The sequence below is a fragment of the Kutzneria buriramensis genome, from assembly GCF_003387475.1.
Taxonomy (GTDB): domain Bacteria; phylum Actinomycetota; class Actinomycetes; order Mycobacteriales; family Pseudonocardiaceae; genus Kutzneria; species Kutzneria buriramensis.
In genome coordinates this window covers 222,908-338,250 of record NZ_QUNO01000010.1, presented here as the reverse complement: position 1 = coordinate 338,250, position 115,343 = coordinate 222,908, and the positions used below count along the sequence as shown (strand labels likewise).

The following is a 115,343-nucleotide window of genomic DNA, read 5'->3' as shown; positions in this document are numbered from 1 at the left end:
CAGTGTATTAGCCCGTCGTCACGGCTTCGTCGCCACCACTCCGTAGACGAGTGAACTCTCCGGGTGACGTCCGACGTCGGCGGCCGAGTCGGGCCGCCACAGCGGCAGGTGCACCAGGCCGGGCGGCACCGGGTCGAAGCCGGCGATGATCCGCAGCAGCTCGTGGGCGGTCCGCGGGTACAGCGGCTCCATGGTGTCCTCGACGATCGCGCCGATGGCCTGCGCGTCGGCGAGCAACTCGCCCTCGGCGCCGGTGAAGCTCGGATGGGACAGCGCCACGTAGCTGCCGGGGGCCAGCGCATCCCGGTAGCGACCCATCAGCCGCGCCGGGTCGGCGGCGTCCGGCACGAAGTGCATCATCATCAGCGTCAGCACGGCGACCGGCCGGTCGAAGTCGATCAGCGCGCGGACCTCGGGCGCGTGCAGCACCTGCGCGGGCGAGCGGAAGTCGGCCAGCACCGCCGTCGCGAGCTTGTTGTCCCGCAGCAACGGTTCCGCGTACGCCACGGCGATCGGGTCGTTGTCGACGTACACCACGCGGCACTCCGGATCGAGGCCCTGCGCCAGCTGGTGCACGTTGCCCACGGACGGGATGCCGGAGCCGATGTCCAGGAACTGGGTGATGCCCTGGCCGACCAGGAAGGCCACCACCCGGCGCAGGAACTTGCGGTTGAGCCACACGGTGTCGCGCACCTGCGGCATCGCGTCGACCAGGCGTTTGGCCAGTTCCCGGTCGACGGCGGTGTTGCAGCCGCCGCCGAGCAGGTAGTCGTACACCCGCGCGGCGCTGGGCCGGGAGAGGTCGATCTGCTTGGGCGCCCAGCCCGGTCTGTCCAGCATCGGCACGTCAGAGCTTCCTCGCCACCACGCCGTAGATGGCGGCTTCCTCGGTGTGGTCGGCGTCCTCCGGGAATTCCGGACGCCATCGTGGCACGTGCACGATGCCCGGTTCCAGCGGTTCGAACCCCTCGATCATGCGCTCGATGTCGGCCCGGCCCCGCAGCGTGATCGGGGTGCGATTGGCCGCGTACAGGTCGTACACGGTGAGGATGTGGTCGGATTCGGCCTCGTGCGTGGAGTGCGACAGCGCCAGGTAGCTGCCCTCGGGCAGCGCTTCCCGGTAGACGGACAGCAGTCCGGCCGGGTCGTCCTCGTCGCCGACGTGGTGCAGCAGCGCGAACAGCAGCAGGCCGACCGGCTGGTCGAAGTCGATCAGGTGCTGCACCTCGGGGGAGGAGAGCACGGCGCCCGGGCGGCGGAAGTCCTCCTGGATGACGGCGGCGAACTCGTTGTCCTGCAACAAGAGTTCACTGTGGACGACCGCCGTCGGCTCACGGTCCACGTACACCACGCGGCAGGTGGGGTCCGCCGCCTGCGCCACCTCGTGCACGTTGCCGGCGGTCGGGATGCCCGAGCCGATGTCGATGAACTGGCGCACGCCGGATGCGACCAGATGCCGCACGGCGCGGCGCAGGAACGCCCGGTTGGCCCACGTCAGGTACTCCACCTCGGGCATCACGCGGATGACCTCGCGGGCCATCTCCCGGTCGGCGGCGGAGTTGGTGGCGCCGCCGAGCAGGTAGTCGTAGATCCGCGCGGCGTTGGGCGTGTCGAGGTCGATGTAGGTGTGGGCCCAGCTCGGGTGGTCAAGCACGGCGCACCTCGGGGTCCTGGTGCGGCGACGGCGCGCACCTGGTGTTTCGGTGGTAGCCCTGGGGAGTGTAGTGATCGGGGACGGGGCGTCTACCTGCCTTGAGGTAAAACCTCGTCGGCGTGGGCGGACCCATTTCGCTGCGTCGCCGTTACAGCGTCCGATCGGGTGATGTTCGGGGTGCGGAGCACCGTGACCAGGATGCCCAGCGCGACACCGGCTGTGATCGACACCAGCGCGCGGTCCAGACCTGCCGGCAACGCCACGACGCTGGAGGAGCTCCACCACACCGGCAGATCCTGGAGAAGGGCGAGGGCGCCCAGGCCGACCGCGGCCAGCGCGGCGAACCATCGTCCGGTGGCGCGCCGCCCGGCCAGCAGTCCGACCGCGGCGGCGCCGACCAGCCAGGCCAGCACGATCGGCAGGTACTCGTGCGCGAGAATAGTCCACCGATTCTCGGCCTGACGACCAAGAACTGTCGCAATTCCGTGGGTGGCGCTCGCGGCGACGAGAACGGCCGTCGCCGCGGCCAGCGGGAGTTGGCTGCGGCGGACCAGGCCCAGCAGCGACACGGCGATCGCCAGTGACACCGTGACCAGGATCCATGGCAGTGGCGACGGACCCGGCACCCAGCGCAGCTCGCCGCGCACCTGATAGGTCTTGCCGTCCGAGACGAGGTCGACCTGCCAGGCCCGGATCAGGTGCTCGTGGTCGGGGTCGGCCAGGACCTGCGACGGAAGTGTTGCGTCACCCCAGTGTGCGTAGTGATCGTGCCACTGCACCTCGGGCTCGGTGGAGACGCGTTGCCACGCCGGCGCCTTCGCCGCGTCGCCGGACGGCTTCTCGGGGTCCTGGCTGATGTCGCCCGACGGCGTCGGCTCGGTCGGGAGGGCGGTGTTGACGGCCGCCCCGTCCGGACCGACCTGGTAGCGCTGCGCCCCGTCAGGATCGAGGACGACGACATCCGTTCGAGTGGAATTCCGCAGCCACAGCGCTTCGCCGTTCTGGAGCACCTGGAACTGGACGCCCGGCGGGAGGGGTGACTCGATGAGCGCGCTGCGCAGGTCGCCGACGCGATCCGGCGGGGTGTGCGCGTCTTCGTCGTGCGCCGAGGCGGGTGCGGCCAGCGCCAGCAGCAGCACGGCGACCAGGGCGGCAAGGCGGGCCACTTCGTCAGCCTCCCAAGGGATTGAAGCCGGCGGGCAGCTCCAGCCGGTGCGCGCTCATGAAGCCGGCGTCGGCCAGGATCTCCCGGATCGGGCCGTCCGCCACGACCTGGCCGTGGTCGAGCACCACGGCCCGCTGGCACAATTCCAGCGCGTACGGCAAGTCGTGGGTGACCAGCAGGGTGGTCATGCCGAGGCGCTTGACGAGATCCGCGAACTCGCGGCGGGCCGCCGGGTCCAAATTGGACGATGGCTCGTCCAGCACCAGCACCTCGGGGTGCATGGCGAGCACGGTGGCGACCGCGGCGCGGCGGCGCTGGCCCAGCGAGAGCCGGTGCGGCGGCCGGTCGGCCAGGTCCGCGAGGCCCACATAGGACAGTGCCTCGGCGACACGGGCCTTGAGCTCATCGCCCTTCAGGCCGAGATGCGCGGGCCCGAACGCGACGTCACGGCCGACGGTCGGGGTGAACAGCTGGTCGTCGGGATCCTGGAAGACGACGCCGACCTTGCGGCGCACCTCCTTGAGCGTCTTCGGTCCGACGGCGGTGCCGCTGATCAGGACCTCGCCCGCGGACGGCGTGAGCACGCCGTTGAGTTGCAGCACCAGGCTCGTCTTGCCGGCCCCGTTCGGGCCGAGCAGGGCCACCCGCTCGCCGCGGCCGATCGTCAGATCCACAGTGGACAATGCGGACGTGCCGTCGGGGTAGTCGAAGCTGACGCCGCGCATCTCGATCGCCGGCAGTTCGTCGGACGCCTTGGTGGACGGCATGAACCGGCCTCGCCTGATCTCGACCGTCGGCGCCGGGGCGGGCGTGCGGATCGCCCGCCGGGCCTTCCGTTTGCCGCGGGCGGGCTCGTCACCGTGTGGCGTAAGGGAGATCGGCAGGCCGACCTTGTCCTCGTAACCGGGCAGCTGGACGCGGTAGGTGCAGAGGTCGCAGTTCATCCGGACATCGCCGTGCAGCGCCTCGCGGTAACGCTCCAGGACGATTCGGGCCAGTCGCGGATCGGGGCCGAGATGGGCGCCGCCGAGCACGGTGATCTCGGGATGCTGCGCCGCCCAATCGCCCGCCTGTTGGTGGATTCTCGGCACCAACATGCCCGTGAACAGGAAGAACGGGCTCACGACTATCGTGGTCGCGCCGAGCAGGCGGCAGCGTTCCATCGCCTCCGCGACGTTCGGGCGGGCGACGGACACGAAGCCCGGCTCGATCGTGCCGAGGCCGCGCTTGTCCGCCAGCAGGCGGCCGACCTTCCACAGGTCGGAACACGCGTCCGGGTCCGAGGAGCCGCGGCCGATCAGCGCCACGCCGAGCTTCTCCGGGTCGGCGTCGCCGGCCGCGTCCCGGATCCGCTCCTCGGCGATCGACAGCAGGGTCGGCTCGATGCCGAGATCCCGTGCGAGTCTGAAGTGGACGGACGGATGCCGTTGCCGGGCACGGGCCATCGCCGCCGGGCCGTCGTTCTTGAGGTGGCCGGCGGCGAGCAGGACCAGCGGCACCACGACGACTTCGTGCGCACCCTCGGCGACCAGCCGGTCGATCGCCTCGTCGACGCCCGGTTCGGCGAGTTCGACGAAGCCGCAGCCGATCTTGAGGTCCGGGGCCGCGTTTCGCACGGCCTCGGCCAGCGCCCAGTACTCGTCGACGCCGTCGGAGTCGCGGCTGCCGTGGCCGAGCAGCACCATCGCCGGCGCGGTCATGCCGTCGCCCATGCGGTCGCGGTCAGCGCGGCGAAGATCGCCGGGATGGTCATCGTCGTCGCCCAAGCGGTTCTGGTCGCCGGCTCGCCCGTCAGTGTCGTCGGCAGTGATCCCTCGTAGCCGCGCGACGCCATGGCGAGGTAGACGCGTTCGCCGCGTTCGAAGGCCCGGACGAACAGTGCGCCGACGCACAGGGCCGTGTCCTTCGCCTGCCACAGCCAGCGGGTGTCCGCGCCCCGGCAGGCGCGGGCCGTGCGCAGGCGGTTGAGTTCGGAGTTGAGGACCTCGACGTAGCGGATCATGAAGGAGGCGACCGCTGTGAAGATCTTCGGGACGTGCAGCCGCTCCAGGCCGGTGATCACCTCGGGCAGCGGAGTGGTGGCCGCGAGCACACCCGTTGCCAGCAGGCCGAAGCTGGCCTTCAGCACGATCGACGCCCCCGACTCCAGGCCGGCCGTCGCGAGCGGGATGCCCAGCACGTGGATTTTCGGGCCGGTGGCGAGAAAAGGTAGCAGTACCACGAAGAAGACGAACGGGATCTCCACCACGAGGCGCCGAAGCAGCGTCGTCGCCGGCACCTGGGCGATGGCGGCCGCCGCGGCCAGGCCGATGCCGTAGCCGAGATAGGGCCAGAACTGGTCTCGCGGCGTGCAGGCCACCAGCAGGATGCACAGCGCCGTGGCCGCCACCTTGCACTGCGGGGCCGCGCGGTGCAGCGGCGTGTCCGCCGGGATCAGCAGGTCCGCGCCCGGATTGTGGGCGGCTCCGCTCACTGCGGCACCTCGCTAGCGCTCGGTGTCCGCGTTCGCGGACGCGCTGCGCTGGATGATTCGCTCGCAAGCTCGCTCATGCGTTCGCCCGCGTCAGGTGCCGGCCGACCCGTACCAGATCTGGCCGGAGGCGCAGCAGCGCCGCCACGATCAGTCCCGTCACCAGGCCCTCGAACAGAGCGATCACCGAGTAGGTGCCGATCGTCGTCACCGCGACGGTGGTCGCCGGGACAGCGGTTGCGCCACCGACCGCGTATTCCAGGCTGTACAGGATGGATCCGGCGACCACCGACACGAAGCCGGCGATGCCCGTTGTGACGGCGACCCAGATTTTCGTGCGGGGAAGGACCTTGCGCAGGCCCAGGATCAGCGGGTAGCCGACGACTGCCGGTATCAGCGCCATGTTGACGGCGTTGACCCCCAGCGCGGTCACGCCGCCGTCGCCGGCGAACAGGGCCTGGACCACGAGGACCACCGAGATCACCACCGGCCCCAGCCAAGGCCCCAGCAGTGCGACCGCCAGCGTGCCGCCGAGCAGGTGGCCGCCGGTGCCGACGCCGATGGGAAAGATCGGCGCCTCCAGCACGAGGAAGAACGCCGCCGCCAGGCCGGCCAGCGGGATGTCCCGGTCCCGCAGCGACGGTCCGAGGTTCCGGCTGCACAGCGCCAGGCCGGCCACCGCGACCACGCCGCCCGCGATGGAGACCGGTGCGTTCACGAACCCGTCAGGAATGTGCATGCGATCCCTCCACAGGTTCGTCGTCGGCTGCCAGTAGTTGGTCGGCGACCCGCTCGGTCGATGGATTGCCGATAGGTCGTCCGACCGACGGCTGTCCGCTCGCCAGCAGGTCGAGCGCGGCCACCTCGCCGATGACGAACGTCACCGGCGGCCGCATCCTCGTGTTCGGCAGCGATCCCAACGTGCCGAGCTCGGTGCGTTGGTGGTCCCGGCTCGCCGCGCTGATCGCCGCGACGGGGGTGTCCGCCGCCAGACCGCCGGCCATCAGCTTGTCGGCGATGTCCCGGAACGCGGACCGACCGGTGAGCACGACGACGGTGCCGCCGACCCGGGCGACGGCGTCCCAGTCGATGGTCTGGTGGTACTCGGGGTCGTCGTTGCCGGCGATGACCGTGAGCGTGGTGGCGACCTGGCGGACCATCACCGGGATGCCGGCGAGCGCTGGCGCGGCGATCGCGGCGGAGATGCCCGGCACGATGTCGAACGGCACGCCGGCGGCGGCGAGCGCGACGGCTTCCTCGCCGCCACGGGAGACGACGAACGCGTCGCCGGCCTTGAGTCGGACCACGTCGCGGCCGGTCCGCCCGAGGTCGACGAGAAGCTGGTTCACGTCGGCCTGCGGCCACGCCGGACGACTTCCTGCTTTTCCGACGCAATGCACAACTTCGGCGGAATCCGCGATCGCGACGATGTCGGCCATCGACGGCCGGTCGTAGACGACGACTTCGGCGGACTTGAGGAGTTCGACGGCGCGGCAGGTGAGCAGACCGGGATCACCGGGGCCGGCGCCCACGAGGTGCACGGTCACCCGGCACTCCGGTCGTCCGCGGATCGGGGGCCGGCGGCGGACCGGGGCGTCACCAGCCAGTCGCCGAACCGCAGAGTGGTCGACGAACCGATCAGCACGGTGGTGGTCATGCCGACTTCGTCGCAGTCGAGGTCGGCGAGCGTGGTGAGCCCGACGCGCTGCCCGTCACGGGCGATGTCGGTGACCAGGGCCACCGGCGTCCCGGGTGCCCGTCGTTCGAGCAGCACTTCGCGGGCCCGGCCGAGCTGCCAGGGGCGGCCCTTGGAACGGGGGTTGTAGAGCGCGATGGCCAGGTCGGCCTCGGCGACGGCCCGGAGTCGGCGTTCCACTTCCTCCCAGGGAGTCAGCAGGTCCGACAACGTCAGGCAGGCGAAATCATGCGCGAGCGGGGCACCGACCAGCGCCGAGGCCGCGAGCGCCGCGGTGACGCCCGGCAGCACATGGACGGCAGGTCGTACGGATTCCTCGATTTCGTACGCATTGCTCAACGCCAACGTCGCCATGCCGTACACACCGGCGTCGCCCGACGACACGAGCACCACCCGCCGGCCGCCGGCCGCAGCGTCGACGGCCTGCTCCGCGCGCAGCTTCTCCTCGGTCATCCGGCCGCGGACGACGATCTGGTCGGGCCGGAGGATGTCCTCGCACGCTTCTATATAGGCGGCGTAGCCGTAGACGGCCTCGGCGTCGGCGATCGCCGTGGTCGCGGCCGGTGTGCGGTGTCGTGCGTCGCCGGGGCCGAGGCCGACGACGGTGAGCACGCCGGTCATGGCAGCCTCCGCTTTTCGACGGGAATGGGACGACCGTGCGTGCTGCCCTCGGTCGACCGTCGACGGCAACCGTGCGAGTAGGCCGGGTCGTACAACCTGGTCCGTTGGACTTCGCGACCATCGTCGAGCGCTTCACCGACGAGCACCAAGGCGGCCGTCCGAATACCGGACGCTCGAAGTTCGGCCGCGAGCTCGCCGACCGTCGTGCGGACGATCCGCTCGTCCGGCCACGTCGCCTTCGCGACGACAACCGCCGGAGTGTCGGGGGAGTAGCCCTCGCCGTCGGCGAGCAGTTCGGCCTGTAGCTGCTCGGGGCGCTGGGCGGAGAGGTAGACGGCCATCGTCGTGCGGTGCGACGCGAACGAGGCGACCGTCTCGCCGTCCGGCATCGACGCGGCCGTCCGACCGCCGGCGAGGCGTGTTAACACGATCGACTGCGAAACCGTCGGTGAAGTCAGTTCACAACCAATCGCCGCCGCGGCGGCGCCGAGCGAGCCGACGCCCGGCACGATCTCGTACGGCCGGCCGTTCAGCCGACACCAGGCGATCTGCTCGCCGATCGCGCCGTACACGGTCGGGTCGCCGGAGTGCAGGCGGACGATGTTCGCGTCCGGGTGGCCGGCGTAGACCTCGAGCACGTCCTCCAGCGTCATGCCCGCGGAGTCGTGTCGCTCGGCCGCCGGGTTCGCGTGCGTCAGCACCTCGGCCGGCACCAGCGACGACGCCCACACGACGACGTCCGCCCGGGCCAGCCGGTCGGCGCCGCGGAAGGTCATCAGATCCGCCGCGCCGGGGCCGGCGCCGACGAAGGAGATCATCCCGGGCGAGCTCACCTCGGGGACCACCCGAGGCGCGGCGCAGTGCCAGCCATCACATCCTCCGTGCGACGCATGTCGGTCGCGTGGCCGGTCTCCTGGCTCCCGGATCGCCGCCGTCGCCGCGCCTTCCCAGGCGCACGCGCCCAGTGGCTGTAGCTCTGCGGGACAACTCCCCGGTCACAGTGGCGGGACCGCGCCGGATTCGCACCGGCTTCCCGTAACCACGCTCGCGGAGCAGGTTAACTGACGTCCCGGCGCGCCGACACCGCCGACTACGGTGTGAAACAGTCCAGCCGAGGGGAAGTTCCGACGTGCCGCGAGTGCCTCATCCGATCGAGTCGGAGTCGTACGAAATCCTCCGCCGCCGCGTCGACACCACCGGATTGGGGCCGTTGTCGCGGGCGGTCGTGGAGCGGCTCGTGCACACCACCGCCGACCCGACCTGGGCCGGCGACCTGCTGGTCGACGAGCCGGCGCTGGTCGCCGGGCGGCAGGCCCTCGCCGACGGCGCGCCGCTGATCGCCGACGTGCGGATGGTCGCGGTCGGCATCACCAGCCGGCCGGCCGCCGTCATCGCGGAGACGGCCGACGGAATCGAGGAGTTCGTACGAAAAGCACCGGTCGGTGCGGTGTGGGCCCTCGGTCAGGACGTGTCGATCGTCACCGAACTGGTCGAGCACTGCCGGTCCGGTCGGATTCGGCCGGCGCTGGTCATCGCGCTGCCGGCCGGGTTCGTCGGCGCGGTCGAGGCGAAGCGGGCGGTCCGCGAGCTCGGGGTGCCTGCCCTTACAAACCGCGGCGAGCGCGGCGGCGCGGCGCTGGCGACGGCGGCCGTCAACGCGCTGCTGTATCTCTGATCCACCCACACCCCGGTTTGCCACTAACGTGACACCGGCTGTCACGGAAAGTTGCTGACGAAGAGGGGTGGCGCATGTCCATCGGCCAGGGCGAGTTCGTGTCGGCGGCCCGGGAAGTGATCGACCGACTGGTCACCACCCAGCGCGAGCCGATCGCCGCCGCGGCGGCGCTGGTGGCCGACTGTGTGCTGGCCGACGGCGTGGTCCAGGCCTTCGGCACCGGCCACTCGCAGGCGCTGGTGATGGAGATCGCCGGACGGGCGGGCGGCCTGATCCCGACCAACCGACTCTCGCTCCGTGACATCGTCACCTACGGCGACGCCCCGCCCGACGCGCTCGACCGGCACAGCGAGCGCGACCCGGCGATCGCGCACCGGGTGTATGAACTCGCCGAGCCACGCGAGAGCGACCTCTTCGTCGTCGCCTCCAACTCCGGCGGAAACGGCTCGATCGTCGAAATGGCCTCGCTCGTCAAGGAGCGTGGTCACCGGCTGATCGCCTTCACGTCGATGGAGCACGCCACCGCCGTCGACTCGCGGCATCCGTCGGGCAAGCACCTCCACGACTACGCCGACGTGGTCATCGACAACTGCGGACCGTTCGGCGACACGCTCCTGCCGATGCCCGACGGCGGCAAGGTCTGCGCGATCTCCTCCATCACCTCGGCGTTCGCCGCCCAGATGATGGTCGCCGACGCCTGCGCCCGGCTGCTCGCGGCCGGCCACCGGCCGCCGGTGTACCTGTCGGCGAACATCCCCGGCGGCGACGAGCACAACAATGCGCTCGAGGACCACTACTCCGGCCGAGTTCGGCGCGACCCGTAGAACCCGGTCAGCCTACCGACGGTCGAGGCGACCATCTCGCGCAGTTCGGCGGGTTCGAGCACCTCCACCTCGGCGCCGAGCCGGAGGAATTCGGCGTGCGCGTGGCGGAGCGTCTCGACCGGGACCACCGCCTCCATCCAGCCGTCGGCGTCCGGTTCGGACAGTGTCGGCATCACCTGGTCCGCGACTGACCGTCCCATGAAATACGGCAGCGCCCTCACACCTTCGGGTGACAGCCGTACGCGGGTGCGTTCCCCGCGTATCCGGACCTCGAACTGGTCGGCCCACTCCTGCCAGTAGGCGGCCAGGTCGAAATCCGCGGGACGGTCGAAACGCTCGTCGAGGGCCTGCACACCGAGCACGTTCGACACCCGGAACGTCCGCGGCTCGTCGCCGGCCAGCCCGACGAGGTACCAGGTCCCGGCCTTGAGGACCACGCCGAGGGGCGCGAGCCGGCGGGTCACCTCGCGCGGCGTCTTCCACCGGCGGTACCGGATCTCGACCATCCGCTCGTTCCAGACGGAATCCGCGATTTCGGCGAGAAACGGAACTTCGTCGGCCTCCCGGAGCCAGCCCGGCGCGTCGAGGTGGAAGCGTTCACGGATGCGGCTGGCCCGCGCCCGCAGGTCGGGCGGCAGCGCGGCGAGCATCTTCAGCTCGGCCGTCGCCACGACCGTGCCCAAGCCGAGTTCGGCGGCCGGTCCGGGCATGCCGGCCAGGAACAGTGAGTCGGCCTCGTCGGTGGTCAACCCGGTCAGACGCGTTCGATAACCGTCGAGCAGTTGGTAGCCGCCGGTCGGGCCGCGGTCGGCGTAGACGGGCACGCCGGCTACCGACAGGGACTCGATGTCGCGATAGACGGTGCGGACGGAAACCTCGAGTTCGTCGGCGAGCTCCTGCGCGGTCATCCGGCCCCTCGTCTGTAGCAACAGCAGAGTGGACAACAACCGGCTCGCGCGCATACCCGGCATTGTCGGTCAGGCGTACCGGACGACCGCCGTCGGCACTCCGCGGACCTCGGCGATCCGTTCCGCCTCGGCCTGCACACCGTCGCGGGTCGACGGGTCGATGACGTCGTCGAACGAAGTGACCGTCACCTCCAACTTCTTCCTGCCGACCACCCGCGACCGCCACATGCCGCCGATCTGACCGTCGACCAGCAGCGCGCCGGGATTGCCGAGGATCGTCCACAGCGCCTTCTGCTCCGCCTTGTCCGGCACGAGCACGTCGCGGTCGCGCGCCTGGAGGAACGGGTCCATCGCCGGCAGCAGACGAACGAGGTCCACGCGGTCGCAATCGAGAAGTTCGTCGACATTCCCCTTCGGCAACCATGCGCGTCGACCGTCGACGGTGACCTCGGCGAGGTCGTCGGGCCAGACGGCGCGCACGTTCGCCGTCGACGTGTCGAGCCACTTCGCCACCTCGGCGGGCGTCGCCGGTCCAAGGAAGCGGAGGTAGCGGTGGACCAGTCCGTGCGGATCGGTGGATTTCGTCGGAATCGGTCCGCGCTTGGGCAGCGGCTCCAGCAGCAGGCCGGTGTCGCCGGCGCGCAGCCGCAGGCCACCGGCGAGCGAGCCGAGCCGGAACGGCTGCTCATATATATGTGTCGACTTGCACGCAGGGCAGGCTCGGGTCTGACCGGCCGGCACCAGCTTGGTGACCTCGGTGCTCGCTGCACCCTTGGTCATCGGCTTCGTGACGACCTTGCGCATCGACTCCGCGACCAGCCGGTACGTCTCCATCGCGGTCAGCCCGTCGGTCACCGTCCGGGCCTTCGGCCACATCAGCCGGGCCTGCGCGTCGGCGTCGCTCCATGGCCAGAGTTCACCGGCAAGTCGACGAAGTTCGCCGGGACGGTGGTGGTGCGGGGCACCGCGCAACGTCCACGCCATCTCGTATTCGTCGAGATTGACGGGGCCGGTGGTGCGGGCGGCCAGCGCCAATTGGGCGGAGCCCGCCTGGGTGTCCTGGAGACCGATGTCCAGCACGGCCGGCTCCTCGCTGTCGCGGAGCAGGCCGTGCTGGCGAACCCGGTACCAGAGCACCTGGTCGCGGCTGACGTTCGTGGTCACGCCGCCATCATCACCCGAAAGACTGCCATCTGCTGTCAGGAACCGCAGTCGAACAGCGCGTCCCCGTCGCCGCCCAGTCCCGGCACCGGCTTGCAGTGGCCTTGCACCCAGGTGATCCGCGCCGCCTCGTTCGGGCCGCCGATCGAGGCGAAGATGCTCGCCGGATTTCCCGTGTCGATCTTCGTCGATGGTGGCGCGGTGTGCGAGACGACAAATCGGACGCGGCCCTCACGTACCCAGGAAGCCAATTCATCGGTGGTCGGTGCGGGGTCTGCGCCCTCGAATCCGCCGAGCACGACCACCGGGGCGTCGGAAAGCACCAGGTAATTGCTGGCGACAATCGCGCCGCCCTCGACCGCCATGGCTATCGGCGTGTGCCCATGTGCAACGGCGTAATCGAGCATCGCGCGCTGGGCGGCGGTCATGGTCACGTCGGTGGCCTGATTGCCGATGAGTGGATTCAGGGCCCGTCGAATGCTGGGCTGCGCCTTCGGACCGAGCCCGACGAGATACGGCGGCATCACATACGGTCCCGCGGTCGCATTGGTCGTGCCCATGAACGAATTCGACGGCTCGACAGCGGTTGCCACCGACCAAGCCGCCGGCGCCAGGAGCACGGTCGCCACGGCAAGCAGCGCACCCGCGACCCCCAGCCGACCGTGACCGGACCGAGCCGTCTCCAACTCAGGGATATCCGATGCACCGACCGCGGAATGGGCTTCCTCCGACTCACCGAGGTCCGATCCGCTGTCAGCGGACTGGCTCACCACCGGTTCCGGGACGCCGCGAGCGAACCGAGCCACCACCAGCACCGCTACGGCCAGGACCGCGACGACGGCGACGGCGTACCGCAACCAGCCGTTCCAGGCCGGATCCCGCGCGATCAGCACCCACGCCCACCCGGCGGAAACCGTTGCGGCCAAGGGCAACGCGAGCCACCACGCGCCGATCGGCCGCCGGTACCAGCGCCACAACAGCACCAGCCCGGCCCCGGTCAGGGCGGCGATCGGCGGCGCGAGCATCGTCGTGTAGTACGCATGGAAGGCGCCGATGGAGAAGCTCAGCACCAGCCCGGCGACGATCAACCAGCCGCCCCACAGCCACCATCCCGCGCGACCGGCCGTCGACCCGACCCGTCGGCCGAAGATCACGGCGACCAGGGACAGCAGCGCCAGCGGCAGCAACCAGCTGATCTGCCCACCCAGCAACGGATTGAACAGCCGCGTCGGTCCCGGAATGCCGCCGAACAGCACGATCGACAGGATCGTCGCGAACTCCGACGCCTTGTCGGAGCCGCCGGCGACGCGCCCGATGCCGTTGTAGCCGATCACCAGATCCCACACCGAACCGGTGCCGCTGCTGCCGATGAACGGCTTGGCGCCGGGCCAGAGCGACACCAGCACCACCCACCACAGCGAGCTGGCGATCACCGCGACGCCGGCGGCGGCCAGGTCCAACAGCTTGCGGGGCCAGGGAATCCGCACGCCGACCAGGTACGCCAAGGCGAACGCCGGCAGGACCACCCACGCCTGCAACATCTTCGTGGTGAAGCCGAGCCCGATGAACAGGCCGGACAACATCATCCAGCGCGTCCGGTGCTCGGCGTCCACGGCCCGCGTGAACGCCCATGCGGCGGCGATCAGGAACAGCACCATCAGGGTGTCCGGGTTGTTGTCACGGTTGATCGCCACTGTGATGGGCGTGACCGCCAGGGCCGCCGCGGCGATCAGCGCCGCCGGCTCGCCGGCCCAGCGGCGCACCGTGCGGTGCAACAGGAACACGGCCGCCCCGCCCTCGAGAACCTGCGGCAGCAGCACCGCGAACGGGTGATAGCCGAAGATCCACGTGCAGATCACCTGCGGCCACAGCGCCAGCGGCGGCTTGTCCACGGTGATCACACCGGCCTGGTCCAGCGACCCGAACAGGAAGTTCGTCAGCCCGCCGGACATCGATCGAACCGCCGCGGCGTAGTACGGATTGCCCCAGTCGCCACCGGCCCCGATGGCCCACCCGTACAGCACGACGGCCACCGCGATGATGCCGCCGAGCGCCCATCTCGGCCACCTGGCCGTCATGACTTCTCCTTGAAGACCCAGAGGCGCAGCGCGATGAAGCGCAGCACGGTGCCGGCCGCCGATGCGCCCAGCAGAACGAGAATTTCCAGCCACCAAGACGGATTCGACACCAGCCACTGCAATCCCAGCAGCGCGGTGGAGGTCAGCGCGTAGTACGCGGCGAACACCACGAGCCCCTGCACGTGGATTCGCGCCACGGACTGCCCGCCGGAGGCGAATGTGACCCGCCGGTTGGCCTCGGTGTTGAACACGGTCGTGATCGTCAATGCCACCAGGTTCGCCGCCAACGGCGGAAAACTGCCCCGCAGCAGCGAGTACAGCAGCGCGTAGGCGACCGTCGAGATCACGCCGATGATCGCGAACAACAGGAACTGCGACGCCATTCTGCTGTCCCGTGTGGACACGATCGCGTCCGGGTGGGCGGGCCGGGGCTCCGGTCGCCGAGGCAGTCCCGGCACCGTGGCCCGGCCGCTGGCCTTCGCCCGCGCGACCCGCACGAGCCCCTTGACGTCGTCCCAGGCCGTGCTCGCCACCTGCACCCGGCTGTCGGTGTCCTCGACCCAGTCGACCGGCACCTCGTGGATGCGCAGACCGTTGTGCTCGGCCAACAACAGCAGCTCGGTGTCGAAGAACCAGCCGTCGTCCTCGATCTTGTCCAGCAGCGGACGCACCGCAGCCAGCCGGGCGGCCTTGAACCCGCACTGCGCGTCGGAGAACCGTGCGCCGTGCGAGAGCCGGATCGCCAGGTTGTAGCAGCGGGAGATCAGCTCGCGGCGCGGTCCCCGAACCGTCCGCGCCCCCGCCGCCAGCCTCGATCCGATCGCGATGTCCGAGTGCCCGTTGGCCAGCGGCGCGATCAACGGCGCCAGCGCGTCCAGCCCGGTGGACAGGTCGACGTCCATGTACGCCACCACATCCGCCGTGCTGCGCTGCCACGCGGTACGCAGCGCATGCCCGCGCCCCTTGCGGTCCAACCGGATCACGCCCACCCGGTCGAAGTCGTGCACCAGGTCCATGGCGACATCGCTGGTGCCGTCGGTGCTCGCGTTGTCGACGATCGTGATCTTCCAGTCCTGGTCGATGTTCTCGTCCAGGAAGTCGTGCAGCACCCGGACACAGCCGGGCAGCGCGCGACGCTCGTTGTAGACCGGAACGACCACCTCGACGGTGATCGTGTCGACCATTCCCCTCATGCTGACCAACGCTAGGGACGCGACGGCCCCGGCACATCGGCGCGCGGATGGAACCGGCGGCTCCACCCACGGGTGGAGTGACCCTTGGCTACCATCGTCACGTGACCGAGCAGCACCAGCACTACTTCACCGCCGACCCGAACGCGGTCAGCGACCCACGGCTGCTCACCGTCGAGCTGTCCGACCTGACGCTGACGCTGACCACCGACGCCGGTGTGTTCTCGCCGAAGCAGCTCGACCCCGGCACCAAGGTGCTGCTGGACCACGCGCCCGCGCCGACCGCCGACGGCGACCTGCTCGACGTCGGCTGCGGCTACGGCCCGATCGCACTGACGCTCGCGAAGCGCTACCCGCAGCGGCGGATCACCGGCGTCGACGTCAACACCCGCGCGCTGGAACTGGCCCGGGCCAACGCGAAGGCGGCGGGTGTCACGACCGTCACCTGCCTGCTGCCCGACGAGGTGCCGGCCGACGCGCGGTTCGCGGCGATCTACTCGAACCCGCCGATCCGCATCGGCAAACCCGCCCTGCACGAGCTGCTGCTGACCTGGCTCGCCCGGCTGCGGCCCGACGGCGTCGCGTACCTGGTGGTGCAGAAGAACCTGGGCTCCGACTCGCTGGCCAAGTGGCTCACCGAGCAGGGGCACGCGACCGAGCGGATCGCCACCGACAAGGGCTACCGGGTGCTCGCCACAGGACCCCGAAGCTGATCAACTCGGCGTGGTCACTCCTCGCCGTCGCTCTCCTCGCCGGTGTCGACCGACAGCACGCCGGGCTGTTCGGACAAGCCGGTCAGCACGGCGGCCAGCTGGCGCGGCCCGGTCAGCCGCAGCCGCAGGTCGATGACCTTGGTGGACTCGTTGCGGTTGGTCGAGGCGTTCTCGACCACGTACCCCGAGGTGGTGACCAGCTCCAGGATGTCGCGCAGCGCGCCCTCACCGTCCCGGTAGCTGGCGCGCACCACGGTGGTCGCCGGCCGGGAGCGGGTCAGCAGCCGGAGCAGCGGCGGATATCCGTACACCACAAGGAAATGCGCCGCCGTGACGAACACCGCGAGCAGCGGCAGGCCGGCGGCGCAGGCGCAGCCGACCGCGACGCTCACCCACACCACGGCGGCCGTGGTCAGCCCGCGCACGATGTTCTGCCGGACGAAGATCAGGCCGCCCCCGATGAATCCGACGCCGGACACGATCTGCGCCGCGACGCGGGACGGGTCGAGGACGATTCGCCCCTCGACGAGCACGTCGGTGAATCCGTATTTGCTGATCAGCAGGAACAGCGCGGCGCCCAGCCCGACAAGCGTCAGCGTGCGCAGGCCGGCGCTTTTCTGCTTCAGTTCGCGTTCGAGCCCGATCAGCGAGCACAGCACGAGCGCGGTGGCCAGCTCGATGATCTGCGTCCAGCCCTGGCCGGTCGGCTCACCGAAGGTCACCAGATCGTTCATCGCCCGCTAGTCCTCTCGGAAATTGTCCCGCACCCGCCGGAGGAAATCGCCGAGCTGCTCCCTCTCCGCCTCGCTGAAACCCGCCAGCGCCCGTTCCTGAGCATTCTCTCCCACGGACCCGGAATTCCGCAGGTCGGAGACAGTTGCGGCGATTGCGGCCAGGGTCCCGCCGAGCGAGGCCAGCGACATGAGGGCCCGCAGCTCGTACACGCTGATGCCGGTGGCCACGCCGACGTTGAGCGACTCCACCTCGCCGGACATCGGGATGCGGACAACGTGGTCGGCCAACGCCAGCACCTCGTCGCCGACGCCGTCGGTTTCGTTGCCGACGACGAGCGCCACCGGCCGGCCGCTCAGCGGCGTCGCCCCCTGGAGCGTGCGGGCGTGGCCGGATGTCGCGACGATTTCGAAGCCACGTTCGCGGAGGTCACGCACCGCCTCGGCCGGCGTCTCATAACGCCGAAGTCGTGCGCGCAACACCGCCGCGCGCGAGGCGTCCAGCACGCGACGACTCGTCAGATCCGTCTCATCGTCCGTGCAGACGATGTCGGCGACGCCGAGTCCGACGGCCGTCCGCACGATCGTGCCCAGATTGCCGGGGTCGAGCACGCGGTCCAGGACGACGGCGAAATCCCCGTACGGTTGCTCGTCGCCTACATCGAAGGTCAGCTCGGCGACCGCCAACCAGGAGACCGGCCGATTCAGCCGCACCGCCTGCCGAAGCACCGACTCCTTCGCCATCAGCACCGGCACCCCGGCCGTGGCCAACAGCGACATCACCGAGTCGGCGGCGCCCTCGGCCGCGAGCGCGAACCGCAGCGTCGCGCCGGCCTCCACCGCCTGGGTGATCAGGGCGGCGCCCTCGAGCAGGCAGCCGCCCGCCTCGGCCCGGCCGGTACGGCTGGCGAGGGCCCTGACCTGCTGGAGGTGGTCGTCCTTGAGCGATGCGATGACTGCTGGCACGGCGACGACCGTATCTGCCGGTCGAGCAGCACGGGCGGCAGGCCGCCTAGGCTGAGTTGAACCAGGGAGGCCAGGTACATACGAGGATGGTGCGCGCCGTGACCGAACGCCGTCTGCCGCGACCGCGCGAGCTGGCACAGCTGCTGCGACCGAGGCGGTTCGTGCTCGACCCGACGGAGCGGCGCTTAGCGGCCGCGAACACGATCGCCGACCTACGCACCGCCGCACGCCTGCGTACGCCGCGCGCGGTGTTCGACTACACCGACGGTGCCGCTGAGCTGGAGGACAGCCTGCGCCGTGCGCGCACGGCATTCCGCCGTGTCGAGTTCCGGCCCAACGTGCTGCGCGGCGTCGCCGACCCGGACACCAGTGTCGAGGTACTGGGTAAGCGGAGCGCACTGCCGTTCGCGTTCGCGCCGACCGGCTTCACGCGCATGATGCACCACGAGGGGGAGCGGGCGGTCGCCAAAGTCGCGCAGCGTGTCGGCATTCCGTATGCACTGTCGACCATGGGCACCACGTCCATTGAGGACGTCGCGGCGGCCGCCCCCGACGCGCGCAAGTGGTTCCAGCTGTACGTGTGGCGCGACAAGGGCGCCGGCCGTGAGCTGCTGGAGCGGGCGTGGGCCGCCGGCTTCGACACCGTCATGCTCACCGTCGACACACCCGTCGGCGGTGCGCGGCTGCGCGACGTGCGCAACGGCCTGACGATTCCGCCGGCGCTGACGCTGCGCACCTTTGTGGACGGTGCACTGCACCCGGCGTGGTGGTTCAACCTGCTGACGACCGAGCCGCTCACGTTCGCATCGCTCACCGAGTGGGGCGGCACCGTCGAGGAGCTCATCAACTCGATGTTCGACCCGACGCTGAACTTCGACGACCTGGACTGGGTGCGTGCGGCCTGGCCCGGCAAGCTCGTCGTCAAGGGCATCCAGAACGTCGACGACGCCCGCGACGTCGTCAAGCACGGCGCCGACGCCGTGCTGCTGTCCAACCACGGCGGCCGCCAGCTCGACCGCGCGCCGACGCCGCTGGAGCTGCTGCCCCAGGTCGTCGACCAGGTCAAGGCGGACGCCGAGGTGTGGCTGGACACCGGCATCCTGTCCGGCGCGGACATCGTCGCGGCCACGGCGATGGGCGCCGACCTCTGCCTGATAGGCCGGGCCTATCTGTACGGGCTGATGGCCGGCGGCGAACGTGGCGTGCAACGAGTTGTCGACATCCTGCACAAAGAGATCGTGCGAACCATGCAACTACTCGGCGTGCGCGCCGTCGCCGACCTCCGTCCCAGCCACGCGCGGCTGCGGTAACCGCCGTGTGGGAATTCCGACTATTGGGACCCGTCCGCGGCTGGCGGGACGGCGAGGAAGTGCCGCTCGGGCCGCCGCAGCAGCGGGCCGTGCTGGCGATGCTGCTGCTCAGTGACGGCAAGCCGCTGTCGCCGGAGGACATCGCCGGGTCGCTGTGGGGCGTGGACGCCCCGACGTCGGCGGTCGCCACGGTGCGCACGTACGTCCACCGCCTGCGGCGTGCGCTCGGCGACGACCAGCAGCTGCTCGTGCACGACAACTCCGGCTACCGGCTCGACCTGCCGCCGACAGCTACCGACGTCGGCAAGTTCCAGGAATTCGTGGACCACGCGGCCCTCGCGCTGGAGGAGTCGCGGCCCGAGGACGCCGTGCGCCTGTTCCGCACGGCGATCGCGCTGTGCCAGGGCACGGCGCTGGCCGGCCTGCCCGGCGAGTACGTGGACGCGGAGCGGGCGCGTATGCGGCAGCGGCGGCTGACCGTGTTGGAGGACATGTTCCGCGCCGAGCTGGACCTCGGCCGCCAGAGCGAGATCGTCGACCAGCTCCAGGTGCTCGCTGCGGCGGAGCCGCTGCGCGAGTCCGTGCACGAGCTGCTGATCCTCGCGCTGTGCCGGACGGGGCGGCAGGCGGAGGCGTTGCTGGCGTACGACCAGGTGCGGCGGCAGCTGCGCGAGGAGCTGGGCGTCGATCCCGGCGCGCGGCTGCGGGCGCTGCACGGGAACATGCTGAACGGCTGTCCGTCGCTGGAAGCGCCGGTCCGACGGGTGTCGCCGGTGGTGTCACCTGCGCAGCTGCCGTCGGACCTGCACGTGTTCGCAGGGCGCTCCTCCGCGCTGGCCGAGGCGCGCCGCGGTCTGCCGTTTGGTGGCGACGCCCCGGACCGCACGGTCGTGACCGTGGTGCAGGGCATGGCCGGTGTAGGCAAGACGGCGTTCGCTCTGCACCTGGCGCATGAGGTCGGCGCGCGATTCCCCGACGGCCAGCTGTACGTGAACCTGCGTGGCTATGACCCTGTCGCAGTGGATCCGAACGACGCCGTGCGCGACTTCCTCCAGGCGCTGGGCGTGCCCGCCGCGCAGGTGCCGGCGGAGCCGGAGGCGCGTCTCGGCCTGTACCGCAGCTTGCTCGCCGATCGCCGCTGCCTACTGCTGCTCGACAACGCGCGTGAGTCGGCGCAGGTGTTGCCGCTGCTGCCGGGGCGTTCGCGTTCGCTCGTCGTCGTCACGAGTCGAGGGCGCCTCGACGGTGTCGTCGCCGCGACCGGCGCGCGGCCCATCACACTGGACCTGCTCACCCGTGACGACGCCGTCGAACTGCTGTCGCGGCGGATCGGCGCGGAGCGCATCGAGGCCGAACCAGCGGCCACCGTCGCCATAGTCGACCACTGCGCCCGGCTGCCCCTTGCACTGTCCATCGTGAGCACGCGGATCCTCGCGCAGTCCGGCGGGTTCCCGCTCGCAGACATCGTGGCGTCGCTGTTCGGCCCGGGATTCTCGCTGGATGCCTTCGCCGCGTCCGACCCGAGCGTGGACATCAGGGCGGTGCTGCGGTCGTCGTACACGTCGCTTTCGGACGGTGCGGCACGCCTGTTCCGACTGCTCGCACTGCATCCTGGACCGACCGTCGGCGTGCACGCCGCGGCCAGCCTGGCGGCAGTACCGGCTCGTGAGGCCGCCGCGTTGCTGCGTGAGGTCGCGGACGTGCACCTGGTCACTGAGTCGTCGCCTGGCCGCTACAGCTGGCACGACCTCCTCCGTGCGTACGCGACCGAGCTGCTGGAGGCCACCGCCGAGCGCGAGGACGCCTTCCGGCGGCTCGCCGACCACTACATGGTCACCGCCGACAGCGCCACGCGGCTGATGTCGGCGCAGAGCGACCTGCCGACGCTGTACGAGACAGTCGACGGCGTAGTGCCGGCCGAACTCGACAGCCAGGCGCAGGCGGTCCGGTGGTACGTCGCCGAACAGCCGTCGGTGATGCGCGTGCTCGAAATGATGGCGGCCAACGGATTGCACGAGCACGTGTGGCGCTTTGCCTGGGCGCTGCGGCACTTCCAGGACCGTCAGCAGCACTGGCACGACCTCGCCGATGCCAACCACATCGCGCTGCGATCCGCGCAACAGGCGGACAACCCGTCCGGCATGGCGTACGCGCACCGCGCGCTGGCCCGTGCCGACTGCCGCCTCGGCAGCTACGCCGCCGCCCGCAAGCACATGGACGAGGCGCTCGCGCTGTTCGAGCAGTGGGGGAGTACCGCTGAGGTCGCATACACGCTGCGCCAGTACACGTGGGTGGACGAGCTTGAGCACAACCCCGAGCGGGCGCTCGACCATGCCACACGCGCTCGTGACCTGTTCCGCGAACTTGGGTGGGCGCCCGGTGTCGGCGTCGCGACGACGGCCATGGCCAGGTACTACACGCTGCTCGGCCGGGACGAAGAGGCGATCCCGCTCGTGTTCGAGGCGCTCGTCCTGCTGCCGGCGAACGACCGTGCTGAACTCGTCGGCGCGTGGGAGGTGCTCGGCGAGGCGTTCGCGCACCTCGGCCGGCACGAGGAGGCGATCTCGGCCCACCAGCACTCGGCCGACGTGTACGGCGAGCTCCGCGCGTACGCGGATCAGGTCAGCGTGCTGCTGCGGATCAGCGGCTGCCACCTCGCGCTGGGGCGGCGGACGGAAGCCACCGAGGTGCTCCGCCGCGCCGCCGTCGTTCAGCGCACTCTCGACCCGACCGCGATGGGCTCGACCATCCGCGTGGAGGACTGGATGCAGCTGCTGACCGTCCACGAGTGAGCCGTCATTCGACGAAGATGTCGACGGACGGCCGCATCTGCGCGCACACGCGTAGCACCTCGTGCACGACGTGGTCCTCGAATTCGCCGAAAACCTCGATGTCGACGGTTTGCTCGTCGTCGACGACCGGGTAGGCGCGCTGCGTCAGCGCGTAGTCGAACCGCGGCGCCCATTTGCGCGCGCCGAGCCGGGCGGTGATCGAGCAGTTGTCCACCAGGTAGGCGATGCCACGGGCGTGCATGTACGGGTTGAGCGAGTCGACTGCCTCGATCACCGACTCGTTGGCGATCTCGGAGTACGGGTGGCCGAACTCCAGCAGCGCGTCGATCTGCGCCATCATCACGCCGATGAACACGCCCGCGGTGAACGGGTCGAGCGGGATGTCGTCCTCGAGCCGGTCGGCCCGCACCTTCTGGCCGACCCGCCACATGTCGGCCTGGTCGATCTTGCCCATCGGGAACCGGGCCAGCCGCTTGCCGGCCAGCACGACGCTGCGCAGCTCGTCGCCGGAGCGCACCTCGTCGTAGATCTCGTGGATGAGCTCGAGCCCGACCGGGTAGCTGACCGAGTACGCCTCGGCGAACACCTTCCTACCGTCGGCGTCGAGCAGCCGGTAGACGCCGAGCAGTCCGTCGCGCGAGATCGTTCGCGAGATCGGGCCGGTGACCGACTCGGCGGAGTGCCGGAACGCGTCCTCGTCGCTCATGCCCTGGTCGCGGAACCGTCGGTAAAGGCTTTCTACGATGCCGTGCACGCCGCCGGCCAGGATGCCGCGCTCCCCGGACAGATCCGAGAGGTACTCGGAACGCAGCGTGGTGCGGAACGTGTACGGCGCGCCGAGGCCCACCGACCAGCCCAGCGCGCGGTCCACCGCCCGGCCGGTGACGTCCTGGTGCACCGCGAAACTCGCGTTGATGCCGGCGCCGTTGACCTCCTGGCCCTGGAGGTAGAGCGCCCGGACGGAGGCGCCCATGCCCTTCGGGCAGACGGCGATCACGTCGATGTCCTCGGGGAACGCGTCGCCGGCCTGCTCCAGGTGCCCGAGCAGGAAGCCGTGCGACAACCCCAGCGTGGCTCCGGGCCGCAGCGCCGCGAAGACGTCCTGGTAGGACTCGGCCATCGCGCCGTCCGAGATCAGCAGGATCACCATGTCCGAGCGACGGATCACGTCGTACATCTCGCCGAGCGTGCCGTCCTCCGGTGTGAAGCCGGCCCGGACCGCCGCGTCCCAAGATGTGGAGTTCGTACGCAAACCAACCACCACGCGGACTGCGTCGCCGAGCGAGTCCCGGAGGTTCTGCGCCTGCGCGGTGCCCTGCGGACCCCAGCCGATGACGCCGAGTTGACGCACGCCGTCGAAGGCCGCGGGCAGCCGGTCGAACAGATGGCGGCCGCCGCGCACGATCGGCTCCTGCCGGTCGGCGACGGCGATGTACTCCTTGTCGAACACCTTCGTGTCGAAATCCAGCTCGGACATCCGGTCCTCTCTCGGACTGTCGACCGGCGAGCGTCGGCCGATGGGGCAACTACCAGCGTCCACGCATTCGCTGGTCATGTTTCGTCTACGGGACGTATATCCACCCGCTGCTACCTTTTCGGTCATTGCCCGCCGGAAATGAGCGAAGTTCGGGCGACGGCGCATTTGCGGCGGAATCGGGGAGATACCGCCGTGGACGCGGTGGCGCACCACGGATCGGCGGCCTCGCCGTAGTCGCCGATCCGCTCGGGCGACCGCACGCACAGGGAGGCCGGATGGCACGCGACGAGACGCTGGTCGGGCGGACACGGGAGCTGGCCTGGATCCGGGACTTCCTCGCCGGCGACGGTGCCGCGCTGCTGCTGTCCGGCGAGGCCGGGGTGGGCAAGTCGGTGTTGCTGGACGCCGTCACCCGGGCCGCGGCCGCGGACGGCTTGCAGGTGCTCCGCGCCGACGGCGTCGAATTCGAGGCGGACATGGCGTTCGCGGGCCTCAACCAGCTGCTGCTGCCCATCATGGAGGCCGCCGACGGCCTCGACGCGCCATACAGGGAAGCCTTGAACGTGGCGGTCGGCCTCGGTGACGGGCTGTCGCCCGGCCGGATGGCCGTGTCCAACGCCGTGCTGACTTTGCTTAGGACAGTCGCCGTGGAGCGTCCGGTGCTGCTGGCTATCGACGACCTGCCTTGGATCGACCGTGCCAGCGTCGCGGTGCTGGGTTTCGTCGCGAGACGGCTCAGCGGCACGCGGGTCGGCATCATCTCCGCCTCGCGTACCGGCAGCGAGGGCCTCTTCCCCTGCGGCAACATGCGTGAGTACGAGCTGTCGCCGCTCGACGACGACGCCGCCAGGCTGCTCGTGGGCGCGCGGTTCCCGGGACTGGCGGCGTCGGTACGGCAACGCGTGCTGGAGGAGGCGCGCGGCAACGCGTTGGCACTGCTCGAACTTCCGGCGGCGCTGACCGGGCCGCAGCGGACCGCGCAGACCAGCCTGCCCGAGGTGCTGCCGCTCACCGACCGGCTGCGCGCGCTGTACGCCTCGCGTATCACCGGCCTGTCCGACGCCTGCCGGCGCCTGCTGTTGCTGGCCGCGCTGGACGGCACAGGCGACCTGGCCGTGTTGCAGTCCGCGGACCCCAGCCGCGAAATGCGCGATCTCGCGGAGGCCGAGCGCGACCAGTTGGTGCACGTGGACGAAAGTCGAGGACGGCTTGCTTTCCGGCACCCGTTGATTCGCGCCGCCGTCGTAGACGTGTCCACGAGCGTGGACCGTCGTGCGGCGCACGCTGCGTTGGCCGGTGTGCTGGAGTCGCAGCCCGACCGGTTGGCGTGGCACCTGGCCGAGGCCGTCCTTCGCCCCGACGAGCATGTCGCCGAATTGTTGGAGCACACCGCCCACCGCATGCTGCGCCGTGGCGACGCTGTCGGCGCGGTCGTCGCTTTGACGAAGGCTGCACACATCAGCCCGGAGGGGCCTGGGCGCAGTCGCCGTCTCGCGGAGGCCGCCTACATCAGCGCGGAGGGCGCGGGCGTGCTTACTCACGCCTCCGAGCTCCTCGCCGACGCACGCCGCGCGGACCTCGACGGCCCCGGTCAACTGCACGCGGCCATCGCGGCGGTCTACCTGCTCATGAACGACGACGGTTCGATGGACACCGCCTACCGCCTGCTCGTGGACGCGATCCAGGCCGGTCCGGACGACGCCGCGCTCGCTGACGCGCTGAGCGCACTGCTGCTCGTGTGTTGGTGGAGCGGGCGCGAGGACCACTGGCGATCCTTCACCGCTGCAGTCGAGCAGCGGCGTGCGGAGTTGCCGGCGGTGCTGCGCGTGGAGGCGCTGACGTTTCCCGACCCCGCCCGCACCGGCAAGCTCGCGCTCGCCGATATCGACGAGCTCGTCGAGGCCGCCCGCGATGAGACCGACCCTGCGGCCATCGTGCGGATCGGCGTCGCGCTGTTCTACCTGGACCGCGTCGGCGACGTGCGGGACGCGATCTGGCGGATCGTGCGGCACGGCCGCGACGGCGGGCAGCCCCGCCGGCGTCTCACCGCGCTGATGTTCCTGTGCCTCGACCACTACCTTGCCGGCGAGTGGAGCGAAGTCGGCCGGCTGGCGGAGGAAGGCATCGCCGTCTGCGACTCATCCGGCTACCGGTTCTTCCGCTGGTACTTCGACTACGTCAACCTGCTGCTGTACGGAGTTCGTGGTGACACCGCCACCGCGTTCACGCTGGCCGAGCGGATTGTCCGGTGGGCGACGCCACGCGGAGCCCGCACGTCCGTGCACTACGCCAACCAAGCGCGGACTGTCGTCTGTCTCGGCAGCGGTGACTACGAGCGCGCCTATCAGTACGCGACCGCCGTGTCGCCCGCCGGCGAACTCGCCTCGCACGTGCCGCATGCGATGTGGGGCGCCATGGACCTCGTTGAGGCCGCCGTGCGCACAGGTCGCCACGCGGAGGCGGCCGCGCACGTGCGCGCCTTGCAGGAGGCCGACATCGCCGCACTGTCGCCACGCTTCGCGCTCATGGTCGCCGGCGCGACGGCACTGTGCGCGGACGACGACGAGGCACTCCGTCTGTACGAGGAGGCCCTGTCCGTCCCGGACGTAGAGCGCTGGCCGTTCGAGGTCGCGCGGGTGCGGCTCGCGTACGGCGAGCGACTGCGCCGCACGCGGGCGATCGTCGACGCACGGAGCCCGCTGTCCGACGCGCTGACGACGTTCGAGTGGCTCGGCGCGCGGCCGTGGGTACTGCGGGCGCAGCAGGAGCTCCGCGCGAGCGGCTGGTCGGACGCGTCCAAGCCGGACGATCCGCGCCTCGGCACGCTCACGCCGCAGGAGCTGGAGGTCGCCCAGCTCGCCGCCTCGGGGCTGACGAACAAGCAGATCGCCGAGCGGCTGTTCCTGTCACACCGGACGGTTGGCGCCCACCTCTACCAGATCTTCCCGAAGCTCGGCATCACTTCGCGGGCGGCGCTGCGCGACGCCCTCCAGGCGGTGGGGTAGCCGCTTCTTCGCCAGGAAGTCGAGCAGGACCTGCGTGACCTCCTCGGCGTGTGTCCACGCAGACCGTCCGGTGCGCCGTCGATCTCCACGTATTCGGCGCCCGGGAGCATCGCGCGCGACAGTCGGCCGGTGGCCTCGATCGGGAGCAGCCGGCCGTGCCGTGCACGATCAGCGTCGGAACGTCGATCAGCGGCAGTTCGTCGCGGAAGTCGGTGATCCAGGTCGGCACGGTCGCGGCGCACGCGTAGGCGGACGCCCGTGCGGCGACGTGCCAGCTCGCGCGCAGCGCGCCGGTGCTCGGTCGACCGCCGCCGAGGTAGCCCGCCACCTCGCCGCTGCCCATGCCGTGGCCGACCAGCGCGGCGTCGGCCAGGTCGAGGCTCAGCAGCAGGATGTCGAGGTCCGCCGCGAGCGTGTCGTAGTCGTACCCCGTGGTCGGGTGGGAGGACTGGCCGAAGCCACGACGGTCGTAGGTGACGACCCGGTGGCCGGCCGGCGGCGACCAGCGCGGGCACTTGCTTCTCCCACGACCGTCCGTCGAGCGGGTAGCCGTGGATCAGCACCACCGGCCGACTGCTGCCATGGTCCGCGTGGAACAGCTCGATGTCGGTCGTGTTCTCCTGGCTGACCCTGAGGTAGGGCATGGGGCTTCTTTCTCACGGTGCAGGGGTTGTGTTCCCGACGTCCAGCATCGGCCCCGACCGCCCGAGCCCTCATCAGTCAAACAACTGCAAGGGCCCCGGAAGCCTCGCAACCGCCGGTCCGGGCCCGTGTTCCCGGCCGACCGCGCCGCCGATTCGCAATTCGGCACCCACCCGCCGTTACGCCGAATAGCTTTCTCGTGTGAACTAACGGACCCCGAACTCTTCCGCCGAACGGACGTCGCTTGCCGCGGTATTGGCCACCATCGCGTGAAACCAATCCAACCGGGCGTCGCCGAGAAGTATCAGCTGGTCACCCTACGTGACACCCACTTCTGTGGCTTACCGTGTTCATTTGGCTACGCCTAGAATTTATGGCCGCCATCACATTTCTGTGTCCGGCGACAAGTCGACTGTTCGCCCGTTGTTGGCCAACCGGTTGGTACTCACCACATCCGGCTCAGCCCAGGTGGGGGTCCGGAGGCTTGCCCCCGGCGTGGGGTCTGGGGGCTCGGCCCCCAGAAAACCGGCAGGCGATCCATGCCCGCGCGTTCTGCCGGCATGGATCGCCCAATCGCCTGTGCCCCCGGCAGGACTCGAACCTGCGACCAAGTGATTAGAAGTCACTCGCTCTGTCCGCTGAGCTACGGAGGCTTGGGGCATGCGGCTGCACGCCCCGTGAGGTACATCGCTTGAAGTCTCGCAGTCGTTTCCGGTCGACCCTCATTCGGATGATCACGATATGGACAACCACCGTGGGTGCCGATTTCTGTACTCGGCGTTGTCAATCCGTGTTCGGGTTCACCGGATCGGGGCCGCGCTGGATGCGCGCACCACCAGGTCGACGTCGAGCCGTACGGGTCTGCTGGGTCTGCCGCCGTCCAGGAGAGTCAGTGCCAGTTCGCCGGCGAGCCGGCCTTTCTCGACGAGGGGCTGTCGGACCGTCGTCAGCGGCGGGTCCGCGACTCCGGCGGCCGGTGTGTCGTCGAAGCCGACGACGGAGACGTCCGTCGGCACCGAGAGTCCGGCGTCACGGGCCGCTTGGAGGGCGCCCAGAGCCAGTTCGTCCGACATGCACACGATCGCCGTTGGCCTGGGGTTTTGCTGCAACAGCCAGCGGGCTCCGGTTCGGCCCTGCTCGCGGTCGCTGCTCGCCGCCTCCCAGACCGGGACCAACTCCGGTGCGACGCCGACTGCTGTGAGCGCGTCGATATAACCGCTCAGGCGTTCGCGGGTCACCCGAAAAGGCGAACCCGTCCGGCGTTCCGGCTCCGCCGGGCCGGACCGACCGTCCGGCTGGAGCGTGAGTGAGATCACTCCGAAGTCACGGTGGCCGAGTTCGGTCAGATAACGCCCGGCCGCCTGTGTCCCGCCGAAATCGTCGAGTTCGACGCGCGCCGTGCCGCCCGTCGCTGGTTGGTCCACGACCACCATCGGCAGTCGGCGCTGGCGGACCGCGGTCAGCGCCGGCGCGGTGTCCGGCAGCGAGTACGCGACGACCACGTCGGCCTGCGCTCGGGCGACGCTGTCCGGGCGGGGACCGCCGGACTCGTTACCGGGCAGCAGGACCAGCGCGTGGTCGCGGCCGTCGACCGTCGCGGCCAGCGAGTCGAGCATGATCGTCAGCGCCGGGTCGGAGAACGCGCTGGACAGCCCGGACCGCAGCATGAAGGCGACCGCCGCCGACTTGCGCGTCGCCAGACTGCGCGCGACCGGGTCCGGGCCGAGGTAGCCGAGGCGGTCGGCGACCTCGAGGATGCGCGTCCGCAGGCCCGCGGAGAGCTGGTTGGGCCGGTTGTAGGCGTTGGACACCGTGGCCCGGGAGACGCCGACGGCACGCGCGACCGTGTCGAGGGTCGGTCGTCGGGTTTGCTCGGTGTCCACAGGGAGAGCGTAGTTGGCGCGGAAGGGCGATCTGACTCACTGGACTGTACTGAAGCGCTTCAGTACAGTCGTATCCAGTCGAAGGGGGTACGGATGCTGGCCAAGAGCACCGCTGTGTTCCTCGTGTTCGTGCTCAACGGAGTCGTGTTCGGTTCGTGGGCCGCGCGCGTGCCGGCGCTCGCCGCGCAGGTCGGCGCCACCCCCGCCGGGCTCGGGTTGTCCCTGTTCGGCGTGAGCGTCGGACTCATCGTCGCCGCGCCCATCGCCGGTCGACTCTGCGCTGCCTTCGGCTCGCGGGCTGTCATGGTCCTCGGCGCAGTCGCCGGTTTCGTCGTCCTACCGGTTCTCGGGCTGACGACGTCGCCGCTGCAACTCGGGCTCGTGCTGTTCGTCCTCGGGCTGACCGTTGGTCTGCTCGACGTCTCGATGAACATCGCCGCCGTAACAGTTACGCGATTGCTTAACCGTCCGCTCATGCCGGTGTTCCACGCCGGCTTCAGCGTCGGTGGACTCGTCGGCTCGCTGGTGGCCGCGTTCGCCGCCGCCGTGCAGTGGAGTCCGCTGCGGCAGTTCCTGATCCTGGCGGTCCTCGGCGTCGCCGCCGTCGCACTCGTCCTCACGTCGCTGCCGGCCGAGGCAGGGGAGCGGTCCCGCGCCCGATCGGGTGACATTGTCGTCGGCGGTCCGTCGCCCGCTCGGCGCCCGGTGCTCTGGCTGCTTGCCCTGATCGCCCTGTTCTCCGCCGTCGCCGAGGGCGCATCGGCGGACTGGACCGCGTTGTTCCTCGTCAAGGACCGCGGCGTGCCCGATTCCCTCGCCGCCGCCGGCTACTCCGTCTTCTCCATCGCCATGGCCCTGACCCGCCTGTCCGGCGAACGTGTCGAGCGCCGGTGGGGGCCGTACCGAATGCTCGTTTTCGGCGCATCGCTCGCCGCCGTCGGACTTCTCGCCGCCGTCACAGTTCCGGTTTCCGTCGTCGCGTACGTCGGCTTCGCGTTCGCCGGAGTCGGGCTCGCGTACTCGTTCCCCGTGACGATGAGCCTGGCCGGCGCCGCCGGTCGTCGTGCCGACGGCACCGGCGGCGAGCGCGAGATCGGCTTCGTCACCACCATCGCGTACGCCGGCTTCCTCGGCGGTCCGCCGCTGCTCGGCCAACTCGCCCAGTGGAGCGGCCTCGGCTTCGCGCTCGGCGCCGCCGCCGTCATCGCGGCGCTCATCGTGCCGGCGGTCGTATTGGTGATTCGCACCCGACGTCGGGAATGCGCACCGCCTGCCGTCAGTGCGCCGACGATGTGAGCTGCGTCGCGGCCTACCCTCAACTACGTGGCCGAAGACGTCGTGACCGCCGAGCCAACGCCCGGCGCGCAGGTTCGCCGACCCGCCGGCATGCTCCCGCTGCTGCTGATCAGTACCGTCATCGCCGCGCTGGTAGCGGCCGTGCTGACGCTGTTCTCCGGCAGCGAGCTGCTGTACACGAACCTGGGCCTGCCCGATCCCGGCGCGATCACCCGATACGGCATCACCGTCGTGAGGGTGCTCACCGAGGCCGCCTCGACTGTGTGCGTCGGCGCTCTGCTGCTCGCCGCCTTCCTCGTCGCCCCGCAGCGGACCGGCCGACTCGCCGTCGACGGCTACGCCGCGCTGCGCACCGCCGGGTGGTCCGCCGTCGTCTGGTGCGTCGGCGCTCTGCTCGAGGTGCCGTTCACCCTCGCCGACGCCGAGGGCAAGCCCGTCAGCTTCATGCTCAACCCCAGCGTGCTGTTCAGCAGCATCAACATCGTCGAGCAGGCCGAGGCGTGGGTTCTCACCGCTGTCATCGCGTTCGTGCTGGCCATCGGCTGTTTCTTCGCGCTGTCCTGGGGCTGGACCGCCAGCCTGTTCGTCGTCGCCCTGATCGGACTGGTGCCCGTCGCCGCCAGCGGCCACTCCTCCGCCGGCGGCTCCCACGACCTCGCCACCAACAGCCTGCTGTACCACCTCATGGCCGCCGCCATCTGGGTCGGCGGCCTGGTCGCGCTGCTCGCCCACGCCCGCCGGCGCGGCGCCGACCTCGGCACTGCCACCAGCCGCTTCTCCAAGGTCGCCCTGGTGTGCTGGATCGTGATGGCCGCTTCCGGCGTCGTCAACGCACTCGTCCGGCTGCCCGTCACCGACCTGTTCAGCACCTCCTACGGCCTGCTAGTCCTCGCCAAGATCGCCCTGCTCGTCGTGCTCGGCGTCATCGGCTATTTCCAGCGCGAACGCAGCGTGAAGGCCGTGGTCGCCAGTGGCTCCGGCCATGCCCTCATCCGGCTCGCCGGCATCGAAGTGCTGATCATGTTCGTCACCCTCGGCGTCGCCTCCGCGCTGGCCCGAACCCCTCCGCCGCAGGACGTCTACGGTGCCGTCGGCGACATCGAGCGGCTCATCGGCTACCCGCTGGACGGTCCGCCAACCGTGCTCCGGCTCCTGTTCGACTGGCGCTTCGACCTCGTCTACGGCACCGCCGCCATCCTCGGCATGGTCGTCTACCTGCTCGGCGTCCGTCGACTGCGGCGACGCGGCGACCGTTGGCCCGTCGGCCGCACCGTTGCGTGGGTCATCGGCTGCTTGACGGTGCTCCTCGCCACGTCGTCCGGCATCGGCCGCTACTCGGCTGCGATGTTCAGCGTGCACATGGGCAGCCACATGATGCTCAACATGCTCGCCCCGCCGCTGCTCGCCCTCGGCGGTCCCGTGACCCTCGCGCTCCGCGCCCTGCCCACCGCCGGCAAGGATGGAGCCCCCGGCCCGCGCGAATGGCTGCTCGCCGCCGTGCACTCGCCCGTCGCCCGCGTGCTCACCCACCCGGTCGTCGCTCTGGTCCTCTTCGTCGGCTCGTTCTACGCGCTGTACTTCTCCGGTCTGTTCGACGCCGCCCTCAACTACCACTGGGCGCACCTCGTGATGAACGCCCACTTCCTCCTGGTCGGGTACCTGTTCTACTGGCCCGTCATCGGCGTCGACCCCGCGCCGCGCCGCCTACCGCCGCTCGGCCGCCTGGGCATGGTCTTCGCTTCCATGCCTTTCCATGCCTTCTTCGGCGTGATCCTCATGAGTATGCAGACCGTGATCGGCCAGAACTTCTACCGGTCGCTGGCGCTGCCCTGGGTCACCAGCGAGCTCTCCGACCAGCGCCTCGGCGGCGGCATCGCCTGGGCCGCCGGCGAATTGCCGCTGCTCGTCGTGATGCTCGCGCTGCTCGCCCAGTGGGCCCGCACCGACGAGCGTGCCGCCCGCCGAGCCGACCGTCGCGCCGACAGCGACGGCGACGCCGACCTCAACGCGTACAACGCCATGCTCCGGCAGATGAGCCAACCCGGTGGGTCCACCAAGTCCGACTGATCCTCCGTCGCCGCCCCGTTCCGGCGACCTACCAGAAGACGGCCCGCTCAACCGGCGGCGCCCGACCGAGCCCGGGCCACTACCCGGTCCGAGCTCGCATCGGAAACACGACGACCCCGTCGGCACACCACCGCCGACGGGGTCGTCCGCGTTCGGATCAGTTCGTGCGGCGGAAGTTCCGCGTCGCGATCAGGCCGCCTACCAGGGCGATCACGCCCGAGATCGCCAGCGAGGCGATCAGGGTGTATGCGGGGTTGGCTTCCCAGATCGTCGTCGCCAGGCCCCGCGACGCGAAGATCGCGTAACTGAGCGGGTTCACGTTGGCGATCACCTGCACCCAGCCAGGCATCGTCGACACCGGCATATACGCGCTGGAGCCGAACATCAGCGGGAACATCGTCAGGAAGGCCACCGCCTGCATCGTCTCGGCCTTCTTGACCCAGGTCGCGATCGCCAGGAACAACCAGCCCAGGCCCCAGCCGACGACAAGCGACACCAATAGCGCCGCTGCCACGCCCAGCATGCCGCCGGCCGGTGTGAAGCCGAACAGCAACGCTGCCGCGATAAGCATGACGACCAGTTGGATCGCCATGCGCACCGTGTCCGACAGGCTTCGCGCCAGCAGAACCGCGAACAGGCTGACCGGCATCGACCGGAACCGGGCGATGACCCCGTTCGACATCTCGGTCAGCAACCCGACCCCTGAGCTCATCGCCGAGGTCATCGCCGTGGTCACCAACGTCGACGGCAGCAGGTAGTTGATGTAGGAGCCCCACTGGTGCATGCTGCCCAGCTGGCTGATCCCGCCGAAGACCTGGCTGAACAGCAGCAGCATCACCAGTGGCTGTAACAGGCTGAAGAACAGCATCCGTGGGTCACGCAGGAACGTGTTGAGCGATCTCTGCGTGAGCACCCAGACCTGCGTGGCGAAGCTGCTGCCGCGCCAGCCCAGGTCGTTGCGGCGCGGCACTTCCCCCGTCGCCGCCGTGGCTTGAACCGTTGTGGTCATTGGAATATCCCCCTCATCCGAGTCAGGCGGCCGGAGCTTCGCTGTTGACGGCCAGATAAACGTCGTCGAGCGTCGGTTCCGTGAGCGCCAACTCGCCGACCTCGACCCCGACCTCGTCGAGTGCCCGCACCACGGTCGCCAGATCGGTCGACTTCTCCACCGGCGTCGCCACCGAGTGCCGCGCCTTGTCGTGGACCGGGTGCAGCCCCGCCTTCGCCAACGCGTTCAACGCCGTCGCGGCGTCCTCCGGCTCGGCCAGGACGACGCTCACCGTGCGCTTGCCGACACCGGCCTTCAGCTCCGCAGCCGTGCCGGCCGCGACCACCTTTCCCTTGGACAGCACCGTGATCGTGTCAGCCAGCCGGTCGGCTTCCTCCAGGTACTGCGTCGTCAAGAGCACCGTCGTCCCGTCGCCCACCAAGCCCTCGACGATCTCCCACAACCCGATCCGGCTCAGGGGGTCCAACCCCGTCGTCGGCTCGTCGAGGAAGATGACGTCCGGCCGGCCGACCAGGCTCGCCGCCAGGTCCAGCCGCCGCCGCATGCCGCCCGAGTACGTCTTCGCCGGGCGATCCCGAGCCTCGGTCAGGTCGAACGTCGCCAGCAACTCGTCGGCCCGCCCCGAGGCCTGCTTCTTGGTCGCCCCCAACAGCCTCGCGATCAGCACCAGGTTGTCGAAACCTGACATGTTCTCGTCGACCGAGGCGAACTGGCCGGTCAGGCCGATCCGCCCACGCACCTGGTCTCCGTGACTCACCACGTCGAGACCCGCCACCGAGGCCGACCCCGACGTCGGTTTGAGCAGCGTCGTCAGGACGTTCACCAACGTCGTCTTGCCGGCTCCGTTGTGCCCCAGCAGCCCCAGCACTGTTCCACGCGGCACTGAGATGCTCACATCGTCCAGTGCCGTGACACTGCCGAAGACCTTGCTCACGCCTCTCGCTTCGATCATCACTTCGGTCATTGCAGGTCCTTTCCCCCTTGCTCCGCCCCGTTGGCGACGGCGCCGTTCATGAAGAGATCGACGATCTCCGCCACGAACGACTCCTGCTCCGTCTGTTCGGTCCGTGCCGTCCGGACCGCTTGCATCCTGGTCATGAAGGTCAGGCCGATCAGATAGCCCGCGGCCCGATCCGCCGGCAGCCGCAGCTCATCGCGACTCGACGACAACAGCTCGGCGAGCGCCGCCGTCGCCCGCTCGAACTCGTCCAGCATCGGCGGCTTTCCGTCGCCGGCCTTGGCATCTTCCTTGTGCTTGGACTCGTCCGGGCGATAGCCGGTGGCGCCCAACGTGTGCATCAGCGTCCCCAACCGGGCCGCCATGTCGTCGATCATGGTCATTGCGTCGATCAACTGGTCCGTCAGCGGCTGATCAGCCGGGATCGCCTTCATCCGGTTGATCAGCTCCCGCGTCCGAAAAGCCCGCAGGACACAGAAATCCAGCAACTCCTGCTTGTCCTTGAAGACGCGGAAGATCGTGCCCTCCGCGATCCCCGCCGCCTTGGCGATCTGCCCGGTGGTGACGTGCATGCCGTGCTCGGCCAGCAGAGGAATCGCCGCGATGGCGATGGCCTCCTGCCGGTCCTCCGTGCTCATCGCCGGAGCGCGCCGACGGCGTGGGGGTGACTCGGTGGACATGGGCCCAGCATATGAGTGTGGACTCACTCACGCAATGAGTTATCACTCATAACGCCGTCGCCGCTGGTCCCACCTGCGGAAGCTGTATCCATGCATCGGTGCCGCCGCCGTCCCGGCGGCTCATCCACGCCCGACCACCATGCCCCTGCACCACCTGCCGGACGATCGCCAGGCCAAGCCCCGAACCCGGCATCTGCCGGGCCTCCTTCGTACGGTGGAACCGCTCGAAGACCCGCTCCAGATCGTCCTCCGCGATCCCCGGGCCTCGATCGGACACCTTCACCTCGGCGCTCGCGCCCCACTGCCGCACCAGCACCTCGACCGGAATCCCGGGCGGACCCCACTTCGCGGCGTTGTCCAACAGGTTCAGGACCGCGCGCTCCAGAGCATTCGCCTGTCCCCGGACCACCGCCGGAGTTTCCATGAGCGTGAAGCTCACCTGAGGCGTCCTGGCCCTGGCGCGCGTCATCGCCGAGCGCACCACCTCGGCCAGATCGATCTCCTCGACTTCCTCGCCGGTCCGCGGATCCCGTGCCAGTTCGACGACTTCCTCGATCAGATGATCAAGCTCGTGCATCTGTGCCTGAACATCCTGAAGGAGCCGCTGCTTGTCCGCCGACTCGAGGCGTCGCTCAGGATGATTCTCGGCCCGCAGCAAGAGATCGATGTTGGTGCGCAAGCTAGTCAGCGGTGTCGCCAACTCATGACTTGCGTCCTCCACCAACTGGCGCTGAGCATCGCGCGAAGCGCCGAGCGCGTTGAGCATTGAGTTCATGCTCTCCGCGACGCGTGTCACTTCGTCAGGGTCTTGTTGATCAACGGCTACCGCCGCACTGAGATCCTGCGTGCTTGCCACGTGCTCGGCCGCCGCTACCACGCGATCAACTGGTCGGAGGCCCGCGCGCGTCAACCAATAGCTGAGTACGCCGGCCGCCGCGATGCCGACACCGCCAGTCAACGCGAGTATCAGGCCGAAGTTCGCGAGGGTGCCGTTCATCTCGCTCAGATCGATGGCGATCTGGACCGCGTGTCCGTTCGGGCCGGTCTGCTTGGTGTGGATCCAGCGCGTCAGGACTTGATAGGACGTGCCATTGATCTTGACGTTCTCGTGGGTGTCGTACAGCTCTCGCCGAGCGACCTGCCGGTCGGTCGCAGACACGGGAATGGACGGTTGACCCACGGGCGTCAACGACGATCCGTCCGGGAAGACCGTCTGATACAGCGGCGTGTCGGGTCCGCTGCTCTGTACCGTGGATCGCATGCCGGCAGAGTCCATCTTGACCGCGTAGCCCACCTGGCGATCAAGGCGTTCGCTCACCACATCGCTGAGCTGGTCGCGAAGCAGCAGCCAAGCAGCGACGGAAACGCCGATCACGGCGACCGCGACCGCGGCCGCCGACACGACGCCGAGGCGCCGGCGCAGCGACGGTCGTCGTCCCTTCACGCGTTCTCCGACTCCTTGAGCACGTAGCCGACCCCACGAATAGTGTGCACGAGGCGGGGCTCACCATGCGCTTCCAGCTTTCGACGCAGGTAGCCGATGTACACGTCCAGACTGTTCGAGCCCGTACCGAAGTCGTACCCCCACACCTCCGTGAACAGCACCGACCTCGACAGCACCCGCCGTGGATGCCGCAGCAGCAACTCAAGGAGGTCGAATTCGGTGCGGGTCAGTTCGATCTGACGATCGCCCCGGAGCACTGTGCGCGCGGTGACGTTCAGTTCCAGATCGCCGAACACAAGCTTCTCGCTCCCGCCGGTGTCGGTGCGACGTAGTAGGGCGCGCAACCGGGCGAGTAGTTCCTCGAGTGCGAACGGTTTGACGAGATAGTCATCCGCCCCAGCATCGAGGCCGGTCACCCGATCGCCGATGGCGCGGCGTGCGGTTAGCATCAGCACTGGCACACGGTCGCCGGTCGCCCGCAGGCGACGGCATGTCTCCAGCCCATCGATCACCGGCATCATCACATCGAGGACAACCGCGTCCGCCGGCCTGGCCGCCTGGAACTTGAGAGCAGACTCGCCGTCCGCGGCGAGCTCCACCTCATACCCCTCAAACCGAAGGCTGCGACTGATGGACTCGCGGACCGCGGGTTCGTCGTCAACGACCAGGACACGCATGAGGTCATCCTCACCGACATCTGCCGCTGCCGCGATTGTTCACAGCAACCTCTCAGTTGCTCAGGCGGCGTCAGTGACCAGAGCCGGTCCGATCGTCCTGATCATGGTGCTATGCCCGACCCGAATCCGGTCGACCGAGCAACTCGCGAGGGCACCGCAGTGTTCGTCGCAGAGCAGGCCATAGCCGAGAAAGCTCGACCGACCGCCGTCAAGCCAGCGCACCGTGAACGAGACCTCTCGGAGTGATGCCTCGGCCGCGCAGCCGGTGTGCCTGCATCCGCTGGTCGGTGTCGTTCGTTGTGCGACTGCGATCTCGTCGTTGTCACTCGAAAGTGTCAATGTCGCTGCGGCCTGTCGTTCTGTCGTAAGTGGCGTGGCTGGCGACGCCTCCCGGTCGTGTTCGGGCTGGGACGGCTTGGGGAAGTCGGTAAGTCCCTGTGGTTCCTTGTGGACAGAGGCATCGGTACACCAGTCCTGCGCCGGATTGTCCACATCGGCACATCCATGACTTGCCGATTCGGAGCCCCTGCTCACGGCCTCGGGGACGTCCGTCGAAGTGCTGGCGTTCTCCTCCCGAGCGCCCGAGAAAGTGGCTTGCTGCCTGTCGATCTGGGACTCGGTGTTCGGCGACGGGTAGCCGACCCTTTCAACGTGATGTGTATGCACGACGCGTTGCAGCGCCTCGGGGCTGGTCCGGCTGGCGATGAGTTCGATCCAGTCGCGTTCGAACTCCTGAACCGTGTCGGTGCCCAGTCGATCGACTGAGCGGACCAACGTCGTCGCATGCGCCCAAGTGATCAGCCCGGACTGCAATGCCACGAATGTGTGGTGGAGCTGCTCGCGGAGTCTGACGGCAGACAGTGCAAGCTCGTTGGCTTCGCGGCCAGAGAGATGGCACTCGGTCCGCAGCAGGTCCGCGACTGTGGCGTGGCCGGCGCTCTCCTGTGCGCCCTGCGAGATCGCGACAGCCACGGTCTGGCTCAGGGCTGCTCGTACAGCCGACTCCATGCGGACAAGTTTCTTCACCATCTCGACGAGTTCTCCGTCTGTGTGATCGCCTTCGGTGAGATTCATCGCCTCGGCCAGTAGGTCAGGTTCGTTGAAGATTTCTTGCATTGGCTACTCCTGGGGTGTCGGTACCTTTCACGCTAAAGCTTTGGCGTGTCGTTCGCAACTGTGTCGGATTCTTCTGGCGATGCGGTTCCCGGAAAGGGTGCGTATACCACTTTCTTGTTGGATCGCTACTGGTTCAAGATCGACCTGTGGATAGTTTTTGTCGATCTTGAGTTATCCACAGGCTGTGGGACGCCGGCTTCCGATGTGGAAGCTTGGTGTGCACAGTGCTGGTGTCGCTGGTCGACGGCGGGGTGTGCAAGCCCGCCCGTCGGATTTCTATCGCGAAGGATGGGATCAGTGTTTGGAACAACGGTTACGGTCGTGGGCAACGTCGCCACGGACGTCGTCCTGCGCAACGCTCAGGATGGAAGCCCCTTCGTTGGTTTCGGAGTGGTGTCGACTGAGCGTCGTTTCGACAAGAAGACAGAGTCGTGGGCCGACGGTAACAAACTATTCGTGTGGGTCACGGGATGGAGGCGGCTCGCGAACGGTGCTGCCGCGTCTCTGAAGAAGGGTGACCCGGTCATCGTAAATGGCAGGCTTCAGGTCGATGAGTACGAGAAGGATGGGGAGAAACGCACCGTGGTCAAGATCGACGCGAACGCGATCGGGCCCAACCTGGCGTTCTGCACCGCCGATGCCCAGCGCACCAGGGCTGACGACGTCATCCCTTCATACCTGCGGTCGGTCGACCTCGACCAGCTCAGCGGCGATCCGCTGCCGCCGCCGTTGTCCGCGGTCGCGGTATGAGACGGGTGGGCGCGTCGGCCGACACGGCCCTCGCGCCCACATGCGTCCATGTCGACTGTCCCGTCGACTGGACCATTGCGGGCCTACGCGAGTGAGCTCCGCCACCCTGCCGTGGGTGCACACCGTCCGTCGCGGTGCTCGGACGGGTCGTCACCGCAGGTGAGATGGGCTGAACGGCGGTACGGGACATCCTGGACGTTCCACGTTCGCGTCAACTTGGGTGACCCGTCCCAGCCGTTCGTGGCTACCGAGGTTCTGGTCCACTCCGCGTCGCTCTACGATCGCGCCCATGGCCGAGTACATCTACACCATGAAAAAGGCGCGCAAGACGCATGGGGACAAGGTCATCCTCGATGACGTCACCACCGCGTTCTACCCCGGCGCCAAGATCGGTGTCGTCGGCCCGAACGGCGCGGGCAAGTCGAGCGTCTTGAAGATCATGGCTGGCCTTGACCAGCCGAGCAACGGCGAGGCCTTCCTCAGCCCGGGCTACACCGTGGGCATCCTCATGCAGGAACCGCCCCTCAACGAGGAGAAGACCGTCCTCGGCAACGTCGAGGAAGGCGTTGGCGAGATCATGGTGAAGCTGCACCGCTTCAACGAGATCGCCGAGCTCATGGCCACGGACTACTCCGATGAGCTCATGGAGGAGATGGGCAAGCTCCAGGAGGAGCTCGACCATGCCAACGCGTGGGACGTCGACTCCCAGCTCGAGCAGGCCATGGATGCCCTCCGATGCCCGCCGCCCGACGCGAACGTCACCCAACTGTCCGGTGGTGAGCGACGTCGGGTCGCGCTGTGCAAGCTCCTGCTGAGCAAGCCCGATCTGCTACTCCTCGACGAACCCACCAACCATCTGGACGCGGAGAGCGTTCTCTGGCTCGAGCAGCACCTCGCCGGCTATGCGGGTGCTGTCCTGGCCGTGACCCACGACCGCTACTTCCTCGACAACGTGGCCGAGTGGATCATGGAAGTGGACCGCGGGCGCGTGATCGGCTACGAGGGCAACTACTCCACGTACCTCGAGAAGAAGGCCGAACGCCTCGCCGTCCAGGGCAAGAAGGACGCCAAGCTCCAGAAGCGCCTCAAGGACGAGCTGGACTGGGTCCGGTCCGGCGCCAAGGCTCGGCAGGCCAAGTCGAAGGCCCGTCTGCAGCGCTACGAGGAGATGGCCGCCGAAGCCGAGAAGAACCGCAAGCTCGACTTCGAAGAGATCCAGATCCCTCCGGGCCCGCGTCTGGGTAGCGTGGTCGTCGAGGTCAACGACCTTCGCAAGGGCTTCGGCGACCGTGTCCTCATCGACGGCTTGTCGTTCGACCTCCCGCGCAACGGCATCGTCGGCGTGATCGGACCGAACGGCGTCGGTAAGACGACCCTGTTCAAGACCATCGTCGGCTTGGAGAAGCCCGACTCGGGCAACGTCCGGATCGGCGAGACCGTCCAGCTGTCCTACGTCGACCAGAACCGCGCCGGCATCGACCCGAAGAAGACGGTCTGGGAGATCGTGTCCGACGGTCTCGACCACATTCAGGTCGGTCAGACGGAAATGCCGTCCCGGGCGTACGTGAGTGCCTTCGGTTTCAAGGGCGCCGATCAGCAGAAGCCGTCCGGTGTGCTGTCGGGTGGTGAGCGCAACCGCCTCAACCTGGCGCTGACCCTCAAGCAGGGCGGCAACCTGATCCTGCTCGACGAGCCGACGAACGACCTCGACGTCGAGACGCTCGGCTCGCTGGAGAACGCCCTGGAGCAGTTCCCCGGCTGCGCTGTGGTCATCTCCCACGATCGGTGGTTCCTTGACCGCGTCGCAACGCACATCCTGGCCTGGGAAGGCACCGAGGAGCAGCCGGCGAAGTGGTTCTGGTTCGAGGGCAACTTCGAGGGCTACGAGAAGAACAAGGTCGACCGACTGGGTGTCGACGCGGCGCGTCCGCATCGAGTGACCTACCGGAAGCTGACACGGGACTGAGGCGGCAATCGACGTGGCCGGCAGTGGTGAGGCGCAGGCAGATGCGGAGGTCGGCACGCTCAGCGTGCCTGCCTGGCAGCTGCGTTGGCAGGCTCCGGAGCTGAGCCTGGTGCTCAGCGAGCGGGCCTCCGCACTCGCCAACGGTCGGCGCGACGAGTCGGAGCGGTTGAGGGCGGAGACACTCGCGGTGTTCGCCCTCAACCGGCTCGACAAGGGCGTTCAGGCGGTCGAGCGCGCGATCGCGGCTCTCAAGGCCGCCGAGGGCGGCGATCACGCCGAGCTCGCTTGGCGTCTCCGGGTCGAGTTGGCGAGCTGTGCCCGCGCCGCAGGCGTCCCGCTCACTGGATTTGGTGTGCTCAAGCCCGTCCTGCGCGCCGAGGGCGTGCCGACCGAGATTCGAGCGTCCGCCCTCGTTGCGCTGACGGACTGCCTGGTGCTGATCGGACGGAGCAAGGAGCTCACCGACGCACTGGATCAGGCCGAGCAGCTCTACCGTACGGACGCTGACCTCGGCGACGACACCAAATTGATCTTCCGGGCATTGCTGCGCGCCTCGGCAGCGCGGCAGCATCGTCGCTGGGGCGATTTGAAAGCGGCGATCGACGCGGCGCGTGAAGGCTTGGCACTGCTCGGCGAGTTGAGCGACCGGGCGGCGGACTCCGGGCACGTCGCCAGTCGGTTGGTGTTGGAACTCGTATGCGCATTGATGGATGCCGAGCAGTTGCCGGACGCCGTGGCGGCGGCGCAGGAGCTGCTTGAGCAGCCGGTACGGGCACCGTCAGCGGCGTCTGTCGGTTGGCTCAAGTTGGCGTTGGCGACACGTGTCCATCTGCCGGCTGGACGAACCAACATTGCGAACGACCTGCTTCTTGACGTCGCGGACAGCGCCGGGCGGCATCAGCTTGATCTTTTGCTGTCCGAGAGCATGCTGGCGTTGTCGCATGTGCACGAGATGGCCGGGCAGCTATCGGAGGCGTTGACCTGCCTACGCGGGGCGCACACGGCTGAGCGGCGTCGGACAGCCGCCTTGTACACCGTTCGAACGAAGCTTGCCGAGGAATTCGCGGCCGCGCACCGTGAAAGCACCGCGCTGAAGGAGCAGCTGCCGAGCTTGATCAGGCAACAGGCGGTTGGCTCGCGCCCGGGTATCGACCCGGTCAATGATCTGCTGGACCGCAATGGTCTCCGTCGACAGATCGACGCCGTTGTGAACGGTGGCTACATCGACCACGCCTTGTCCCTGGTCCTCCTCGACGTCGATGTCGCGGCTGCGAGCAGCAATGCGGTCTCCGTTGACGACCAGGTCATGCACAAGATCGCGGATCGTGTGCGCGACACGGCTCCGGGCAAGGCGGCCGTCGGGCGAACCGCCGGGGACGAGCTGGCAGTGCTTCTGCCTCATACGACCCGTGACGAAGCGCAACAGTGGGCGGAAGCACTCAGGTCCGATATCGCACCTCGTTTGTCGGTCACGATGACCGCTGGCGTCGCCGAATATCGGCCGGGTAGTGGCGGTGATGCGCTGCTGACGGATGCGGATCAGGCGCTGTCGCAGGCAAGGAGTGACGGCGACACCAACGCGCCCAGCCTGAGCAGCCACGGGAATGGACCAGCGGCGGAGGTTCTGGTCGAACGGCCGGCCCCCGTGCCCCGTCCGGCACGGGCAACGTCGGACGATTTGCCTCGTCGCAGATCGAGGCGAGCCGACGAGCAGTCTGCGGGCTTGTCGACGGCCTGGGCGCAGGCAGCCGACCGTTGGCGGATGGGCAACGCCGGTGTGGGTTCCACGCCAGTGGATGTCGCGAACTCGGCGAGCCTGTTCTCTGATGGGACCGAAGTCTCGGAACGAGAGCGTTCGCAGGAACCTGGTGCGCTGGCTGCGTTTTTCCGCAATTCGGGTGAGACGACCACGGACACGGTGGAGTCACCGCAGCCCGAGTCGACAGGTGGACGGCGTCGGGCTGAGGACCGGGTACCCAAGGCGGAGAAGGCCCCGCAGTCGCGGCACGCCAACGACGACGCGAGCCGTCCAGGTCTTGCTTCCTTGGTGGAGTTGCTGGCCGCAGCCGGTACTGGTGGGCGTCGGCGAGCGCCGGAAGCCGCCGAACCCGAGACTCCTGCCGCGGTGGAGCAGACGGTCAAGCCACTTCAGGAGCGGCCGGCCAGTCCGGGTCGGCGTCGTCGTGCTGAGTCGATTGAACGCAGCGAGATCGTCGACGATCTTCGTGCTGATTCGGGTCGTTGGCGGCTTGAGCCGCCGTCGAGTCGCGTTAGCGAGGTGCCGTCCGCAGATGGGCACACGCCGGCAAAGCCCTCCTTGCCGGAGCCGGCCGACGCTGCGCAGGTAGGCGACGAGGGATTAGCTGCGGCAACGGATACGTCAGGCCTTCGTGACGATCGGCCAGGCACGGGCGGCGGTGTTCAGGAGTCCAGCACGGTTCCGTTCACCACCCGCGCCGGCATGCCGCACGAGATTGTTGGCCGGGACGCCGTCGTCGAGCCTGAGCAGGACGCCGTTTCCGGGCCGGCTGCTGCCGTGGCGACAACCACCAACGACCGTGACGCCGTGACCGATCGGCCTGCGGATGAGCCGGTCCCGGTGACCGAAGGTCGACGGCCCAGGTCGGAGTTGGCGGATCTTCTGGCCGAGGCTTTGGTCGCGTTCGAGTCGACCGAACACGCCGTGCACACGCATTTCGAGGACGAGCCGGCGGCGACGCGGGCTGTCACTGAACCGACGCCGACGGTCGACCGGTACGACTGGCAGTCGGAACCGTCAGGGTCGCGGCATCGGCAGCCCGAACCGGACGACCGGATCGACGTGCCGCGTACTTCGTCCGAACCACCGATGTTGTCCGACTGGGTGCTTTCGGGCAGAGAGGACCAGCCGCCGCGCACCGGCACATCGGGGCTGGGCGACTGGGCCCCCGCGCCGTTCCGTGAGGACCGGCCGGTGGTCGACCGTGACCCGCGGCCCGTCGAGCCGGAACGCAACTGGTCGGACTGGACGTGGACGCCACCGGAACGCTGACCAGGCGAAAGGCAACTCGCCAGTAACCTGCGAACGTGAGTTGGTGGCTCCCGTCACAAGGTTCGATTCAGCTGCAACCCCTAGGCGTTTGCGGTGTGGCGGCCCATCTAGTGTGGACCCCGGTCCCGGCGCACCGAGGCGCCGGATAGCGTGGAGCCGCCTGAAAATGACCCCGACTGGAGCCCCGTCCCGCCCTGCGACCGCCGCCGCCGGCGTGAGCCGCGAAGACCGGCTGGACAGTCCCGAACAGGTACGCGACGAGCTGATCGGCGGCGCGGTCGCCGCCGCTCCGGAACTCGCAGAACTGATCCGCCTCTACTACCGCTACGTGCCCGCCGAGGAAGTCATCGACGACGACCCGAGCGACCTGGTCGGAGCGGTGCGATCCACCTACCAGCTGGCGGACAACCGTGTCCCCGGCCGCCCGGTGGTCCGCATCATCAACCCGACCAAGTCCCAGGACGGGTGGGCGTGCCCGGTGACGGTCGTGCAGATCGTCACGGACGACATGCCCTACCTGGTCGACTCGATCTCGTCGGCGCTGATCCGCAGCGGGATCCAGGTGCACCGCGTCGTGCACCCGATCGTGGTGGTTCGCCGGGACGTGACGGGTGAGCTCCGCGAGGTGCTTCCCGAGGCGGATCCGGGGGATCCGCCGGCGGACACCCTCGCCGAGTCGTGGATGCACATCGAGGTCGACCTCATCACCGACGCGGATCGCGGTCGCGAGCTGGAGAACCGGCTCATCTCCGTGGTCAACGACGTCCGCGAGGTCGTCGAGGACACCGACAAGATGGCCGGCATGGCCGGTCAGCTCGCCGACCAGTTGGAGAAGGCGCCGCCGGCGCTCGACGCGGAGGAGATCTCCGACGGTACGAGCCTGCTGCGGTGGCTGGCGCAGGGGCACTTCACCTTCATCGGCTATCGCCAGTACGAGTTGGTCGCCGATCCGGCCGGCGGCGAAGAGCCGGCGCTGCGCGCGGTCCTGGCCTCCGGACTGGGTGTGTTGCGCCAGGACAGCCTTGCAGCACGGAGCCTGACCGCTGGCCCGGACACGGCGGCGCAGGCGCTGGCGCCGGAACTGCTGGTGTTGACCCAGGCGAGCGCGCCGTCCGCGGTGCACCGCTCGATGTACCCGTACTACGTCGGTGTGAAGACGTTCGACGCCGACGGCAATGTCAGTGGCGAGCACCGGTTCCTGGGCGTGTTCACGACTTCGGCGTTGCACGAGGACGTGCTGGACATCCCGGTGATCAGCCGTCGGGTCCGCAACGTCATCCACAGGGCGGGCTTCCCGCTGGAGTCCTACTCCGGCCAGAAGATGCTCGAGGTCATCCAGAACTACCCGCGCAGCGAACTCTTCTCCACCGACGCCGACACGCTGTACGACATCGCCACCGGTGTGCTCGCCCTGGCGGAACGCCGTCGGCTGCGGCTGTTCCTGCGGCGCGACCCGTACGGGCGTTTCTATTCCTGCCTGGTGTACCTGCCGCGGGACCGCTACACGACGACGTCGCGGCTGGCGATGCAGGAGGTGCTGCTGGCGGAGCTTCAGGGCAAGAACCTGGAGTACAGCGCACTCATCGGCGAGAGCCCGCTGGCCCGCGTGCACTTCATGGTGCACACGGAGCCGAGCGAGGCGACCGAGCTGAATGCTGCTCACATTCAGGCTCTGCTGGGCGAGGCGACCCGCAACTGGGACGACAGGATGGCCGACGCGATCCTGTCCGAGCACAACGAACCCGAGCAGATCTCGGAGCAGGCCAACCAGCTCGGTGCGGAGTCGGCAACCGAGCAGGGCCAGCGTTTCGCGATGGCTTTCCCGGAAAGCTACAAGGAAGACTTCACTGCCACCGAAGGTCTTGCCGACCTGCGACGCATCCAGCGCCTGTCCGAGGGCGACCTGGACATGTCGTTCTACCTGCCGGCGGACGCCGAACCGGGGGAGCGGCGGTTCAAGCTGTACCTGGCCGGTGCGCGGGTGACGCTGTCGCAGGTGCTTCCGGTGCTCCAGCGGATGGGCGTCGAGGTCGTCGACGAGCGTCCGTACGAGATCCACCGCGAGGACGGCACGCAGTGTTGGATCTTCGACTTCGGTCTGCGTATGGAACAGGCGGTTCTGGAACGGCTGGCCACCCAGGACCTGGATGTCGTTCGCGTGCTGTTCCAGGAAGCGTTCGCCGCGGCCTGGCGCGACGAGGCGGAGGTCGACAGCTTCAACGCTCTCGTGCTGCGCGCCGGACTCGGCTGGCGGCAGGCTTCGGTGCTGCGGGCCTACGCGAAGTACCTTCGGCAGGTCGGCATCACCTACAGCCAGGACTACATCGAGGACGCGGTCCTGCGCTACACGAACGTCGCCGAGGCGCTGGTGCGACTGTTCGAGTCGCGGTTCGACCCGGCGTTGTCGGACGACACCCGCACCGCTGTCGTCGGCGCGCTGACCACCGAGATCACCGGTCTGATCGATGAGGTGACCAGCCTCGACGCCGACCGCATCCTGCGTCAGCTGCTGTCGCTGATCAACGCCACGCTGCGGACGAACTACTTCGTCCGCAGCGCCGATGGCGATGTCCGGCCGTATCTCGCGTTCAAGTTGGACTCGCGGTCGCTGCCGGAGCTGCCGGACCCGAAGCCGCGGTTCGAGATCTTCGTGTACTCGCCCCGGTTCGAGGGCGTGCACCTACGGTTCGGTCCGGTCGCCCGCGGTGGCCTCCGGTGGTCCGACCGGCGGGAAGACTTCCGCACCGAGATCCTGGGCCTGGTCAAGGCGCAGGCGGTGAAGAACGCCGTCATCGTCCCGGTCGGCGCCAAGGGCGGATTTGTGCTCAAGCGGCCGCCGGCGCCGAAGGGCGACCCGGGCCTTGACCGCGAGGCGTTCCTGGCCGAGGGCATCACCTGCTATCGGATGTTCATCTCGGGGCTCCTCGATCTGACCGACAACCTCGACGCGGGCACGGTCGTGCCTGCTCCGCAGGTTGTTCGGTACGACGATGACGACACCTACCTGGTCGTCGCGGCCGACAAGGGCACCGCGACGTTCTCCGACATCGCCAACGAGGTCGCCGGCAAGTACGGCTTCTGGCTCGGCGACGCGTTCGCCTCCGGCGGTTCGGTCGGCTACGACCACAAGCAGATGGGCATCACCGCCAAGGGTGCGTGGGAAAGCGTCAAGCGGGCGTTCCGCGAGCTCGGTGTCGACACTCAGACGCAGGAGTTCACGGTTGTCGGCGTCGGCGACATGTCCGGCGACGTGTTCGGCAACGGCATGCTGCTGTCCGAGCACATCCGGCTGGTCGCCGCGTTCGATCACCGGCACGTGTTCCTCGACCCCAACCCCGTGGCGGCGCCGTCCTTCGCCGAGCGGAAGCGCCTGTTCGAGCTGCCGCGTTCATCGTGGGACGACTACGACCGGTCCCTGATCGGCGAGGGCGGCGGGGTGTGGCCGCGGACGGCCAAGTCGATTCCGCTGAGCCCGCAGGTCAAGGCGGCCCTGGGCATCGACGACGGCGTCGAGCAGCTGGCACCGACCGAACTGATCAAGGCGATCCTGCTGGCGCCGGTGGACCTGCTGTGGAACGGCGGCATCGGCACGTACGTGAAGTCGGCGGCGGAGTCGCACGCCGAGGTTGGCGACAAGGCGAATGACGCGGTCCGTGTCGACGGCGCCGACCTGCGCGTCAAGGTCATCGGCGAGGGCGGCAACCTGGGGTTGACGCAGCGCGGCCGGATCGAGTTCGCGCGGGCCGGCGGCCGGGTCAACACCGACGCGTTGGACAACTCAGCCGGTGTCGACTGCTCCGACCACGAGGTCAACATCAAGATCCTGCTGGACCACCTCGTCGCCGAAGGACAGTTGGACCGGGAGCAGCGGAACGCGCTGTTGGCGGAGATGACCGACGAGGTCGGCACGCTGGTGCTCCGCGACAACTACTGGCAGAACGCAGTGCTGGGCGTCAGCCGTGCGCACGCGGCCCCGATGTTGTCGGTGCACGCACGGTTGGTCGACGACCTCGAGGCCAACCACGGGCTCGACCGTCGCCTCGAAGCACTGCCGTCCGCCATGCAGTTCAAGGCGCTCGAGAAGGCCGGCGAGGGTCTGACCTCGCCGGAACTGGCCACGCTGCTCGCGCACGTCAAGCTGGCGATCAAGGACGAGGTGCTCGCCAGCAACCTGCCCGAGTCGGACGTCTTCGCCCGCCGGCTGCCGGAGTACTTCCCGACCAAGCTGCGGGATCAGTTCGTCAACGCGATCGGCTCGCACCCGCTGCGCAAGCAGATCACGACGACGCTGTTGGTCAACGAGGTCGTCGACGGCGGCGGCATCTCGTACGCGTTCCGGCTGGCGGAGGAAGTCGGCGCGAGCGCGACGGACGCGGTCCGGGCGTACGCGGTGGTGACGAACGTGTTCGGCCTGCCCCAGATCTGGCGCGAGATCGACGAGCTGGACAACAAGGTCTCCACCGACCTACAGGACGCGTTGATGCTGGAGACGCGTCGACTGCTCGACCGCGCGTCGCGGTGGCTCCTGTCCAACCGGCCCCAGCCCCTCGCCGTGGGCGCGGAGATCAACCGCTTCGCCAAGGTGGTCAGCGAGCTGGCGCCGCAGGCGTTGACGCTGCTGAGGGGGCGTGAGCGGGAGATCGTCGTCGACCACGCCAAGCGGCTGATCGACCAGGGTGCGCCGAAGGACTTGGCGGAGCGGGTCGCAGCGCTGCTCTACTCGTACGGCCTGTTGGACACCAGCGAGGTCGCGGAGCTGGCGGAGCGCGAGGGCCTCGGCGTCGAGCGCACACACCAGGAAACCGCGGAGCTGTACTACGCGCTTTCCGAGCACCTGAACATCGACCAGATGCTCAGCTCGGTCAGCGCGCTGGAACGCGGCAACCGCTGGCACGCGCTGGCCCGCCTGGCGCTGCGGGACGACCTGTACTACTCGCTGCGGGCCATCACTCTCGACGTGCTCCGGCACAGCGACCCCGGCGAGAGCCCCGAGGCGAAGATCGCCAACTGGGAGCAGTCCAACGCGTCGCGGCTGAGCCGGGCGCGGGCGGCGCTCCAGGAGATCGGCCGGGTCGGCCGGCTCGACCTGGCGACGCTGTCGGTGGCGGCGCGGCAGGTGCGCAGCATGATCCGCTGAGATCGGTGGACGAATGGAGGCTCCGCGGGTGCGCATCGCTCGCGGAGCCTCGCTCGTCAGTGGCTGCTGTCCGGAAAATGGCCGCGGAGCTGGCTGAGTAGGATCGAATGCTGGATCTGGGCATCAGCCAGGGAGGCGTTGTCGTTGGGTGTCTTCGTCGCGCAGGTGCGACCGCGGTGGTCCGACATGGATGCCTACGGGCACGTCAACCACGCGAACACGGTCACCCTTCTCGAAGAGGCGCGGGTCGCCCTCGTGTTCACCGAGGCGGCCCGACAGGGCCTGCTGGACATGTCCCGGGGCATGGTCGTGGTCAAACTGGCCGTGGACTATCGCGTTCCGCTGGTGTTCGACGGAGGATCGGTCGACATCGAGATGTCGGTGCGCGATCTGAAGGCTTCCTCGTTCGTTCTGGACTATTCCGTGCGCATTGGTGGGAACGGTTCGTCGACCGTCGCGGTCACCGCGGAGACGTTGATCTGCGCGTACGACGTCGAGGAGACGCGACCCCGCCGGTTGACCGACGCGGAGCGTGACTTTCTCGCGAGCTGGCATTCCGGAGGCGCACGTGGCTGAGTTGGTTTTCGCCGACACGTCCGAGCGTGACGACCTCGGCGCCTTCGTAGCCCGAGCTGTCCGTCTGGACCAGCAGGGGATCGTGCGGCTGCGGGCCCGTGCCGAAGACCGGGTCGAGGCCTGGGTGGCGACACCGTTCGACGTCTTGGCAACGCGGTCGGTAGCCGGCTCGGTCACGCCCTCCGACGTGGCCGTGGCGGGCAGCGAATTGCTGTCCGGCCTGGCGATTCTGCGTGGCGATCGGGTGGATCCGGGCGCGTCGAAGGATCTGCTGTGGCGCAGTGCGCTGCCGCCGGCGGACGGCTGGAAGCAGGTCGACAACCTGCCGGTGACCGTGGTGACAGAGTTGGCCGACCAGGGCGTTGCGGTCGCGCGGGAGAACTCGGGTCCGCATGGGACACCGCCGGCGTCGCTGCTGGACCAGACGGTGCTGACGGTCAGTGGCAGCGGGTTGGACGTGAAAATTCCGCTGCGTTGTCTGTTCGCGCTGTCCGGAATGGGTTTCCTCGGTGGCGGCGACACGGGCGGCGATGTGCGCGTCACTGCGACCGACTCGTGGTTGCGGATTGACGCCATGTTCGGCGCGGTGGTCCGCCGACGTCACGCGTTGCTCCCACTGCTGGTCTGACGAAATCGAGCAGTTCGGGCGAAGTACAGCTGGTCGTCGAACGCTGGCTAATCGATGAAGTCAGGTGGGCAGGGCAGGTTGAGCTCGATGGACGACTGCGGGCCGGCCGAGAGCAATCCGCATCGGTTGAACGACGCCAGGCAGCTCAGCAGCGACCGCGATGGCGGACGCCGCCGAGCTGACCGGCGTGGTTGGCTGACCTGCGTGGTTGAGAAGGCCGGTCAGCTCAACTGATCGATGATGCCGACTTCAACGACGGTGCCGACTTCAACGATGTTGCCGAGCTGTGTGCGAAAGCGAGCAGTGGCGACGAGGTTGAGGTGGTCGGCGAAATCGAGGAGTTCGGTGAAGTCGGGGTCTTCGTCAGCGGAGCATGAACTCGTGCGTGGAGAGGGCTCGGTTGACGATCCGGACGTCGCCGATCCAACCGTAGAAGCCCTGGTCGACGGTGCGGTCGTAGTCGTAGGCGCCGAGCAGCCAGTTGCCTGTGCCGGAGATGCCGACGGCTGGGGTCCTGGGATTCCTCAACACTTGACAACCCTCGACGAACATTGACGAGTGTTGACCATCATTGACTAGGGCGACGTGCCACCACTGGTCGAGTGGCAGCTCGTGGCCCCAGCAGGTGGAGATGCCGTTCTGGTTGAGAGGGAAGACGGCCCACTGGAACTGGGCGCCGTCGGACAGCGCCAGGGTGGCGGCCGGCTCGAGCGGGTCGTCGCCGGTCTTGCCGGCATCACCGCCGCGGCAAAGCCGGGAGAAGATGCCGCACCAGGCGTGCAGGCCGTTCTTGAAGTCGCCGGGGACCTTGACGAAGGCCTCGATGGTGTAGCCGTGCTGGAAGTCGGCGGAATTGAGCGGTGCGTTGTCGACGGTCTTCAGGTACGCGCCGTGGCCGGGGTTCTTGCCGCCGTCGAACCGGAGACTGCCGTGAGCCGGGGCGCCGGGGTGGAAGTCGGCGGACCAGCTGAGCGCGGACGCATTGCTGCCGGGCATCGTCACGCGGGTCAGGTCGTTGCCGTGACCCGAGAGGTCGCGTTGCACCAGTCCGTCGGCGACCGGCGTGCCGGCGGTCGGACCGCCGTCGAACCGCCAGTAGGCGAGCGTGCCGGGAATCAGCACGTCCCTCGCCGGCCGGGCGACCGGCGGCGGCACCGGGGCGAAGCCGCTGAACCGGGCGGTGAAGTCGATGTCGAGCGTGAACCGGTTGACCGGACCGGTCAGCTCGATCTCGCGCCGGTCCAGCTCGTTCAACCGCGACGAGTTCTGGGCCAGCAGCCAGGGCGAGATGGTCGACACGTCGATCACGTTGCGGGCCAGGTCGAAGCGGTAGAGCCGGATCATGGCGCTGCCGCCGTAGAAATGGTCCTGGTAGTTGGTGATGTGCACGTGGACGTCGTGCCCGGCCTTGTTGCGCAGCACGGCGCGGCCCGGCGGCCAGAAGTGGCCGTTGAGGGTGAGGAAGATCTGGTCGTTGTCGCTGATGAGCTGGTCCCACAGCTGCTGGCCGTAGTCGGAGAGGCTGGCCTGCCCGGAGTCGTCGGCGTAGGCGAGTTCGTGGGTGGTGAGGATGACCGGCGTCTTCGGGTGCTGCCGAATGACCGACCGCGCCCAGTCGAAGCCGGCCGGCGAGAGCCGCCAGTCCAGCGCCAGGACGAGCCAGTCGCGGCCGCCGGCGCGGAACACGTGGTAGCTGTTGTAGCCGTCCTTCGACGAACCCCGGAACGTCGGCGAACTGCGGAATCGCTGCGGGCCGAACGTCGACAGCCACGGCGTGCCGCCGCGCTGGTCGTTGGTGGACGAGTTCACGTCGTGGTTGCCGGCCAGCACGCTGTAGCCGACCCGGTTGCGGTCGAGCGCCTGGAACGAGTGGCCGATCTGGGCGATCTCGCCGGCCTCGCCGTGCTCGGTGAGGTCACCGAGATGCGACAGGAAGACAACGTTGTCATCGCCGCCGTCGAGCACGTAGCGCAGAGAGGCGTCCAGCGGTGCGGCGTCGCCGCGGTCCTCGTCGAACAGGTACTGCGTGTCGGGCATGACGACGAGCGTGAAGCGCGGGTCGTTCGGGTCGGGGCACCAGCCGGACGGGGCGGCGGCCGCGGACACGGCGCCGAGCGCGCCGGTCGCCGCGACGCCCGCGCCGATAAGCCCTGCACCGCGCAGGAAACTGCGACGACTTGAGTCGGTCATGGCCGGCAAGCTAACCGCCGCGTGTCAACGTGGTCGGAACGGCCGGTGAACGGCACCGGTCGAGGCAGAACAAGCGAGCGATTCGGACGGGCCGGTCAGCGACGGGGGGACAGGAGGGCGGGAAAGGGCGCACTGGGACGCCGGAAGTCGGCAGAAGTCTGGACCAGCCAGACCCGGCTCAGACCAGCCAGACGGCCGTGTCCGGCGGCAGGAGATCAGCCGCCATCGGCCCGCTGGCCAGCAGCACCTGTCCCGGCGGCAGCGGCACCGGCGCGCTCCCCGTGTTCAGGGCGCAGATCAGCCCGCCGCCCTTGCGTCGGAACGCGAAGCACCCGGGCGGAGCGCCATACCACTCGAGGTTCTCCCCGCCGAACGCCGGATGCGTCTTGCGGAGCTCCAGAGCCTGCCGGTAGAGCGACAGCATCGAGCCGGGGTCCTCCAGCTGCGATTCGACGGTGAGCCGGGCCCACTCGTGCGGCATGGGCAGCCACGTCGCGGCGCCGGTCGAGAAACCGAACGGAGGCTGGTCGCCCTCCCACGGGATCGGCACGCGGCAACCGTCGCGGCCACGCTCGATGTGCCCGGACCGGATCCAGATCGGGTCCTGGAGCGCCCAGTCCGGCAGTTCGACGTTGGGAAGCCCGAGTTCCTCGCCGTTGTACACGTACACGACGCCGGGCAGCGCCAGTTCGACCAGGGCCATCGCCCGCGCCCGCTGCCGGCCGAGCTCTCCGTCGCCGTAGCGGCTGACGTGCCGGACGACGTCGTGGTTGGACAGGGTCCAGGTCGCGGGCGAGTCGACGTAGGTCACGGCGGCCAGCGAGGAGTCGATGGCCGTCCGCACCGAATCCGCGTCGAACTCGGCCTCGACCAGCCGGAAGTTGAAGCCCAGGTGTAACTCGTCGGCGCGCAGGTAGCGGGTGAACCGCTCGTTCTCCTTGACCCAGATCTCGCCGACGGCCATCGCGTTGGGGTACTCGTCGAGCACCTTGCGGATCATCCGGTGGATCTCGTGCACGCCGTCGTCGTCGAACCGCGGGTCGAGCGCGTTGTCGTGCAGCACCCCGGAACCGCGGTCGGCCCGCGGGTCCATGTCGGGCAACCCGTACGGCTTGGCCATGCCGTGCGCCACATCGATACGGAAGCCGTCGGCACCGCGGTCCAGCCAGAACCGGAGGCTGCGCTCGAGGTCCGCCCGGACATCGGCATTGGTCCAGTTCAGGTCCGGCTGCTGCGGCGCGAACAGGTGCAGGTACCACTGCCCGTCGGCGACCCGCGTCCACGCCGGCCCGCCGAACACACTGGTCCAGTTGTTGGGCGGCAGCGAACCGTCGCCTCCGCGCCCCTCCCGGAAGTGGTACCGCTCGCGTTCGGGGCTGCCGGGCCCGGCCCGCAGCGCGGCCTGGAACCACTCGTGCTGGTCGCTGGTGTGGTTGGGCACCAGGTCGACGGTGACCTTGATGCCGCAGCTGTGCGCGTCCGCCACCAGGCGGTCGAACGCCGCGAGATCGCCGAAGAGCGGATCGACGTCCCGCGGGTCGGCGACGTCGTAGCCGTGGTCGGCCATCGGCGACCGGTAGAACGGCGTCAGCCAGAGCGCGTCGACCCCGAGCAGCTCCAGGTACCCCAGCCGGGAGCGGATGCCCTCCAGATCGCCGACGCCGTCGCCGTCGGAATCCGCGAAGGACCGGACGTACACCTGGTAGAACACCGCGCCGCGCCACCAAGCCGACTTCTCGGCGATCTCGGCATGAACGTCAGCGGATCGTCGCACAGGGTGTCATCCTGCCATCCGTCCGGGATTGGTTGTCCCCTGATGGGTTACGCCATCCGGAAAACCGTGGTCAGCCGCCCAGTGATCGATCTCACCAGGACCTCACACCCAGGTGTTGAGCAGGCTGTTCGCCGCCATCTCCAGGTAGTCCCACAGCTGCTGGCGCTCCGGCTCGGCCAGACCGGCCTCGTCGACGGCGATCCGCATGCACCGCAGCCAGGCGTCCCGCTGGATCGGGCCGACCGTGAACGGCATGTGCCGCATCCGCAGCCGGGGGTGTCCGCGCAGGTCGGAGTACGTGTGGGGGCCGCCCCAGTACTGGATCAGGAACAGCCGCAGACGCTCCTCGGCCGGCCCGAGGTCCTCCTCCGGATAGAGCGGGCGGAGCACCTCGTCCTTGGCGACCTCGGCGTAGAAGCGGCCGACGATGCGGCGGAAGGTCTCCTCGCCGCCGACGGCCTCGTAGAAGTTCTGCGGCTGTCCCACGTCCTCAATCCTCGCACTCGCGCGTGACGCTCAGCCGTCCTGGTCGGACGACTTGGCGTCGTCGAAGCCGGTGGGCCGCGGCCGGGCCGGCGCCGGCTTCTTGGGCTCGTCCTCGATCTTGGGCGGCGTGCGCACGAACGGCGGCTCGATGCCCGCCGCGACGAACGCGCCCATGATCCGGGCCCGCAGCGCCCGCTGGGTGGCCCACTGCCGCCCGGGCCGCACCTTGACCGTCATCCGCAGCGTGATGCCCTCGGACGTGACCTTCTCCACGCCCAGCACCTGCGGGGCGTCCATCACGTCGTCGGCCAGCGGTGTCTCGGCCACCGCGGCCTCGGCGGTCTCGCCGAGGATCGTCAGCGCCTGGTCCACGCTGCCGTGGCCGAACGGCACGTCCACGACGGCGACCGCGAAGCCCTGGCTGGAGTTGCCGATCCGCACGATCTCGCCGTTGCGCACGTACCAGACGGTTCCGTTGACGTCGCGCAGCGTCGTGACGCGCAGGCCGACCGACTCCACGGTGCCGGTGGCCTGGCCGGCGTCGATCACGTCGCCGACGCCGTACTGGTCCTCCAACATCATGAAGATGCCGGACAGGAAGTCCCTGACCAGCGACTGGGCGCCGAAACCGATCGCGACGCCGAGCACCCCGGCCGAGGCGATTATCGGCGTGATGTCGATCCGGAACTGCTGGAGGATCATCAGGAACGCGATCCCGGCGGTCAGCAGCGTGGTCACGGACTTGAGCACCGAGCCGATGGTCTTGGCCCGCTGCCTGCGCCGCTCCGACCGCTGCGGGGCGGGCAGTTGCGGCGCCCGCTCCTTCAGCGGCTTGAGCAGCGGCGGCATCTCGCCGTTGCCCTGAGTGAACTTGTCGATCATCCGGTGGACCACCAGCCGGACCACCACGGCTATCGCCAGGATGATCGCGATCTGGATGGCCCCAGCGACTAACACTGGCCAGTTGTCGGCGAACCAGCTCGCCGCCCTGACCACGTTGGTGCCCTGCCCGGTCATGTACTCGGTTCCTCCAGCTCCAAACCGACCTCGTTGGCGAGGAAGCCGAGTTCGTCGACGGCGAGCGCGACACTGCGGGACACCGAGCGCGCCGCGTGGCCGACCTCGGTCTCGCGACGGATCAGCACGGGGTGCTTGGTCGGGTCCGCGCTGGTGGCGTGCTGCAACGCTGCGCACATCTTGCGGGCGTGGTTCGGGTCCACCCTGCTGTCCGACTCGAAGACGGCGAACAGCACGGCCGGGTACTCGACCTCCTCGAGCACCCGATGGTACGGGGAGTAGGCCAGCAGCCAAGCCAGCTCCTCGGGCACGGCGGCGCTGCCGTACTCCTCCGCCCACAGCCTGCCCAGCAGAAACTTCTCGTAGCGCACCATGTCCAGCAGTGGCGCGGAACACACCACCGCGCGGTACAGCTCCGGCCTTTGGGTCAACGCCGCTCCGACAAGCAGACCACCGTTGGAGCCGCCCTGGATCGCCAGCTGCTCCGGCGTGGTCCAGCCGTCACGGATGAGGTACTCGGCGGCGGCGTGGAAGTCGTCGAAGACGTTCTGCTTGCGGTCGCGCATGCCGGCCTGGTGCCACTGCTCACCTTCCTCGCTGCCGCCACGCAGCGACACGACGACCCACACACCGCCGGACTGCACCCATGCGAGCGCGCTGCTGTTGTAGCCGGGACGCCGTGAGATGGCGAAGCCGCCGTAGCCGGTCACGAGTGTCGGCAGCGGCGTACTGGGTCGGCCGTGCGGCGACACGACGAACATGCGCACCACGGTGCCGTCCTTGGAGGTGTACTCCAGCTGTTCGGTGCGCACGTCCGGCACGTCCACCGCGCCGGGCGCCGCCGCCCACAGGTCGGTGTCGGTCGCGCCGAAGCGATACGTGCGCACGCACACCGGCGTCGTGAAGTCGGTCCAGCCGAACCAGATGACGCCGTCGCGGCCGCTGGTCCGTGCGTCGGTCATGGTGATGCCGTGCAGACTGCCCTTGCTCGGTAGCGGCACTTGGCCGACACGCGCGCCGGTCGACGGCGCGTGCAGGTGCAGCTCCGAGACTGCGTGTCGTGTGCGCTGCAACACGAGGAGGGCGCCTTGATCCTCGTCGCGGCGTACCCACTCGGCGTTCTCCAGCACGGAGTCGGGCTCCTCCGCCACCAACTCCGTCCAGTGCTCACTGCCGGGGCGCTGCGGGTCAGTGACGCACAGCCGGCCGCGCGGGGCGTCCAACGTCGTCAGCAGGTACAGGCGGCCATCACCAGCGACCCACGCGTTACACCGCGCGCCGGCGGCGTCGGACAGCACCTCGGTCAGCGCGAATTCGTCCGTGGTGAGGTCGGCGATCCACACGGCCTCGCGCTGCGTGGTGCCGCGGCGGCCGTCGACCACCAGCCAGTGGCCGTCCTCCGATGTGGACAGCGTGAAGTAGTACGTGGGGTCCATGCCGTCGCCGTGCACGTTGACGTCGAGATCGGCGTCCGTGCCGACCCGGTGCCGCCACACCCGGCGGTGGAACAGCTCCTCGCCGGCGGGCACCTGGTCGGTCGGCAGCCGGCGGACGTAGAAGAACTCCTCGCCACCCGGCAGCCAGCCGATCGAGCTGTACCGGCAGCGGTCGATCGGGCCGTCGAGCAGCTCGCCGCTGTCCACGTCCAGGACGTGCAGCAGCGACTCCTCGTTTCCGCCGACCGAGATCTGGTATGCCAGCCGGTCGCCCTCGCGGCTCGGCGACCAGCTGTCCAGGGTGGTGCGCCCCGACGGGTCGATGGCGGCGACGTCCAGCAGCACGCGCTCGCTGCCGTCGCGGTCGCGCAGCCACAGCGCGGCGTGGTCCTGGCCCGGGTCGCGGCGGGTGAAGAAGGCGCGGCCGCTGCGCCAGACGGGTGTTCCGATGCTGCCGGCCGCCATCAGGCGCTCTAGGCGCCCCCGCAGCGCCTCGCGGCCCGGCAGCGCGTCCAGCCATGACCGCGTGAGCGTGTCCTGTGCGGCCGACCAGGCGACGGTGCGCTCGTCGGCCGGGTCCTCCAGCCAGCGGTAGGGGTCGGACACAGCGTGTCCGTGCAGGTCCTCCACGAGCGGCAGCCGCTCGGCCGGGGGATAGGACGCCGTCGATTGGGGGAGAGCCTCCGTCATTCGCCGAAGGGTAGCCGCCCAGTTGAAAACCATCTCCGTTAGGCCACGGTTCACCATGGATTTCACGACGGGTTCATGACATGTCATGCATCACACGTGCGTTGAGCGGGTCAAGTGTGGTCGACTATGCCTGCACCGGTGGAGGTGGTCGCGTGCCCGACCGACAACCCACTCCGATCGGCGCCCCCAGATCGGGGCTGGCGCCGCGGGTCCCCCTGTCTCAAATTCCTGCCCAGGCCACGTCCAGCGGCCACGCATCCAGCGTGGAACCGGACCGGGTCGGCCAGGACCGGGCGCGCGGCGCCCCGGGTGGGCCCAGTTGGGGGCGGAGGCGGGTGCTCCTGCTCAATGCCACGTTCGAGCCGCTGACGGCGTTACCGCTGCGGCGGGCCGTGGTGCTGGTGGTCTGCGGCAAGGCCGAGGTCGTGCACGGTGACTCGGCCGGCCTGATCCTGCATTCCTCCACTGCCAGCGTCGTGGTGCCCTCGGTGATCCGGCTGTCCAGCTACGTCCGTGTCCCCTATCGCGGCCGGGTGCCGCTGACCAGGGCCGGGCTGATGCACCGGGACCGCTACCGCTGCGCGTACTGCGGCGGGCGGGCAGAGACTATCGATCACGTCGTGCCGCGCTCGCGCGGGGGTGCCCACAGCTGGACCAACTGTGTGGCCTGCTGCGCCAAGTGCAACCACCGCAAGGCCGACAAGATGCTGTCCGAACTCGGATGGAGGCTGCTGGTCGTGCCGACCGCGCCGCGAGGGCCGCACTGGCGGCTGCTCGCCGGCGTGGCCGACGCCGACCCCCAATGGCTGCCATACCTGGGCGAGCCCGCGGCGTGAGCCCGAGCTCGTCCAGGTGATCGGGTAGTTCTCGATGAACGAACGGCGGTTCGGGCGTTTCCTGCCCGGGCCGCCGTCGTTGTGTGGTCTGTGTGGTGGTCAGGCCGCGCGGTTGACCCTGATGCCGTCGCGGTTGACGCGGATCCCGTCCCGGTTCACGCGGATGCCGTCGCGGCTCTCGGCCGCGCGGTTGACGCGGATGCCGTCCCTGTTGACTCGGATGCCGTCGCGGCTCTCGGCGGCCCGGTTGACTCGGATGCCGTCGCGGTTGACTCGGATGCCCGCTCGGTCCGCGGAGCGGTTCACGCGGATGCCGTCCCGGTTAACCCGGACACCGTCGCGGTTGACGCGGATTCCGGCGTCGAGACCATTCACCCGAATGCCACGCTGGACAAGGGTGCTCTTGTTCACCCGGATGCCGGACACGAGAGTGAGCACGGTGCGCATCTCTTCACTCGATCGGGTGACAGCGGCGACCGTGGTGGGGAGGCTCGGCGTGTACATGGCGTGCCCTCCTGGGAGGTTCGGGGTGGCGTTCAGGCAAGGCCCTTGCTCCGCAAGACCCGTATAGGTGAAAGCTAATCTTGATTCGCCGGTCAGGACAAGCCGCCAAACCGGCGGCATTCGCGTTGCCAACCCGGGGTCCGTTCGGCGCAGCGCGTTACACCGCAAGAGTGTGTGCTGATGATCACTTTCACGCCGCGTCGCCGGCAACGGTGTGGTCACTTCGCCCCGGATCGTGCCCGTTCGGGCGTGCGCATCGCCCCAGACCAGGACGGCCGGTGACGCGCCGTGCGACGGCCTCGGCTACCGTAAAGCCCCGTGAACGTCGTGGACACCCTCCTCGTCTTCGCGCTGATCCCGCTGTGTGTGTACGGGGTGATCGCGCTGCTGACGCTGTGGCCGAAGTTCGCGCGTACCCCCCGGTACCAGGCAGGCCAGGAGTGGGGCTACGCGCCAGTGTGGTGGACCGCCAACCCCGCGGGCATCGGTGCCCACGCCCCCTCCGCGCACCTGGCGCTGGAGCAGGGCGAGGCCGGCGAGCCCGCGCCGACCGCACGAGGAGGTGCCCGTGGCAACTGGTGAGATCGTGCAGCGGCGCGCCGAGGACTCGGAGCTCGCCTACGGCGAGGCGCTGATGGCCGACGGCCGGGTCTCGGCCGCCATCGAGCAGAAGCCCAGCCCTCCGAGCCTGCCGTTCCGCTCCTCGGAGCTGGCGCAGCTCGACGAGGCGCTGACCCTGTCCAGCCGGGAGACCGGCCTCGACTTCAGCGTCTACCTGGGCGAGCTGGACGGGGACGACACCCGCAAGGCGGCCGAGGAGCTGCATGCGCAGACGCCGCGGCCCACGCTCGCGGTGCTGATCGCCGTGTCGCCGGGGCAGCGCGCCGTCGAGATCGTGACCGGCGAGGAGTCGCACCGCCGGCTGGCCGACCGCGGCTGCAAGCTGGCCGTGATGAGCATGGTGGCCTCCTTCAAGGAGGGCGACCTGGCCGGCGGCCTGGTCAGCGGCCTGCGCATGCTGACCGACCAGGCGGGGCCGGCGCCGCGCCGCTGACCCGCGTCCGAACTGCGAGGAGGCCCTCCCGGATCCGTCCGGGAGGGCCTCCTCGCGTCTGAGGTCAGGACCGGTCGAACTCGCGGGCCGCCAGCGCCCGCACGATGCCGGCGCGGCCTTCGGACACCAGCCGCCGCAGCGCCGGCGGGCGCTCCTCGGCCAGCCACTCGTCGGACGCCCGCACGGTCGACTCCGCCACCGCCCACGACGGGAACAGGCCGGTCACCGTCGGCTGCGCCCGCTCACTGGACCGCCGCCGCCACACATCCGCGACGTCGGCGAAGTACCGCTCGGCGTACGGCGCGAGCAGCTCCTTCTGGCTCGGGTGCGAGAAGCCGTAGATGATGGCCTCGTTCACGGCGTTCGGCAGCTCGTCGTCGTGCACCGCGCGCCGCCACGCCTCGGCCTTGTTGGCCTCGGTCGGCACCAGCGCCCGCGCCCGCTCGGCGTGCCGCTGACCGGCCGCCGTCGGGTCCAGCTCCAGCTCGGCCCGCACCTCGACGTCGCCGGCCGCGCCGTGCGCGGTCAGCGCCTGAAGCAACCGCCAGCGCAGGTCGGTGTCGACGACCAGGCCCGGCAGCGTGTCGGTGCCGTCCAGCCAGCCCTTCAACACCGCGACGACGTCGTCGGTCAGCGCCGAGCCGGCCAGCGAGTTGACGAACGCCAGCTGGTGGTCCGAGCCCGGCTCCGCGGCGCGGGCCAGCTCCAGCACGGTGTCGGTGAACCGCCGCCAGCCCTCCGGCGCCCACGCCGGGTCGGCGTACGAGGAGATCGCCGTCTGTGCCTGGAGCATCAGGCGCTGCACCACGCCGACTTCGGTCTCCGACCGGATGCCGCCGAGCACCAGCGTGACGAAGTCGCGGGCCTTCAGCTCGGCCTCGCGGGTCATCTCCCACGCCGCCGACCAGCACAGCGTGCGCGGCAGCGGCTCGGTGATGTCCGAGATCCGGTCCACCAGCGTGGCCAGCGAGTCGTTGTCCAGCCGCATCGTGCAGTACGTCAGGTCGTCGTCGTTGACCAGCACCAGCTTGCCGCGCGGCACGCCGACCAGCTCCGGCACCTCGGTCCGCTCGCCGGTGACGTCGAGCTCGACGCGGTGGGTGCGGACCAGCTTGCCGGTGGTCGGGTCGTCGTCGTAGACGCCGATCGCCAGCCGGTGCGTGCGCAGTTCGCCGGCGCCCGGACGGGCGCCGCCCTGCAACACCGCGAACTCGGCGAACCGGCCGTCGGCGTCGACCGTGAACTTCGGCCGCAGCAGGTTCAGGCCGGTGGTCTCCAGCCACTGCGCCGACCACCAGGACAGGTCCCGGCCGGACGCCTCCTCAAGGGCCGCCAGCAGGTCCGAGAGGGTGGCGTTGCCCCACGCGTGCTTGGCGAAGTACACCCGCAGACCGGCCAGGAAGTTGTCCAGGCCGACGTAGGCCACCAGCTGCTTGAGCACGCTGGCGCCCTTGGCGTAGGTGATGCCGTCGAAGTTGACCTCGACCGCCTGCAGATCGGGGATGTCGGCCGCGACAGGGTGGGTCGAGGGCAGCTGGTCCTGCCGGTACGCCCAGGACTTCTCGATGTTGGCGAACGTGGTCCAGGCGTGCGTGTACTCGGTGGCCTCGGCCTGCGAGAGCACGCTGGCCCAGGTGGCGAACGACTCGTTCAGCCACAGGTCGTCCCACCAGCGCATGGTGACCAGGTCGCCGAACCACATGTGCGCCATCTCGTGCAGCACGGTCTCGCAGCGCCGCTCGTACATGTAGCGGGTGACCCGGCTGCGGAAGACGAAGTCCTCCAGGAAGGTCACCAGACCGGCGTTCTCCATCGCGCCGGCGTTGAACTCCGGCACGAAGGCCTGGTCGTACTTGCCGAACGGGTAGCGCACGCCGAAGGCGCGATGGAAGAAGTCGAAGCCCTGCTTGGTCTGCGTGAACAGGCGCTCGTGGTCCATGTGCTCGGCCAGCGAGGCCCGGCAGTACAGGCCCAGCGGGATGCTGCCCTCGTCGTCGGTGTACTCGTCCCGCCACTCGGCGTACGGGCCGGCGACCAGCGCCACCAGGTAGGTGGACAGCGTCTTGGTGGTCTCGAAGACGTGCCGGGACGTCTCCGGGTCGATCTCCTCGACGCTCGCCGACGGCGCGTTGGACATCACCTTCCAGTCCTTCGGCGCGGTCACCGTGACGTCGTAGACCGCCTTGAGGTCCGGCTGGTCGAAGCAGGTGAACATGCGCTTCGCGTCGGCCGTCTCGAACTGGGTGTACAGGTAGACGCCCTTGTCGACCGGGTCGACGAAGCGGTGCAGGCCCTCGCCGGTGTTGGTGTACAGGCACTGCGCCCGCACCACCAGCTCGTTCTGCTCGGCCAGCTCCGGCAGGACGACGCCGTCCTCGTCGCGGTAGCTGGACACGTCGAGCTCGACGCCGTTGAGCACGGCGGACTGCACCTCGCCCGCGACGAGGTCGATCCACGTCGACGCGCCGGCCGTGCGGCTGCGGAAGCGCACGGTAGTCGTCGATCCGAACGTGGGACCGTCGCCGGTCAGGTCCAGTGCGATGTCGTAGGACTGGACCTCGAGGAGCGCCGCGCGCTGCTGGGCCTGGTCGCGGGTGAGGTTCGGCGCGGCCACTGGGTCACCTCATCTGTGGATGTCGGGGGTCCGGGTGGTTGTCGTTCGCCACCGGGTATGGGCAGGGGTCTCCGCATCCAATCACGTGACGTGGTCGCCGCGCTGCGAGGATCCGGCGTAAATCGCGGTCGGGAAGACCGGACGGCCTCCGATGGTTGCCTCTGGTGTGCGGGTCCGGACAGGCTGGCCCCGCGTGACGCCCTGGAGATGCCCCGATGACCGCAGTGCAGTTCGACGCGAACGAGAAGGTGAAGGTCGACTTCTGGTTCGATCCCGCGTGTCCGTGGGCGTGGATCTCGTCCCGCTGGATTCTCGAGGTCGCCAAGGAGCGCGACATCGACCTGGCCTTCCATGTGATGAGCCTGTCGGTGCTCAACGACGGCCGTGACCTGCCCGAGGAGTACCGGAACTTCCTCGACCGGGCGTGGGGGCCGGTGCGGGTGGCCATCGCGGCCGCCAAGCACCACGGGGACGATGTGCTGCTGCCGCTGTACACGGCCATGGGCACCCGGATCCACAACGAGGGTGTCCGGGACTTCGACGAGGTCATCAAGCTGGCGCTGGCCGACGTGGGCCTGCCGGCGGAGCTCGCCGAGGCGGCCACCAGCACGGAGTACGACGAGGAGCTGAAGACCAGCCACCACGCCGGCATGGACGCGGTGGGCATGGACGTCGGCACCCCGGTCATCCACGTCAACGGTGTGGCGTTCTTCGGGCCGGTGCTGTCCAAGATCCCGCGTGGTGAGGATGCCGTCCGGGTGTTCGAGGGTGCCCGGCTGCTCGCCGGCTTCCCGCACTTCTACGAGCTCAAGCGGACGCGGACCGAGTCGCCGGACTTCTCCTGACCGGTCGTCGATGCTGGCCGGTCGTGGTCCTGACCGTGGTCCTGACCGGTCGCTGAACTCGGGCGCGGCCGCCGCACTCCTCGCGGCGACCGCGCCCGGCCTTTGTCAACGAAGTGCAGGTCGGCGCACCCAGTGGTGCTCGTCGTACGAACTTCTCGACTTCACACGGACTGCTCGATTTCGCACGCACTGCCCGATTACGTGCGGACTTCCCGACTTCGCACGAACTTCCCGACCGCGCACGCACTGCTCGACTTCGCACGGACTCGTGGACTTCGTTGAACCGAGTCAACTGTGTACAGAGTTGTCAACTGTGGACAACGTGGTCAACTCCGGACGCGCTGCCCGTGTGCGTGCGAATTGCTCGATTTGGTCAGCGGTCGGCGTCCCAGTTGACGTCGGCGAGGGTCGTGGGGCTGCCGGGCAGCGGCGTGGCGGCGCACGGGCGGAGGCCGTCGAGCATCAGCTGTGTGAGGCGGGCGTCCATGTCCACAGGCGTGGTGCCCGGCACGTCGAACGGTCGCTTGAGGTGCAGCGACACCAGCATCGCCACGTCGACGACGCCGACGTCGGTGCGCATCGAACCGTCGCGCTGGGCGGCTTCGATCATCTGCTCCACGATGCGCAGCAGCTCCGTGCGTGCCGAACGGAGTTCGTCGCTCTGGCGGAGCGCGGTGTGAAGTTCCGGGTCGACGATCGAGCGCAGCGCCCCGAGCCGGAGCGCGACGCACTCGCGGACGAAGCGGCTTAGGCCGGTCCACGCGTCGGGCTCGGTGCGCAGCGCGGTGCGAGCCAGCTCGGTCATGTTCTCGATGGTGTGCACGGACAGCGCGCGCAGCAGCGCGACGCGGTCGGGGAACCGCCGGTAGAGCGTCCCGACGCCCACACCGGCGTGCCGGGCGATCTCCTCCATCGGGACGCCGGCGCCCTGGTTCACCATGAGCTCGCGGGCGGCCGCCAGGATCTGGTCGCGATTGCGCTTCGCGTCCGCCCGCAACTGTCCCGTCATCGCCGCATGCCTCCACCACCAGGTATGTGCTGGCCAGAGGCTACCTGCCCGGAACCCGTCGAGGGCCCGTCCCGACCGGACGGGCCCCCAAACGTGACCGTCAGCGACCGTTGCGCATGGCCGGCGCCGTCAGCCGGGCCGACAGCTCGTTGACGTCGATCTTGGCGTTGCTGGGCGTGCGCTCGCTCAAGGTCTCCGCCGTCGACGAGGCCGGGTTCTCCACCGGCGTGCGACGCGGGGTGCGGGCGCGCTCGGTGGTGGGCACCATCGGCCGCAGCTTCTGGTCCAGCTGCCGGGTCAGGTGGATCATCGTGCGCGGCTGGTTCAGGCCGACGATGCCGACGGGCTTGCCGGCCCGGATGTAGCCAGTGATGGACCGCTCGGCGCCGTTGGGCCGGGTGCTCAGGTACATCGTCTGCTGACCGATGGCCGGGATGCCAGCGGCCTGGATCCGCACGTGGTGCTGCTCGGACCAGAACCGGGGCAGCGGCGTGAACGGCTTGGCCCGGGACTTGCCGGCGAGCAGGTTCTCGGCGGCGGCCCGCCCCATCTCGATCGCGTTCAGCCAGTGCTCCACGCGCCGCGGCACGCCGTCGAAGCGCAGGTTGGGCCAGCGGGCGACGTCACCGGCGGCGACGACGTCGGAGGCGCCGACCACGTGACAGGTCGGCTCGCACAGCACGCCGTCCTCCAGGACCAGGCCGGAACCGGCCAGCCAGTCCGTGGACGGCATGCTGCCGACGGCCAGCACGACGCAGGCGGCGGTGATCAGCCGCTCGTTCGACAGCACGATCGCGACGCCCTCGGGGCCGGTCGCCCAGTGCCGGATGTCCACGCCGAGCGCCAGGTCGACGCCGTGCCGGCGGTGCAGATCGCCTATGGCCGCGCCGAGTTCGGGGCCCAGCGCCTTGCCGAACAGCGTCTTGGACCGGCCGATGATCGTGACGTCGCGGTTCATCTCGCGGCAGCTGGAGGCGAACTCGCAGCCGGTGAAGCCGGTACCGATGACCACGACCCGGCCCTTGGAGCGGGCCAGCGTCTCCTTGATAGCGATGGCGTCGTCGAGCGTGCGCAGGGCGTGCACGCGCGGGTCGTGCCGGGGCGCGCCGGCCAGGTGTCTGGCCTCGACGCCGGTGGCGATCATCAAGCCGTCGTACTTGAGTTCCTCGCCGCCGGGCAGGTGCACGACGTGCCGGCCGTGGTCGAGCTTGTGCGCCCGGGTCCGGGTCCGCCAGATCGCGTCGATGTCGTGGTACGCCGGGAAGAACAGGTCCTTGCTGGCCAGCTTGCCGGTGACCAGCTGCTTGGACAGCGCCGGCCGGTGGTAGGGCTTGTAGGGCTCGTCGCCGACGATGACGATCTCACCGTCGAACTTCTGCTCGCGCAGGCGCTCCGCGGCCCGCAGCGCGGTGAGTCCGGCGCCGACGATGACGATCCGTTCCATCCTGCCGCTCACAGTCGCTCCCCGGACAGCTGGATCGCACGCATCGGGCAGGCCATCGCGGCGGCGCGGGCCTGGTCGGCGTACTCGGGGATCACCTCGGTGACGTAGCGCAGCCGCTCGTCCTCGGTCAGTTCGAACAGGCTCGGGGCCTCGTACTGACAGGTGCCGTAGAGGTGGCAGCGACCATTGTTCACGCTGATGGTCAGGGAGCTGCCGTGCAGAGCGCGACGAGGACTCATCGGGCCAGCTGTCCTTTCTCAAGAGGCGGGTATCGGGGTAACCGCGTGGCGGGTGGGGGCGGGACGTTCGGGGGGTGTCCCGCTAACCGCCGTTGAGCAGACCTGCTCCGACGAGGTTCTTGCTTGGAACGAAACGCAGGACGGCCAGCACGACCGTCGGGATCATCAGGGTCAGTCCGCCGAGCCAGACGATGGACAGGTGACCGTTGGCGACCGCGCCGAGCCACGAGTGCACGATGGTGATGCCCACCGCGATGTACGCGAGCTGGTGGAAGCGCAGCCAGTTCCGGTACACGAAGAACTTGACGAGCCCGGTGGAGATCAGGATCGCGGTCATCACCTCCAGTCCGACGATGCCGAACGCCCAGCGCAGCTGCCCGCCGCCCACGATCGGGATCACCAGGTTCACCCAGCTGAAGATCTCGTCGGAATCGGTCAGGAAAAGGAAGCATGCCGCGTGTAGTCCACCAAAGGCGAGAGTGAACGTCGCCATTATCATGTGGCTGCTACGAACGGCCTGGCGCCCTGTCAGCTTCGCGACCCATCCGGTCGCCGTGAAAATTCCCCAGACGAGGGTCAGGCACATCAACGCATAGGCCAGCCGGGCCGACAGCGCGGCTACCTGGCGCACGCCGGAATCGTGCGCGGAGTGCACTGTCGGCGAAGTAATCAACTGCGTCAACGTAATCAACTGCGTCGACACCTCAGACGCCTCCCGGACGGCCGTGAGCTCGGGGTCCTCCGACTGGAGCAACGGGGTGGGCCGCCTGGTGGGGGCCATGCTCCGGGTCGGATGTCCGATTGTCACTTATCGTTGGTCGTGGTTAAACAGTTTGTCTGTGGCGACAGCCGCCTCCAGGCCTCTGGAGGAGTAATCCGCTCGGCTGAACGGAGTAGCTGCCAGGGTGTTGCTTCGTTTCTGGTTAGCGGAAGTAACGAATCCCGTTGTCTATGTTCTTGTAGAAGTTGGTGTGAGCGTCACGCCGGCCGGCAGGTAGTTCGACACCAAGGGGGTTGACTTCGGCGGCGGGCGCATAGCTTCTCCTGCTCGATGCATGTGTTCCCGGACGGTCGCGACCGGCTCCTGGAATCCTTTTCTCCGTGTGGACGGCGCCGGCCGGCGGGCATTGAGCCCGGCCAGGAGGCGGTTGAACTCGCGCGACCGGTCGACCGTGGTCAACCCGACGAGTCCGTCCCGGCGTGCCGACGCCAGGCAGCCCGCGCCGAGCCGCCCGTGTTCGCCGCCCAACTGCGGCTGGCCCGCGACCTGCACCTTCATTCGGTGCTGTTCGGTCCAGAACCGCGGTATCGGCGTGAACGCGGTGGCCCGCGCCGGGCCCAGCAGCAGGTTCTCCGCCGCCGCGCGGCCCATCTCGACCGCGTTGAGCCAGTGTTCGACCCGTCTGGGCGCGTCGTCGAACCGCAGGTTGGGCCAGCACGCCACGTCGCCGGCCGCCACCACGTCGGTGGCGCCGATCGCGTGGCAGGTCGGCTCGCAGTACACGCCGTCCAGCTCGTGGTGACGCACCTTGGAGCCGCGCAGCCAGGACACCGCCGGCAGGCCGCCGACCGCGATCACGACGTGCCCGGCGACCAGCACCTGGCCGTCGGACAGGTGGATCGCGATGCCGTGGTCCTGCACCAGCCAGTGCAGCACCTCGACGCCGAGGACCACACCGACGCCCTTGCTCTGGTGCAACCGGGTGATGCTGTCACACAGCTCAGGCGGCAACGCGCCGGCCATCAGCGCGGGGCCGTCCGTCACGACGGTCACCCGGCGCTTCAGCGTGCGGATGCTGGCCGCGACCTCGCAGCCGGTGAAACCGCCACCGATGACCACGACGGGTTCCTTGTCCGTCGACAGCGCCTCGTGCAGGCGGGTCGCGTCGTCAAGGGTGCGTAGCTGGTGCACGCGCGGGTCGCTGACCGGAGCGCCCGGCAGATGCCGGGACTCCATGCCGGTTGCGATCACGAGACCGTCGTAGGCGAGCTGTTCGCCACCCGGAAGGAGTAGCGCCCGCTTGGCCGTGTCGATACCGCGGGCGGCGGTGTTCAGCCGCCAGCGTGCGTCGACCTCGGTGTAGGCGGCCAGCGTCAGCTGGTCGGCTTGCACTCTCCCGGTCAGGAACCGCTTGGACAGCTCAGGTCGGTGATAAGGACGGTGTGGCTCGTTGCCGACCATCACCACCTCACCCTCGAACCTGAGTTCACGCAGCCGTTCGGCGGCCCTCAAGCCCGCCGTTCCAGCCCCTACTACGACGATGCGATCTCGTCGGTTCACCGACTAGTCCTCGCTCACCGCGTGGTTCCCGCCACGCCGGCCCCGACCGCACGTGTGACCCCGGCCGTCGGATCGCGCTCCGATAGCCGTTAGGTAACAGTTTGTCGGTCAGGCTCGCGCTGGCTATCGACTGTTCGGGGCAATGCCCTCGGTGAAGGGACCTGTTACCGGCCGGAACGGTTACGCCCCGTCAACCTTCCGATGGCCCTACGGGTCGCCTCGGCCGGGAACGGTGAGTCACGGAGCACGTCCTCGAGCGTGACCGAACCGGCCACGAAGGCCGCCGCGAGCTCGACGACGGCCGCGATGTCGGCCCGCTGCCGGTCGACGAAGGCGGCGTCCACGGGTTCGCCGTGCCCCGGCACGACGACCGTGTCCGGACCCGTCAGGGTGAGCAGCCCGGCGAGCGCCGTCGGCCACGACGCCGGGAACGAGCCCGGGAACGACGGCGGCGCGCCGTTCTCCACCAGGTCGCCGGCGAACACGACATCGGCGTCCGGGACGCGCAGCACCAGGTCGTTGTCGGTGTGCCCGAGGCCGAATTGCTCGATTTCGACGATCCGGCCGCCGAGGTCGACCGTCGTTCGTTCGGACACCAACGTGTTCGGCAGCACGATCCGGGTGGCGCGGATGGCGGCGGCGATTTCCGGGCGCTTCTGGTCGGTGTAGTACGCCGACCATTTGTCCTTCTCCTCGGCGCTCTCGATGACGAGTTCGTCGACGCAGTTCGGATGGGCGAGCACGGGGCAGGGCAGGAAGGCCTGGGTGCCGAAGGAGTGGTCGAAATGTGAGTGTGTGAGCACGACGGTCCACGGCAGCGGCGTCACCCTGCGTACGGCCGAGGCCCACTCGGCACCCTGCACCTCGTCGCCGCCGGTGTCGACCACCAGGCAGGCGTCGTCGCCGACGACCAACCCGAGTGACAGGTCCAGCTCCTCGTACCGACGGACGTGCACTCCGTCGGCGACCTCGATCCAGCGCGCGCTCATGGAGACAGTCTGTTGGTCAGCACGCCGTCGCGGAGCACCGGTGCACACGAACTGGTGCCGACCGCGGCGGCGAGTTCGACGTCGGCGGCGTGCCCGGCGGCCGTCAGCTCACGTCCGGACGCGCAGCCGCGGAGAAGTTCGACGACATTCTCGATTTCGTTGACGTAGCAGTTCGCCGCCAGCCTGGCCTCCGGCGACGCGCCGCCGACGTTCGTCGAAGGCCTGAAGTTCGTCGAAGTTCTGGAGTTCGACGAACTGCTGGATTTCGTCGACTTGCTGGTGGCCGTGCCGAGCAGCGCGGCGGCGACGGCGCCTGCGCCGAGCAGGTCCTCGATGCCGGGGCGCAGCGGTCCGGCGGTGACGCCCCACCGCTCGCCGGCCGGCACGATGCCGATCGGACGTCCGTCGGCGACCTTCTCGACTTCGCGCGCGACCGACTCGGCGTTCCGCAGACACGCGGCGAAGACGGTCGCGCCGGTGGCGGCCGCCTGCGCGCACAGCGTCGCCCCATTGGGTGACGGCAGGGCGAGCAGTGTGTCGGCGGGCAGGTCGATCAACGACGACGGCCGCAGCGTCCACCGCTGTTCTCCGGCGACGACCGCGCCCGCCGCCCGCGCGGAGGAGATCGCACGAACATCTCCTCTTCGTACGGGCAGCACCCGGCCGCCGCGATCCAGCGCGATGTCGACCGCCGTGGTGAACGACAGCACGTCGACGATGACCAGCACCGCGCAGTCCGCCCCCAGCGCCGCGACGCCGTTCTCACCCCATTCGAGGCGCAACCGGTACCCGTCCTGGCGAAACACGTCGTCGGTCACCCGTCGGAGTGTGGTGCGTGCGTCACCTCCGGGCAGCTGAATTACTCGCGGCCCGGCACCGGATGGCAGACTCTGCACCGTGCGCGTCTACCTGGGTTCCGACCACGCCGGCTACGAGCTGAAGTCCCACCTGGTCAAGCACCTCACAGCCAGCGGGCACGACGTGGTCGACATCGGCCCCGCCGTCTACGACGCCGAGGACGACTACCCCGCCTTCTGCATCGCCACCGCGGCGGCCGTCGTCGCCGACGAGGGCAGCCTCGGCGTGGTGATCGGCGGTTCCGGCAACGGCGAGCAGATCGCCGCCAACAAGGTCCCCGGCATCCGCGCCGCGCTGGCGTGGAACACCGAGACCGCCAAGCTGTCCCGCGAGCACAACAACGCCCAGGTCGTCGGCATCGGCGCGCGCATGCACAGCCTCGAGGACGCCACCGCGATCGTGGAGGCGTTCGTGGCCACACCGTTCTCCAACGCCGAGCGCCACCAGCGCCGCATCGACATCGTGGCCGACTACGAGCGGACCGGGGTCGCGCCGGAGCTGCCGACCACCTGATGCCGGAAGGTCACACGCTGCACCGGCTCGCCCGGCTGCACCACCGCCGGTACGCCGGTAACAAGGTGCAGGTCAGCAGCCCACAGGGCAAGTTCACCGGCTCGGCGACGGTCGACGGCCGGGTGCTCGAAAAGGCCGAGGCCGTCGGCAAGCACCTGCTGCACCGGTACGGACCGGACGCGACCGTCCATGTGCACCTCGGCCTGTACGGGACGTTCACCGAGTTCGCGCGTCCGGAACCGGTGGTCACCGGCATGGTCCGGATGCGCATGCTCGGCGAAACCCACGGCACGGATCTCCGCGGCCCGACCGCGTGCGAGCTGCTCACCGACGACGAGGTCGACGCGCTGTTCGCGCGGCTCGGGCCGGACCCGCTGCGTCGCGATGCCGACCCGGAGCGGGCGTGGCAGCGGATTTCGAAGTCGCGGGTGTCGGTCGCCGCATTGCTGCTCGACCAGGCCGTGCTCGCCGGCGTCGGCAACGTCTACCGCGCCGAGGTGCTGTTCCGGCACGGCATCGACCCGATGCTGTCCGGCAAGCAGCTCGACCGCGAACAGTGGGACTCGATCTGGGCGGATCTCGTCGAGTTGATGCGGTACGGGGTGCGGGTCGGCCGGATCGACACCGTTCGGCCGGAACACGACCCGAAGGTCACCGGCCGGGCGCCACGTCAGGACCGGCACGGCGGCGAGGTGTACGTCTACCGCCGCGCCGGTCAGCCCTGCCTGGTCTGCGGCACGCCCGTGCTGACGAAGGAGTTGGCCGGCCGCAATCTCTACTGGTGCCCTAGCTGCCAGCCGGCGGCCTGAGCGTCACCAGTTGTTGTCGCCGCCACCGCCCCAGTCGCCACCGCCACCCCAGTCGCCGCCACCGCCGAAGTCCCAGCCGCCGCCCTGGTCGCCGCCGCCGTCCCAGCCGCCCTGGTCTCCGCCGTTGCCCCAGTCGCCGCCCTGGTCCCCGCCGTTCCAGTCGGCCTGCTGCCCCTGGTCGCCACCGAAGTCGCCGAAGCCCTGGCCACCATCGAAGCCGCCGTTGTCCCAGCCGCCCACGGCGTACGGGATGCTGTGCATGCCGGAGAACATCGCGTTGAACAGCAGGCCTGCGCCGATGCCCCACGCGCCGGCGACCAGCGCCGGCTTCCACCACGGCTCGCTGTACCAGCCCTGCGGCACCGGCCGGCCGGCCACATAGCCGCCGGGGTAGTAGTGCGGCGTGCCGGCTCCGGGCTGCGCGGACGCCTCGTACTCGTGCCCCTCCACCTCGACCCTGCGGTCGCCGTCGACCTTGCCGGCGCGGCTCTGACCGTTGAGGTCGGGCAGCTCGGGGCCCGGGTCCAGGCCCATCGCGGTGCGGGCGGCCCGCACGTAGTACAGCCCCTCCTGCGCGGTCTGGGTGACCAGCCGGCACTGTTCGACGGTGCGCGCCTGCTCCATCTGCGAGCCGGCGGCGTTGTACCGCTCCCCGGCGTCGGCCAGCGCCTGCTTGGCGGCGTCGTTGGTGCCGGTCAGGTTGAGCACCTGGCCGCCGAGCCGCTCCACCCAGCGGCGGGCGTCGGCCTTGGCGTCCTCCAGACGCTGGCCGCCGGCCGCGCGCTGACGCATCAGAACGGCGGCCACGCCGATGATCACCACGATGAGGATCACGACGAGCAGCGCGGTCACAGTGCCTCCCGGTTTCCAACGAGGGTGAATCCGTCGCAATCGGACAACGGGGAAACTACCGTCTCGGTTCCTGGCCGGCCGCTCGGCGGGTGTGACCCGACCGACAGCTACTCCTTGGTCGCGTCCGGCAACCGCCGCGCCCACCAGGCCCCGAGCACGCCGAGCACAGCCACCGCGATGAGGTAGACGCCCACAGGTTTCCTCCTTCAGATGCTTACCTGGGGCAACGACGTGATCCACGGCGAGGGTTCCGGTTCCTGCCTGTGGGTTCCTTAAGATCACCCTGCGCTGGACGTCAGAAGACGACGGTCAGAAGATCTCCGGGCAGTGTGGTTGGTGGTCGGCGGCGAACGCCCGCGACGCGGCCCGCGCCGTGCCCGGCGTCAGCTCACGGATGCGTTGCGCGGCAACGAGGTGCAGCACGGTCGGGCCGCCGAGGAAGATCGCGCCGAGCTCGGCCGCGCCCAGGGCGAGGTCGGGTTCGGCCCCGGTGCGGGTGACGGTCGCCGGCCCGTCGGCCTCGGCGACCAGCCGCCACGAGCCGGCATTCCAGGGACAGAAGGTGTCCTCGACCGCCAGCACGACGTCGATCGGCGCGGCATAGGTGCGCTGCGCGAGCGCCCGGTCGACGTCGATGATCCGCACCCACACACCGTCGCCGACCTGCCGGCTGCCGTCGATGGCGTCCTTCACCATGTGCACGATCGGGTCGTCGACTGCGGCGTCCGCGCTGACCGACGCCGTCAGGTCGAGGTTGAGCACGTACTGCCACAGCGCCGCGTACGCCTGCGGTGTCGTGGCGAGAACCTCCCTGACATAGACGGGGTTCTCGGGCTTGCGGGTGCCCCACTGCGCCTTGACGTTGTAGGCGGCGTAACCGTCGGGATGGATGGCGTACCGGTACCTGGTGATGCCATCACGGCGGAGCTCGTTCTCGTCCTCGTAGAGGAAGTCCTCCCACGCCGACTTGCTGCGGTCGAGCCAGCCGACGCGGTTGGGCGCCACCTTGCCGTGCAGGTGGTGCATCAGCGGCAACGCGGTTTCCCTGTCCACCTCACGGATTCGCGCGTCGCTGACGTCCACTGTGGAGTGAAACTCGGCGCCCCGGGGCAGTTGGTAGGTGGCGCGGTTGCCGGCGAGTCCGTAGCCGAAGCGGCCGTAGATGGTGCCCTCGGACGCGTACAGCGCGGCGAACGCGTCACCGGTCCCGTGCTGGGAATGCAGCTGTGCCTTCATCAACGCCGTTAGCGCGCCCCGGCGATGGTGATCGGGGGCGACGCCAACCATGGACACCGCCGCGACCGGGTGCGGGCCGGTGCCCGGCAGCGTCATGCGCCGGGCGAGCATGGTGCCGCCGCCGATCAGCTCGTCGCCGTCGAACACGCCGTGCGTTCGGCCGGGTTCCATCAGTTGGCGGACGACCTCGTTCCGCTCCGGGGTGGCGTCGTGCTGGAAGGCGCGGGACACCACGGTGCACAGCGCCGGGATCTCCTCGGCGGTGAGGGTGCGGGCAACCAACGGCGATGCGGACATAGTCGACTTCGTACGCCTGCCGCGTCGCCGGCGCGAGTCGTTTTTCCATGACGCCGGAGGTAATCGACCTCGGCACGTCCGGCTGTCAGGGTGGAGAAGACCAAGCGGGACCAGGGAAGAGGCGAGGAAGATGGCCGACGCGAACGCTGTCGTGCGACGCTACGTGGAGATCTGGAACCAACCCGATGGTGCACTGCGCGCCAAGGCGGCGGCCGAGTTGCTCACCGAGGACTGCCGGTTCGTCGACCCGATCGCCGACGTGGCCGGCCCCGACGGCCTCGCCGCCGTGATCGGCGGCGTGCATCAGCAGTTCCCCGGGCACCGGATCCAGCCGTTGGGAGACGTGGACACCCATCATGACGTGCTGCGGTTCAGCTGGGAGCTGGTGCCGGACGGCGGCGGCGAGTCGGTGGTCATCGGCACCGACGTGCTGTCGCTGACCGCGGACGGGCTGGTCGGCACCATCAGCGGCTTTTTCGACAAGGTGCCGGCGGCCGCGTGAAACGGCTGTGGGGGCGCGGAGTTCTCCGTGCCCCCACAGCCGTTCGCACTGTCTTACTTGGCGTCGACGAGCTCCGGCTGCTCCGGCGCGACGGCCTTGTTCCGCTTGGCCTCGCGGCGCTTGCGGAACTTCTCCTTGCGGTTCTCGACCATCGTGTAGAGCGTCGGCACCAGCAGCAGGGTCAGCAGCGTCGAGCTGACCAGACCGCCGATCACCACCACCGCCAGCGGCTGCGAGATGAAGCCGCCGCTCTGCGTCAGGCCCACGGCCATCGGCAGCAGCGCGAAGATCGTCGCGGCGGCCGTCATCAGGATCGGGCGCAGCCGCCGGCGGCCGCCCTCCACCACCGCGTCGGCGATGCTCATGCCGTCCTGGCGGTACTTGTTGATGAGGTCCATCAGCACGATCGCGTTGGTGACCACGATGCCGACCAGCATCAGGACGCCGATCAGCGACGGCAGGCCCAGCGGGATGCCGCTGATCAGCAGCGCCGCGATGGCGCCCGTGGCCGCGAACGGGATCGACACCAGCAGCACCAGCGGCTGGATCAGGCTGCGGAACACCGCGACCATGATCAGGAACACCAGGGCGACGGCGACCACGAGGGCGATGCCGAGGTTGCCGAACGCGTCGCTCTGCTGCTGGCTGACGCCGCCGACGGAGTACGTCGCGCCGGCGGGCAGCTTGGTGTCCTTCAGCTTCTGCGTCAGATCGGCGCTGATCCGGCCGGTGTTGGCGCTGTCGGCGGTGCCGCTCACGGTCGCGCTGCGCGAACCGTTGATGCGCTTGATCTGCGTCGGGCCGTTGGTCTGCTGGACGGTCGCGACGGAGTCGAGCCGCACGGCGCCGGTGGCACCCGGCAGTTGCAACGCCTTGAGCGCGTCGAGGTCGCCTGGCGCGGATCCGGTGCGCAGCATGACGTTCTCCGACGTGCCGTTCAGCGTCAGCTGGGCGATCTGGCTGCCGGCCAGCTGGGCCTGCACGGCCTGGCCGATCGTCGAGTCGCTCAGGCCCTGCTTGGCGGCGGCCTGCCGGTCGACCGAGACCTGCACCTCCGGCGCGCTGTTGACCAGGTCGCTGGTGACGTCGGTGACGCCCGAGATGCCGCTCATGGTCTTCTGCACGGCGTCCGACGCCGTGCGCAGCACGTTCTCGTCGGTAGCGTTCACCACGACCGACAGCCCGCTGCCGCCGAAGTCGCCGCCGCCACCGGCGCCGACCGTGATCTTGCCGGCGTTGGGCAGAGCGTTCAGCTTGTCCCGCAACGTGTTCTGGACGGTGGTGAGATCGGCGCCGTCCTTGATGGTGATCGCGTAGCTGGCCTTGGATGTGCCGCTGTTGCCGCCGAAGCCGAGGAAGCCGCCGCCCGCGCCGACCGTCACCTGGTAGTTGTCGATGCCGTCGACGCCCTGGATCACCGTCTCGACGCGCTTCGCGGCGGCGTCGGTGGTGGTCAGGCTGCTGCCGACCGGCAGCGCCTGCGAGACGTTGATGGTGTTCTCGCCGGAGCCGTCGAGGAAGTTGGTCTTCAGGCCGGCGCCCATCGCGAGCGTGCCGAACAGCACCACGATCGCGATCAGCACGGTGGTCAGGCGGCGGCGCGTGGCGAACCGGATGACCGGCACGTAGACGCGTTGCAGCGGGCTGCGCAGCTCCTTGCGGACCGCCTCGTCCGGATCGGTGCCTTCCTTGGCGGGCTTGAGGAACCAGTACGCCAGCACCGGCACGATGGTCAGCGCGACCAGCAGCGACGCCAGCAGCGCGACCGTCACCGTCAGGCCGAACGGCGCGAACAGCTCGCCGACGAGGCCGCCGACCACGGCGATCGGCGCGAACACGGCGACGGTGGTCAGCGTCGAGGCGGTGACCGCGCCGGCGACCTCACGGGTGCCTTCCAGCACCGCGCGCTTCTTGTCCTCGCCGTAGCTGAGGTGCCGCTTGATGTTCTCCAGCACCACGATCGAGTCGTCGACGACCCGTCCGATGGCGATGGTCAGGCCGCCCAGGGTGAGCAGGTTCAGCGAGGTCTTCGTGGTCCACAGCACGATCAGTGCGATGACCACCGAGAGCGGGATGGACACCGCCGTGACGATGGTGGAGCGCACCGACAGCAGGAAGATCAGGATCACCAGGACGGCGAAGGCCAGGCCCAGCAGGCCCTCCTCGGTCAGGCCGTCGACGGCCTTGTTGACCGCGGGCGCCTGGTCCTGCACGACCGTCAGCTTGGCGTTGCTGCCGAGATCGGTCTCCAGCTGGGAGATCTTGTTCCGGACCTGGTTGGAGATGTCGACGGCGTTGCCGTCGGGAGTCTTGGTGACGGAGACGCCCAGGCTGTCCTTGCCGTTGGTGCGGGTCAGCGAGGTGGCCGGCGCGAGGTCCTCGGTCACCTGGGCGACGTCGCCCAGCTTGACCGGCTGCGGCGCGGGGCGACCCGGCAGGGCGGGCGTCGTCGGGGTCAGGTAGAGGTTGCGGACGTCGTCCACGGAGGACAGGCGCTGTCCGATCTGGACGGTCAGGGTCTGGTCGCCCTGGTTCAGGGTGCCGGCCGGCGTGGGGGTTCCGTTGGCGCGCAGCGCCGTCGTGACGGCGGTGGAGCTCAGGCCGGCGGCGGCGAGCTTGGCGTTGTCCAGCGAGATGGTGACGACCTTGGCCCGCGCGCCGGTGACGCTGGCGTCGCGGACGCCGGTGATGCCCTGGAGCTCCGGGACGACCGTGCTGGTCAGCTTGGCCGCCAGCTGCTGCTGGTCGGCGTCGGAGGAGGCGGCGAGCACGATCACCGGCAGGTCGTCGGTGTTGCCGACGATCACGTTCGGCTTGACGTTGGCCGGCAGCTGGGCGGCGATCTGGTTGACCGCCTGCGACATCTTGTTGACGGCGTTGTCGAGGTTCGTGCCGAAGTCGAACTGCATGGTGACCGAGGACGAGCCCTGGCTGGACGTGGAGTTCATCTGGGTCTGGCCGGGCACGCTGCGCAGCGCGTCCTCGATCGGCTTGGTGACCTGGTCCTGCACGATCTCCGGGGACGCGCCGGGGTACTGGGAGACCACGACCGCGGCCGGGAAGGACAGCGACGGCAGCAGCTGTCTCTGAAGTGAGGGGATCGCCCACGCGCCGAAGCCCAGGGCGATGAGCGCCACCAGGGCTACCAGGCCGCGGTTGGCGAGGCTGAGTCTGGTCAGGAAGGTCATGGCAGCTCTCTGCGGAAATCCGGCTCTGCGGAATTGGTTAGCCTTGCCCTAATATTCGGGCCAAGGCTAACAGTGTGTGTGGTCGGCTCGCTGATACTTCTCTCAGGTTCGAGCGGATCACTGGAGGCAGGTTCGGTGTTGTCACGACGGTGTGACGAAGGGTGATCGGTAGGTCGATGGAGGACAAGGAGCAGCTCATCGCCAGCATCGCGGCGACGCAGCGGTCACTGGGCCGCCACTTCGGCGCCGCGCGGGCGAACCCCTTGATGTCGCTCAACCTCACGATGCGTCAGCTCAAGGTGCTGCTCACCCTGGCCAGACGCGGTCCGCTCGCCGGCCACGAGCTGACCGCGGAGATGGGTGTGAGCCTGGCCACGGTCACCGGCATCGTCGACCGGCTCGCCGCGCAGGGATTGGTCTCGCGCCGTGAGGACCCGTCCGACCGTCGGGTCCGGCTGCTGGAGCTGACCGGCGAGGGGCGGCGGTTGGTCGGCAGCGTGGTGGACGCCGGCAGCGCGCAGTACCGGCGGCTGCTGTCCCGGTTGGAGGTCGACGAACTCCAGCAGCTCGACAAGCTGGTGCGGCGGCTGGCCGAGGTCGCCGAGCAGGAGCTGGCGGAGTCAAGTGATGACCTCAGTGGACAACATTGACAAGTCTGGTCAATGTTGATGCACATTGATCCACGGTTGACGAGGCCAGCTCGGATTCGCGCCGGCCGTGGTCTTCGTGTGCGGTGCTCATCTTCGTCGAAATTGCTGTGTATCGGGTTCACAGGCGCTGTGCTGCGGGCAGCTCAGCGCGGTCGGCCGTTCGGCTCTGACACGGCTGTCAACACTGGTCTGTCCGAGTGGAACGGTGTTCTGCGTCCGCGACGGCGCGTGGTTGCTCGTGTACGAACCGTCGTGACGCCTCTTCGTGGGTGTCGTCCGTATCCCTGCGACGGAGGGGAATCCATGCTGCATTCGGACGGCGGTCGTCGAACTCCCTGGTTACGCAGAACTTCGGCGGTGGTGGGCATCGCCGCGGTGGTGGCGGCCGGCTTCGCGCCGACCGCGCAGGCAGACCCGGTGACCGGCGCGGACTCCACACACATCGTCACGCTGGTGACCGGCGACCGGGTGGTCGTCCAGGACGTGGGCGGTCGGCAGACGGCGACGGTGATGCCGCGTCCCGGGTCGACCGGCGACTTCGTCAACCAGCGGGTGGACGGTGACCTGTACGTCGTGCCGGCGACCGCGTTGCCGTATCTCGGCACATCGCTGGACCGATCGCTCTTCGACGTCTCGGCGCTGATCCGGGACGGCGTCACCGACCAGGTCCCGGTCCAGGTCGCGGGCAGCGCGCCGGGCGTGCGGGACGGAAAGGTGACCGCCGAGTCCGGCACGGCGTTCGGCGCAGCCCTGGCAGCGCAGGCCGGTCGGGACGCGAAGAACCACTTCGTCACCCGCGGACCGCTGTTCGGCACCGCCAGCTCCGTGCGGTTGGCCGCGGCGGGCGCGCCGCAGCAGGTGCACCCCAACTTCCCGATGCACACGGTCCGGATCCTCACCGTGAACGGCGCGAACACGCCGGCGGACGCCTCCCTCGGCGTGATGAACACCGACGACGGCCGCGAGTTCAACGGTTTCCCGTACAGCAACGGCGGCGAGGCGCGGGTCAGCGTGCCGTCCGGCGACTACGGCATCGTCGCCTGGTTCCCGACGTTCGACAGCGCCGGCCGGGTCACCTCGGTGCGGGTCGTCGTGCAGGACTTCGTCGTCTCCGGTGACCAGGCAGTCACCATCGACGCGAGCAAGGCCACCTCGCAGGTGACCGTCAGCACGCCGCGGCCGTCGAACCTGGTGTCCGAGACGCTGGAATACGTCCGCAGCGCGCAGAACATGGGCTCGCAGGGCTACAGCTTCGGGGTCGGCAACGGCACGGCCTACGTCGCGCCGTCCACGCCGTCGACGGTCGGGGGGTTCCACTTCAACGTGCAGACCCACAGCGAGTCGCCGGCCGGCGCGCCCAGCCCGTACAGCTACGACCTCAAGATCGACAACGCCGGCGCGCTGGGATCGAACCAGCACTACAAGGTCACATCCGACCAGCTGGCGACGCTGAAGGAGAACTACCACAGCGACAAGCCGGGCCGGCTGGAGGGCAGCTCGCGAATCATCTTCCTGCCGTACGAGTTCATCGGGTTCGGGCAGTTCACGCCGCTCACCGCGCCCCTTCAGCGGACCGAGTACGTGCTCGGCGGCCCCGACCTCTCCTACGCGGACGCGCTGCTCGCCGGCATGGCGACCGGTGGCGGCTTCATACCGGACACGTTCCGCCAGTACGCGGCGAGGACGACCACGCCTGTCGACTGGCTGCGGGGTCCGCTGGCACCGGGCCTGACCTCGCCGGCGCAGGGTGTGACCTCGTGGTTCTGTTCCGCCTGCCGGCGGGACGACACGATCCGGGTCGTCCTGACGCCGGTTCTGGACAGCGACGGCCACGGCCTCTACCTCGACCCGCCGACCACCGGCACCGTCTCCACCTCGCATTTCCAGCTGCTTTCCGACGGGAAGGCGCTGATCGACGGCAAGGACGTCACCGGCGGCGAGGTGGCCGTGCCCGCGGACCAGGCCGATTACAAGATCGTCTACGACCAGACGCGCACCGCCGCCTGGTTCCACCAGTCCACCGTGAGCCACAGCGAGTGGACCTTCGGCTCGGCCCACTCCGGCGCGCAGACCGTGCCGACCGGCTGGGCCTGCGACCCGACCACCGGCAAGGCGACCGACTGTTCGGCGCTGCCGCTGGTGACGGCCTCTTACCAGCTCAACGCCGGTCTGGACGGCACCGCGCCGGCCGGCCCCGACCAGGTCGTCGTCACGTTCGGCCACGCCCCGGGCGGTCCGAACCTGCCGTTCGCCAAGGGGGCGGTGCAGGTGTCGTTCGACGGCGGAGCGACGTGGACGCCGACGTTCCAGGCCGATCTCGGCGGTGGCCGCTACCGCGCGCAGTGGACCAACCCGGCGTCCGTCACCGGCGGCGACGTCGCGCTGCGCGTCAGCGCGACCGACGTCGCGGGCAACTCGCTGACCCAGTCCGTCCTCGGCGCGTTCACCGTGCCGGCCGCCCAGAGCTGAATTGGCCAGAGCTGATCAGGGAGTCACGATGAACCGACTTCGCGCGGCCGTCCTCGCCGGCGCGCTGCTGACCCTCGGCTTACCCGCGACAACGGCTGTTGCCGCACCCGACACCACGACGCACGCAGCCTGTAGTTCGACGAACTCCTCAACTTCAACGAACTCCTCGAGCTCGACGACTTCCTCAATTTCGACGGACTCCTCGACTTCGACGAAGTTCTCGAGTTCGCCGAAAACCACGACTCCGACGGCGCGCTGCTTCGCCATCTACCGGGCCGGACACAGCTTCGGTCCGAACGCGACGCCGTCCGGTTTCGGACCGGCGGAGCTACGGAGTGCGTACAAATTGCCGGCGGACGGCGGCGCGGGGCAGACCGTGGCGATCGTCGACGCCTACGACAACCCGAACGTCGAAGCCGACCTCGCCGCCTACCGGCAGCAGTTCGGGCTGCCGGCGTGCACGACGGCGAACGGCTGCTTCAAGAAGGTGAACCAGCGCGGGGCCGCCTCGCCGCTGCCGGCCGGCAACCCGGGCTGGGGCGTCGAGATCTCGCTGGACGTCGACATGGTGTCGGCGGCCTGCCCCGACTGCCACATCGTGCTGGTCGAGGCCGACACCGCCTCGACCGCGAACCTCGGCGCCGCCGAGGACACGGCCGCGGCGTCGGGGGCGAGCGCCGTCTCCAACAGTTACGGCTCCGACGAGTACAACGGCATGAACGCCGACGCCAAGCACTTCGTGCATCCCGGCGTCGCGATCCTCGCCTCCAGCGGCGACTACGGCTTCGAGCCGGCGTCGTTCCCGGCGTCACTGGCGAACGTGATCTCCGTCGGCGGCACCTCGCTGGTCAAGGCCGACAACGCCCGTGGCTGGACGGAGACGGCCTGGGCCGGAGCCGGCAGCGGCTGCTCGGCGTGGGTTCCGAAGCCGGCGTGGCAGCACGACGCCAACTGCGGGATGCGCACGGTCGCCGACGTGTCGGCGGTCGCCGACCCGAACACCGGCCTCGCCGTCTACGACACCTACGGCCTGGGCGCGCAGGCCGGCTGGATCGTGGTCGGCGGCACCAGCGCGTCGTCGCCGTTCATCGCCGGGGTGATCGGCCTGGCCGGCAACGGCGGCCAGTTCTCCGACGCCTCCTCGCTGTACACCCACGCCGGCGACCTGTTCGACGTGGTCGGCGGTACGAACGGGTACTGCGGCGGCGATTACCTCTGCACCGGTCTGGCCGGGTACGACGCCCCGACCGGGCTGGGGTCACCGAACGGCATCGGCGCGTTCTAGCCTCCATCGGTGACTGAACGATCTCCGATGCTCGGCGTGGTCGCGTCCGGCGCGGGCGGCGTGGAGGGCCTGTTCGACGGGCTCGTCCGGCCCGCGCTGGACGCGGGCTGGCGGGTCGGCGTCACGCTGACGCCGACCGCCGGCCGGTGGTTCCGCGACAAGGGCCTCGTCGCCGAAATCGAGGAGGCCACCGGTCTGCCCCTTCGCGTCGACAGTCGGCTGCCCGGTGAGCCAAAGCCCCATCCGCCGGTCGACACGTACGTCGTCGCGCCGGCCACCGCCAACACCGTCGCCAAGCTGGCCCTCGGTTTCGGCGACAACCAGGCGTTGACGCAGGTGTCGGAGGCGATCGGCACCGACGGCGTCGAGGTGGTCGTGTTCCCGTGCGTCAACGCCGCCCACGTGCGGCATCCGGCGTGGCCCGGGCATATCGCCAACTTGAGGTCCGCCGGCGTGCATCTCGTCGACGGCGAGGACGTCTGGCCGCTGACCGAGCCCCGATCGGGGGAGTGGCATCCGATCCCGTGGCGGGCCGTGCTCGACGCCGTCGACGGGACCCGTCCATGAGCCGTGCGGGTGACCCCAGACACGGTCACCGTAAGATGATCAGGTGACCTGCTGGGGGCGGCCCGCGTGACGGCCATCGTCGACGGCTCCCGGCACACCCGACCGACCTGGCCCGACGTGCCGGGTCGGGTGCGCGAGGTCATCGAGGCCAAGATCGGCGCGCCCGTGGTGCGGGCGCTGAGCCAGGCCGGCGGCTTCACCCTCGGCCTCGCCTCACGGCTGCTGCTCGCCGACGGCCGCCGCGTGTTCGTCAAGGCGCTGCCCGCCGACCATCCGCTGGCCGGCGCGTACCGGTCCGAGGCGTCGATCGTCTCTCGGTTACCGGCCAACGTCCCGTCGCCGCGGCTGCTGCATGTCGTCGAGGGGCAGTGGATCGCGTTGGTCCTCAGCGACGTCGACGGCGGTGAGCCGAACCTGCGGCCGGGGTCGCCAGACCTCGCCGCGGTGCTCTCGGCGCTGGGCAGCGCGTCGCGGACGCTGACGCCGTGCCCGCTCGACGACGTGCCGAGCGTGCTCGACGACCTCGCGCCGCTGCTGTGCGGGTGGACGTCGCTGCGGTCGGCGGCCGCCGGCGATCTCGATCCGTGGGCGCAGGCGAACCTGGACTCGCTGGCCGCGATGGAGACGGCCTGGCAGCCGTGGGCCGAGGGCGACACCCTGCTGCACAACGAACTGCGCGTGGACAACATGATCCGACGCGTCGAGGACGGCCGGGTGCTGCTGGTGGACTGGTCCTACCCGTCCAAGGGGGCGGCCTGGCTGGACACCGTGACGATGGTGCCGCAGTTGATCATGGCCGGCCATGCCCCCGCCGACGCGGAACGCCTCGTGCTGGGGCGGCCGGTGCTCGCGAAGGTGCCGGCCTGGGCGATCACCGGGTTCGCGGCCGCGCTCGCCGGCCGTTGGGAACTGTCCAGCCGGCTGCCGGAGCCGCCCGGCTGCATCGGCTTACGCCCCTACCAGGCGCGGGCGGCGGCCGCGGCGCTGACCTGGATCGTGCACCGCACCCGCTGGTAGCTCAGCCGTTGCGCGAGCCCACGCAGAACTCGTTGCCCTCCGGGTCCTGCATGACGCTCCACGCCATGCCGGGGTACTTGAACTCCTCGATCACCGTCGCGCCGAGCCCCACCAGCCGGGCCACCTCGGCCGGTCTGTCCGGGGTGCCGAGGTCGATGTGCAGTCTGTTCTTGCCGGCGCGCGGCTCGTCGACCCGCTGCAAGGCGATGTCCACGTTGTCCGCCGAGGCGAGAACCAGCATGGCGCCGTCGTCGACCTCGTGGATGATCTCGGCGCCGAGCGCCGCGACCCAGAACTGCGACAGTTTGCGCGTGTCCAGGCAGTCGATGGTGACCATGCGGATCCTCAGTGCCATGCGCAGACGGTAAACGTCGTAACGGTCCGAACCGGCCGTTCACGGCAACCGGTTGGAAACCCTGCCCCTGCGTTCTCTACGCTCTGTACTTTCATCGATCCCGCACGAGGAGCCCGAGCCGTGATCACGAGGATGTCGTCGTTGTTCCTGCGCACCTTGCGCGAGGACCCGGCGGACGCCGAGGTGCCCAGCCACAAGCTGCTGGTCCGCGCCGGTTACGTCCGTCGCGTCGCGCCGGGCGGCTACTCGTGGCTGCCGCTGGGGCTGCGCGTGCTGCGCCGGATCGAGGCCGTCGTCCGCGAGGAGATGGACGCCATCGGCGCGCAGGAGATCCACTTCCCCGCGCTGCTGCCCCGCGAGCCCTACGAGGCCACCAACCGGTGGACCGAGTACGGCCCCAACCTGTTCCGGCTCAAGGACCGCAAGGGCGCCGACTACCTGCTCGGCCCCACCCACGAGGAGCTGTTCACGCTCACTGTGAAGGGCGAGTACAGCTCCTACAAGGACTACCCGGTCACGCTCTACCAGATCCAGACCAAGTACCGGGACGAGGCGCGGCCCCGCGCCGGCATCCTGCGCGGGCGCGAGTTCGTCATGAAGGACTCGTACTCCTTCGACCTGGACGACGAGGGTCTGGCCCGGTCCTACCAGGCGCACCGCGACGCGTACGTGAAGATCTTCGACCGCCTCGGCCTCGAGTACGTGGTGGTGAAGGCGACCTCCGGCGCGATGGGCGGCTCGGCCTCCGAGGAGTTCCTGGCCGTCGCGCCGACCGGCGAGGACACCTTCGTCCGCAGCACGGAGTCGGACTACGCCGCCAATGTCGAGGCCGTGGTCACCACGCCGCCTGCGGCGCAGTCGATCGACGACAAGCCCGCCGCGAAGGTGCACTCCACGCCGAACACGCCGACCATCGCCACGCTGGTCGACTTCTTCAACAACGCCGGTCTCGGGCGGGAGTTCACCGCCGCCGACACGTTGAAGAACGTGCTGCTGAAGACCCGCCGCCCCGGCGAGGACAAGTGGGAGCTGCTGGCGATCGGCGTCCCCGGCGACCGCGAGGTGGACCAGAAGCGGCTGGAGGCCGCGCTGGAGCCGGCCGAGGTCGCGATGCTGGAGGAAGCCGACTTCGCCGCGAACCCGTTCCTCGTCAAGGGCTACATCGGTCCGAAGGCGCTGCTGGACAACGGTGTGCGCTACCTGGTCGACCCCCGCGTGGTCACCGGCACCGCCTGGATCACCGGCGCCGACCAGGCCGACCACCACGTGATGGACCTCGTCGCCGGCCGCGACTTCGTGCCCAACGGCACGGTCGACGTCGCCGAGGTGCGCGAGGGCGACGCCTCGCCGGACGGCAAGGGCACCCTGGTGGCGGCGCGCGGCATCGAGATCGGCCACGTGTTCCAGCTGGGCCGCAAGTACGCCGACGCATTCGGGCTGGACGCGCTGGGCCCGGACAGCAAGCCGATCCGGATCACCATGGGCTCGTACGGCATCGGCGTCTCGCGCCTGGTCGCCGTGATCGCCGAGCAGTACTTCGACGAGCGCGGCCTCAGCTGGCCCCGCATCGTCGCGCCGGCCGACGTGCACCTGGTCATCGCGGGCAAGGACGACGCGGTGCGCGAGGGCGCGGAGAAGCTGGCCGCCGAGCTGTCCGCGGCCGGCATCGAGGTGCTGCTGGACGACCGGAAGGCGTCGCCCGGCGTGAAGTTCGCCGACGCCGAGCTGATCGGCGTGCCGACGATTCTGGTCGTCGGCCGCGGCCTGGCCAGCGGCGTCGTCGAGGTCAAGGACCGCGCCACCGGCGAGCGCGGCGACGTGCCGGTGGACGAGGTCGTCGCGCACCTGGTGAAGCTCGTCCGGGGCTGATCCCCGAGAGGTTCCGCGGCCCGTCGGCGATCAGCCGGCGGGCCGCATGCTTGAGACGATCTTGATGGCGTCGTCGTCGCTGAGGGCGTTCGGCACGCCCTGCTGGGCGAAGAGCACCACCAGCACCGAGCCGCCGTTCTGCGTCGGCACCGCCGCCGCGTACACCTTCGCGGTCTGCGACGAGCAGGGGTTGGTGCTGGCCGGCACGGCGACATCCACGATCGCCAGCGTGGCGTCGATCTTGCCGTCGGCCACCTTGATCTGCTTGGACGGCTCGGGCGTGAGGCCAGGGGCCTGCCCGGAGTCCGACTTGTACGCGACGGTCGCCCAGTGCTTGGCGGTGTCCGGCGCGGACTGGGCCGGCGCCTCGGTGTCGTTCGCGGTGACGGCCGTGCCCGCGCGGACCGCGCCGGTCTGGCTGGGGCAGAAGCCCTTCATGTAGTAGCCCGAGCCGGTGCCGGTGACGAAGTCGCCGTCGGTCGGGCCCATGCCGGCGATCGCGTCGCCGTCGTCCTTGGTCCACTGATCCTTCGGCAGGTCGTACGCGACGTTGCGGCGGTTGGACACCGCGACCTGCCAGCCCGGCGTCCGCGGGTCCAGCGGCTTGCGCACGGCGGGCGTGCTGGGCGTGGTCGCCTGCTGGGTGCGGTCGCCGGCCTGCGGCTGGTTGTTGCGGGTGAGCAGCACGACCGTCGTCGCGACGCCGGCGAGCACGAGCACGCCCGCGAACACCAGCACGATCGTCAGCATCCGGCGGCTGCGCGGCGGCGGCCCCTGCGGCGGCTGGTTGTACATGCCGAAGCCGCTGTAGTTGGACTGGTACGGCTGCTGGTACTGCGGCTGCTGCTGCGCATAGCCGGGGTACTGCGGCTGCGAGTAGGAGGGCTGCTGCGGTTGGGCGTGGCCGGCCTGCGGAGGCTGGGAGTAGCCGGGCTGCTGGGGCTGCTGGCCGTACGGCTGCTGCTGATATCCGGGAGTTCCCTGCGGACCCGGGGAATCCGGCCCACCGGCCTGGTTGCCCCCGTAGCCCTGTCCACCGCTCGGCCACGTCACGGCCCGAAACGCTACCGCCTGGGCCCGCGTCTGTCAGACGACCTGCGGTAACACGTGGGGGACTGGTGTCCCGGCACGGTCGCGGGTACTACTCGTGACATGGCGACCAACGAGACCATTCCGGCGGAAGTCCCCGAGGTCGACCCGCTCGTGGAGCGGCTGCGGGCACAGGACGTCGAGGTCGTCGCGCTGTCCTTCGTGGACAACGCCGGCATCGCGCGGGTGAAGACGGTGCCGCTGCCCAAGCTGGCGGGCGCCGCCCGATCGGGCGTGGGGGCGTCGCCGTGCTTCGAGACCTTCTGCTTCGACGACGTGCTGGTGCAGGGCCGGTTCCTGGGCGGACCCGACGGCGATCTCCGGTTGGTGCCGGACCTCGCCCGGATCGTGCCGCTGGCCGGCCAGATGGGCTGGGCGTGGGCGCCGGTGGACAAGTTCCGCCAGGAGGGCGACCGGTTCGAGGGCTGCCAGCGGGCGTTCGCGGCCGAGCAGGTGAAGGCGGCGCAGGTGCGTGGCCTTGCTGTGCGGATGGCGTTCGAGACGGAGTGGACGCTGCTGACGCCGGCCGGCGACATGGTGTTCGAGGGTCCGGCGTACGGCGCGATCCGGCTGGAGCAGATCGCCGACTACGCCCGCGAGCTGCTGGCGACGCTGCGCGCGCAGGACATCGCCGTCGAGCAGTTCCATCCCGAGTACGCCGACGGTCAGCTGGAGCTGTCGGTCGAGCACAACGATCCGGTCGGCGCCGCCGACGACGTCGCCCTGGTACGTCACACGATCAGGCGAATCAGCCACCTGCACGGGTGGCGGGCGAGCTTCGCGCCGACGATCGCGCCCGACACGGTCGGCAGCGGGGCGCATCTGCACCTCTCTGTTGTGGACCAGTTCAGCGGCGGCAGCGGACCGTTCGGGCTGCCGCCGGTCGGTGAGTCGTTCCTCGCCGGCGTGCTGCGCGAGCTGCCGGCGCTCGTCGCGGTCGGGGCCGGCAATCCGGCGAGCTTCCTGCGCGCGGCGCCGTCGAGGTGGGCGGGCGTGTGGCAGGCGTGGGGGCGGGAGACCCGTGAGACGGCGGTCCGGTTCATCACCGGCGTGACCGGCACGGGCGCGACGTCGGCGAACGCCGAGGTGAAGTGCTTCGACGCGACGGCCAACCCGTACCTGGTCGTCGGTGCGGTCATCGCCGCCGGTCTCGCCGGGGTCGACGACGGACTGCGGCTGCCGCCGCCGGTCACGGGCGATCCGGCCGCGATGGAGGAAAGCGTCAGAATCGCCGCCGGCGTCGCTCGGCTGCCGGAGTCGCCGTCGGCGGCCGCAAACGCTTTCGCGTCGTCGACGGTGCTCGCCGACGCGATGGGGGAGGTCTTGCACGACAGCGTGCTGACCGTCCGCCGTGCGGAGGCCGAACGGTTCGCGGACACGTCGCCGGCGGAGTTGGCCGCGCTCACCCGTTGGCGGTGGTGACGGTGGTGACCGACGACCTCGTACTCGTCGACCAACACTGTCACGGCGTCGTCACCGACGACCTCGACCGCGAACGGTTTGCTCGTTTGCTGACGGAGTCCTCGATTTCGTCGAACTTCGACTCGATGGTCGGCCGAGCGCTCCGCCGGTGGTGCGCGCCGCGGCTGGGGCTGCCGGCGCACTGCTCCGTCGACGACTATCTGGACCGTCGTCGCGAATGGGGCTGGCGGCGGGTCAGCACCGAGCTGCTCCGCGCGGCCGGCGTGCGGTCCTGGCTGCTGGACACCGGTCTGACCGGTGCGGACGACACGCCGTTGACCGAGCCGGCCGATTTCGCCGAACTCGCCGGTGGCGACGCGTTCGAGGTGGTCCGCCTCGAGTCCGTCGCCGAGCGGATCGCGTCGACGGACGTGTCCGTAGACGACTTCCTCGACTTCGTCGAAATCCACCTTCGCGACGCGATCGGGGCCGGCGCCGTCGGTCTGAAGAGCGTCGTCGCCTACCGGACCGGTCTCGAACTGCCCGCCGAGCCACCGACGGACGTCGAGGTGAACGCGGCCGCGAGCGCGTGGCTTCGCTGGAACGGCCAACGGCTGGACGACCCGATCCTGCTCGCCTGGCTGGTGCATCTCGGCGCCCGGCTCAGCGCCGAACTGCACGTGCCGCTCCAGCTGCACACCGGCTTCGGCGACGACGACATCCGGCTCCACCGCGCCGACCCGGCGCTGCTCGGCGACTTCCTCCGCGCGACGAAATCCACCGGCGCGACCATCGCGTTGCTTCACACCTGGCCGTTCCACCGCCACGCCGGCTACCTCGCGCACCTGTTCCCGCACGTCCTCGTCGACATCGGCCTGGCCATTCCCTATGTGGGCGACAGGGCCGGCGCGGTGCTCGCCGAACTGCTGGAACTCGCGCCGTTCGGCTCGGTCTGCTTCTCGTCCGACGGCTACGGCCTGCCCGAGCTGCACCACCTCGGCGCGGTTCTCTGGCGACGGGCACTCGGGCGGTTGGTCGACGGCTGGATCGCCGACGACGTCATGACCGCCGCCGACGCCGAACTCGCCGCCGTCAACCTTTCCGCCGGCAACTGTTGCCGCGCGTACGGTCTGTCCGCGCCCGTCTGATCCGCGGGGGTCGGCCTGATCCACGTATCCTGCGACCATGTCCGCAGGCACGCAGGCGTCCGAGTCCACCAGCGTCTATCCGAGGTGGCTGGTCGTCAGCACCCTCGTTCTGTCGCTGGCCGGACTCGCGGTGGCGATCTACATGACCATCAGCCACTACACCGACAACGCCACCCTGGTCTGCCAGGCCAACTCGGTGGTCGACTGCGCGCAGGTGACGTCCAGCCCCCAGTCGGTCGTCCTCGGCATCCCCGTCGCCGTGCTCGGCCTCGTCTACTTCGTGCCGATGACCGTGCTGACCAGCCCCTGGGCCTGGCGCTCCGAGCTGCCCGCCGTCCGCTGGCTGCGGCTGGGCGGCGTCGCCGTCGGCCTGCTCTTCGTCGTCTACCTCGTCGCCGTCGAACTCGCCGTCATAGGCAAGATCTGCGAGTGGTGCACCAGCGTGCACGTCATCACCATCGCGTTGTTCGCACTCGTCGCCGTGGGTGAATACCGGTCGAGGCCCGCGTCGTCCATCGTCGAGGACGCGCTGCGTCAGCTCGACAATGAGCAGGCGTGACGCCGACCGTCGGCGACGATCCGAAGCTCGGCCGGCGGCTGGCCCCCTTCGCTGAGCACGGTGAACAACGCGGATGCGGCAATCACCGGATCGCAGCCGTGCAGGCAGACAGGTCGGTCGACGCCGCGAATGGCAGCGGCCCCAGTGGTCGTCGAGACGACGATCCGGCTGCCGGGCGCCTGGGCTAACAGCGCCGGCAGGACATCGGTCCATTCCGTGAACAGGATGTCGGCGTTGGTGCGGTGTCGGCGGATGCTGTGGTCGGCGTGTACGCACAGATGTGTTGCGCCGGCGAGGATCGGTGCCACGTCGGTGCGCCGCCGGTGCAGCCGCACCGTCTCGTCGACGGCGATATCCGAGGCGACCGTGAAAGCCTGGATGCCGGTGCCGGCGTTCAGGCCGGCGGTGGACAGCGGCGGCTCGGCGAGGTCACTGTCCGGTTCGGACAGACCGAGGCGTTGGTAGAACAGTGATCTGACGAGTTCCCTCATGCCGGGCATTTCGCGTTCGCGGCGGCCAGATGTGGCAGCAGCGGTGCGTGCCGGTCGAGCCGGCCGGCGAGTTCGGCCATTGTGGACACCGAGGTACCGTTGACGATCTCGTGCTCGTCGAATGCCGCCAGGACAACGGGTTTGTCCAGCGCGGCGGCGTACACCCGCAGGTCCGCCTCGAACAGCGGCACGATGTCGAGCAGCCGATTCGCCGATGTCACCGTGTTCACGACGAACAGGACGCTGCGTGAATACCCGACCGTCGGCGCCCGGTCCGTGGGCTGGTGCTGCCCCACGAGTCCACCCTAACCGGCGGGCCCGTCCACGGCCCCGAACGCGAGCTCGTCGCCACCGAGGTCGCGGAGGCGTCCGAAGTCCCGACCGCGCCGACGCGAGTGGCCCCTTGCGCCAACTTTCGTAGGTCGGCGAATTCACCCGCCGCGCTCCCGGGTAGAATTCATCCGTAAATGCTTCGTTGAATTGAGGGGCAGAGATGACGGACGCCGCAGCGCAGGCGAAGCCAAGGGTGCTGTCCGGAATTACCGCGACCGGCAACCTGACCATCGGCAACTACATCGGTGCGCTCAGCGTCTGGGCCGAGGAGCAGGACCGGTACGAGAACTTCTTCTTCATCGCCGACCTGCACGCGCTCACCATTCCCGAGGCGATCAAGGCCGACGACCTGCGCCGCCGGATCCGCGAGATCGTGGCCCTGTACCTGGCCTGCGGCCTCGACCCGGCCAAGTCCGTGCTGTTCCTCCAGTCCAGGGTGCCGGCGCACGCCATGCTGAACTGGATCTTCGACTGCGTGACCCCGGTCAGCTGGCTGGAGCGCATGACGCAGTACAAGTCGAAGTCGCAAGGGGCCAATCCGAGCGCCGGGCTGTTCACCTATCCCGCGCTGATGGCCGCCGACATTCTGCTCTATCAGGCGCAATTCGTGCCGGTCGGCGACGACCAGCGCCAGCACGTCGAACTCACCCGGGACGTCGCCAACCGGTTCAATTCGATGTTCGGCGAATGCTTCCGCGTTCCCGACGCGCTCATCCGCAAGAGCGGCGCCCGCATCATGGGCCTGGACGACCCGACCGCCAAGATGAGCAAGAGCAAGGCCGAGACCCACGAGGGCCACGCCATCGGCCTGCTGGACGACCCCAAGAAGATCCGCAAGGCGATCATGCGCGCCGTCACCGACGCCGGCAGCGCCGTCGACCGCGAGAACCTCTCGCCCGGCGTGGACAACCTGCTGGTGCTGCACGAAGCCCTGTCCGGCGCCACCCGCGAGGAGACGCTGGACCGCTTCGACGGCAACGGCTACGGCACCCTCAAGAAGGACCTCGCCGAACTCGTCCTCGACAAGATCGCGCCGATCCAGAGCCGCTTCAAGGAGATCCACGGCGAGATCGGCTACCTCGAGAAGGTCCTCGCCGACGGCGCCGAGAAGGCCGCTGAAGTCGCCGACGCCACCCTCAACCGGGCCATGGAACTCGTCGGCCTGCGCTGAACCATCCGCTGGCGGTGCCCCGAACACCGGGGACACCGCCAGCATTGTGTTCGGCGTCCACCACCACGAACGAGGCACCGTGAGCACAGCACACGACCTGACCTACGGCCGCCGCGCCGCCGTCGCCACCCGCCGCGGCGTCCGCGACCACAACATGGACGCGCCGGCCCTCTTCCAGGCCTCCACCGGCGTGGTCGTCGCCGCCGTCGTCGACGGCATCGGCAACGACCCCGACGGCGCCGCCACCATGCACCTGATCGCCGAAACCGCCGTGCGCATCGGCGCCACCAAAGGCGCCCTCGCCGGCGTGCTCGCCGGCGCCGCGCTCGTCGAAGACCCCGGCGTCGAAAACCACATGCCCGACGGCGTCATCGTGCTCGCGCTCGCCGTGCCCGGACGGCCCACCCACCTCGCCTGGGTCGGCGACTCCCACGCCTACAGCTGGGACGGCGACACCCTCAGCCGGCGCACCGACCCCCACACCATGGGCGCCTATCTGCGCGGCAACGGCGCCGTCGACCTCGCCCCGCTCCACGACAGCTGGGTGCGCGTCACCCTCACCAGCGCCACCGTCACCAACGTCGCCGTGTCGTCCATCCCCGCCAACGAACTCGTCGTCCTCGTCTCCGACGGCCTCGACACCCTGCCGCACGACGAACTCGAGGCACTCGTCCGCGAACACCAGGACAACCCCGACACCCTCGCCGACGCCATCGTCGCCGCCGCCCGCGAAACCGAGGACGGCTACCGCGACGACGCCACCGCGATCGTCCTCACCACCGCCGGATAACTGTGGTGCTCGACACACCTGGTGAGAAAAAGAAGAGCGGGTGACGGGAATCGAACCCGCATGGCCAGCTTGGAAGGCTGGAGCTCTGCCATTGAGCTACACCCGCATGCACCCCGAGAGCACCGGGTGCATGCGGGAGCTTAGCGGGTCGCGCTACGCTTCTGCACGCGCCACCGACAACGCGGCGCGAACGGGGTGTGGCGCAGTTTGGTAGCGCACTCGCTTTGGGAGCGAGGGGCCGTGGGTTCAAATCCCGCCACCCCGACGATTGGGTGAAGTGTGCTCAGGGGTGCCTTCGGCACCCCTTCGCCGTTATCGCCGGTGGGTTTTCTGGGGCTCCCGCCCCAGGCCCCGAGCCAGGGGGCTTCGCCCCCTGGACCCCCGCGTGGCGCTTCGCGCCCTGGACCCCCGCGTGGCGCTTCGCGCCTACGCTCCTCGGCCCGTGGTGCGTCGGGTGTCGGTGTCACCTCTGCTGTGCTGCTTGGCGGACTGCTTCCGGGCGTCCTGGCTGGCGGGACGGAGGTGGGTGGGGGTCTTGGGTCCCGCGGGGTGGGGGCGACCTAGACTTAGGCATCCAATCCCGGGGCGTTGCGCGGCCGGGACGACTACGCACGTATTTGTTCGCACGAGGAGACCACGTTGAAGAGCACCGTCGAGCAGCTGAGCCCGACCAGGGTCCGGATCAACGTCGAGGTGCCGTTCGACGAGCTGAAGCCGAACTTCGACCGCGCCTACCGCAAGCTCGCCGGGCAGGTCCGCATCCCGGGCTTCCGCCAGGGCAAGGTGCCGCCGCGCGTGCTGGAGCAGCGCATCGGGCGCGCGCCGGTGCTGGACGAGGTGGTCAACGAGGCGATCCCGGCCAAGTACATGGAGGCCGTCAACGCCGGCGAGGTGCGCGCCCTCGGCCGCCCCGACATCGAGGTCACCAAGATCGAGGACGGCGACCACCTGGCCTTCACCGCCGAGGTGGACATCCGCCCCGAGATCACGGTGCCGGCGTTCGGCGAGCTGGCCGTGAGCGTCGACGACATCGAGATCAAGGACGAGGACGTCGACACCCAGCTCGACGAGCTGCGCGCCCGCTTCGGCACGCTGACCGGCGTCGAGCGCCCCGCCGAGAACGGCGACTTCGTGACCATCGACCTGTCGGCCACCGTCGACGGCGAAGAGGTCGAGGAGGCCCGCACCACCGGCCTGTCCTACGAGATCGGCTCCGGCCAGCTCGTCGAGGGCATCGACGACGCCCTCATCGGCGCCGAGGCCGGCGAGACCAAGACCTTCACCACCCAGCTCGTCGCCGGCGAGTTCGAGGGCCGCGACGCCGAGGTCAGCGTCAAGGTCGAGAACATCAAGAAGCGCGAGATGCCCGAGGCCGACGACGAGTTCGCCCAGCTGGCGAGCGAGTTCGACACCCTCGACGAGCTCAAGGCCGACCTGCGCGAGCGCCTCGGCCGCGTCAACAAGATGCAGCAGGGCGTGCAGGCCCGGGACAAGGTGCTCGAGGCGCTGCTCGAGGTCACCGAGGTGCCGCTGCCCGAGGCCGTCGTCACCGCCGAGGTCGACAGCCGCAAGCACGACGCGGTGCACGCCTTCGACCACGACGACGCCCGCTTCAACGAGTGGCTGACCGAGCAGGGCCAGACCCCCGAGGAGTTCGACGCCGAGCTGCGCACCGCCGCCGAGCAGGCCGTCAAGACCCAGCTCGTGCTCGACGCCATCGCCGACGCCGAGAAGGTCCAGGTCAACGACGCCGAGCTGTCCGAGCGCATCGTCTACCAGGCGCAGCGCTTCGGCATCAGCCCCGACGAGTACGTGCAGCGGGCCCAGCAGGCCGGCCAGCTCGGCGCCATCTTCGCCGACGTCCGCCGCGGCAAGGCGCTGGCCTCCGTGGTCCGCCAGGCCACCGTCACCGACGCCTCCGGCAACACCGTCGACCTCGACGAACTGTTCGGCGCGCCGGCCGCCCCGGCCGCTGAGGCCGCCGCCGACGAGGCCGCCGAGCAGGAGTGACGCCCTGAGCGAACGCGGGCGGCGTCGCAGCGTCGGCGCCGCCCGCGTTCGTTAAAGTCGGAAGCAAGCCAGCCGCGGGCCAGCCCGCCGGGACAGTCCACCGGGACAATGGGGCCCGGCCCGCCAGCTCGACCAAGCGACAAGCGACGCCAGGAGTCCTCAGTGAGCCAGTACCAGCCACTCCAGTCCCGCTACGTGCTGCCGTCGTTCGTCGAGCGCACCAGCTACGGGGTCAAGGAGTCCAACCCCTACAACAAGCTGTTCGAGGAGCGCATCATCTTCCTCGGCGTGCAGATCGACGACGCGTCCGCCAACGACGTGATGGCGCAGCTGCTGTACCTGGAGTCGGTCGACCCCGACCGCGACATCATCATGTACATCAACTCGCCCGGCGGCTCGTTCACCTCGCTCATGGCGATCTACGACACCATGCAGTACGTGCGTCCCGACATCGTGACCGTGTGCCTGGGCCAGGCCGCCTCGGCCGCCGCCGTGCTGCTCGCCGCGGGCACCCCCGGCAAGCGCCGCGCGCTGCCGAACTCGCGCATCCTGATTCACCAGCCCGCCACCGAGGGCCTCTACGGCCAGGTCTCCGACCTGGAGATCCAGGCCAACGAGATCCAGCGGGTGCGCCGCGCCCTGGAGACCACGCTGGCCCGGCACACCAACAAGACGCCCGACCAGGTGGCCGAGGACATCGACCGGGACAAGATCCTCACCGCCGAGGAGGCCCGGGCCTACGGCATCGTCGACGAGGTGCTGCCGTACCGGAAGCTGTCCGCGCAGAGCTGAACCGGGCCGCCGCCCCGGCCGACACGCCGAATTCGGCTAGTAATCGGCTGGTTCGACACGGTCGGGGCACGCTGGTCCTCCCGCTCGCCATCGCGGGCGGGTACCGTCGTGGAGAACGTGCGAGACCCATCGGAGTGGGTCGAGCCATCGTGACAGCCAGGTGACCCGGCGCCAGTCGGATCACCGGAGGGGACAGAGGTCAGCGGTCATGGCGCGTATCGGTGACGGCGGAGACCTGCTGAAGTGCTCCTTCTGCGGGAAGAGCCAGAAGCAGGTGAAGAAGCTCATCGCCGGTCCAGGCGTGTATATCTGCGATGAATGCATCGACCTCTGCAACGAGATCATCGAGGAGGAGCTGGCCGAGGCGGGCGACGTCAAGCTGGACGAGCTGCCCAAGCCGGCCGAGATCCACGACTTCCTCGACCAGTACGTGATCGGTCAGGACGATGCCAAGCGCACGCTGTCGGTGGCGGTCTACAACCACTACAAGCGGATCCAGGCCGGGGACCGAAACCGGGACGGCCGGGACGACGGCGTCGAGCTCGCCAAGTCCAACATCCTGATGCTGGGGCCCACCGGCTGCGGCAAGACCTACCTGGCGCAGACCCTGGCCAAGCTGCTCAACGTGCCGTTCGCCATCGCCGACGCCACCGCGCTCACCGAGGCCGGGTACGTCGGCGAGGACGTCGAGAACATCCTGCTCAAGCTGATCCAGGCCGCCGACTACGACGTCAAGCGGGCCGAGACCGGCATCATCTACATCGACGAGGTCGACAAAATCGCTCGGAAGAGTGAAAACCCGTCGATCACGCGGGACGTCTCCGGCGAGGGCGTGCAGCAGGCGCTGCTGAAGATCCTGGAGGGCACCACCGCCAGCGTGCCGCCGCAGGGCGGACGCAAGCACCCGCACCAGGAATTCATCCAGATCGACACCACGAACGTGCTGTTCATCGTGGCCGGGGCGTTCGCCGGGCTCGAGCGCATCATCCAGGACCGGGTCGGCAAGCGCAGCCTCGGCTTCGGCGCCGAGATCCGCTCCAAGGCCGAGATGGAGTCGTCCGACATCTTCGGCGACACCATGCCCGAGGACCTGATCAAGTTCGGCCTGATCCCCGAGTTCATCGGCCGCCTGCCCGTCGTGGCCAGCGTGACCAACCTGGACAAGCCGTCCCTGGTCAAGATCCTCACCGAGCCCCGCAACGCGATGGTGAAGCAGTACCAGAAGCTGTTCGAGATGGACGGCGTCGAGCTGGAGTTCACCAAGACCGCGCTCGAGGCCGTCGCCGACCAGGCGATCCTGCGCGGCACCGGTGCCCGGGGCCTGCGCGCCATCATGGAGGAGGTGCTGCTGCCGGTGATGTACGACATCCCCAGCCGCACCGACGTCGCCAAGGTGGTCATCACCGAGCAGACCGTCCGGGAGAACGTCAACCCGACCATCGTCGCCCGGCAGCCCAGCCGCCGCGAGCGCCGCGAGAAGTCGGCCTGACGCTCAGTACCGCAGACACCCGAAGGCCCGCCCACCGATTTCGGTGGGCGGGCCTTCGCGTTCGTGACGGAGATCGGTGCCGGCGCGGACTGTGACCCGCAGCTCCCGGTCCCTTCGCGGCCGGCGGCCTTCCGGTCGACCGCGGCCCGCGGGCCGCGGTCCCCGTGGCCGGTGGCCGCGGGTCCGGTCCGGCGCTGCTTGGTACGCCGCCCGAGACCTGTGCCGGTCCGGCCCGCGACCCCGCGTGGCCTGGTGGGGCGTTGTCGCGGTGTGCGACTCGCGTGGCCTGGTCGGGCGTTGTCTCGGCTCGGAATCGGCGGGGCCTGGACCGGGCTTGACCAGCTCCCGGGTCCCGAGCCCAGGACCGACCTTCCGGGACGGTCGGCCCTCCCTCAGAAGTTGATCATGTGGCCGGCGAGGCCGTGGACGGCTTCCTTGACGGCCTCGCTGAGCGTGGGGTGCGCGTGCACGTTGCGGGCGACCTCGTTGACGGTCAGGTCCCACTGCTGAGCCAGCGTCAGTTCCGGCAGCAGTTCGGTGACCTCCGGACCGATCATGTGCGCGCCGAGCAGCTCGCCGTACTTGGCGTCGGCGATCAGCTTCACAAAGCCGCCGGGCTCGCCCAGGCCGTGCGCCTTGCCGTTCGCGGTGAACGGGAACTTGGCGACCTTGACGTCGAAGCCCTTCTCCTCGGCCTGCTTCTGGGTGTAGCCGAAGCTGGCGATCTGCGGCTGGCAGAAGGTGGCGCGAGGGATCATCACGAAGTCCAGCTCCATGGTCTCCGCGCCGGCGATCGTCTCGGCGGCGACGATGCCCATCGACTCGGCGGCGTGCGCCAGCATCAGCTTCGCGGTGACGTCACCGATCGCGAAGATGTGCGGCACGTTCGTGCGACCGCGGGCGTCGATGTCGACGGCGCCGCGCTCGGTCAACCGGACGCCGGTGTTCTCCAGGCCGTAGCCCTGGGTCCGCGGCTGGAAGCCGATTGCCTGCAGCACCTTGTCGGCCTCCAGCACCTGCTGCTGGCCGTCCTTGGTGACGGTGACCCGGACCTTCTCGCCGGAATCGTCGATCGCGTCGACCCGGGTGGAGGTAAGCACCTTGATGCCGAGCTTGCGGTAGCGCTTGGCCAGCTCGGCCGAGACCTCCTCGTCCTCGAGCGGGACGGGCCGGTCGAGGAACTCGACGATGGTGACGTCGACGCCGTAGCCGTGCATCACGTACGCGAACTCGACGCCGATCGCACCGGCGCCGGCGATGACGATGCTGCCGGGCAGCTTGTCGCTGAGGATCTGCTCCTCGTAGGTGACGACCCGCTCGGACAGCTTCGTGCCCGGCAGCAGCCGGGTGGTCGCGCCGGTCGCGAGGATGCAGTGGTCGAACGTGACCGTTTCCCGGCCGCCGTCGGTGAGCGCCACCTGGATCGTGTTGGCGTCGGTGAACGTGCCCCAGCCGAAGAACTGCTGGATCTTGTTCTTCTTCATCAGGAAGTGGACGCCCTTGACCCGGCCGTCCGCGACCTTGCGGCTGCGCTGGAACGCGGCGCCGTAGTCGAGCGTGATGCCGCCCTCGGCATGGATGCCGAAGGCCTCGGCCTCGCCGGTCAGCAGGTGCGCCAGTTCGGCGTTGCGCAGCAGGGCCTTGGACGGGATGCAGCCCACGTTCAGGCAGACGCCGCCCCAGTACCGGTCCTCGATGATCGCCGTCCGCAGCCCCAGCTGCGCCGCCCGGATCGCCGCGACGTACCCGCCGGGACCGGCCCCCACCACCACGACGTCGAAGTGTGTGCTCATGGTTCAACCCTAGTCAGCGGCGTCCGCGGGTCTGATGTGACGTTCGAGCCGCAGACCGACGACACGCAGGCGGCCGATCGCCGGTGAGTCGCCTGTGAACTGAGTTCACAACCACTTTGGAGTGTGTCGACGAAACAGCGCCGGTGGTCGACCTGCTCAACCGCGCCGACGGCTCCGACTTCGCCAGGATGCTCGATGTCGCCGGAGATCGATGTCGCCGGAGATCGATGTCGCCGGTGGTTGAAGTCGCCGAAGGTCGAGTTGGTCGAACTCGCGGCTGGCCGCGTTCTTCGACGACCTGCTCGACTTCGACGGCGGGCTGGATTGCGTGTGAACTTCTCGATGTCGTCGGAGAGCTCGGGGGTGGTTGGCCTGCACGGCTTCGTCGGGGAGCAGGGGGGTGGGCGAACTTCTCGATTTCGCTGCTGGGGTGGTTTGCGTGCGACGTGCTCGTGGTCAGCGGAGGATGCGCTGGTCGCCGGTGTAGACGTTCATCGAGTCGCCGCGGAGGAAGCCGACGAGGGTCATGCCCTGTTCGTCGGCGAGTTCGGCGGCCAACGACGACGGTGCGGAGACGGCCGCCAGCATGGGCACGCCGGCCATGGCCGCCTTCTGAACGAGTTCGAACGAGGCCCGGCCGGAGACCATGAGCACCGTGCCGCGGAGCGGGATGCGACCGGCCTGCACGGCCCAGCCGATGACCTTGTCCACGGCGTTGTGGCGGCCGACGTCCTCCCGGGCGACGAGGAGCTCGCCGTCGGTGGTGAACAGGCCGGCTCCATGGAGGCCGCCGGTGGAGTCGAAGACCTTCTGGGCGGCCCTCAGCTTGTCGGGCAGGGAGGCCAGCACGTCGGCGGACACGGTGCAGGGATCGTCGGCGGGGGAGTAGCGGGTGCGGAGCTTGACCGCGTCCAGGGCGGCCTTGCCGCACACGCCGCACGACGAGGTGGTGTAGAAGTTGCGCTCCACGCCGACCTCGGGCGGGGCGACACCAGGGGAAAGTGAGACTTCCAGCACATTGTAGGTGTTTCGGCCGTCGGGACCGGTTCCAGCGCAGTAGCGGGCGGCCGAAATGTCCTCACGTTCACCGATCACGCCCTCGGTGAGCAGAAAACCGTGCGCCAGTTCCACGTCGTTGCCTGGCGTCCGCATCGTGACCGCGACTGCTTTTCCGTCAATACGCAATTCGAGTGGTTCTTCGGCCGCTAGTGCATCCGGACGATGGCGTTCGCCCTGGTGGGAGAGCTTGATCACCGGGCGGCGGACCGTCACCCTTCCCATTACGGAACCTCCTAGTTTCGTAAGTCTTCGCTTCATTCCGTTCGGCGCGTCAAGACTGCCGTTCGTCGTTACGTGCGCCACTCGGTCGTGCCGAGTCACACTCGATCCCAATAGGTTCCATTCTCAACTATCTGGGAGGGCAGTGGAGATGGGACTCGGGGTCCTTGATCGCTCGCGCACGATCGCGCCCGACGGGTGGAGCCGCTGGCTGGTGCCGCCGTCCGCGCTGGCCGTGCACCTGTCGATCGGACAGGCCTACGCGTGGAGCGTCTTCAAGACGCCGCTGGAGAAGGCCCTGCACCTGAACGGGGTGCAGAGCGGCCTGCCGTTCCAGCTCGCGATCGTCATGCTGGGCCTGTCGGCGGCATTCGGCGGCACGCTCGTCGAACGCAACGGACCGCGGTGGGCGATGGCGGTGTCATCCGTCGCGTTCGGCGCCGGGTTCCTCATCGCCGCGCTGGGCGTGGCGACGTCGCAGTTCTGGCTGGTCGTCGTGGGCTACGGCCTGGTCGGCGGCATCGGCCTGGGCATCGGCTACATCTCGCCGGTGTCCACGCTGATCAAGTGGTTCCCGGACCGCCCGGGCATGGCCACCGGTATCGCGATCATGGGCTTCGGCGGCGGAGCGTTGATCGCGTCACCCTGGTCGACGGCCATGCTGGCCGGCTTCGGCACCACCACCTCGGGCATCGCGGAGACCTTCGCGGTGCACGGCGTGGTGTACGCGATCTTCATGGCGATGGGTGTCTTCCTGGTGCGGGTGCCGGCCGACGGCTGGAAGCCGGCCGGCTGGGACCCGTCGATGGCCACTTCGCACAAGCTGATCACTACCAACAACGTGTCGGCCCGCAACGCCATCAAGACTCCGCAGTTCTGGCTGTTGTGGCTGGTGCTCTGCCTGAACGTGACCGCGGGCATCGGCATCCTGGAGAAGGCGTCGCCGATGATCGTCGACTTCTTCAAGGTGAGCCCGGCCCCCGCCGCCGGCTTCGTGGCGCTGCTGTCGCTGACCAACATGCTCGGCCGGTTCGTGTGGTCGTCCACCTCGGACGCCATCGGCCGCAAGAACATGTACCGCATCTACCTGGGTGTCGGCGCGTTGCTGTACCTGATCCTGGTGACGGCCGGCGGCTCCGCCAAGATCGTGTTCGTGCTGGCCGCCTGCCTGATCCTTTCCTTCTACGGCGGCGGTTTCGCCACCGTGCCGGCCTACCTGCGCGACCTGTTCGGCACGTACCAGGTCGGCGCCATCCACGGCCGGCTGCTCACCGCGTGGTCGGTGGCCGGCGTGGCCGGGCCGCTGATCATCGACGGCATCGCCGACGCGCAGCACGCCGCCGGCAAGTCCGGGCCGGCGCTGTACGCGCTGTCCTTCTACATCATGATCGGCCTCCTGATCGTCGGCTTCGTCGCCAACGAGCTGATCCGGCCGGTCGACAGCAAGTTCCACGAGCCGGTCGCGGGTTCGGACGCGCCGGCCGCCCAGGAGGTGGACGCGAAGTGAACCGCAGCGCGCTCATGGTGGTCGCCTGGCTCTGGGTCGCCGCGCCGTTCACCTACGGCCTCGTCCAGCTTTTCATCAAGGTGGTGCAGCTCTTCAAGGGCTGACAAGCGAAACCACTTCGGGGCCCGTGGCGAGAACGCCACGGGCCCCGAAGTCTACAAAGGATCGACTGGCGACCGAGCGACGATCCGCGGCGCGGCGCCGGTCGCCGACATCGGCCCCGTCAGCTCCGCTCGATACGGATGATGATCGCCTTGGACGTCGGGGTGTTCGACGTCTCGGCGGTGGATTCCAGCGGCACCAACGCGTTCGCCTCGGGGAAGTACGCCGCCGCGCAGCCGCGGGCGGTCGGGTACGCGATCACCCGGAACAGCTTGACCCGCCGCTCCACCACCCCGTCGCCGGACGGCCACTCGCTCACCATGTCCACCATGGACCCGTCGGCGACGCCCAGTTCGGACAGATCATCCGGGTTGACGAACACCACGCGCCGGCCGTCGTGCACGCCGCGGTAGCGATCGTCCAGCCCGTAGATGGTGGTGTTGTACTGGTCGTGGCTGCGCAGCGTCTGGAGGATCAGCCGACCGGCCGGCACACGGATGAGCTCCACCGGGTTGACGGTGAAATTGGCCTTGCCGGTGGTGGTCGGGAACGATCGCGAGTCGCGCGGCGGGTGCGGCAGCACGAAGCCGTCGGGTTCGCGGACACGCGCGTTGTAGTCCGCACATCCCGGCACCACACGGGAAATCCGGTCGCGGACGGTGTCGTAGTCACCCTCGAACGTCGCCCACGGCACCACGTGGTCGTCGCCGAACACCGCCCGCGCGAGGCGCGACACGATGGCGACCTCGGACAGCAGGTGCTCGCTCGCCGGCGCCAGCCGCCCGCGCGACCGGTGCACCACCGACATGGAGTCCTCGACGGTGACGAACTGGGTGCCACCAGCCTGGTCGTCCCGCTCGGTCCGGCCCAGGGTCGGCAGGATCAGCGCCGTCCGACCGGGAACGACGTGAGACCGGTTCAGCTTCGTCGACACGTGCACGGTCAGGTCCATCGAGCGCAAGGCGCGCTCCGTGACCTCGGTGTCCGGCGTGGCCGACACGAAGTTCCCGCCGACGGCGAAGAACACCTTGGCCTTGCCGTCGCGCATCGCATGAATGGCCTCGACGGTGTCGTAGCCGTGGTCCCGCGGCGAGGTGATGCCGAACTCGGTGTCCAGGGCGGCCAGGAACTTCTCCGCCGGCTTCTCGTAGATGCCCATCGTGCGGTCGCCCTGCACGTTGGAGTGACCACGCACCGGGCACACGCCGGCCCCCGGCTTGCCGATCATTCCCCGCAGCAGCAACACGTTCACCAGCTCGCGGATGGTCGGCACGGACTTCTTGTGCTGGGTCAGGCCCATCGCCCAGCAGATGATCGTCCGCTTCGACTCGATCAGCAGGCGGGCGACCCCAGCGATCTGCTCCCGGGACAGCCCCGTCGCCGCGTCCACCTCGTCCCAGTCCAGCTGACGGATGTCGGCCGCCCACTCCTCGAAGCCGTGCGTCGAGGACTCGATGAACTCGCGGTCCAGCACCGTGCCCGGCGCGGCGTCCTCGGCGGCCAGCACCAGGTGCCCCAGCGCCCGGAAGAAGGCCAGGTCACCGCCGAGCCGGATCTGGCAGAACTCGTCGGCCAGCGGCGTGCCCCTGCCGATCACGCCGCGCACGTTCTGCGGGTTCTTGAAGCGCATCAGCCCGGCCTCGGGCAGCGGGTTGACGGCGACGATGGTGGCGCCGTTGCCCTTGGCCTCCTCCAGCGCGGACAGCATGCGCGGGTGGTTGGTGCCGGGGTTCTGGCCCACGACCAGCAGCAGGTCCGCGTTGGTGACGTCGGCGAGGCTGACCGAGCCCTTGCCGATGCCGATGGTCTGGATCAGGGCCGAGCCGGACGACTCGTGGCACATGTTCGAGCAGTCGGGCAGGTTGTTGGTGCCCAGCGCGCGGGCCAGCAGCTGGTAGGCGAAGGCGGCCTCGTTGCTGGTCCGGCCGGACGTGTAGAAGATCGCCTCGTTCGGGTCGGCCAGGTCCCGCAGCTTGCCGCCGACCAGCTCGAACGCGTTGCCCCAGGAGATCGGCTCGTAGTGGCTCGCGCCCTCGCGCAACACCATCGGATGCGTCAGCCGACCCTGCTGGCCCAGCCAGTAGTCGGTCTTCTCGGCCAGCTCCGCGACGGAGTGCTCGGCGAAGAACTCCGGCGGCACCCGCCGGGTGGTGGCCTCCTCGGCGACGGCCTTGGCGCCGTTCTCGCAGAACTCGGCCAGCTTGCGGTGGCCCTGCGCCTCGGGCCACGCGCAGCCCGGGCAGTCGAAGCCCTCACGCTGGTTGAGCAGGCGCAGCGTGCGCACGCTGCGGGTGGCCCCCATCTGGTCCCAGCCGTGCTGGAGCGACACCAGCACGCCCTTCACCCCCGCGGCGTACGTCTTCGGCTCGCCGACCTCGATCTTGCTCTCGTCGACGTCCTGCTCCGGTGCCCTGCGCGTCATGACCTCATTCTCCGCCGCGGGCGAATCGGAGGCCAGGCGGGTCAGCAGCCCTGGCCGACGTCGATCGGGTGCTTCGGGTCGAAGTACGCCTCGGGCTTCTCGGTGGACGTGCCGCCGGCGCCGCTACCGGAGTACTGCGGGGCCAGCTGGTCCTGCCGCGCCAGGTCGCAGTTCATCGAATAGAAGTACGCCTTGGAGTTCGACGGCCACGGCTTGCCGTCGACCATCGTGTAGTCGGCGTTCTCGTGCACCACCGACACGATGTCCCAGGGCGTGCCCGGCGCCTCGTGCGAGGCCGGCTGGAACGCGTAGACGTAGACGAAGTTGGTGTGCACGACCAGCCGGCCCCTGTCGTCCACGGAGCTGGTCATCGAGCCGTCGACGCGGGGCGGCACCGGCAGCAGCTGGTAGCCGTCGGCGATCTTGGTGACCCAGCCGTTCGCGTCCGGCAGCTTCACGCCGGTCGCCAGGGTCGCGATGAACGGGGCGGTGTCGTGGTGCACGGTGACCTGCGGGTCGAGCCGGGATTCGGTGCTGGTGCGCTGCACCGCTTGGTACGCCGCGGTGACCTGCGCGGCGGTGAATCCGCCGACCGCGGTGGCGGCCGGCACGGGGATGGTGGTGGCCCAATTGGCGGCGGGAGTGTCGGCGAACGGGTGGGTCAGATCGACGTGCCCGGTGGACTCGATGGTCGTGGGATCCGGGCGGGCGCTCGTCGGCGGCGGGGCGGGCGCGGTGGTCGGGGCGGCGTCCGGCAGCGGCACGGAGCCGACCCGGTAGAGCAGGAACAGCGCCCCGGCGAACGCGACCAGCACGGTCGGGATCACCAGGCGGCTGAGCCGGGGACCGGGCTTGCGCGGCCGGGATCTTCGGGCCGCCCGGCGCGCCCGTCTCTCGGCACCGCGCAGCCACTTCGCATCCGTCAGGTCCGGATGGTTCTCGATGTCGTCCACGGCGTCCCCCCGTTTCGGCGCGAGCACTCTAGCAACGCCCATGTCACCCGTTAGATGGGTGCCGCCGGGGCTCCGTAGACTCTTCGCGTGACCGAGACCCTTCCGCAGCAGTACACCACCGACCTCCCCTCCGCCTGGAACCCGGCGGAGGTAGAGCAGGGGCTGTACCAGCGGTGGGTAGACAACGGCTACTTCGGCGCGGACGCGGCGAGCGACAAGCCCGCGTTCTGCATCGTGCTGCCCCCGCCGAACGTCACCGGCAGCCTGCACATGGGCCACGCCCTCAACCACACGGTGATGGACGCGCTGACCCGTCGCCGCCGGATGCAGGGCTACGAGGCGCTGTGGCTGCCGGGCATGGACCACGCCGGCATCGCCACCCAGAACGTGGTGGAGCGGCAGCTGGCCGGCGAGGGCCTGTCCCGGCACGACCTGGGCCGCGAGAAGTTCGTGGAGCGGGTCTGGGAGTGGAAGGCCGAGTACGGCGGCAAGATCCTCGACCAGATGCGCCGCCTGGGCGACAGCGTGGACTGGAGCCGTGAGCGCTTCACCATGGACGAGCCGCTGTCGCGGGCCGTGCAGACCATGTTCAAGAAGCTGTTCGACGACGGCCTGGCCTACCGCGCCGAACGGATCATCAACTGGTGCCCGCGCTGCCTCACGGCGCTGTCGGACATCGAGGTCGAGCACTCCGAGGACGAGGGCGAACTGGTCTCGATCCGCTACGGCGACGGCGACGCCTCGATCGTGGTGGCCACCACCCGCGCCGAGACGATGCTCGGCGACACCGCGGTGGCCGTGCACCCGGACGACGAGCGCTACAAGCACCTGATCGGCACCGAGGTCGAGCTGCCGCTGACCGGCCGCCGCATCCCGGTCGTCGCCGACGAGCACGTGGACCCATCTTTCGGCACCGGCGCGGTGAAGGTGACGCCGGCGCACGACCCGAACGACTTCGAGATCGGGCAGCGGCACTCGCTGCCGTCCATGACGATCATGGACTCCCGCGGCTGCGTCACCGTCGCCGGCCCGTTCGAGGGGCTGGACCGGTTCGAGGCGCGGCCGGCGATCGTGGCGGCGCTGCGCGAGCAGGGCCGGATCGTCGCCGAGAAGCGGCCGTACCTGCACTCCGTCGGCCACTGCTCGCGCTGCGACACCGTCGTCGAGCCGCGGCTGTCGTTGCAGTGGTTCGTCAACGTCGGCCCGCTGGCCAAGGCGGCCGGCGACGCCGTGCGCGACGGCCGCACCCAGATCCACCCGCCGGAGCTGGCCAAGCGCTACTTCGACTGGGTCGACAACCTGCACGACTGGTGCATCTCGCGGCAGCTGTGGTGGGGCCACCGGATCCCGGTCTGGTACGGCCCGGACGGCGAGGTCGTCTGCGTCGGACCGGACGAGGAGCCGCCGACCGGCCGGGGCTGGCACCAGGACGAGGACGTGCTGGACACCTGGTTCTCCTCGGGCCTGTGGCCGATGTCCACGCTGGGCTGGCCGGACCGGACCGCCGACCTGGCCAAGTTCTATCCGACCACGGTGCTGTCCACCGGCTACGACATCCTGTTCTTCTGGGTCGCCCGGATGATGATGTTCGGCCTGTACGCGATGGACGGCGCGCAGCCGTTCGACCACGTGTACCTGCACGGCCTGATCCGCGACGCCAACGGCAAGAAGATGTCCAAGTCGCGCGGCAACGTCATCGACCCGCTGAAGTGGCTGGACGCCTACGGGGCGGACGCGGCCCGGTTCACGCTGGCGCGCGGCGCCAACCCGGGCGGCGACATGGCGCTGGCCGAGGAGTGGGCCGGCGGCTCCCGCAACTTCTGCACGAAGCTGTGGAACGCCAGCCGGTTCGCGCTGCTCAACGGGGCCACCACGGCCCGCCCGGTGCCGGCCCGCGACCAGCTGACCGACGCCGACCGGTGGATCCTGGACCGCGCCGACCAGGTTGTGTCCGAAGTGGACGATCTGTTCGAGCGCTACGAGTTCGCGAAGCTGTGCGAGGCGCTGTACCACTTCACCTGGGACGAGTACTGCGACTGGTACCTGGAGCTGGCCAAGGTGCAGATCGCCGAGGGCGGCGAGCGCGCCGAGGCGACCCGCGCGGTGCTCGGGCACGTGCTGGACACGCTGCTGCGCCTGCTGCACCCGGTGATCCCGTTCATCACCGAGACGCTGTGGACCGCGCTGACCGGCGGCGACTCGCTGATGATCGCCGACTGGCCGAAGGTCGTCGGGGCCGAGGCCGATGTCGTTGCCGCGCGGCGGATCGACACCGTGCAGAGGCTGATCACCGAGGTCCGCCGGTTCCGGGCCGACCAGGGCCTCAGGCCGGGGCAGAAGGTGCCGGCCCGACTGTCCGGTGTGGACGAAGCCGACATCGCCGGCCAGCTGGCCGCGGTGCGGGCCATCGCCCGCCTGGACGAGCCGGCCGACGGGTTCACCGCGAGCGCCTCGCTGGAGATCGGCGGCGTGCGGGTCGAGCTGGACACCTCCGGCACGATCGACGTGGCCGCCGAGCGCAAGCGGCTGGCCAAGGACCTCGCGGCGGCCGAAAAGGAGTTGGCCCAGTGCGACGGGAAGCTGAACAATCCAGCCTTCGTCGACAAGGCGCCGGCGCAGGTCGTTGACAAGATCAAGGCGCGCCGGGAGGCCGCCGTCGCCGACATCGCGCGGGTGGCCGCGCGTTTGGACGCACTGCCGGAAGGGTGATTTCTCCATGACGGGTGACGGAATTCCGCAGCGCCCGTCGATGGAGGGCATCGAGGACAAGTGGTCGGGCCGGTGGGCAGCGGACGAGACATTCCGCTTCCACCGGCCCGATTCGCGTGCTGAGGTGTTTTCCATCGACACGCCGCCGCCGACGGTGAGCGGGTCGCTGCACGTAGGCCACGTCTTCAGCTACACCCACACCGACGTCGTAGCCCGGTTCCAGCGGATGCGCGGCAAGAACGTGTTCTACCCGATGGGGTGGGACGACAACGGGCTGCCCACCGAGCGCCGGGTGCAGCTGCGCTACGGCGTGCGCTGCCACCCCTCGCTGCCGTACGACCCGTCGTACGTGCCGGCGGAGACGTCGAGCAAGCAGCAGGTCGGGATTTCGCGGCGGAACTTCGTCGAGCTGTGCCAGCGCATGACCGTCGAGGACGAGAAGGCGTTCGAGGCGCTGTGGCGGCGGCTCGGACTGTCCGTGGACTGGTCGCTGACGTACTCGACGATCGGCACCTACGCGCAACGCGTGGCCCAGATGGGTTTCCTGCGGCTGCTCGCCGAAGGCCAGGCGTACCAGTCGGAAGCGCCGTCGCTGTGGGATGTCACGTTCCAGACCGCGGTGGCGCAGGCCGAGCTGGAGGCGCGGGACCACGCCGGCGCGTGGCACCGGATCTCCTTCGGGCCGGTGGAGATCGAGACCACCCGGCCCGAGCTGCTGCCGGCGTGCGTGGCGCTGATCGCCCATCCGGACGACGAGCGCTATCGGCATCTGGTCGGCACCACCGTGCGATCTCCCTTGTTCGGCATGGAGATCCCGGTGCTCACGCACCCGGACGCCGAGCCGGACCGCGGCGCGGGCATCGCGATGTGTTGCACCTTCGGCGATCTGACCGACGTCCGGTGGTGGCGTGAGCTGAAGCTGCCCACCCGCACGGTGATCGGCCGCGACGGCCGGTTCCTGCCGGAGCCGCCCGAGGGCGTGCCGGCCTCGCCGTACGACGAGCTGGCCGGGCTGACGTCGTTCAGCGCGCGCAAGCGGATCGTCGAGCTGCTGCGGGAATCCGGCGACCTGATCGGGGAACCGCGGCCGACGACCCGGCCGGTCAACTTCTACGAGAAGGGCGACAAGCCGCTGGAGATCGTGTCCAGCCGGCAGTGGTTCGTGCGCAGCCTGGAGCACCGGGAAACGTTGCTGCGTAGGGGATCCGAGCTCAAGTGGCACCCGGCGTGGATGCGCAACCGGTATGACGACTGGGCGAAGGGGCTGAATTCCGACTGGCTGGTCAGCCGGCAGCGGTTCTTCGGCGTGCCGTTCCCCGTCTGGTATCCGCTGGACGCAGGAGGCGAACCCCGTTACGAGGCGCCGATTCTGCCCGCCGTGGACGACCTGCCGGTGGACCCGTCCAGCCAGGTTCCGCCCGGCTACGACGAGTCGCAGCGTGGCGCACCCGGCGGGTTCGTCGGCGACCCGGACGTGATGGACACGTGGATGACGTCCTCGATGTCGCCGCTGATCGTGTCCGGCTGGGAGCGCGACCCGGAGCTGTTCGCGCTGACGTATCCGATGGACCTGCGGCCGCAGAGCCACGAGATCATCCGGACCTGGCTGTTCTACTCGGTGCTGCGCTCGCAGCAGGAGCTGGACGCGCTGCCGTGGGCGGACGCGGTGATCTCCGGCTGGATCCTCGATCCCGACCGGAAGAAGATGTCCAAGTCCAAGGGCGAGGTCGTCACGCCCGACGCCCTGCTCACCGAGCACGGTTCCGACGGCGTGCGTTACTGGGCCGCCTGTGGGCGGCCCGGCACCGACACGGCGTTCGACCCCAAGCAGATGAAGATCGGCCGCCGGTTGGCCACCAAGCTGCTCAACGCCAGCCGGTTCGCGCTGTCCTTCGACGAGCCGTCCTCATCGGACAGTGTCACGCACCCGTTGGACCGGGCCATGATCGCGGCGCTTTCGTCCGTTGTGGACGATGCGACGGCGGCGCTGGACGGGTTCGAGCACACCGCCGCGCTGGAGCGGGTCGAGCGGTTCTTCTGGACGTTCTGCGACGACTACCTCGAACTCGTCAAGGAACGCGCGTACGGGTTGGAGGGCGCAGGCTCCGCTCGGGTCGCCCTGCGTACGGGGCTCTCCACCTTGCTGCGGCTGTTCGCGCCTTACCTGCCGTATGTGACGGAGGAGGTGTGGTCCTGGTGGCAGTCCGGCTCCGTGCACCTCGCCCGGTGGCCGGAATCGCCGGGCGGCGGCGACGCCACCGCTCTGGACCTCGCCTCCACTGCCATCGCCGCCGTCCGCAAGGCGAAGTCCACCGCCAAGCTCTCCATGCGGGCCGACGTCGCCGTCGTCGAGCTGGCCGCCGATCCCGCCACGTTGGCGCTGGTCAAGGGCTTCGCCGACGACCTGGTGGCCGCCGGTCGGATCGGGGAGCTGCGCTACCTCGAGGTCGAGGGCGGCGACCTCGAGGTGTCGGTCGAGCTGTGAGGTGAGTGCCGATCTGGACCCCGGCGGTCCGGATCGGCACTCGACGTAGACTCAGGGCCGTACCCCCGTCGTCCAGTGCACCGGAGACCAGCGTGCCCCAGAACGATCCCGAGGCGCTCGCCGCGCTGCGCGAGGTCGAGTCCGAACTGGACACCCGCTGGCCGGAGACGAAGATCGAGCCGTCCACGGAGCGGATCGCGGCGCTGGCCGATCTGCTGGGCGAGCCGCAGCGGGCCTACCCAGTGGTGCACATCACCGGCACCAACGGCAAGACCTCGACCAGCCGCATGATCGACGCGCTGTTCACCCGGATCGGGCTGCGCACCGGCCGGTACACCAGCCCGCACCTCCAGCTGGCGACCGAGCGGATCAGCCTGGACGGGGCGCCGATCAGCGCCCAGCGGTACGTGGAGGTCTACCGCGACGTCGAGCCGTACATCGCGATGGTCGACGCCAAGTCCGACGTGAAGATGAGCAAGTTCGAGGTGCTCACGGGGATGGCGTTCGCGGCGTTCGCGGACGCGCCGGTGGACGTGGCGGTGGTCGAGGTCGGCCTGGGCGGCCGGTGGGACGCCACCAACATCGCCGACGGCAAGGTCGCGGTGGTGACGCCGATCGACATCGACCACACCAACTTCCTCGGCACGGACATCCTCGGCATCGCGGCGGAGAAGGCCGGCATCATCAAGGAGGGCGCGGTGGCGGTGCTCGCCGAGCAGCGCCCGGAGGTGGCGCAGGTGCTGCTGGAGCGCTGCGCGGAGGTCGGCGCGTCGGTGGCCCGTCAGGGCATGGAGTTCGGCGTCCTGACCACGGAGTCGGCGGTCGGCGGCCAACTGCTCAAGCTCCAGGGCCTGGGTGGCGTGTACGACGAGATCTTCCTGCCGCTGTACGGCGCGCACCAGGCGGCCAACGCTGCGCAGGCGCTGGCGGCGGTGGAGGTGTTCTTCGGCGCGGGAGCGGGCCGCAAGCTGGACATCGAGGCGGTGCGCGAGGCGTTCGCGGCGGTGACGTCGCCCGGACGGCTGGAGCGGATCCGCAACGCGCCGAGCGTGTTCATCGACGCCGCGCACAACCCGCACGGCGCCCGCGCGCTGGCGGCGGCGTTGCAGGAGCAGTTCGCGTTCCGGCGGGTGATCGGCGTGGTCAGCGTCATGGACGACAAGGACGTGGACGGCATCCTGGCCGCCCTCGAACCGGTGTTCACCGAGATCGTGCTGACCCACAACGGCTCGCCGCGGGCGATGGACGCCGACGAGCTCGGCGGCCTGGCCCGTGAGGTGTTCGGCGAGGACCGCATCGTCGTCGAGCCCCGGCTGGACGACGCCATCGAGGAGGCGATCCGGCTGGCCGAGGAGGTCGACGACGACGGGCCGGTGTCCGGCAGCGCCGTCGTGGTCACCGGCTCGGTCGTGACCGCGGGCGCCGTGCGCGCCCTGTTCGGCAAGGAGCCGCAATGACCGCCCCCGACCCGATGAAGGGCATTCGCGGCGTGATGGCCGGCACGATGGTGCTGGAGGCCATCGTGATCGGGCTGGCGCTGTTCGTGCTGGGCCGCGTCGACCACCTGGCCGGCTGGCCGGTGGCCGCGGTCGGCGTGCTCGCGGTGCTGATGATCGTGTCCAGCGGCTGTTTCCGCTTCCCGTGGGGCATTCCGTTCGCGGTCGTGCTCCAGGTGCTGACGCTGATCGGCTTCGTGCTGAGCGTGCCGCTGGGCATCGTCGGCGTGCTGTTCGGGCTGGTCTGGGTGTACCTGCTGTGGGTGCGCCGGGACGTGGCGCGGCGGATCGCCGAGGGGACGCTGCCCAGCCAGCAGCAGTGAGGCCTGGATCCCCGGTTGCGGCGCGCTGAGCCGTCCGGGCGAGAATGCACGCTCGCGCAGTCGAACGGGGGAGGACGACGATGACGGGGCCGTACCCGCAGCCCGGCCAATGGGGTCCGCCGCCGCCTCCGATCCCGCCGCGCAAGTCGCAGACCGGCGCCGTCATCGGCACCGTCATCGGTGTGGTCCTGATGCTGGGCCTCGGCACCTGGGCCGTGATCGGCATCATCAGCAGCCGGCACAGCACCGTCGTGTCGTCCACCACCAGCTCCCACCCGACCACCACGCGCCCGCCGCGGACGTCCACCACCAACAGCACCTCGTACCACGTGAACGACTGCGTGTGGCTGGACCTGACGTCCAGCGAGCGGGTGTCGTGCGCGTCGGACAAGGCCGCGTTGCAGATCAACCTGGTGATCCCCAAGTCCACCCAGTGCATCGGCGACTTCGACAGCTTCGGTGACCACTGGTATGACGACGACACGTCGCTGCGGTACTGCGCCTCGCTGGCCGTGCCCAAGGGCCAGTGCCTCAAGGCCGACCTCAGCGACACCGGCCTGGTCGAGCGGGCGCCGTGCAGCCCCGCGACCGCCGGCGCCAGCGGCGCCCCGCACGCCAAGCTGTACCAGGTGATCGACGTCGTCTCCGGCACTGACGGCAAGACCGTGTGCGACAAGGTGCCCGGCGCCGACGACACGTGGTTCTACCAGTCGAACCTGTCCGGCCAGTTCGCCTGCCTGAAACTGCTGGCCGGGTGACCGGTTACCCTGCTCCGCGGAGAATCCCATTACCTAAGGAGTTCGGACCACCGTGAGTGAGCGCACCCTGGTCCTGGTCAAGCCGGACGGCGTCAGCCGCGGCCTGGTCGGCGAAGTCATCGCCCGCATCGAGCGCAAGGGCCTGAAGCTGGCCGCGCTGGAGCTCCGCACGGCCGACCGCGCCGTCGCCGAGGAGCACTACGCCGAGCACGCCGGCAAAGCACTCTAACCACTTAGGTTCTTCTGCACATAGTCGGAATCCCCGCTCACGGGATTCCGATTCACCTGGAAATGAACTAGGATGTGCAGTATGGGGAAGATGGCGCGTGCTCGAATCATGCGGGCCGCTTCAGAGGGGGTTCCTCTCCGGGCGTTGCTCTATGCAAGGGCTTCTGCTGACAAGGAGAAGTCGGTAGACGACCAGGCCGACGAATGTCTGGAGTTCTGCGAGGACGAAGGCTTTGACGTCGTCCAGGTACTGCGGGAGAACAAACGCAGCGCGTCGCGGTATGCGACGAAGGAGCGGCCGCAGTTCAAGAAGGTCCTCGAATTGATGCGCTCGGGGACCGTGGATGTGCTCGTCACGTGGGAGAACAGTCGGGCGCAGCGAGACCTTGAGGTCTACGTCGAGCTCCGCAAGATCTGTGAAGAGTTCGGCGTCTTGTGGGCCTACGGTGGCGACGTCTACGACATGCGTGATCCTGCCGACCGGAAGGCTACGGCTCGGGATGCCGTCAACTCGGAGAGCGAGTCCGAGGACATCTCTGTGCGTGTAACCCGAGGAGTTCGGAGGCGTGCGAAGAAGGGCCTATGGCATGGTTCCCGCCAGTACGGCTACAAGCGCGAGCATGATCCTGATACCGGCAAGCCGCTGAGGCAGGTGATCGATCCCGTTCAGGGGCCGATCGTCCGTGAGATCGTGGACGGCCTCCTGGCTGGTCACTCCGTCAACTCGATCGTGAAGAGCCTCAACGATCGCAAGGTGCCCTGTTCGCGAAGCGGCGAGTGGAACGCGTCCAAGATCAGGTACTTCGCGATGAGTCCGGTGTACCTTGGAAAGCGAATTCTCAACGGTGAAGTTATTGCCGACGGTCAGTGGCCCGCCCTTGTGACTCCAGTCGAACACTACACTCTGGTTAACCTGTTGACGAACCCTAGTCGGGTTACGCACAAGGATGGAACTCGCGCCAAGCATCTTCTGTCTGGGATCGCCCTCTGTGGCCGTTGTGGTAGCACAATGGGCGTCATCAAGGCTGACGGTTACCCTTCATATGGATGTCGCCGCACTCGGCACATCGTTCGTAACAAGGCGCGAGTCGATGCGTTTATTGAGGCGGCCTTGTTTGCGGCGTTGGAGAGCTCCGACGCGGCCGATGTATTCCGTGTGTCGCAAGGCGAAGAGATTGCTGACGCGTTCGCTGAAGCCAAGGTGCTCCGCGCTCGGCTAGACGCGTTCTACGCGCAGGCTGCGCAAGGCAAGCTCTCCGCTACGGGCCTCGCCGCAGTCGAGGCCGACCTGCTACCGCAGATCGAAAAGGCTGAGCGGAAGGCTGAACAGGCAATGCTGCCGCCGGCGCTCCTTGGCCTCGTTGGCCCTCAGGCGCGACAGGTCTGGGGCACCCTGGAACCAGTTCAGAAGCGCGCAGTCGTCCGGACGGTCATGACGCCCAGGATCCTGCCGGTTGGCAAGGGAGCCAGGAACTACAACCGGCTGGGCGTCGAGCCAGGTTTCCACCATCAGGATGGGCAAGCGGCGTAGGACAACAGAACAAGGAGTGAGAGGTGCCGGAGCTGAATGGCTCCGGCACCTTTGCACATCAGACCGTTGGGTGCTGCCGAGCCAGCTTCAGAACGGAGGGGCGGAAGATGTCGCGCAGCCGGTCCTTCTGAGCGGGTGTGAACCTCACCGCCCTACCTGCTGCCCGCGCCTCCTCCAGCTCCTGGGCGGACAGAACGCTGTCGTGCTGGAGGGCGTGTCCGTTCGCAGTCACTTAGTCGGGGCCTCCGAGCCTTCAGTCTCGATGGTGGCCGGCACCAGCTGCGTGCCGGTGTTGTCGTGTGGATCGGACAGCG

Annotated in this window: 94 protein-coding genes, 3 tRNA genes, 2 pseudogenes and 1 riboswitch (1 of these 100 cut by a window edge); of the genes and pseudogenes, 46 read left to right on the top strand and 53 right to left on the bottom strand. The window is 69.3% G+C overall.

Going from position 1 to position 115,343, the window contains the following annotated elements:
* Positions 1 to 18: 18 nt before the first annotated feature.
* The 9 genes from BCF44_RS29310 to cobM all read right to left on the bottom strand — a co-directional run bounded on the left by BCF44_RS29310 (position 19) and on the right by cobM (position 8,439).
* Positions 19 to 840 (bottom strand): SAM-dependent methyltransferase, encoded by an 822-nt coding sequence (locus BCF44_RS29310; protein WP_116177740.1) that lies wholly within the window; start codon positions 838 to 840, stop codon positions 19 to 21.
* Positions 841 to 847: 7 nt separating this feature from the next.
* The gene (locus BCF44_RS29305; protein ID WP_246015678.1) at positions 848 to 1,654 is read right to left on the bottom strand and encodes an SAM-dependent methyltransferase; all 807 of its coding nucleotides are present in this window, start codon (positions 1,652 to 1,654) and stop codon (positions 848 to 850) included.
* Positions 1,655 to 1,743: 89 nt separating this feature from the next.
* A complete protein-coding gene (locus BCF44_RS57850; protein ID WP_246015677.1) occupies positions 1,744 to 2,820 on the bottom strand; it encodes a hypothetical protein in 1,077 nt (358 codons plus the stop codon).
* Positions 2,821 to 2,824: 4 nt separating this feature from the next.
* Positions 2,825 to 4,585 carry a CbiX/SirB N-terminal domain-containing protein gene (locus tag BCF44_RS58990; RefSeq protein WP_147328677.1) on the bottom strand — a complete coding sequence of 587 codons (1,761 nt, stop codon included), beginning with the start codon at positions 4,583 to 4,585 and terminating at the stop codon, positions 2,825 to 2,827.
* Positions 4,516 to 5,292, bottom strand: a complete 777-nt coding sequence (cbiQ, locus tag BCF44_RS29290; RefSeq protein WP_116177615.1) for a cobalt ECF transporter T component CbiQ — start codon at positions 5,290 to 5,292, stop codon at positions 4,516 to 4,518. Before cbiQ ends, BCF44_RS58990 begins: the two co-directional genes overlap by 70 nt.
* A gap of 73 nt (positions 5,293 to 5,365) precedes the next feature.
* Entirely contained in the window at positions 5,366 to 6,028 is a 663-nt protein-coding gene (locus BCF44_RS29285; RefSeq protein ID WP_116177614.1) for an energy-coupling factor ABC transporter permease, read from the bottom strand.
* The gene (cobA, locus tag BCF44_RS29280; protein ID WP_116177613.1) at positions 6,015 to 6,836 is read right to left on the bottom strand and encodes a uroporphyrinogen-III C-methyltransferase; all 822 of its coding nucleotides are present in this window, start codon (positions 6,834 to 6,836) and stop codon (positions 6,015 to 6,017) included. Before cobA ends, BCF44_RS29285 begins: the two co-directional genes overlap by 14 nt.
* On the bottom strand, positions 6,833 to 7,606 hold the full coding sequence (cobJ, locus tag BCF44_RS29275; RefSeq protein ID WP_116177612.1) for a precorrin-3B C(17)-methyltransferase: 774 nt from the start codon (positions 7,604 to 7,606) through the stop codon (positions 6,833 to 6,835). The genes cobA and cobJ overlap by 4 nt, the downstream gene beginning before the upstream one ends.
* Complete coding sequence (gene cobM, locus BCF44_RS29270) at positions 7,603 to 8,439, bottom strand: precorrin-4 C(11)-methyltransferase (RefSeq protein ID WP_211353274.1); 837 nt, start codon at positions 8,437 to 8,439, stop codon at positions 7,603 to 7,605. Before cobM ends, cobJ begins: the two co-directional genes overlap by 4 nt.
* Positions 8,440 to 8,492: 53 nt before the next feature.
* A riboswitch (cobalamin riboswitch) is annotated at positions 8,493 to 8,665 on the bottom strand.
* 79 nt (positions 8,666 to 8,744) lie between these two features.
* Here cobM and BCF44_RS29265 point away from each other — a divergent pair.
* On the top strand, positions 8,745 to 9,281 hold the full coding sequence (locus BCF44_RS29265) for a precorrin-8X methylmutase (protein WP_246015675.1): 537 nt from the start codon (positions 8,745 to 8,747) through the stop codon (positions 9,279 to 9,281).
* Positions 9,282 to 9,355: 74 nt separating this feature from the next.
* Positions 9,356 to 10,105, top strand: a complete 750-nt coding sequence (locus BCF44_RS29260; RefSeq protein ID WP_116177610.1) for a sugar isomerase domain-containing protein — start codon at positions 9,356 to 9,358, stop codon at positions 10,103 to 10,105.
* On the opposite strand, the gene BCF44_RS29255 is transcribed toward BCF44_RS29260, so the two are convergent.
* Genes BCF44_RS29255 through BCF44_RS29240 form a run of 4 tightly spaced genes read right to left on the bottom strand, consistent with a single transcriptional unit; the run spans position 10,075 to position 15,445 of the window.
* Positions 10,075 to 11,067: a helix-turn-helix transcriptional regulator gene (locus BCF44_RS29255; protein ID WP_116177609.1), complete on the bottom strand. Its 993-nt coding sequence runs from the start codon at positions 11,065 to 11,067 to the stop codon at positions 10,075 to 10,077. The two genes, BCF44_RS29260 and BCF44_RS29255, sit on opposite strands and share 31 nt — an antisense overlap.
* Positions 11,068 to 11,082: 15 nt before the next feature.
* Positions 11,083 to 12,177, bottom strand: coding sequence for a DNA glycosylase AlkZ-like family protein (locus BCF44_RS29250; protein WP_116177608.1), 1,095 nt, complete (start codon positions 12,175 to 12,177; stop codon positions 11,083 to 11,085).
* Positions 12,178 to 12,212: 35 nt separating this feature from the next.
* A complete protein-coding gene (locus BCF44_RS29245) occupies positions 12,213 to 14,252 on the bottom strand; it encodes a glycosyltransferase family 39 protein (protein WP_116177607.1) in 2,040 nt (679 codons plus the stop codon).
* Positions 14,249 to 15,445, bottom strand: coding sequence for a bifunctional glycosyltransferase family 2/GtrA family protein (locus BCF44_RS29240; RefSeq protein ID WP_116177738.1), 1,197 nt, complete (start codon positions 15,443 to 15,445; stop codon positions 14,249 to 14,251). Before BCF44_RS29240 ends, BCF44_RS29245 begins: the two co-directional genes overlap by 4 nt.
* 101 nt (positions 15,446 to 15,546) lie before the next feature.
* Between BCF44_RS29240 and BCF44_RS29235 the strand changes: the two genes are divergently transcribed.
* Entirely contained in the window at positions 15,547 to 16,155 is a 609-nt protein-coding gene (locus BCF44_RS29235) for a class I SAM-dependent methyltransferase (protein WP_116177606.1), read from the top strand.
* Between the two features lie 14 nt (positions 16,156 to 16,169).
* On the opposite strand, the gene BCF44_RS29230 is transcribed toward BCF44_RS29235, so the two are convergent.
* Entirely contained in the window at positions 16,170 to 16,889 is a 720-nt protein-coding gene (locus tag BCF44_RS29230) for an MgtC/SapB family protein (RefSeq protein ID WP_116177605.1), read from the bottom strand.
* Between the two features lie 6 nt (positions 16,890 to 16,895).
* Positions 16,896 to 17,852 (bottom strand): TrmH family RNA methyltransferase, encoded by a 957-nt coding sequence (locus BCF44_RS29225; RefSeq protein ID WP_116177604.1) that lies wholly within the window; start codon positions 17,850 to 17,852, stop codon positions 16,896 to 16,898.
* Positions 17,853 to 17,950: 98 nt separating this feature from the next.
* On the opposite strand from BCF44_RS29225, the gene BCF44_RS29220 reads away from it, so the two are divergent.
* Together BCF44_RS29220 and BCF44_RS29215 are read left to right on the top strand one after the other, a co-directional pair.
* Positions 17,951 to 19,162 (top strand): alpha-hydroxy acid oxidase, encoded by a 1,212-nt coding sequence (locus BCF44_RS29220; protein WP_116177737.1) that lies wholly within the window; start codon positions 17,951 to 17,953, stop codon positions 19,160 to 19,162.
* Positions 19,163 to 19,167: 5 nt separating this feature from the next.
* Positions 19,168 to 21,954 (top strand): AfsR/SARP family transcriptional regulator, encoded by a 2,787-nt coding sequence (locus BCF44_RS29215; protein ID WP_147328676.1) that lies wholly within the window; start codon positions 19,168 to 19,170, stop codon positions 21,952 to 21,954.
* 4 nt (positions 21,955 to 21,958) lie between these two features.
* Here the strand turns inward: BCF44_RS29215 and BCF44_RS29210 are convergent, their stop codons facing one another.
* On the bottom strand, positions 21,959 to 23,431 hold the full coding sequence (locus BCF44_RS29210; protein ID WP_116177602.1) for a ketol-acid reductoisomerase: 1,473 nt from the start codon (positions 23,429 to 23,431) through the stop codon (positions 21,959 to 21,961).
* Positions 23,432 to 23,706: 275 nt separating this feature from the next.
* On the opposite strand from BCF44_RS29210, the gene BCF44_RS29205 reads away from it, so the two are divergent.
* Both BCF44_RS29205 and BCF44_RS57835 read left to right on the top strand, forming a co-directional pair.
* Positions 23,707 to 26,436, top strand: a complete 2,730-nt coding sequence (locus tag BCF44_RS29205; protein WP_116177601.1) for an ATP-binding protein — start codon at positions 23,707 to 23,709, stop codon at positions 26,434 to 26,436.
* Between the two features lie 50 nt (positions 26,437 to 26,486).
* Positions 26,487 to 26,684: a hypothetical protein gene (locus BCF44_RS57835; RefSeq protein ID WP_246015719.1), complete on the top strand. Its 198-nt coding sequence runs from the start codon at positions 26,487 to 26,489 to the stop codon at positions 26,682 to 26,684.
* 125 nt (positions 26,685 to 26,809) lie between these two features.
* Here BCF44_RS57835 and BCF44_RS58635 read toward each other — a convergent pair.
* From BCF44_RS58635 to BCF44_RS29190, 3 genes and pseudogenes are all read right to left on the bottom strand, one after another.
* A pseudogene (locus BCF44_RS58635) lies at positions 26,810 to 26,869 on the bottom strand (hypothetical protein); the annotation flags it as partial.
* A 789-nt stretch (positions 26,870 to 27,658) separates the two neighbouring features.
* Positions 27,659 to 27,731: transfer RNA gene (locus tag BCF44_RS29195), tRNA-Arg, on the bottom strand.
* A gap of 147 nt (positions 27,732 to 27,878) precedes the next feature.
* Positions 27,879 to 28,961 (bottom strand): LacI family DNA-binding transcriptional regulator, encoded by a 1,083-nt coding sequence (locus tag BCF44_RS29190; protein WP_116177600.1) that lies wholly within the window; start codon positions 28,959 to 28,961, stop codon positions 27,879 to 27,881.
* Positions 28,962 to 29,054: 93 nt separating this feature from the next.
* Between BCF44_RS29190 and BCF44_RS29185 the strand changes: the two genes are divergently transcribed.
* Positions 29,055 to 30,257 (top strand): MFS transporter, encoded by a 1,203-nt coding sequence (locus BCF44_RS29185; RefSeq protein ID WP_116177599.1) that lies wholly within the window; start codon positions 29,055 to 29,057, stop codon positions 30,255 to 30,257.
* Positions 30,258 to 30,347: 90 nt separating this feature from the next.
* Positions 30,348 to 32,324 (top strand): bifunctional copper resistance protein CopD/cytochrome c oxidase assembly protein, encoded by a 1,977-nt coding sequence (locus BCF44_RS29180; protein ID WP_116177736.1) that lies wholly within the window; start codon positions 30,348 to 30,350, stop codon positions 32,322 to 32,324.
* Between the two features lie 157 nt (positions 32,325 to 32,481).
* Here the strand turns inward: BCF44_RS29180 and BCF44_RS29175 are convergent, their stop codons facing one another.
* From BCF44_RS29175 to BCF44_RS29150, 6 genes are all read right to left on the bottom strand, one after another.
* On the bottom strand, positions 32,482 to 33,333 hold the full coding sequence (locus BCF44_RS29175; protein WP_116177598.1) for an ABC transporter permease: 852 nt from the start codon (positions 33,331 to 33,333) through the stop codon (positions 32,482 to 32,484).
* Positions 33,334 to 33,355: 22 nt separating this feature from the next.
* Positions 33,356 to 34,297: an ATP-binding cassette domain-containing protein gene (locus tag BCF44_RS29170; RefSeq protein ID WP_116177597.1), complete on the bottom strand. Its 942-nt coding sequence runs from the start codon at positions 34,295 to 34,297 to the stop codon at positions 33,356 to 33,358.
* Complete coding sequence (locus tag BCF44_RS29165; protein WP_170217810.1) at positions 34,294 to 34,929, bottom strand: TetR/AcrR family transcriptional regulator; 636 nt, start codon at positions 34,927 to 34,929, stop codon at positions 34,294 to 34,296. Before BCF44_RS29165 ends, BCF44_RS29170 begins: the two co-directional genes overlap by 4 nt.
* A gap of 88 nt (positions 34,930 to 35,017) precedes the next feature.
* On the bottom strand, positions 35,018 to 36,415 hold the full coding sequence (locus BCF44_RS29160) for a sensor histidine kinase (RefSeq protein WP_147328675.1): 1,398 nt from the start codon (positions 36,413 to 36,415) through the stop codon (positions 35,018 to 35,020).
* On the bottom strand, positions 36,412 to 37,092 hold the full coding sequence (locus tag BCF44_RS29155; RefSeq protein ID WP_116177594.1) for a response regulator transcription factor: 681 nt from the start codon (positions 37,090 to 37,092) through the stop codon (positions 36,412 to 36,414). Before BCF44_RS29155 ends, BCF44_RS29160 begins: the two co-directional genes overlap by 4 nt.
* A gap of 60 nt (positions 37,093 to 37,152) precedes the next feature.
* Complete coding sequence (locus BCF44_RS29150; RefSeq protein ID WP_116177593.1) at positions 37,153 to 38,208, bottom strand: hypothetical protein; 1,056 nt, start codon at positions 38,206 to 38,208, stop codon at positions 37,153 to 37,155.
* A 321-nt stretch (positions 38,209 to 38,529) separates the two neighbouring features.
* Here BCF44_RS29150 and ssb point away from each other — a divergent pair, with 321 nt between their 5' ends.
* The 6 genes from ssb to BCF44_RS29120 all read left to right on the top strand — a co-directional run bounded on the left by ssb (position 38,530) and on the right by BCF44_RS29120 (position 50,296).
* Positions 38,530 to 38,958 carry a single-stranded DNA-binding protein gene (gene ssb / locus BCF44_RS29145; protein ID WP_170217809.1) on the top strand — a complete coding sequence of 143 codons (429 nt, stop codon included), beginning with the start codon at positions 38,530 to 38,532 and terminating at the stop codon, positions 38,956 to 38,958.
* Positions 38,959 to 39,247: 289 nt separating this feature from the next.
* On the top strand, positions 39,248 to 40,924 hold the full coding sequence (gene ettA, locus BCF44_RS29140; RefSeq protein ID WP_116177591.1) for an energy-dependent translational throttle protein EttA: 1,677 nt from the start codon (positions 39,248 to 39,250) through the stop codon (positions 40,922 to 40,924).
* Between the two features lie 13 nt (positions 40,925 to 40,937).
* Entirely contained in the window at positions 40,938 to 43,955 is a 3,018-nt protein-coding gene (locus BCF44_RS29135; RefSeq protein ID WP_116177590.1) for a diguanylate cyclase domain-containing protein, read from the top strand.
* Between the two features lie 166 nt (positions 43,956 to 44,121).
* Positions 44,122 to 49,092, top strand: coding sequence for an NAD-glutamate dehydrogenase (locus BCF44_RS29130; protein WP_116177589.1), 4,971 nt, complete (start codon positions 44,122 to 44,124; stop codon positions 49,090 to 49,092).
* 186 nt (positions 49,093 to 49,278) lie between these two features.
* Positions 49,279 to 49,668 carry a thioesterase family protein gene (locus BCF44_RS29125; RefSeq protein WP_116177735.1) on the top strand — a complete coding sequence of 130 codons (390 nt, stop codon included), beginning with the start codon at positions 49,279 to 49,281 and terminating at the stop codon, positions 49,666 to 49,668.
* The gene (locus BCF44_RS29120) at positions 49,661 to 50,296 is read left to right on the top strand and encodes a DUF8185 domain-containing protein (protein ID WP_116177588.1); all 636 of its coding nucleotides are present in this window, start codon (positions 49,661 to 49,663) and stop codon (positions 50,294 to 50,296) included. The genes BCF44_RS29125 and BCF44_RS29120 overlap by 8 nt, the downstream gene beginning before the upstream one ends.
* Before the next feature lie 363 nt (positions 50,297 to 50,659).
* On the opposite strand, the gene BCF44_RS29115 is transcribed toward BCF44_RS29120, so the two are convergent.
* From BCF44_RS29115 to BCF44_RS29095, 5 genes are all read right to left on the bottom strand, one after another.
* Positions 50,660 to 52,486 carry a LamG-like jellyroll fold domain-containing protein gene (locus tag BCF44_RS29115; protein ID WP_116177587.1) on the bottom strand — a complete coding sequence of 609 codons (1,827 nt, stop codon included), beginning with the start codon at positions 52,484 to 52,486 and terminating at the stop codon, positions 50,660 to 50,662.
* Between the two features lie 178 nt (positions 52,487 to 52,664).
* Entirely contained in the window at positions 52,665 to 54,260 is a 1,596-nt protein-coding gene (locus tag BCF44_RS29110) for a glycoside hydrolase family 13 protein (protein ID WP_116177586.1), read from the bottom strand.
* Between the two features lie 102 nt (positions 54,261 to 54,362).
* Positions 54,363 to 54,746, bottom strand: coding sequence for a globin (locus tag BCF44_RS29105; RefSeq protein ID WP_116177585.1), 384 nt, complete (start codon positions 54,744 to 54,746; stop codon positions 54,363 to 54,365).
* Between the two features lie 30 nt (positions 54,747 to 54,776).
* Positions 54,777 to 55,763, bottom strand: coding sequence for a mechanosensitive ion channel family protein (locus BCF44_RS29100; protein ID WP_116177584.1), 987 nt, complete (start codon positions 55,761 to 55,763; stop codon positions 54,777 to 54,779).
* Positions 55,760 to 57,889: a prolyl oligopeptidase family serine peptidase gene (locus BCF44_RS29095; RefSeq protein WP_116177583.1), complete on the bottom strand. Its 2,130-nt coding sequence runs from the start codon at positions 57,887 to 57,889 to the stop codon at positions 55,760 to 55,762. Before BCF44_RS29095 ends, BCF44_RS29100 begins: the two co-directional genes overlap by 4 nt.
* A gap of 152 nt (positions 57,890 to 58,041) precedes the next feature.
* Between BCF44_RS29095 and BCF44_RS29090 the strand changes: the two genes are divergently transcribed.
* Entirely contained in the window at positions 58,042 to 58,725 is a 684-nt protein-coding gene (locus BCF44_RS29090) for an HNH endonuclease (RefSeq protein ID WP_211353271.1), read from the top strand.
* 99 nt (positions 58,726 to 58,824) lie between these two features.
* Here the strand turns inward: BCF44_RS29090 and BCF44_RS29085 are convergent, their stop codons facing one another.
* Entirely contained in the window at positions 58,825 to 59,172 is a 348-nt protein-coding gene (locus BCF44_RS29085; RefSeq protein WP_116177581.1) for a hypothetical protein, read from the bottom strand.
* 375 nt (positions 59,173 to 59,547) lie between these two features.
* Here BCF44_RS29085 and ctaJ point away from each other — a divergent pair, with 375 nt between their 5' ends.
* The gene (gene ctaJ, locus BCF44_RS29080) at positions 59,548 to 59,811 is read left to right on the top strand and encodes an aa3-type cytochrome oxidase subunit CtaJ (RefSeq protein WP_116177580.1); all 264 of its coding nucleotides are present in this window, start codon (positions 59,548 to 59,550) and stop codon (positions 59,809 to 59,811) included.
* Positions 59,798 to 60,283, top strand: a complete 486-nt coding sequence (locus BCF44_RS29075; protein WP_116177579.1) for a DUF5130 family protein — start codon at positions 59,798 to 59,800, stop codon at positions 60,281 to 60,283. The genes ctaJ and BCF44_RS29075 overlap by 14 nt, the downstream gene beginning before the upstream one ends.
* 64 nt (positions 60,284 to 60,347) lie before the next feature.
* Here the strand turns inward: BCF44_RS29075 and pepN are convergent, their stop codons facing one another.
* A complete protein-coding gene (gene pepN, locus BCF44_RS29070; RefSeq protein WP_116177578.1) occupies positions 60,348 to 62,897 on the bottom strand; it encodes an aminopeptidase N in 2,550 nt (849 codons plus the stop codon).
* A gap of 215 nt (positions 62,898 to 63,112) precedes the next feature.
* Here pepN and BCF44_RS29065 point away from each other — a divergent pair, with 215 nt between their 5' ends.
* Positions 63,113 to 63,742, top strand: coding sequence for a mycothiol-dependent nitroreductase Rv2466c family protein (locus tag BCF44_RS29065; RefSeq protein ID WP_116177577.1), 630 nt, complete (start codon positions 63,113 to 63,115; stop codon positions 63,740 to 63,742).
* Between the two features lie 373 nt (positions 63,743 to 64,115).
* Here BCF44_RS29065 and BCF44_RS29060 read toward each other — a convergent pair whose 3' ends face one another.
* From BCF44_RS29060 to BCF44_RS29030, 7 genes are all read right to left on the bottom strand, one after another.
* Positions 64,116 to 64,751, bottom strand: a complete 636-nt coding sequence (locus BCF44_RS29060) for a TetR/AcrR family transcriptional regulator (RefSeq protein ID WP_116177576.1) — start codon at positions 64,749 to 64,751, stop codon at positions 64,116 to 64,118.
* A gap of 100 nt (positions 64,752 to 64,851) precedes the next feature.
* Positions 64,852 to 66,207 carry an NAD(P)/FAD-dependent oxidoreductase gene (locus BCF44_RS29055; protein WP_116177575.1) on the bottom strand — a complete coding sequence of 452 codons (1,356 nt, stop codon included), beginning with the start codon at positions 66,205 to 66,207 and terminating at the stop codon, positions 64,852 to 64,854.
* Positions 66,204 to 66,434, bottom strand: coding sequence for a ferredoxin (locus BCF44_RS29050; protein ID WP_116177574.1), 231 nt, complete (start codon positions 66,432 to 66,434; stop codon positions 66,204 to 66,206). The genes BCF44_RS29055 and BCF44_RS29050 overlap by 4 nt, the downstream gene beginning before the upstream one ends.
* Before the next feature lie 82 nt (positions 66,435 to 66,516).
* Positions 66,517 to 67,137 (bottom strand): hypothetical protein, encoded by a 621-nt coding sequence (locus BCF44_RS29045; protein ID WP_246015674.1) that lies wholly within the window; start codon positions 67,135 to 67,137, stop codon positions 66,517 to 66,519.
* Between the two features lie 246 nt (positions 67,138 to 67,383).
* A complete protein-coding gene (locus BCF44_RS29040; RefSeq protein ID WP_116177573.1) occupies positions 67,384 to 68,715 on the bottom strand; it encodes an NAD(P)/FAD-dependent oxidoreductase in 1,332 nt (443 codons plus the stop codon).
* Between the two features lie 164 nt (positions 68,716 to 68,879).
* Positions 68,880 to 69,704 carry an MBL fold metallo-hydrolase gene (locus tag BCF44_RS29035; RefSeq protein ID WP_116177572.1) on the bottom strand — a complete coding sequence of 275 codons (825 nt, stop codon included), beginning with the start codon at positions 69,702 to 69,704 and terminating at the stop codon, positions 68,880 to 68,882.
* Complete coding sequence (locus tag BCF44_RS29030; RefSeq protein WP_246015672.1) at positions 69,701 to 70,522, bottom strand: 2-phosphosulfolactate phosphatase; 822 nt, start codon at positions 70,520 to 70,522, stop codon at positions 69,701 to 69,703. Before BCF44_RS29030 ends, BCF44_RS29035 begins: the two co-directional genes overlap by 4 nt.
* A gap of 79 nt (positions 70,523 to 70,601) precedes the next feature.
* Between BCF44_RS29030 and BCF44_RS29025 the strand changes: the two genes are divergently transcribed.
* Both BCF44_RS29025 and BCF44_RS29020 read left to right on the top strand, forming a co-directional pair.
* Positions 70,602 to 71,075, top strand: a complete 474-nt coding sequence (locus BCF44_RS29025) for a ribose-5-phosphate isomerase (RefSeq protein WP_116177571.1) — start codon at positions 70,602 to 70,604, stop codon at positions 71,073 to 71,075.
* Positions 71,075 to 71,884: an Fpg/Nei family DNA glycosylase gene (locus tag BCF44_RS29020; protein ID WP_116177570.1), complete on the top strand. Its 810-nt coding sequence runs from the start codon at positions 71,075 to 71,077 to the stop codon at positions 71,882 to 71,884. The genes BCF44_RS29025 and BCF44_RS29020 overlap by 1 nt, the downstream gene beginning before the upstream one ends.
* A 3-nt stretch (positions 71,885 to 71,887) precedes the next feature.
* Here the strand turns inward: BCF44_RS29020 and BCF44_RS29015 are convergent, their stop codons facing one another.
* Together BCF44_RS29015 and BCF44_RS29010 are read right to left on the bottom strand one after the other, a co-directional pair.
* A complete protein-coding gene (locus BCF44_RS29015) occupies positions 71,888 to 72,676 on the bottom strand; it encodes a hypothetical protein (protein ID WP_246015716.1) in 789 nt (262 codons plus the stop codon).
* 369 nt (positions 72,677 to 73,045) lie between these two features.
* Positions 73,046 to 74,269, bottom strand: coding sequence for a GNAT family N-acetyltransferase (locus tag BCF44_RS29010; RefSeq protein WP_116177568.1), 1,224 nt, complete (start codon positions 74,267 to 74,269; stop codon positions 73,046 to 73,048).
* 130 nt (positions 74,270 to 74,399) lie between these two features.
* Here BCF44_RS29010 and BCF44_RS29005 point away from each other — a divergent pair, with 130 nt between their 5' ends.
* The gene (locus tag BCF44_RS29005) at positions 74,400 to 74,771 is read left to right on the top strand and encodes a nuclear transport factor 2 family protein (protein ID WP_116177567.1); all 372 of its coding nucleotides are present in this window, start codon (positions 74,400 to 74,402) and stop codon (positions 74,769 to 74,771) included.
* A gap of 53 nt (positions 74,772 to 74,824) precedes the next feature.
* Here BCF44_RS29005 and BCF44_RS29000 read toward each other — a convergent pair whose 3' ends face one another.
* Positions 74,825 to 77,959 carry an efflux RND transporter permease subunit gene (locus tag BCF44_RS29000; RefSeq protein ID WP_116177566.1) on the bottom strand — a complete coding sequence of 1,045 codons (3,135 nt, stop codon included), beginning with the start codon at positions 77,957 to 77,959 and terminating at the stop codon, positions 74,825 to 74,827.
* Positions 77,960 to 78,135: 176 nt separating this feature from the next.
* Here BCF44_RS29000 and BCF44_RS28995 point away from each other — a divergent pair, with 176 nt between their 5' ends.
* Positions 78,136 to 78,609 (top strand): MarR family winged helix-turn-helix transcriptional regulator, encoded by a 474-nt coding sequence (locus BCF44_RS28995; protein WP_116177565.1) that lies wholly within the window; start codon positions 78,136 to 78,138, stop codon positions 78,607 to 78,609.
* 303 nt (positions 78,610 to 78,912) lie between these two features.
* Positions 78,913 to 81,078, top strand: a complete 2,166-nt coding sequence (locus BCF44_RS28990) for a hypothetical protein (protein WP_147328674.1) — start codon at positions 78,913 to 78,915, stop codon at positions 81,076 to 81,078.
* Between the two features lie 15 nt (positions 81,079 to 81,093).
* Here the strand turns inward: BCF44_RS28990 and BCF44_RS56845 are convergent, their stop codons facing one another.
* Positions 81,094 to 81,345 carry a hypothetical protein gene (locus BCF44_RS56845; RefSeq protein ID WP_211353270.1) on the bottom strand — a complete coding sequence of 84 codons (252 nt, stop codon included), beginning with the start codon at positions 81,343 to 81,345 and terminating at the stop codon, positions 81,094 to 81,096.
* A gap of 79 nt (positions 81,346 to 81,424) precedes the next feature.
* Between BCF44_RS56845 and BCF44_RS28985 the strand changes: the two genes are divergently transcribed.
* From BCF44_RS28985 to BCF44_RS28975, 3 genes are all read left to right on the top strand, one after another.
* Positions 81,425 to 82,363, top strand: coding sequence for a S53 family peptidase (locus BCF44_RS28985; RefSeq protein ID WP_211353269.1), 939 nt, complete (start codon positions 81,425 to 81,427; stop codon positions 82,361 to 82,363).
* Positions 82,364 to 82,390: 27 nt separating this feature from the next.
* Complete coding sequence (locus tag BCF44_RS28980) at positions 82,391 to 82,930, top strand: flavoprotein (protein ID WP_116177562.1); 540 nt, start codon at positions 82,391 to 82,393, stop codon at positions 82,928 to 82,930.
* A 66-nt stretch (positions 82,931 to 82,996) separates the two neighbouring features.
* Positions 82,997 to 83,947, top strand: a complete 951-nt coding sequence (locus tag BCF44_RS28975) for a phosphotransferase (protein ID WP_246015670.1) — start codon at positions 82,997 to 82,999, stop codon at positions 83,945 to 83,947.
* Between the two features lies 1 nt (position 83,948).
* Here BCF44_RS28975 and BCF44_RS28970 read toward each other — a convergent pair whose 3' ends face one another.
* Positions 83,949 to 84,302, bottom strand: coding sequence for a VOC family protein (locus BCF44_RS28970; protein ID WP_116177561.1), 354 nt, complete (start codon positions 84,300 to 84,302; stop codon positions 83,949 to 83,951).
* A gap of 120 nt (positions 84,303 to 84,422) precedes the next feature.
* Here BCF44_RS28970 and BCF44_RS28965 point away from each other — a divergent pair, with 120 nt between their 5' ends.
* Complete coding sequence (locus BCF44_RS28965; protein ID WP_116177560.1) at positions 84,423 to 86,171, top strand: proline--tRNA ligase; 1,749 nt, start codon at positions 84,423 to 84,425, stop codon at positions 86,169 to 86,171.
* Positions 86,172 to 86,201: 30 nt separating this feature from the next.
* Here BCF44_RS28965 and BCF44_RS28960 read toward each other — a convergent pair whose 3' ends face one another.
* Positions 86,202 to 87,224, bottom strand: coding sequence for a DUF8017 domain-containing protein (locus tag BCF44_RS28960; RefSeq protein ID WP_116177559.1), 1,023 nt, complete (start codon positions 87,222 to 87,224; stop codon positions 86,202 to 86,204).
* A 99-nt stretch (positions 87,225 to 87,323) separates the two neighbouring features.
* Between BCF44_RS28960 and BCF44_RS28955 the strand changes: the two genes are divergently transcribed.
* Genes BCF44_RS28955 through BCF44_RS28945 form a run of 3 tightly spaced genes read left to right on the top strand, consistent with a single transcriptional unit; the run spans position 87,324 to position 90,368 of the window.
* Positions 87,324 to 88,682 carry a type I glutamate--ammonia ligase gene (locus BCF44_RS28955; protein ID WP_116177558.1) on the top strand — a complete coding sequence of 453 codons (1,359 nt, stop codon included), beginning with the start codon at positions 87,324 to 87,326 and terminating at the stop codon, positions 88,680 to 88,682.
* Between the two features lie 5 nt (positions 88,683 to 88,687).
* Positions 88,688 to 89,809: an amidohydrolase gene (locus tag BCF44_RS28950; RefSeq protein ID WP_211353268.1), complete on the top strand. Its 1,122-nt coding sequence runs from the start codon at positions 88,688 to 88,690 to the stop codon at positions 89,807 to 89,809.
* Positions 89,810 to 89,846: 37 nt separating this feature from the next.
* Positions 89,847 to 90,368: a vitamin K epoxide reductase family protein gene (locus tag BCF44_RS28945; RefSeq protein ID WP_116177557.1), complete on the top strand. Its 522-nt coding sequence runs from the start codon at positions 89,847 to 89,849 to the stop codon at positions 90,366 to 90,368.
* Here BCF44_RS28945 and BCF44_RS28940 read toward each other — a convergent pair.
* Together BCF44_RS28940 and BCF44_RS28935 are read right to left on the bottom strand one after the other, a co-directional pair.
* Positions 90,344 to 90,859, bottom strand: a complete 516-nt coding sequence (locus BCF44_RS28940) for a hypothetical protein (protein ID WP_147328673.1) — start codon at positions 90,857 to 90,859, stop codon at positions 90,344 to 90,346. The two genes, BCF44_RS28945 and BCF44_RS28940, sit on opposite strands and share 25 nt — an antisense overlap.
* Complete coding sequence (locus BCF44_RS28935) at positions 90,856 to 91,155, bottom strand: hypothetical protein (RefSeq protein ID WP_116177555.1); 300 nt, start codon at positions 91,153 to 91,155, stop codon at positions 90,856 to 90,858. Before BCF44_RS28935 ends, BCF44_RS28940 begins: the two co-directional genes overlap by 4 nt.
* A 197-nt stretch (positions 91,156 to 91,352) precedes the next feature.
* Between BCF44_RS28935 and trpS the strand changes: the two genes are divergently transcribed.
* Positions 91,353 to 92,363 carry a tryptophan--tRNA ligase gene (gene trpS, locus BCF44_RS28930; protein ID WP_116177554.1) on the top strand — a complete coding sequence of 337 codons (1,011 nt, stop codon included), beginning with the start codon at positions 91,353 to 91,355 and terminating at the stop codon, positions 92,361 to 92,363.
* 79 nt (positions 92,364 to 92,442) lie between these two features.
* On the top strand, positions 92,443 to 93,153 hold the full coding sequence (locus tag BCF44_RS28925) for a hypothetical protein (RefSeq protein ID WP_211353267.1): 711 nt from the start codon (positions 92,443 to 92,445) through the stop codon (positions 93,151 to 93,153).
* A gap of 35 nt (positions 93,154 to 93,188) precedes the next feature.
* On the opposite strand, the gene BCF44_RS28920 is transcribed toward BCF44_RS28925, so the two are convergent.
* Positions 93,189 to 93,259 (bottom strand) — tRNA-Gly (locus BCF44_RS28920).
* 85 nt (positions 93,260 to 93,344) lie between these two features.
* On the opposite strand from BCF44_RS28920, the gene BCF44_RS28915 reads away from it, so the two are divergent.
* The 4 genes from BCF44_RS28915 to clpX all read left to right on the top strand — a co-directional run bounded on the left by BCF44_RS28915 (position 93,345) and on the right by clpX (position 97,444).
* A tRNA-Pro gene (locus tag BCF44_RS28915) sits at positions 93,345 to 93,418 on the top strand.
* Between the two features lie 374 nt (positions 93,419 to 93,792).
* Positions 93,793 to 95,163 (top strand): trigger factor, encoded by a 1,371-nt coding sequence (gene tig, locus BCF44_RS28910; protein ID WP_116177553.1) that lies wholly within the window; start codon positions 93,793 to 93,795, stop codon positions 95,161 to 95,163.
* Between the two features lie 162 nt (positions 95,164 to 95,325).
* Positions 95,326 to 95,955, top strand: a complete 630-nt coding sequence (locus BCF44_RS28905; protein ID WP_184860506.1) for an ATP-dependent Clp protease proteolytic subunit — start codon at positions 95,326 to 95,328, stop codon at positions 95,953 to 95,955.
* Positions 95,956 to 96,163: 208 nt separating this feature from the next.
* The gene (gene clpX, locus BCF44_RS28900) at positions 96,164 to 97,444 is read left to right on the top strand and encodes an ATP-dependent Clp protease ATP-binding subunit ClpX (RefSeq protein ID WP_043718043.1); all 1,281 of its coding nucleotides are present in this window, start codon (positions 96,164 to 96,166) and stop codon (positions 97,442 to 97,444) included.
* A 392-nt stretch (positions 97,445 to 97,836) separates the two neighbouring features.
* Here the strand turns inward: clpX and lpdA are convergent, their stop codons facing one another.
* Positions 97,837 to 99,237, bottom strand: coding sequence for a dihydrolipoyl dehydrogenase (gene lpdA, locus BCF44_RS28895; RefSeq protein ID WP_116177551.1), 1,401 nt, complete (start codon positions 99,235 to 99,237; stop codon positions 97,837 to 97,839).
* Between the two features lie 456 nt (positions 99,238 to 99,693).
* Entirely contained in the window at positions 99,694 to 100,518 is an 825-nt protein-coding gene (fdhD, locus tag BCF44_RS28890) for a formate dehydrogenase accessory sulfurtransferase FdhD (RefSeq protein ID WP_116177550.1), read from the bottom strand.
* A gap of 148 nt (positions 100,519 to 100,666) precedes the next feature.
* Here fdhD and BCF44_RS28885 point away from each other — a divergent pair, with 148 nt between their 5' ends.
* Both BCF44_RS28885 and BCF44_RS59315 read left to right on the top strand, forming a co-directional pair.
* Positions 100,667 to 102,022 (top strand): L-lactate MFS transporter, encoded by a 1,356-nt coding sequence (locus BCF44_RS28885; protein ID WP_116177549.1) that lies wholly within the window; start codon positions 100,667 to 100,669, stop codon positions 102,020 to 102,022.
* Entirely contained in the window at positions 102,019 to 102,126 is a 108-nt protein-coding gene (locus BCF44_RS59315) for an MFS transporter small subunit (RefSeq protein ID WP_425460087.1), read from the top strand. The genes BCF44_RS28885 and BCF44_RS59315 overlap by 4 nt, the downstream gene beginning before the upstream one ends.
* A 119-nt stretch (positions 102,127 to 102,245) precedes the next feature.
* Here the strand turns inward: BCF44_RS59315 and BCF44_RS28880 are convergent, their stop codons facing one another.
* Both BCF44_RS28880 and BCF44_RS28875 read right to left on the bottom strand, forming a co-directional pair.
* Positions 102,246 to 104,546, bottom strand: coding sequence for an FdhF/YdeP family oxidoreductase (locus tag BCF44_RS28880; RefSeq protein WP_116177548.1), 2,301 nt, complete (start codon positions 104,544 to 104,546; stop codon positions 102,246 to 102,248).
* 41 nt (positions 104,547 to 104,587) lie between these two features.
* Positions 104,588 to 105,499, bottom strand: coding sequence for a hypothetical protein (locus BCF44_RS28875; protein WP_116177547.1), 912 nt, complete (start codon positions 105,497 to 105,499; stop codon positions 104,588 to 104,590).
* Between the two features lie 87 nt (positions 105,500 to 105,586).
* Between BCF44_RS28875 and BCF44_RS28870 the strand changes: the two genes are divergently transcribed.
* From BCF44_RS28870 to BCF44_RS28840, 7 genes and pseudogenes are all read left to right on the top strand, one after another.
* Positions 105,587 to 108,208, top strand: coding sequence for a valine--tRNA ligase (locus BCF44_RS28870; RefSeq protein WP_116177546.1), 2,622 nt, complete (start codon positions 105,587 to 105,589; stop codon positions 108,206 to 108,208).
* Positions 108,209 to 108,215: 7 nt separating this feature from the next.
* A complete protein-coding gene (gene valS, locus BCF44_RS28865; RefSeq protein ID WP_116177545.1) occupies positions 108,216 to 110,693 on the top strand; it encodes a valine--tRNA ligase in 2,478 nt (825 codons plus the stop codon).
* A gap of 92 nt (positions 110,694 to 110,785) precedes the next feature.
* Entirely contained in the window at positions 110,786 to 112,150 is a 1,365-nt protein-coding gene (gene folC, locus BCF44_RS28860) for a bifunctional tetrahydrofolate synthase/dihydrofolate synthase (RefSeq protein WP_116177544.1), read from the top strand.
* Entirely contained in the window at positions 112,147 to 112,512 is a 366-nt protein-coding gene (locus BCF44_RS28855; RefSeq protein ID WP_116177543.1) for a DUF4233 domain-containing protein, read from the top strand. The genes folC and BCF44_RS28855 overlap by 4 nt, the downstream gene beginning before the upstream one ends.
* Before the next feature lie 80 nt (positions 112,513 to 112,592).
* Entirely contained in the window at positions 112,593 to 113,270 is a 678-nt protein-coding gene (locus tag BCF44_RS28850; RefSeq protein WP_116177542.1) for a hypothetical protein, read from the top strand.
* A 52-nt stretch (positions 113,271 to 113,322) separates the two neighbouring features.
* Positions 113,323 to 113,490, top strand: a pseudogene (locus tag BCF44_RS28845) (nucleoside-diphosphate kinase); the annotation flags it as partial.
* Positions 113,491 to 113,580: 90 nt separating this feature from the next.
* Positions 113,581 to 115,029 (top strand): recombinase family protein, encoded by a 1,449-nt coding sequence (locus BCF44_RS28840; protein ID WP_170217806.1) that lies wholly within the window; start codon positions 113,581 to 113,583, stop codon positions 115,027 to 115,029.
* Positions 115,030 to 115,257: 228 nt separating this feature from the next.
* Here the strand turns inward: BCF44_RS28840 and BCF44_RS28835 are convergent, their stop codons facing one another.
* Positions 115,258 to 115,343 carry the 3' portion of a hypothetical protein gene (locus BCF44_RS28835; protein WP_246015667.1) on the bottom strand. 397 nt of this gene lie beyond the right edge of the window, so the window shows 86 of its 483 coding nt (coding positions 398-483); its start codon lies off the right edge, out of view; it ends in the stop codon at positions 115,258 to 115,260.

Coding starts and splice junctions, on each gene's coding strand:
- BCF44_RS29115 (WP_116177587.1), bottom strand. CDS start 52,486: ATGACCGACTCAAGTCGTCGCAGTTTCCTGCGCGGTGCAGGGCTTATC.
- BCF44_RS29085 (WP_116177581.1), bottom strand. CDS start 59,172: ATGCGCACCGTGCTCACTCTCGTGTCCGGCATCCGGGTGAACAAGAGC.
- cobJ (WP_116177612.1), bottom strand. CDS start 7,606: ATGACCGGCGTGCTCACCGTCGTCGGCCTCGGCCCCGGCGACGCACGA.
- BCF44_RS29000 (WP_116177566.1), bottom strand. CDS start 77,959: ATGACCTTCCTGACCAGACTCAGCCTCGCCAACCGCGGCCTGGTAGCC.
- BCF44_RS29210 (WP_116177602.1), bottom strand. CDS start 23,431: ATGTCCGAGCTGGATTTCGACACGAAGGTGTTCGACAAGGAGTACATC.
- BCF44_RS29245 (WP_116177607.1), bottom strand. CDS start 14,252: ATGACGGCCAGGTGGCCGAGATGGGCGCTCGGCGGCATCATCGCGGTG.
- BCF44_RS29310 (WP_116177740.1), bottom strand. CDS start 840: ATGCTGGACAGACCGGGCTGGGCGCCCAAGCAGATCGACCTCTCCCGG.
- valS (WP_116177545.1), top strand. CDS start 108,216: ATGACGGGTGACGGAATTCCGCAGCGCCCGTCGATGGAGGGCATCGAG.
- BCF44_RS29065 (WP_116177577.1), top strand. CDS start 63,113: ATGACCGCAGTGCAGTTCGACGCGAACGAGAAGGTGAAGGTCGACTTC.
- trpS (WP_116177554.1), top strand. CDS start 91,353: ATGACGGACGCCGCAGCGCAGGCGAAGCCAAGGGTGCTGTCCGGAATT.
- BCF44_RS29170 (WP_116177597.1), bottom strand. CDS start 34,297: ATGACCGAAGTGATGATCGAAGCGAGAGGCGTGAGCAAGGTCTTCGGC.
- BCF44_RS29285 (WP_116177614.1), bottom strand. CDS start 6,028: ATGCACATTCCTGACGGGTTCGTGAACGCACCGGTCTCCATCGCGGGC.
- clpX (WP_043718043.1), top strand. CDS start 96,164: ATGGCGCGTATCGGTGACGGCGGAGACCTGCTGAAGTGCTCCTTCTGC.
- BCF44_RS29150 (WP_116177593.1), bottom strand. CDS start 38,208: ATGCAAGAAATCTTCAACGAACCTGACCTACTGGCCGAGGCGATGAAT.
- fdhD (WP_116177550.1), bottom strand. CDS start 100,518: ATGGGAAGGGTGACGGTCCGCCGCCCGGTGATCAAGCTCTCCCACCAG.
- BCF44_RS29175 (WP_116177598.1), bottom strand. CDS start 33,333: ATGACCACAACGGTTCAAGCCACGGCGGCGACGGGGGAAGTGCCGCGC.
- BCF44_RS29180 (WP_116177736.1), top strand. CDS start 30,348: ATGCTCCCGCTGCTGCTGATCAGTACCGTCATCGCCGCGCTGGTAGCG.
- BCF44_RS28885 (WP_116177549.1), top strand. CDS start 100,667: ATGGGACTCGGGGTCCTTGATCGCTCGCGCACGATCGCGCCCGACGGG.
- ettA (WP_116177591.1), top strand. CDS start 39,248: ATGGCCGAGTACATCTACACCATGAAAAAGGCGCGCAAGACGCATGGG.
- BCF44_RS29100 (WP_116177584.1), bottom strand. CDS start 55,763: ATGACCGGGCAGGGCACCAACGTGGTCAGGGCGGCGAGCTGGTTCGCC.
- BCF44_RS29020 (WP_116177570.1), top strand. CDS start 71,075: ATGCCGGAAGGTCACACGCTGCACCGGCTCGCCCGGCTGCACCACCGC.
- BCF44_RS29240 (WP_116177738.1), bottom strand. CDS start 15,445: ATGAGGGGAATGGTCGACACGATCACCGTCGAGGTGGTCGTTCCGGTC.
- BCF44_RS29010 (WP_116177568.1), bottom strand. CDS start 74,269: ATGTCCGCATCGCCGTTGGTTGCCCGCACCCTCACCGCCGAGGAGATC.
- BCF44_RS29255 (WP_116177609.1), bottom strand. CDS start 11,067: ATGCGCGCGAGCCGGTTGTTGTCCACTCTGCTGTTGCTACAGACGAGG.
- BCF44_RS29205 (WP_116177601.1), top strand. CDS start 23,707: ATGGCACGCGACGAGACGCTGGTCGGGCGGACACGGGAGCTGGCCTGG.
- BCF44_RS28980 (WP_116177562.1), top strand. CDS start 82,391: ATGCTCGGCGTGGTCGCGTCCGGCGCGGGCGGCGTGGAGGGCCTGTTC.
- BCF44_RS28955 (WP_116177558.1), top strand. CDS start 87,324: ATGGCGACCAACGAGACCATTCCGGCGGAAGTCCCCGAGGTCGACCCG.
- BCF44_RS28995 (WP_116177565.1), top strand. CDS start 78,136: ATGGAGGACAAGGAGCAGCTCATCGCCAGCATCGCGGCGACGCAGCGG.
- BCF44_RS56845 (WP_211353270.1), bottom strand. CDS start 81,345: ATGGCGAAGCAGCGCGCCGTCGGAGTCGTGGTTTTCGGCGAACTCGAG.
- BCF44_RS28855 (WP_116177543.1), top strand. CDS start 112,147: ATGACCGCCCCCGACCCGATGAAGGGCATTCGCGGCGTGATGGCCGGC.
- BCF44_RS28840 (WP_170217806.1), top strand. CDS start 113,581: ATGGGGAAGATGGCGCGTGCTCGAATCATGCGGGCCGCTTCAGAGGGG.
- BCF44_RS29015 (WP_246015716.1), bottom strand. CDS start 72,676: ATGCGTCAGCGCGCGGCCGGCGGCCAGCGTCTGGAGGACGCCAAGGCC.
- BCF44_RS29185 (WP_116177599.1), top strand. CDS start 29,055: ATGCTGGCCAAGAGCACCGCTGTGTTCCTCGTGTTCGTGCTCAACGGA.
- BCF44_RS28850 (WP_116177542.1), top strand. CDS start 112,593: ATGACGGGGCCGTACCCGCAGCCCGGCCAATGGGGTCCGCCGCCGCCT.
- BCF44_RS29165 (WP_170217810.1), bottom strand. CDS start 34,929: ATGAGCACGGAGGACCGGCAGGAGGCCATCGCCATCGCGGCGATTCCT.
- BCF44_RS29125 (WP_116177735.1), top strand. CDS start 49,279: ATGGATGCCTACGGGCACGTCAACCACGCGAACACGGTCACCCTTCTC.
- BCF44_RS29035 (WP_116177572.1), bottom strand. CDS start 69,704: ATGAGCGCGCGCTGGATCGAGGTCGCCGACGGAGTGCACGTCCGTCGG.
- BCF44_RS29260 (WP_116177610.1), top strand. CDS start 9,356: ATGTCCATCGGCCAGGGCGAGTTCGTGTCGGCGGCCCGGGAAGTGATC.
- BCF44_RS29060 (WP_116177576.1), bottom strand. CDS start 64,751: ATGACGGGACAGTTGCGGGCGGACGCGAAGCGCAATCGCGACCAGATC.
- BCF44_RS29230 (WP_116177605.1), bottom strand. CDS start 16,889: ATGAACGATCTGGTGACCTTCGGTGAGCCGACCGGCCAGGGCTGGACG.
- BCF44_RS28940 (WP_147328673.1), bottom strand. CDS start 90,859: ATGAGGGAACTCGTCAGATCACTGTTCTACCAACGCCTCGGTCTGTCC.
- BCF44_RS28990 (WP_147328674.1), top strand. CDS start 78,913: ATGCTGCATTCGGACGGCGGTCGTCGAACTCCCTGGTTACGCAGAACT.
- lpdA (WP_116177551.1), bottom strand. CDS start 99,237: ATGAGCACACACTTCGACGTCGTGGTGGTGGGGGCCGGTCCCGGCGGG.
- BCF44_RS28880 (WP_116177548.1), bottom strand. CDS start 104,546: ATGACGCGCAGGGCACCGGAGCAGGACGTCGACGAGAGCAAGATCGAG.
- BCF44_RS28970 (WP_116177561.1), bottom strand. CDS start 84,302: ATGGCACTGAGGATCCGCATGGTCACCATCGACTGCCTGGACACGCGC.
- BCF44_RS28945 (WP_116177557.1), top strand. CDS start 89,847: ATGTCCGCAGGCACGCAGGCGTCCGAGTCCACCAGCGTCTATCCGAGG.
- BCF44_RS29050 (WP_116177574.1), bottom strand. CDS start 66,434: ATGAGTCCTCGTCGCGCTCTGCACGGCAGCTCCCTGACCATCAGCGTG.
- BCF44_RS29095 (WP_116177583.1), bottom strand. CDS start 57,889: ATGACGGAGGCTCTCCCCCAATCGACGGCGTCCTATCCCCCGGCCGAG.
- BCF44_RS29155 (WP_116177594.1), bottom strand. CDS start 37,092: ATGCGTGTCCTGGTCGTTGACGACGAACCCGCGGTCCGCGAGTCCATC.
- BCF44_RS29005 (WP_116177567.1), top strand. CDS start 74,400: ATGGCCGACGCGAACGCTGTCGTGCGACGCTACGTGGAGATCTGGAAC.
- BCF44_RS29130 (WP_116177589.1), top strand. CDS start 44,122: ATGACCCCGACTGGAGCCCCGTCCCGCCCTGCGACCGCCGCCGCCGGC.